Here is a 111,051-nt window from a genome sequence, read left to right on the forward strand (position 1 = left end):
ATTTGCTGTTTTACCTGATCGAGTGGGCCCGAGGTCGTCCGCTATCGGATCGGGTACAAGGTTGGGGGGTCCAGATCGGTATCAGTTTGGTCGTAGGGGTGATGTTGCTCGCCCTGATCAACGATCTGGGTCGACTATAAAAGCTTCGCTCATTCGCGAAACCCGCCACGTTGTCTGCGGCGGGTTGTTTATTGCCAGTTGGAATAAAAGGACTTCATGAAACGTCTGCTGCTAACTGCGGTCCTCTCCGCACTGATGATCGCTGAAGTTCACGCCGAGTCCTTCACCATCTCCGATATCCGCGTCAACGGCCTGCAGCGGGTTTCCGCCGGCAGCGTGTTCGGCGCATTGCCGCTGAACGTGGGTGACCAGGTCGATGATCGACGTCTGGTCGACTCCACCCGTTCGCTGTTCAAGACCGGCTTCTTCCAGGACATCCAGCTGAATCGCGACGGCAATGTCCTGATCATCAACGTGGTCGAGCGTCCGTCGGTTGCCAGTATCGATATCGAAGGCAACAAGGCGATCAGCACCGAAGACCTGATGAAAGGCCTGAAACAGTCGGGCCTGGCCGAAGGTGAGATCTTCCAGCGGGCAACCCTGGAAGGCGTGCGTAACGAGCTGCAGCGCCAGTACGTGGCCCAAGGCCGCTACTCGGCCGAGGTGGACGCTGAAGTCGTCCCGCAGCCACGCAACCGTGTTGGCCTGAAAATCAAGATCAACGAAGGCACTGTCGCTGCCATCCAGCACATCAACATCGTCGGCAACACCGTGTTCGACGACGACGAGCTGGCCCAGCTGTTCGAGCTGAAAACCACCAACTGGCTGTCGTTCTTCAAGAACGACGACAAGTACGCCCGCGAAAAACTCTCCGGTGACCTCGAGCGCCTGCGCTCGTACTACCTGGACCGTGGCTATATCAACATGGATATCGCCTCTACCCAGGTTTCGATCACCCCGGACAAAAAACACGTCTACATCACGGTCAACGTCAACGAAGGCGAAAAATACACCGTGCGTGACGTCAAGCTCTCCGGCGACCTGAAAGTGCCGGAAGACCAGGTCAAGTCGTTGCTGCTGGTGCAGCCGGGCCAGGTGTTCTCGCGCAAGGTGATGACCACTACCTCCGACCTGATCACCCGTCGCCTGGGTAACGAAGGCTATACCTTCGCCAACGTCAACGGCGTGCCACAGCCGCACGACGAAGATCACACCGTCGATATCATGTTCGTGGTCGACCCTGGCAAGCGTGCCTACGTCAATCGCATCAACTATCGCGGCAACACCAAGACCGAAGACGAAGTACTGCGCCGTGAAATGCGTCAGATGGAAGGCGGCTGGGCTTCGACTTACCTGATCGACCAGTCCAAGACCCGCCTCGAGCGCCTGGGCTTCTTCAAGGAAGTCAACGTCGAGACCCCGCCGGTGCCAGGCACCGACGACCAGGTCGACGTCAACTACGCGGTCGAAGAACAAGCGTCCGGTTCCATCACCGCCAGCGTCGGTTTCGCCCAGAGCGCCGGCCTGATCCTCGGTGGTTCGATCAGCCAGAGCAACTTCCTCGGTACCGGTAACAAGGTGTCCATCGGCCTGACCCGTTCGGAATACCAGACCCGCTACAACTTCGGCTTTGTTGACCCCTACTTCACCGACGATGGTGTGAGCCTGGGCTATAACGCCTTCTACCGCAGCACCGACTACGACGACCTCGATGTCGACGTGGCCAGCTACGCTGTAGACAGCCTGGGTGCAGGTGTAAGCCTTGGCTACCCGATCAGCGAGACTTCGCGCCTGACCTACGGCCTGACCGTGCAGCAGGATGACATCAAGACTGGCCGCTATACCGTCGATGAGATCTTCAAGTTCCTGAAAGACGAGGGCGACAGCTTCCTCAACGTCAAGGCCTCGGTCGGCTGGTCCGAATCGACCTTGAACAAAGGTGTGCTGGCGACCCGTGGTCACTCGCAAAGCCTGACGCTTGAAACCACCGTGCCGGGCAGCGACCTGTCGTTCTACAAGCTCGACTACCGTGCGCAGATGTTCAAGCCGATCAACAACGACTACACCCTGCGCCTGCACACCGAAATGGGCTACGGTGACGGTTTTGGCTCTACCTCGGGTCTGCCGTTCTACGAGAACTACTACGCCGGTGGCTTCAACTCGGTACGTGGCTTCAAGGACAGCACCCTCGGCCCGCGCAGTACGCCGAGCACTGGCAAAAACCCCGGTACCGAGCGCGACCCGGACCAGGATCCATTGCCGTTCGGTGGCAACGTGCTGGTCCAAGGTGGTGTTGAACTGCTGTTCCCGCTGCCGTTCGTCAAGGATCAGCGCTCGCTGCGCACCTCCGTGTTCTGGGATGTGGGTAACGTGTTCGACACCAATTGCGGCTCCAAGCCTGATTGCTCGAAGGTCGGTTTCAGCGACATGGCAAGCTCCGTCGGTCTGGGTGTGACCTGGATCACTGCGCTGGGCCCGCTGAGCTTCAGCCTGGCGATGCCGATCAAGAAGCCGCAAGAAGCCGAAACCCAGGTCTTCCAATTCTCTCTGGGGCAGACCTTCTAAGGTCGCCCCTTACAACGACAACGGTTTATCCAGGAGTGCATCGTGCGTAAGTTGACCCAAATGGCCCTCGTGGCTGCGGCGCTGGTCGCCACCCCGGCTTTCGCCGAAATGAAGGTAGCCGTGCTGAACTATCAGATGGCACTGCTCGAATCTGACGCTGCCAAGAAGTACGCCGTTGACGCCGAGAAGAAATTCGGCCCGCAACTGACCAAGCTCAAGGGCCTGGAAAGCAGCGCCAAAGGCATCCAGGACCGCCTGATCAAAGGCGGCGACAAGATGCCTCAGCCTGAGCGCGAGCGTCTGGAGCTTGAGTTCAAGCAAAAAGCCCGTGACTTCCAGTTCCAGTCCAAAGAGCTGAACGAAGCCAAGGCCGTTGCTGACCGTGACATGCTCAAGCAGCTCAAGCCCAAGCTGGACGGCGCAGTGGAAGAAGTCATCAAGAAAGGCGGCTTTGACCTGGTGCTTGAGCGCGGTGCGGTCATCGATGTCAAACCTCAGTACGACATCACCCGCCAAGTCATCGAGCGCATGAACCAAGCCCGTTGATATGACCGTGACCATGACGCTTGGCCAGCTGGCCGAGGCCCTCGGGGCGCAGCTCAAAGGCTCCGAGGCATTGCTGATTACCGGGCTGGCTACCTTGCAGGAAGCCGGCGCCGGTCAGTTGAGCTTTTTGGCCAACAAGCAGTACCGCAAGTTCCTCGATGACACCCAGGCCGCAGCCGTACTGCTCAAGGCCGAGGACGCCGAGGGCTTTGCCGGTAATGCGCTGATCGTTGCCGACCCGTACCTTGCCTACGCACGCATTTCGCACCTGTTCGACCCCAAACCCAAGGCTGTGGCGGGAGTTCATCCCAGCGCCGTGGTGCATGAGGACGCTCAGGTCGATGCCAGCGCCAGTATCGGCCCGTTCGCGGTGATCGAAAGCGGCGCGCAGATTGGCGCCAACGTGACGGTCGGCGCGCATTGTTTCATCGGTGCGCGTTGTGTGATCGGCGAGGGTGGCTGGCTGGCTCCGCGGGTCACGCTGTATCACGACGTGACCATCGGCAAGCGTGTGGTGATCCAATCCGGTGCTGTGATCGGTGGTGAGGGCTTCGGCTTTGCCAACGAGAAGGGCGTCTGGCAGAAGATTGCGCAGATTGGCGGCGTGACCCTCGGGGACGACGTCGAAATCGGCGTCAACACCGCAGTCGACCGCGGTGCGCTCTCTGACACGCGCATCGGCAATGGCGTCAAGCTCGACAACCAGATCCAGATCGCCCACAACGTGCAGGTCGGTGACCACACGGCGATGGCAGCCTGCGTCGGGATTTCCGGCAGCACCAAGATCGGCAAACACTGCATGATTGCAGGCGGTGTCGGCATGGTTGGCCACATTGATGTCTGCGACAACGTATTCGTATCCGGCATGACCATGGTCACCCGTTCGATCACCGAACCGGGCGGCTATTCTTCCGGCACGGCCATGCAGCCTTTGGCCGATTGGCGCAAGAGCGCTGCGCGTATTCGCCAGCTGGACGAGATGTCCAAACGCCTCAACCAGTTGGAAAAACGCGTCGACACCGTGACCTCAGGTGGCCAGCCGACATCAGAAGGCTGATACCATTTCCTGAGCAAGAGAACAGTCGCTAGCTGGCTCCTCTTTGGATTTGCAAAAGGAGCGTAAGGTCAGCACCTGCGCTCCCTATTCTTATTACAGGCTTCCCCCCCGAAATGATGGACATCAACGAGATTCGCGAATACCTGCCTCACCGTTACCCGTTCCTGTTGGTGGACCGCGTGACGGAGTTGGACTACGAGGCCCAGAGCATTCGTGCCTACAAGAATGTCAGCATCAACGAGCCATTCTTCAATGGCCACTTCCCGGCGCATCCGATCATGCCGGGCGTGCTGATCATCGAGGCGATGGCCCAGGCGGCCGGTATTCTCGGATTCAAGATGCTCGACGCAAAACCTGCGGACGGCACGCTGTATTATTTCGTCGGCTCCGACAAGCTGCGCTTCCGCCAGCCGGTGCTGCCGGGCGACCAGTTGGTGCTCGAAGCCAAGTTCCTCAGCCGCAAGAGCATGATCTGGAAGTTCGAGTGCCGTGCGCTGGTTGACGGCAAGCCGGTCTGCTCGGCGCAGATCACCTGCGCGGAACGCTCCCTATGAATTCGATTGACCCTAGGGCGATCATCGATCCTTCAGCCAAGCTGGCCGAAGGCGTCGAGGTCGGCCCGTGGTCGATCGTAGGCCCCGATGTCGAAATCGGGGAGGGCACCGTTATTGGCCCGCACGTCGTGCTCAAGGGCCCGACGCGCATTGGCAAGCACAACCGCATCTATCAGTTCAGCTCGATTGGCGAAGACACCCCTGACCTGAAGTACAAGGGTGAAGCGACGCGGCTGGTGATCGGCGACCACAATGTGATCCGCGAAGGTGTGACCATTCACCGTGGCACGGTTCAGGATCGCTCCGAAACCACGCTCGGTGATCACAACCTGATCATGGCCTATGCCCACATCGGCCATGACAGCGTGATCGGCAACCACTGCATCCTGGTCAACAACACCGCCCTTGCCGGGCATGTGCACGTTGGCGACTGGGCGATTCTGTCCGGCTACACGCTGGTGCATCAGTATTGCCACATCGGCGCCCACGCCTTCTCCGGCATGGGCACGGCCATCGGCAAGGACGTCCCGGCGTTCGTGACCGTGTTCGGCAGCCCTGCAGAAGCGCGCAGCATGAACTTCGAAGGCATGCGCCGCCGAGGCTTCAGCGATGAAGTCATTCACGACCTGCGCCGCGCTTACAAGATCGTCTATCGCCAGGGCCTGACCGTCGAGGAGGCCATGAAGGAACTCGACGAGCTGTGCATCCAGCATCCGGAAGTGGAACTGTTCCGTCAGTCGATCAAGAATTCCGCTCGCGGCATCACCCGCTGATATGGCGCAACTCTGCGTAGCGCTGGTGGCTGGCGAGGCCAGCGGCGATATCCTCGGTTCCGGCCTGATGCGTGCCATCAAGGCGCGACACCCCGATGTGCGTTTTATCGGGGTTGGCGGGCCGTTGATGGAAGCCGAGGGCATGATCTCCTACTTCCCCATGGAACGCCTGGCGGTGATGGGCCTGGTCGAGGTGCTTGGCCGCCTGCGTGAGCTGCTCAAGCGCCGCGAGCTGTTGATCGACACCTTGATCGCTGAGCAGCCAGATGTCTTCATCGGCATCGATGCCCCTGATTTCAACCTCAATATCGAACTCAAGCTGCGTCAGGCCGGGATCAAGACCGTGCACTACGTAAGCCCGTCGGTTTGGGCCTGGCGGCAGAAACGCGTGCTGAAAATTCGTCAGGGTTGCGATTTGATGCTGACCCTGCTGCCATTCGAGGCGCGCTTCTACGAAGAGAAGGGCGTGCCGGTGCGTTTTGTCGGCCACCCGCTGGCTGACACCATCCCCCTTGAAGCGGATCGTGCCGCTGCCCGCGCCGAACTTGGCCTGGCTGCTGGCCCGGTGATCGCGTTGATGCCGGGCAGCCGAGGTGGTGAAGTCGGCCGCCTGGGTGCGCTGTTCCTCGATGCAGCCCAGCGCCTGTGCGAACTGGTGCCCGGTGCGCGCTTCGTACTGCCTTGCGCCAATGCTACGCGACGTGCCCAGATCGAGCAGATGCTCGAAGGCCGCAACCTGCCGCTGACCTTGCTCGACGGCCAGTCGCACGTGGCCCTGGCGGCCTGCGATGCGGTGCTGATTGCCTCGGGCACCGCCACGCTTGAAGCCATGCTGTACAAGCGGCCGATGGTGGTGGCCTACCGCCTGGCGCCGCTGACTTACTGGATACTCAAGCGCATGGTCAAGAGCCCTTACGTGTCGCTGCCCAACCTGCTGGCCCAACGTATGTTGGTGCCTGAGCTGTTGCAGGATGCCGCCACCAGCGAAGCCTTGGCCCAGACCTTGGCGCCATTGCTGGCTAATGGTGCGCAGCAGACCGACAGCTTCGATCAGATTCACCGCACCCTGCGCCGTGACGCCTCCAATCAGGCGGCTGATGCGGTGCTGGCCCTGTTGAAGGACCGCTGACATGCAGATGGGACTGGATTTCACCCTGGTCGAAGAGTTGGTTGCCGGCGTCGATGAGGTGGGCCGCGGCCCGCTGTGCGGGGCGGTGGTGACGGCTGCGGTGATTCTCGATCCGCGCCGGCCAATCCTTGGCTTGAACGACTCGAAAAAGCTCACCGAAGCGCGCCGTGAGGCGCTGTTCGACGAAATCTGCGAAAAAGCCCTGAGTTTTTGCATTGCCCGCGCCGAGGTCGATGAGATTGACCGCCTCAATATTCTGCAGGCCACCATGCTCGCCATGCAGCGCGCGGTCGAAGGGCTGCATGTCACGCCAAAACTGGCGCTGATCGATGGCAATCGCTGCCCCAAGCTGGCGGTGCCTTCGGCGCCGGTGATCAAGGGCGATTCGCAGGTGCCTGCTATTGCTGCGGCTTCTATCCTGGCCAAGGTAACCCGTGATCGCGAGATGAGCGCGTTCGAGCTGATCTACCCCGGTTATGGCATGGGTGGGCACAAGGGTTACCCGACGCCTGTACACCTGGAAGCCTTGGCGCGACTTGGCCCGACGCCGATTCACCGGCGCTCGTTTGCCCCGGTGCGGGCGGCATGGGAAGCCCGCGAAGGGCTGTCTGACGCGCTGATCTGAATGTGCTGAAGCCCATCGCGGGGCAAGCCTGCTCCCACGCTGGTGTGGGAGGTTCTGGGTTCAGTGTAAGCCTGTTTCGGCCTCATCGCAGGCTGTCGCCAGCTCCCACAGAGACCGCGCACAGCCGCACCATTGAGGCCTGGCCCAGACTTGTGGGAGCGGGCTCAGGCCCTGGCAGGCTGTCGCCAGTTCCTAACCAGACCGCGCACAGCTGCACCATTGAGGTCTGGCCCAGATCTTGTGGGAGCGGGCTTGCCCCGCGATGAGGCCCTGGCAGGCTTGGCCACTTGTCCCGCTTGCCCGGCGATGCGCTGAAACCCCCCTCCTTTTAAGCTACAATCCCGCCCTTGTCGTTCAGCGCTGCTACAGGATCTTCAATGCCGGTCTCCTTCGTTCACCTTCGCGTGCACTCCGAATTCTCCCTGGTCGATGGCCTGGTGCGGATCAAGCCGCTGGCCAAGGCCCTTGCCGGGATGAACATGCCGGCGGTGGCGATCACCGACCAGAGCAACATGTGCTCGCTGGTGAAGTTCTACAAGACCGCCATGGGTGCCGGCATCAAGCCGATCTGCGGCGCCGACCTGTGGCTGGCCGGCACAGACCCGGATACCCCGCTGACCCGTATCTGCTTCCTGGCCATGAACCCCCAGGGCTACCGCAACCTCACCGAGCTCATCTCGCGCGGCTGGACCGAAGGCCAGCGCAACGGCCTGGTAGTAATCCAGCGTGATTGGGTAGCGCCAGCGAGCGAGGGCCTGATTGCGCTTTCGGCGGGCAAGGAAGGCGATATTGGCGCCGCGCTGATGGCCGGCCGCCAGGCTGACGCCGAACTGCTGCTGGCCGACTGGCTGCGCATGTTCCCCGACCGCTTCTATGTCGAGGTGCAACGCACCAACCGCGCCGGTGACGAAGAATACGTGCACGCCGCCGTCGCGCTGGCCGACAAGCTTGGCGCACCGCTGGTGGCCACCAACGATGTGCGTTTCATCAAGCAGACCGACTTTGACGCGCACGAAACCCGCGTCTGCATCGGTGAGGGCTGGACCCTGGATGACCCGCGGCGCCCGCGCGGTTACAGCGACCAGCAGTACCTCAAGTCGGCCGAGGAAATGGCCGACTTGTTCAGTGACCTGCCCGATGCCATCGCCAACACCGTCGAAATCGCCAAGCGCTGCAACATCACCGTGCAGTTGGGCAAGTATTTCCTTCCCGACTTCCCTACGCCCAACGGCATGGGCATCGACGATTATCTGCGCCATGTTTCCCATGAAGGCCTGGAAGAGCGCCTGGCGGTGCTGTGGCCGAAGGAAACCACGCCCAACTACGAAGAAAAGCGCCAGGTCTACCTTGACCGGCTGAAGTTCGAGCTGGACATCATCATCCAGATGGGCTTCCCCGGTTACTTCCTGATCGTTATGGACTTCATCAAGTGGGCCAAGAACAACGACGTGCCGGTCGGCCCTGGCCGGGGGTCGGGTGCGGGCTCGCTGGTGGCCTACGTGTTGAAGATCACCGACCTCGACCCGCTGGCCTACGACCTGCTGTTCGAACGTTTCCTCAACCCGGAACGGGTATCGATGCCCGACTTCGACGTCGACTTCTGCATGGATGGCCGCGACCGGGTCATCGACTATGTGGCCGAGACTTACGGGCGTAATGCGGTCAGCCAGATCATCACCTTCGGCACCATGGCCGCCAAGGCGGTGGTGCGTGACGTGGCACGGGTGCAGGGCAAGTCCTACGGCCTGGCCGACCGACTGTCGAAGATGATCCCGTTCGAAGTGGGCATGACCCTGGAGAAGGCCTACGAGCAAGAAGAGATCCTGCGCGACTTCCTCAAAAGCGACGAGGACGGCCGCGAGATCTGGGACATGGCGCTCAAGCTCGAAGGCGTCACCCGCGGCACCGGTAAACACGCAGGTGGCGTGGTTATCGCGCCCACCAAACTCACCGATTTCTCGCCGATTGCCTGTGATGAAGAGGGCGGCGGCCTGGTTACCCAGTTCGACAAAGACGACGTCGAGGCCGCGGGCCTGGTCAAGTTCGACTTCCTTGGCCTGAGGACGCTGACCATCATCAAGTGGGCGATGGAGACCATCAACCGCGAGCGCGCGAAGGTCGACTTGCCCGACCTGGTCATCGACTTCATCCCGCTGGATGACCGCAAAACCTACGAGCTGCTGCAAAAAGCCGAAACCACGGCGGTGTTCCAGCTTGAATCGCGGGGCATGAAGGAGCTGATCAAGAAGCTCAAGCCCGACTGCCTCGAAGACCTCATCGCCCTGGTGGCGCTGTTCCGCCCCGGCCCGCTGCAATCGGGCATGGTGGACGACTTCATCAACCGTAAGCACGGCCGCGCCGAGCTTGCCTACCCGCACGCCGACTACCAGTACGAAGGCCTCAAGCCGGTACTGGCGCCCACCTACGGCATCATCCTGTACCAGGAACAGGTGATGCAGATTGCCCAGGTGATGGCCGGCTATACCCTCGGCGGCGCCGACATGCTGCGCCGGGCCATGGGTAAGAAAAAGCCCGAAGAGATGGCCAAGCAGCGCGGTGGCTTCATCGAAGGTTGCGTGGCCAATAATATCGAGGCGGACCTTGCAGGTAACATCTTCGATCTGGTGGAGAAGTTCGCAGGTTACGGCTTCAACAAATCCCACTCCGCCGCCTATGGCCTGGTGTCCTACCAGACCGCCTGGCTGAAGACGCACTACCCGGCGCCGTTCATGGCTGCGGTGCTGTCGGCGGATATGCACAACACCGACAAGGTGGTGGTGCTGATCGAAGAAGTGCGCAGCATGAAGCTGCGCCTCGATGCCCCGGACGTGAATGCCTCCGAGTTCAAGTTCACCGTCAATGATGACGGCCGCATCATCTATGGCCTGGGCGCGATCAAGGGCGTGGGCGAGGGGCCGGTCGAGGCGATTGTCGAGGCACGCAGCCAGGGCGGGCCGTTCAAGGACCTGTTCGACTTCTGCGAGCGCGTCGACCTCAAGCGGGTCAACAAGCGCACCCTGGATGCACTGATCCGAAGCGGCGCACTGGATCGCCTCGGCCCGCATTTCCACGACGAGATCAAGGCCTACCAGGCAAACATCGACCGTAACCGAGCGGTACTGCTGTCGGCGCTCGAAGAGGCGATCAAAGCCGCCGAGCAGACCGCCCGTACTGCCGACAGCGGCCACGTCGACCTGTTTGGTGGTTTGTTCGTCGAAGAAGACTCCGACGTTTATGCCAACCACCACAAGGTGCGTGAGCTGACGCTCAAAGAGCGCCTCAAAGGCGAGAAAGACACCCTCGGCCTGTACCTCACCGGCCACCCCATCGATGAGTACGAGGCCGAGATCCGCCGTTTTGCCCGCCAGCGCATCATCGACCTCAAGCCCGCGCGCGATACGCAAACCATCGCCGGGATGATCATTGCCCTGCGGGTGATGAAGAACAAGAAGGGCGACAAGATGGGCTTTGTCACCCTCGATGACCGCTCCGGGCGCATCGAAGCCTCGCTGTTTGCCGACTCGTTCATGGCCGCCCAGGCGCTGCTGCAGCCTGATGCCATGGTGGTGGTGGAGGGCGAGGTGAGCAATGACGACTTCTCCGGTGGCCTGCGCCTGCGCGTCAAGCAGGTGATGACCATGGAGGATGCGCGTACCAAGCTTGCCGAAAGCCTGCGCCTGAAAGTCGCCCATGATGCGCTCAAGGGCGACCGCCTGAAGTGGCTGGGCGAACTGATCACCCGCCACCGTGGTGGCTGCCCGATCACCTTGGAGTACACAGGTGCCGATGCCAAGGCGATGCTGCAGTTTGGCGAGCAATGGACCATCGACCCGGCTGATGGCCTTATCCAGGCTCTGCGTGACCAGTTCGGGCGTGAGAACGTCTTCCTGCAATATCGTTGAAACGACACATTTTAATCTCGACCTTTATGCGCCTGATCCCTTAAGGTATGGCGCCAAACGGATCAACCGGCCGGCCGCCTGGCCGTAGACCCAAGACGGAAGCTTATGAACCCGAATTTCCTCGATTTCGAACAGCCGATTGCCGACCTGCAAGCCAAGATCGAAGAGCTGCGCCTGGTAGGCAACGACAACTCGCTGAACATCAGCGATGAAATTTCCCGTCTGCAAGAAAAGAGCAGCACCCTGACCGAAAGTATTTTCGGCAACCTGACCAGCTGGCAGATCGCTCGCCTGGCACGTCACCCGCGCCGTCCGTACACCCTCGACTACATCGAGCACGTGTTCGACGAGTTCGAAGAACTGCACGGCGACCGTCACTTCTCCGACGACGCCGCCATTGTTGGCGGTACCGCGCGCTTGAATGACAAGCCAGTGATGATCATCGGCCACCAGAAAGGCCGTGAAGTGCGTGAAAAGGTCCGTCGCAACTTCGGCATGCCACGCCCTGAGGGCTACCGCAAGGCGTGCCGCCTGATGGAAATGGCCGAGCGCTTCAAGATGCCGATCCTGACCTTCATCGACACCCCCGGCGCCTACCCAGGCATCGACGCCGAAGAGCGCAACCAGAGCGAGGCGATTGCCTGGAACCTGCGTGTCATGGCCCGCCTGAAAACCCCGATCATCGCCACTGTAATCGGTGAAGGTGGTTCTGGCGGCGCACTCGCCATCGGTGTCTGCGACCAGTTGAACATGCTGCAGTACTCCACCTACGCGGTGATCTCGCCAGAAGGCTGCGCCTCGATCCTGTGGAAGACTGCCGACAAGGCCGCTGACGCTGCCGAAGCCATGGGCATCACCGCCGAGCGCCTGAAGAGCCTGAACATCGTCGACAAGGTCATCCAGGAGCCGCTGGGCGGCGCCCACCGTGACCCGGCCAAAATGGCCAGCAACGTGCGCGCCGATCTGATCGAACAGCTGGACATGCTGGGCAAGCTTGACCACGAAACGCTGCTCAAGCGTCGTTATGACCGCTTGATGAGCTACGGTCTGTAATGTGCACGGGGGCGCCAAAAGCGCCCCCGGCTATTTCACTGCTCTGAGGCCCTGATGCTCAGCCTCACCCCTTGGCTTTCAGCCCCCGCCTGGTACATCGCCTTCTCTGGTGGCCTCGATTCCACCGTCTTGCTGCACCTGTTGGCCGACTACGCACGCCAGCATCCAACGCCCCCGCTGCGTGCCATTCACGTACACCACGGCCTGCAATCTGCCGCCGATGCCTGGCCCTGCCACTGCAAGGCGGTCTGCGCAGCCTTGGGCATCGAGCTTGACGTTATCCCTGTCACGGTCGCCTCCGGCGCCAGCGTCGAGCAGGCTGCCCGCGATGCGCGTTATGGCGCGTTCGAGAAGCTGTTGAGCCCCGGCGCGGTGCTGTTCACTGGCCAGCACCGCGACGATCAGGCCGAGACCTTGCTGTTTCGCCTGTTGCGTGGCGCCGGGCTGCGTGGGCTTTCGGCCATGCCCGAGGCGCGTGCGCTGGGGCAGGGCAGGGTGGTGCGCCCCTTGTTGAAACTGTCGCGCCAGCAGTTGCAGGCCTACGCCAATGCGCAGGGTTTGGCCTGGATCGAGGACCCGAGCAACGCAGATACGGCCATGGCGCGTAATTTCTTGCGCGGCGAGGTGCTGCCGCTGCTACACGGGCGCTGGCCTGCCGCTGCCAGCAACTTCGCCCGCAGCGCCGAGCACCTCGGTGAAGCGCTGGGCCTGCTCGATGAACTGGCCGCTGAGGACCTGGCGCAGGCCTGCGGCAAAGCGCCGCTCCCCTGGCTTGGGCTGGCCTCTCTAGACCTGGCAACCCTCAAGGCGTTGTCGCCTGCCCGCCAGCGCAACGCCTTGCAGTTCTGGCTGAGCCAGCGCACGCGGTTGCCAGACAGCCGCCACTGGGCAGGCTGGGAGGCGTTGCGCGATGCCGGCGCCGATGCCTGCCCTATCTGGCGGCTGGAAGGTGGTGAGGTGCAGCGCAGCAACGGGCGTATCTGGTGGCTGAGCGGGGCCTGGTTGCAGCCGGTCGGTGCCGGCCTGCCATGGCCAGACCCTTCGCAGGTGCTGGAGTTGCCCGGCAACGGCAGCGTTCGCCTGGAAGCCGGCGCAGCCCTTGCCGGCCTGCGCATTGCCTACCGGCACGGTGGCGAGGTCGTGCATATAGAGGGGCGCGGCCACCGCGACCTGAAGCGCCTGCTCAATGCGCTGCACATCCCTCATTTCGTGCGTCCGCGCCTGCCGTTGCTATATTGCGGCGACCAGTTGCTGGCGGTAGCCAACGTTGCGTTGCGCACTGAGGCGAATTGCCAGCTTCATTGGCTTGCGCCGACCGACGTGCAAGGTTTGAGCTGAAGGGTACATTCCGGTAGACTACCCTCCCTTCTTGATACAACTTCTGTGGCTTCCTCGAAAACACAGCGGTTGCCGATTACCAAGCAGTTTTTTGCTGGGCTGATTCTTAAAATGACGAGCGAGCTCCATGCCGGGGATACCCCTGGTCTGTACAGACGCGACAGTTGTTCGAGATGCACTGTGATTGACGCAGGTGATCGGGGGCTTCGGCCTTCCTTCGCTTTCTCCGGCGGCCCATGCCGCCTTAACGCAGACTTCTAGGGTTTTTCATGACGCGCTACATATTCGTCACGGGCGGTGTTGTTTCTTCATTGGGGAAAGGCATTGCCTCGGCTTCCCTGGCGGCCATCCTGGAAGCGCGGGGGCTCAAGGTCACCATGCTCAAGCTGGACCCATACATCAACGTCGATCCGGGCACCATGAGCCCGTTCCAGCACGGTGAAGTATTCGTCACGCACGACGGCGCCGAGACCGACCTCGACCTGGGCCACTACGAGCGGTTCATCCGCACCACGATGACCCAGAACAACAACTTCACCACCGGCCGCATCTACGAGCACGTACTGCGCAAAGAACGCCGTGGTGATTACCTGGGCGCGACCATCCAGGTCATCCCGCACATCACCGACGAAATCAAGCGCCGCATCATCAAGGGTGCCGGTGACGCCGATGTCGCTCTGGTCGAAATCGGTGGCACTGTGGGCGACATCGAGTCGCAGCCGTTCCTCGAGGCCATTCGCCAGTTGCGTGTCGAAGTCGGCTCCAAGCGCGCCATGCTGATGCACCTGACGCTGGTGCCGTACATCGCCACTGCCGGTGAAACCAAGACCAAGCCGACCCAGCACTCGGTCAAGGAACTGCGCTCCATCGGCCTGCAGCCAGACGTGCTGATCTGCCGCTCCGACCACCCGGTCGATGCTTCGTCGCGTCGCAAGATCGCGCTGTTCACCAACGTTGAAGAGCGTGCGGTGATTTCGCTGGAAGACGTCGACACCATCTACAAGATTCCTGGCGTGCTGCATGCTCAAGGCCTGGATGACTTCGTCGTCGAGCGGTTCGGCCTGCAGTGCAACAGCGCAGACCTGTCCGAGTGGGACAAGGTGGTCGATGCCAAGCTCAACCCTGAGCAGGAAGTCACCATCGCCATGGTCGGCAAGTACATGGAGCTGCTCGATGCGTACAAGTCGCTGATCGAAGCGATGAGCCACGCCGGCATCACCAACCGTACCAAGGTCAACCTGCGCTACATCGACTCCGAAGACATCGAGAACCAGGGCACCAGCCTGCTCGAAGGTGCCGATGCCATTCTGGTTCCGGGCGGCTTCGGTCTGCGCGGCGTCGAAGGCAAGATCACCGCGGTGCAGTACGCCCGTGAGAACAAGGTTCCGTACCTGGGTATCTGCCTGGGCATGCAGGTCGCGGTCATCGAGTTCGCCCGTAACGTGGTGGGCTGGAAAGACGCCAACTCCACCGAATTCGACCGCAACAGCGGGCACCCGGTTGTCGGCCTGATCACCGAGTGGGCAGATGCCACCGGCGCTGTCGAAACCCGTACCGAAGCTTCCGACCTGGGCGGCACCATGCGTCTGGGCGCCCAGGACTGCCAACTGGCGGCCGGCTCCAAGGTGCACGACTGCTACGGCAAGGACGTGATCACCGAGCGCCATCGCCACCGCTACGAAGTGAACAACAACCTGCTGCCACAGCTGGTTGAAGCCGGCCTGCAGGTTTCCGGCCGTTCCGAAGACGGCGCGCTGGTAGAAGTGGTCGAGTCCAAGGATCACCCTTGGTTCGTCGCCTGCCAGTTCCACCCGGAATTCACCTCCACGCCGCGTGACGGCCACCCGCTGTTCAGCGGCTTCGTCAAGGCTGCCCTGGCGCAGAAGAACAAGGCCTGATTCATGACTCAGAAGATCATTCGCGTCGGTAACATCGAGATCGCCAACGACAAGCCGTTCGTCCTGTTCGGCGGCATGAACGTTCTGGAATCCCGTGATCTGGCCCTGAAGGTCTGCGAGGAATACGTGCGGGTTACCGAAAAGCTCGGTATCCCCTACGTGTTCAAGGCCAGCTTCGACAAAGCCAACCGCTCGTCGGTCAGCTCCTATCGCGGCCCGGGCATGGAAGAAGGCCTGAAGATCTTCCAGGAGATCAAGCAGACCTTCAACGTGCCGGTGATCACCGATGTGCACGAGCCGTACCAGTGCCAGCCGGTCGCCGAAGTGTGCGACATCATCCAGTTGCCGGCTTTCCTGTCGCGCCAGACGGACCTGGTGGTGGCAATGGCCAAGACCGGTGCGGTGATCAACATCAAGAAGGCGCAGTTCCTGGCGCCGCACGAGATGAAACACATCCTCGCCAAGTGCGTCGAGGCCGGCAACGACCAGCTCATCCTGTGTGAGCGCGGTTCGAGCTTTGGCTACAACAACCTGGTCGTCGACATGCTCGGCTTCGGCATCATGAAGCAGTTCGAGTACCCGGTGTTCTTCGACGTCACCCACGCGCTGCAAATGCCCGGTGGCCGTTCCGATTCCGCCGGTGGCCGCCGTGCCCAGGTTACCGACCTGGCCAAGGCCGGCATGAGCCAAGGCCTTGCCGGCCTGTTCCTCGAAGCCCACCCAGACCCGGACAACGCCAAGTGCGATGGCCCGTGCGCCCTGCGCCTGGACAAACTGGAGCCGTTCCTCAGCCAGCTCAAGCAGCTGGATGACCTGGTGAAAAGTTTTCCGACGGTAGAAACCGCGTAAAGCGCATTTCTCGGGTAAAGTACCGCCCGTTCCACCCCTGACCATCAGGTCAGGGGCTCCCTTCGCCAGGCCTGCCCGTGCCATGTCGCCTGGTGAACGGCAAGAATTCCCAAAAGTTGCGTTGTTTTCGTCAATTCTGGAGTGCTTACAACAATGGCAAAGATCGTCGACATCAAAGGTCGTGAAGTTCTCGACTCGCGTGGCAACCCCACCGTGGAAGCCGATGTGCTGCTCGACAACGGCATCATCGGCAGCGCTTGCGCGCCGTCTGGTGCTTCCACTGGCTCGCGCGAAGCGCTGGAGCTGCGTGATGGCGACAAGAGCCGTTACATGGGTAAGGGCGTGCTGAAGGCTATCGCCAACATCAATGGCCCGATCCGTGACCTGCTGCTGGGCAAGGACCCATCGGACCAGAAAGCCCTGGACCGCGCCATGATTGACCTGGACGGCACTGAAAACAAAGCCAAGCTGGGCGCCAACGCCATTCTGGCTGTTTCGCTGGCTGCCGCCAAAGCCGCGGCTCAGGACCAGGACCTGCCACTGTACGCGCACATTGCCAACCTGAACGGCACCCCGGGCCAGTACTCCATGCCGGTTCCGATGATGAACATCATCAACGGCGGCGAGCACGCCGACAACAACGTCGATATTCAAGAGTTCATGGTGCAGCCGGTTGGCGCCAAGACCTTCTCCGACGGCCTGCGCATGGGCACCGAAATCTTCCACCACCTCAAAGCTGTGCTCAAGGCCCGTGGCCTGAACACCGCCGTCGGTGACGAAGGCGGCTTCGCGCCGAACCTGGCTTCCAACGAAGACGCTCTGGCGGCCATCGCTGAAGCCTGCGAAAAAGCCGGCTACAAACTGGGCACCGACGTGACCCTGGCACTGGACTGCGCGGCTTCCGAATTCTACGAAGACGGCAAGTACAACCTGTCCGGTGAAGGCAAGTCGTTCGACGCCGAAGGCTTCGCTGACTACCTCAAAGGCTTGACCGAGCGCTTCCCGATCATCTCGATCGAAGACGGCCTGGACGAGTCCGACTGGGCTGGCTGGAAAATCCTGACCGACAAGATCGGCGAGAAAGTCCAGCTGGTGGGCGACGACCTGTTCGTTACCAACACCAAGATCCTCAAGGAAGGCATCGAAAAGGGCATCGGTAACTCGATCCTGATCAAGTTCAACCAGATCGGCTCGCTGACCGAAACCCTCGAAGCCATCCAGATGGCCAAGGCTGCCGGCTACACCGCCGTGATCTCGCACCGTTCGGGCGAAACCGAAGACTCCACCATCGCCGACCTGGCTGTGGGTACCGCTGCGGGCCAGATCAAGACCGGTTCGCTGTGCCGTTCCGACCGCGTCAGCAAGTACAACCAACTGCTGCGCATCGAAGAGCAACTGGGCGCCAAAGCCGTTTACCGCGGCCGTGCCGAGTTTCGCGGCTGAGCAAGAGATGGTAAAAAGGCAGCAGCCGGGGTGGCCTGAACGTTCGTACTGAATTTTCAGGCCTTTCCTACGGGTTTCTGTCGATGAAGCCTGGCCTCGGCCAGGCTTCTTGCTATAGGAAGCTCGCTGCGGCGGCCTTTACACCTGGATACCTTCATGCGCAGTCCTTATTGGTTGTTTCTTGTTCTGCTCCTGCTGCTCGGCGGCCTGCAATATCGCCTATGGGTCGGTACTGGCAGCCTTGCGCAAGTGACCGAGCTCAAGCAGCAGATTGACGAACAGCATGCCGAGAACGAACGGCTGCTGGAGCGTAATCGCGTGCTCGATGCCGAAGTGCTGGAGCTGAAGAAAGGGATGGAGACCGTTGAAGAACGGGCTCGTCATGAACTGGGGATGGTCAAGGACGGCGAGACCCTCTACCAGCTGCCGCAAAAATGACTCACCCCTTGCCGGCCTTCTGGGCCGTGATCCCTGCTGCGGGCGTTGGTGCCCGTATGGCGGCCGACCGTCCCAAGCAGTACCTGATGCTGGGCGGGCAGACGCTTATCGAGCATAGCCTCGACTGTTTTCTCGATCACCCCACGCTCAAGGGCGTTGTGGTGAGCATTGCCGATGACGACCCTTACTGGCCCGGCCTGCGCTGCGCCAGCGATGGGCGCATCCGTCGCGCCAGCGGTGGCGCTGAGCGTGCCGACTCGGTGCTCAATGCCTTGCTGCTGTTGCATGCCCAGGGCGCTGCGGATGATGACTGGGTGCTGGTGCACGATGCCGCCCGGCCCAACCTTGCGCGCACTGACCTGGACCGGCTGTTGGCCGAGCTTGCCGATGACCCGGTGGGTGGCCTGCTGGCGGTGCCGGCGCGTGACACCCTGAAGCGTGCCGGGGCCGATGGCCGGGTAAGCGCCACTATTGACCGCAGTACCATCTGGCAGGCCTACACACCGCAGATGTTCCGCCTTGGCCTGTTGCACCGAGCGCTGGCTGAATGCCTGGTGGCGGATGTGGCGGTGACCGATGAATCCTCTGCCATCGAATGGGCCGGCCACGCGCCACGGCTGATCGAAGGGCGCAGTGACAATATCAAGGTGACTCGGCCAGAGGATCTTGAGTGGTTGCGCCAACGCTGGGCTGGGCGGCGCTAGGGGTTTGCCGTTAATGGCCTCATCGCGGGGCAAGCCCGCTCCCACGCCCATAAGACATTTGTGGGAGCGGGCTTGCCCCGCGATGAGGCCATTACAAGCTTACGAACCCGCCCGATACTCCGGCAACTGCGCCAATTCTTCCTTCATATAGTCCACCAGTCGCCGCACCTTCGGCGACAGGTGCCGCTGCTGCGGATACAGCGCCCAGACGGCCGTATTAGGCGGCTGGTGCGCCTCCAGCAACGACACCAGTGCACCGCTGTGCAGGTGCTCGAGCACGTAATAGTCTGGCAACTGGCACAAACCCATGCCCAGCAACGCCGCATCCAGCACCGCCTGGCCACTGTTGCAGCGCCAGTTGCCCTGAACCCGCTGGCTGACCTCCCGCCCATCCTGCTGCAAGGCCCACAGGTCGGTGCTGCCAATCAGGCAGTTGTGCCGCGCTAATTCCGACACGCTATGGGGGCGCCCGTAGCGTTCCAGGTAAGCAGGCGATGCGCACAGGTACATGCGCCGCGGCGCCAGGCGCGTTGCCACCAGCCTTGAGTCTTGCAGGCGCCCCAGGCGAATGGCCAGGTCCATGCCTTCGTGCAGCAGGTCGAGGGTGCGGTTGCTCAGCTCGACCTCAACGCGCAACTGTGGATATTGCGCCATGAAGCGCGTCACCAGCGGCACGATGAAGCGCTCGCCATAAGCCACCGCGCAGGTCATGCGCAACAGGCCCTTGGGTTCGCTGGCCAGGTCGCCCATGGCGCGCAGGGCTTCCTCGCGGCCGTCCTGCAGGCGCTGGCAATGCTGCAGGAAGGTCTGGCCGGCCTCACTCAACGTGACTCGACGGGTGCTGCGGTACAGCAGGCGTGTTTGCAGGCGCTCTTCAAGGCGGGCGATCTGCCGGCTGATATGTGAGGACGACACCCCAAGCCGCTCGGCCGCCGCCGTGAACTGCCCGGACTCGGCCACCGCGACGAACTCGTCGATGCCTTCCCAGCGGTTGGTCATTGATTGTCCCTGTACAGCAATAATGTTTTTTATCCGGCTGGATTATTCATCAAAAGGCGATGAATTACACTGCTGGACTGTTATCGACATTCTGTCTGGAGACCTTTGATGATCAAGTCCCGCGCCGCTGTAGCCTTCGAAGCGAAAAAACCCCTGGAAATCGTCGAAGTCGACGTCGCCATGCCCAAAGCCGGTGAAGTGCTGCTGCGCGTCGTCGCCTCCGGTGTGTGCCACACCGATGCCTACACCCTGTCGGGCGCCGACCCTGAAGGCATCTTCCCGTCGATCCTGGGCCACGAAGGTGGCGCGATCGTCGAAGCAGTGGGCGAGGGCGTCACGTCGGTGGCAGTGGGCGATCATGTGATTCCGCTGTACACCCCGGAATGCGGCCAGTGCAAATTCTGCCGCTCGGGCAAGACCAACCTGTGCCAGGCCATCCGTGCCACCCAGGGCAAAGGCTTGATGCCGGACGGCACCACTCGCTTCAGCTATAAAGGCCAGCAGCTGTTCCACTACATGGGCACCTCGACCTTCTCCGAGTACACCGTGCTGCCGGAAATTTCCGTGGCCAAGATCCAGAAAGAAGCACCGCTGGAGAAGGTCTGTCTGCTCGGCTGTGGCGTCACCACCGGGATTGGCGCAGTGCTCAATACCGCCAAGGTCAAGCCGGGCGATACCGTGGCCATCTTCGGCCTGGGCGGCATCGGCCTGTCGGCGGTCATTGGTGCGGTCAAGGCCAAGGCCTCGCGCATCATCGCCATCGACATCAACCCGGCCAAGTTCGAAATTGCCCGCCAGCTCGGTGCCACCGACTGCATCAACCCCAAGGAATACGATCGCCCGATCCAGGAAGTCATCGTCGACCTCACCGACGGCGGCGTGGACTTCTCGTTCGAGTGCATCGGTAACGTGCAACTGATGCGTGCTGCACTGGAATGCTGCCATAAGGGCTGGGGTGAATCGGTGATCATCGGTGTTGCCGGTGCCGGCCAGGAAATCGCTACCCGTCCGTTCCAGCTGGTGACCGGCCGCGTCTGGCGTGGCTCGGCATTCGGCGGTGTGCGCGGGCGCAGCGAGCTGCCGAGCTATGTCGAAATGTCGCAAAAGGGCGAGATCCCGCTGGATACCTTCATCACCCACACCATGGGCCTTGAAGACATCAACAAGGCATTCGACCTGATGCATGAAGGCAAGAGCATCCGTAGCGTTATCCACTTCTGAGGCTGCTGCCATGACGCTGGAAAACATCTCCTGTCAGAAAAGCTTCGGCGGCTGGCACAAGCGCTACCGGCATGCCTCCAAGGTGCTCGGTTGCGACATGGTGTTCGCCGTGTACCTGCCGCCCCAGGCCGAGCAGGGCGCGAAGCTGCCGGTGCTGTATTGGCTGAGCGGCCTGACCTGCACCGACGAAAACTTCATGCAGAAGGCCGGCGCCCAGCGCCTGGCCGCCGAGCTGGGCTTGATCATCGTGGCCCCCGATACCAGCCCGCGTGGCGAGCAGGTGCCGGGCGACCCGGATGGCGCGTGGGATTTCGGCCTGGGGGCGGGTTTCTACCTCAACGCCACCCAGCAGCCGTGGGCGCAGCATTACCGCATGCATGATTATGTGGTTAGCGAACTGCCTGCACTGATCGAGGCGCACTTCCCGGCGTCCGATCAGCGCAGTATCAGCGGCCACTCCATGGGTGGGCATGGTGCACTGGTGTGCGCACTGCGTAATCCTGGGCGCTATCAGTCGGTCTCGGCGTTTTCGCCGATCAGCAACCCCATGGATTGCCCGTGGGGCGAAAAGGCCTTCAGCCGCTACTTGGGCGAAGACCGCGCGCGCTGGCGCGAGTGGGATGCCAGCGTGCTGCTGGCCGAGGCGGTCGAATGCCCACCGCTATTGGTCGACCAAGGCGACCGCGACGACTTCCTGCAAAAGCAGCTAAAGCCAGAAACCCTGGAGCAGGCCGCACGCAAAGGCGGCCATACCCTCACGCTGCGCCTTCAGCCAGGCTACGACCATAGCTACTACTTCATCGCCAGCTTCATCGATGAACACCTGCGCCATCATGCGGTGGCACTTGGCCGGGTGTAGCCAGCATCTGCAAGCCGCGCGCTTGTAGCTTGCAGCTTGCCCCCCGCAGCTGCAAATGCAGGTAGAATCACGCCCTGACTCAATCAGGGCGTTTTTTATGCGTATTGGCCACGGCTACGATGTGCACCGTTTTGCCGACGGTGATTTCATTACCCTGGGCGGGGTGCGTATCCCCCACAAGTTCGGCCTGTTGGCCCATTCCGATGGCGACGTGCTGCTGCACGCGCTCAGCGATGCCCTGCTCGGTGCGGCGGCGCTGGGTGATATCGGCAAGCACTTCCCGGATACCGACCCGCAGTTCAAGGGCGCCGATAGCCGAGTGCTGTTGCGGCATGTGGTGGGCGTGGTGCGCAACAAAGGCTGGAAGGTCGGCAACGTCGACGCCACCATCGTTGCCCAGGCGCCGAAAATGGCCCCGCACATCGAGACCATGCGCCAGCGCATCGCCGAAGACCTGCAGGTCGATCTCGACCAGGTCAACGTCAAGGCCACCACCGAAGAAAAGCTTGGCTTCACCGGCCGTGAGGAAGGGATCGCCGTGCACGCTGTCGCCCTGTTGCTGCCCGCATGAACGAACTTGAACTGTTGGGCCCGCGGGCCTTTGGTGACGCGCTGGGTAGCGCGGTGCTCAAGGCGGTCGCCGAAGATTTCCAGGTCGATGAAGTGCTCGACATCCCGCTGTCTGGGCAGGGCGAGCACCTGTGGCTATGGGTCGAAAAGCGTGACCTCAACACCGAAGAAGCTGCTCGCCGCCTGGCCCGCGCTGCCGGTGTGCCGGCGCGCGCCATCAGCTACGCCGGCCTCAAGGACCGCCAGGCCCTGACCCGTCAGTGGTTCAGCCTGCACCTGCCAGGCAAGGCCGACCCCGACCTGTCGCGCGCCGAAGATGACACCTTGCGCGTACTCAAACAGGTACGTCACCAGCGCAAGCTGCAACGTGGCGCCCACTCGGCCAATGGCTTCACCTTGCGTCTGACCGGTCTGAGCGCCGATCACCCGGCGCTCGATGCCCGTCTTGAACAACTCAAGGCGCACGGGGTGCCCAATTATTTCGGCAGCCAGCGTTTTGGCCATGCCGGCGGTAACGTCCACGATGCCCAGGGCTGGGCCGCGCGCCAGGCCTTGCCGGAGCAGCGCAATGTACGTTCGCGGCTGCTGTCGGCTGGCCGCAGCTACCTGTTCAACCAGGTGCTTGCCGCGCGTGTGGCAGATGGCAGTTGGCAGCGCGCCCAGGTCGGTGACCTGCTGGCGTTCACCGACAGCCGCAGTTTTTTCCCCGCAGGCGAGGCGGAGTGTTGCGATCCGCGCCTGGCGATTCTTGACCTGCATCCAACCGGGCCGCTGTGGGGCGAAGGCCCGTCGCCCACCGCTGGCGGCACCTTGGCCGTGGAGTCGGCGGTGGCCGAACGGCACCCGGCGCTGTGCCAGTGGCTGGCGCGGGCGGGCATGGATCAGGAACGGCGCATCCTGCGGCTCCCTATTGGGCGGCTGACGTGGCATTATCCAGAGCCTGATATCCTGCAACTGGAATTCGTCCTTCCGGCCGGATGCTTCGCCACCGTCGTGGTGCGCGAACTCGTCGATCTGGTGCCGGTAGGGCAGACGGACAGCCCATGCGTATTCTGATTTCCAATGATGACGGTGTTACCGCCCCCGGCCTTGCTGCGCTGCATGCAGCGCTGGCCGATTACGCCCAGTGCACGGTCATCGCACCTGATCAAGACAAAAGCGGTGCCGGCAGCTCGCTGACGCTGGACCGGCCACTGCATCCGCAAACGCTTGCCAACGGCTTCATCAGCCTCAACGGCACGCCGACCGACTGCGTGCACCTGGGGCTTAATGGCCTGCTGGCACACACGCCCGACATGGTGGTGTCCGGCATCAACCTGGGCGCCAACCTGGGTGACGATGTGCTGTATTCGGGCACCGTCGCAGCCGCCCTCGAGGGGCGTTTCCTTGGCGGAACTTCGCTTGCGTTCTCGCTGGTGTCGCGTCAGCCCGACAACCTGCCGACAGCTGCCCACATCGCCCGGCGCCTGGTCCAGGCGCAGGCGCGTCTGGAACTGCCGCCGCGCACCGTGCTGAATATCAACATCCCCAACTTACCGCTTGAGCACATCCGTGGCATCCAGCTCACCCGCCTGGGGCACCGGGCGCGTGCGGCGGCGCCGACCAAAGTGGTCAACCCACGGGGCAAGGAAGGTTACTGGATTGCCGTGGCCGGTGACGCCGAGGACGGCGGCCCGGGCACTGATTTCCATGCGGTGATGCAGGGCTACGTGTCGATCACCCCGCTGCAACTGGACCGCACCTTCAACGATGCCTTCGAGCGCTTCGAGGGTTGGCTGGAGGGCGTGCTCTGATGCGCGAACAGGACGATCTGATGCGCCGAGGGATCGGCATGACCTCGCAGCGTACCCGTGAGCGGCTGATCCAGCGGCTCTGCGAGGAAGGGGTGTCCAACACCCAGGTGCTCGAGGCCATCCGCCGTACGCCGCGCCACCTGTTCGTCGACGAGGCGCTGTCGCACCGCGCCTACGAAGATACCGCGCTGCCCATCGGCCACAACCAGACCATCTCACAGCCGTTCATGGTTGCACACATGAGCGAACTGCTGCTCGAGGCCGGCCCGTTGGACAAGGTGCTGGAGATCGGTACCGGTTCCGGCTACCAGACCGCCATCCTCGCCCAGCTGGTCGAGCGGGTGTTCTCGGTCGAGCGTATCAAGGTGCTGCAGGATCGCGCCAAGGAACGCTTGCTCGAGCTCAACCTGCGCAACGTGGTATTCCGCTGGGGCGATGGCTGCGAAGGCTGGCCGGCGCTGGCACCGTACAACGGCATCATCGTCACTGCCGTGGCCCCTGAAGTGCCGCAGGCACTGCTCGACCAACTGGCACCGGGTGGGCGCCTGGTCATACCGGTCGGCCCGGCGGGGGAAACCCAACAGTTGATGCTGATCGTGCGCGAAGAGCATGGTTTTTCGCGTCGGGTGCTGGGTGCAGTGCGCTTTGTGCCGCTGCTCAACGGCCCCCTGGCATAAGCCAAAACGCCGGAATATTTGCACCACAGACGAATTCCTGCGCACCAGCCCTGTCTATTCGGCGAGGCTGGCGCTTATCGCAGCACACACTGGGCCACCGCATCAGCGCGGCTCGGTTATAATTGCAACAATATTGCATTTCATATTGTTATTTTTCGGCACCATGAGGGGAGCGCGGGTGGGTCACACAGTCGTTCGGCAGCGCAAGGATCGTTCGGTTTTGAAGCTTCTGGTGATTGCGCTGGCCATGGGAACCCTGTTGGCCGGCTGCTCGAGCACAGGCTCCAGCGGTGCGCGGGTGGTCGACCGCAATAACGCGGCGCCCAAGCGCCCCACCGTCACCTCCGGCCAGCACACCGTCAAGCCAGGCGATACGCTGTTCTCCATCGCGTTTCGCTATGGCTGGGACTACAAGGAACTGGCCGCGCGCAACAACATTCCGGCCCCCTATACCATCCGGCCGGGCCAGGCGATCCGTTTCAGCAGTGCCGCAGGTGGCAGCACAACGGTCTCCTCCAGCCCCTCTTCGTCGAGCAAGACAACGGTCATTCGTCGGCCAGTTGCCACTACTGCGCCCGCTTCGAATAATGGCAAAACTGCCAACACCGCGACTTCCTCGTCGACGCAAACGGTTGCAACCGTACCGGCTGCAGAGCGCGCCGTAGGCGGCTGGACGTGGCCGGCAAACGGCGTGCTGATTGGAAAATTTGCTTCAAACGGTAGTTTGAATAAAGGCGTTGATATCGCCGGGGATTTGGGACAGCCTGTTTTTGCTGCGTCTGATGGAGCAGTGGTTTACGCCGGTAGTGGATTGCGGGGCTACGGCGAGCTGATCATCATCAAGCACAACGATACCTACGTCAGTGCCTACGGTCACAACCGCAGGCTTTTGGTTCGGGAGGGGCAGCAGGTCAAGGCAGGGCAGACAATCGCAGAAATGGGGTCTACGGGCACTGATCGGGTGAAACTGCATTTTGAGATTCGCCGCCAAGGCAAACCCGTCGATCCGCTTCAGTTCTTGCCACGCCGTTGATCCTGTTCCGGCCTGTTCCTTGGATGTAGAGGGGACAGGCTCCAGCGCTGCCACGGAAGGGTGACGCTCGAGTCTGAGTTCGAACTCAGCAAAGGACTATAACAATGGCTCTCAGCAAAGAAGTGCCGGAGTTTGACATCGACGATGACCTCCTCCTGATGGAGACCGGCATCGTTTTGGATACGGATGTGGTGTCAGACGAACCTGTTGCACCGGTTCGAACTAAGTCAAAACAGAGCGCATCGCTCAAACAGCACAAGTACATCGACTACACCCGGGCGCTTGATGCGACCCAGCTGTATCTCAACGAAATCGGCTTCTCGCCCCTGCTTTCGCCAGAGGAAGAAGTGCATTTTGCGCGGCTCTCGCAAAAAGGCGACCCAGCCGGCCGCAAGCGCATGATCGAAAGCAACCTGCGCCTGGTGGTGAAAATCGCCCGCCGCTATGTCAACCGCGGCCTATCGCTGCTAGACCTGATCGAAGAAGGCAACCTTGGCCTGATTCGCGCCGTAGAAAAGTTCGACCCTGAACGCGGCTTCCGCTTCTCGACCTACGCCACTTGGTGGATCCGTCAGACCATCGAGCGGGCGATCATGAACCAGACCCGCACCATCCGCCTGCCGATCCACGTGGTCAAAGAGCTGAACGTCTACCTGCGTGCTGCGCGGGAACTGACGCAAAAGCTCGACCACGAACCGTCGCCTGAAGAAATCGCCAACCTGCTCGAAAAACCGGTCGCGGAGGTCAAGCGCATGCTTGGGCTGAACGAGCGGGTATCTTCGGTTGACGTGTCCCTCGGGCCGGACTCCGACAAGACCCTGCTCGACACCCTCACCGATGACCGCCCCACTGACCCATGCGAGCTGCTGCAGGACGACGACCTGTCGCAGAGCATCGACCAGTGGCTGGGGGAGTTGACCGACAAGCAGCGCGAGGTGGTGGTGCGCCGCTTCGGCCTGCGCGGCCACGAAAGCAGCACCCTCGAAGATGTTGGCCTGGAAATCGGCCTGACCCGTGAGCGGGTGCGGCAGATCCAGGTCGAGGGCCTGAAGCGCCTGCGTGAGATTCTCGAGAAGAACGGGCTGTCCAGCGAGTCGCTGTTCCAGTAATTCGCCCGGCAGTCGAAGAGCGCCCCGATCATATCGGGGCGTTTTCGTTTGCGGCGGCCTGCACTTGTTGCTGGGCAATTGCTCGACCCTGACAAATCGCCTGGTGGCGAGCGGGCTAGCCCCGAAACCGCCTGAGAGGTTGGCAGTAAATGGAGAAATATGTGCTTATCCACCGTTGTTGCATGATGTGTAAGCTTTTGCTTACTCGTGACGTAGGAGAACGGCGTAAGGGTTAGTAAATCAATGTCGTTTCCAATGCCTGTAATTTCACAAGTAATTGATATGAAAAGGATTTATTGATTTACCAAATCGTGTCACAAGTATTTCCCCGAGAAGTTCCCCCCTTGAACGCCGCGTGAAAGCCGCTAGTATTCGAACTGTGTCCAGGGACAGACACAGGCTTTCAGGATGAAGGCCAAGGACATCGCAAGACGCGATTCATCAGGACGATGAGTGGGATATACAGGGACTACGGAAAAAATGTGGGCGGGTCATACCGCCCCTTTTTTTGCCTGCAGAAAATGAAAAAAGGCCCTTGCGGGCCTTTTTCGTTTCTGGGCGCTTAGCGCTCCAGGTCGGCAACCTTGCCAGGCTTGCCATCCCACTCTGCAGCGTCAGGCAGCGCGTCTTTCTTCTCGGTGATGTTCGGCCAGATCTCCGCAAGCTCTGCGTTGAGCTCGATGAAGTTCTCCATGCCAGCAGGAATCTCATCCTCGGAGAAGATGGCCTGGGCCGGGCACTCAGGCTCGCACAGCGCGCAGTCGATGCACTCGTCCGGGTGAATCACCAGGAAATTCGGGCCTTCGTAGAAGCAGTCCACCGGACAGACTTCCACGCAGTCGGTGTACTTGCATTTGATGCAGTTGTCGGTGACGACGAAGGTCATTTCTAATTTTCTCCTCAGGCGACGGCAGCGTGCCCTTCCTTGCAGGGCAGCGCGGTTCGCGATTGTGGCTGCAGGCCAGGCTAGGAGCCCGCAGCACGCGCAAACCGCGCCGGATTCTACCAGCTTGCGCGGGCGGCCGTTATAACAGGTTCTTTAGTTGATATAGCATTTCGATAGCTTCACGCGGCGTCATGTCGTCCAGCGCCAGCTTGCCCAGCTTCTCGATGGCCGGGTGGGGCAGGGTGGCGAACAGGTCGCTCTGGTGCGGCACGTTTGGCTCGCCCTTGCTCTTGCTGGCAAGTGGCGCGTCGTGGGGCAGGCTTGCGGTTTCAAGCCGGCCCAGATGCTCGCGGGCACGCTGGATCACCGCGCCAGGAACCCCGGCCAGTTGCGCCACGGCCAGGCCGTAGCTCTGGCTGGCGGGGCCGGGCAGCACATGGTGCAGGAATACGATGCGCTCGTTGTGCTCGGTGGCGTTCAGGTGCACGTTGGCCACCAGCGGCTCGCTCTCGGGCAGCACGGTCAGCTCGAAATAGTGCGTGGCAAACAAGGTATAGGCGCGCAACTGGGCCAGCCGCTCGGCAGCCGCCCACGCCAGCGACAGGCCGTCGAAGGTGCTGGTGCCACGGCCCACTTCGTCCATCAGCACAAGGCTGCGGTCGGTGGCGTTATGCAGAATATTGGCGGTTTCGCTCATCTCGACCATGAAGGTCGAGCGGCCACCGGCCAAGTCGTCGCTTGAGCCGATACGGGTGAAGATGCGGTCGACCAGCGACAGCTCGCACGCCGCTGCCGGCACGAAGCTGCCGATGTGTGCCATTAGCACAATCAAGGCGGTTTGGCGCATGTAGGTCGATTTACCGCCCATGTTCGGGCCGGTGATGATCAACATGCGCGTGCTGTCGTCCAGGCCTAGGTCGTTGGCCACGAACGGCGTGGTCAGCACTTGCTCGACCACCGGGTGACGGCCTTGCTCGATACGCAGGCATGGTTCGTCGACAAATTGCGGGCAGTTCAGGTCCAGGTTGAGCGCACGCTCCGCCAGGTTGCTCAGCACATCCAGTTCGGCCAGTGCTGCGGCGCTGTCCTGCAACGGCGCCAAGTGGCCGATGAGGGTTTCGAGCAGGGCGTCGTAGAGCATCTTCTCGCGGGCCAGGGCACGGCTTTTGGCCGACAGCGCCTTGTCTTCGAAGGCTTTGAGCTCTGGGGTAATGAACCGCTCGGCGCCCTTGAGGGTCTGGCGGCGGATGTAATCGGCCGGCGCCTGCTCGGCTTGCTTGGTGGGTAGCTCGATGAAGTAGCCATGCACGCGGTTGTAGCCGACCTTGAGGTTGGCAAGCCCGGTGCGGGCCTTTTCGCGTGCTTCTAGGTCGATGAGGAACTGGCCGGCGTTTTCGCTCATGGCCAGCAGCTCGTCCAGCTCGGGGTCGTAACCGGTCTTGAGCACCCCACCATCGCGGATCACCGCAGGCGGGTTATCGATGATCGCCCGCTCCAGCAGGCCAGCCAGCTCCGGGTAGGTGCCGGTGATGGCCGCCAGGCGCGCCAGGTGCGGCGCTTCCAGTTCGGCCATGGCATTTTGCAGTTCGGGGAGTGCGCCCAAGGCATCACGCAGGCGCGCCAGGTCGCGCGGGCGAGCATTACGCAGGCCAATGCGCGCCAGAATACGTTCGAGGTCGCCGATTTCCTTGAGCTGCGGTTGCAGCTTTTCGAAGCGGTAACCATCTAGCAGGCAGCGGATCGAGTCCTGGCGCGCCTTCAATACTTTGAGGTCGCGCAGCGGGCGGTTCAGCCAGCGGGTCAGCAAGCGGCTGGCCATGGCGGTCTGGCAGCGGTCGATGACCGACTGCAAGGTATTGTCGCGGCCACCGGCCAGGTTGATGTCCAGCTCCAGGTTGCGACGGCTGGCCGCGTCGAGGATGACGGTGTCGTCCATGCGTTCGTGGCGCAGGCTGCGCAGGTGCGGCAGCGAGGTGCGCTGGGTTTCCTTGGCGTAGGTCAGCAGGCAGCCGGCGGCGCCGATGGCCAGGGTCAGCTTGTCGCAGCCAAAACCCTTGAGGTCCTGGGTGGCGAACTGTTGGCACAGCGCCTTGCGCGCCGAATCACGGTCAAAGTCCCACGGCGCACGGCGACGGGCACCTGGGCGTTTCTCGGCAGGCAGGCCCTGTGGCCAGTCATCCGGGATCAGCAGTTCGACCGGGTTCAGCCGCTCAAGCTCGGCCAGCAGGTTTTCCCAGCCTTTGATCTCTTGCACGATGAAGTTGCCGCTGGTGATATCCAGCACCGCCAGCCCGAACAGGCGCTCGTCACCCAGCAACGCGGCAATGAGGTTGTCGCGGCGTTCATCGAGCAACGCTTCGTCGCTGACAGTACCGGGGGTGATGATACGCACCACCTGGCGCTCCACCGGCCCCTTGCTGGTCGCCGGGTCGCCAACCTGCTCGCAGATCACCACCGACTCGCCAAGCTTGACCAGCTTGGCCAGGTAGCCTTCAAGCGAGTGGAACGGAATTCCGCACATCGGAATGGACTGGCCCGCCGACTGCCCACGGGCGGTCAGGGTGATATCCAGCAGTTTCGCGGCCTTCTTTGCATCTTCGTAGAAGATCTCGTAGAAGTCGCCCATGCGGTAGAACATCAGCTGGTCTGGGTGCTGGTTTTTCAGCTTCCAGTACTGCTGCATCATCGGGGTGTGTGCGGAGAGATCGGACATTCGGGGCCTTGAAGCAGAGCGTTTGTTAGACAAATGCGAAACCGGCAATTCTACAGGCTTTCGCCGGCACATGCCGCTACGATGTTTGCGCGTGCGGGTCTAACAGCGTTTCTTCCCAGCAGGCCCAGGCCACCGGTCAGCCGTTATGGTTGACATAAAGGTCAGCGGATACCTACTGTTGATTTGAGCGCGAAACCAGTTGCCATCCAACGGCTAGAACTGGCGTAAGAACCCCGTCGATGGTTGGGTCATCAGCGTAGGGTGAGACCTCCACACCCCTGCTTGAGGGTGTGTATATGAATATCAAGCACTCATTTCAGGCCGCTCTCAGTAGCGGCCTTTTCTTTGCGTGATATTACCGAACCGGAGCGTTCAGGTCTGAGTAGCGCTGGAAAAGCAGCTGGCTATGGCGATGTTGGTTCAGGGACTTGGCATCAGTGTGCATAAAGTTCCAGAGCACTTTGCCATTCTCCATCGTCACGCTGACAAGCATCTGCCTTTTCGACTCATAGGCGCCGGCGATGCTGTGCTCAAGGCGTTGGTTGTCGTGCTCAAGGTGGTCCCATGCCCTTGGATAGGAAGTGCGACATGGTGCCACAGATCTGTGGCGTAGCCCGTTCAACAGATCGACAAGCCGTTGCTATGAGAGCTGCTGGAGCCAACGCCTGCGGACGTTTATTACTAGGCAATCTCACTGCGAGTATTGCGTTCCATTAAACAGAACCTCATTATGCACGTTATGCAAAAACGCAACGTAGCCTCCACACTCAAAGCGCTGCTTGATCGCCACGGCCTGTCCCCGACAGAGCTGCACCGGCGCACGGGCGTACCGCAATCCACGCTTTCGCGCATCCTCAGCGAGAAAATCGTCGACCCGTCCGATAAGCACGTGTCGAAGATTGCCGAGTATTTCGGCGTAAGCACCGATCAGTTGCGCGGCCGTGCCGAGCTTGGCGAGTCGCGTGAAACGCCGGCGGCCAGCGCTGGCCATTCGGCATTGAGCGACATCAGCCTGTGGGACGATGACACCCCCGTCGAGGATGACGAGGTATCGGTTCCTTTTCTTCGAGAGGTCGAGTTGGCAGCAGGATCAGGAAGATTCGTCATCGAAGAAAGCGAGCACGCCCGCCTGCGCTTCGGCAAGCGCAGCCTGCGCCACAATGGTGTGCAGTTCGATAACGCCAAGTGCGTGACGGTGCGCGGCAACAGCATGCTGCCGGTGCTGCGCGACGGCGCCACGGTGGGGGTGAATACCGGTAAATGTACCGTGGGCGACATCATCGACGGCGACCTCTATGCCATCAACCACAATGGCCAGTTGCGGGTGAAACAGGTGTACCGCCTGCCGACCGGCATTCGCCTGCGCAGCTTCAACCGCGACGAGCACCCCGACGAGGACTACAGCTTCCAGCAAATGCAGGATGAGCAGATCAGCGTGCTCGGCCACGTGTTCTGGTGGGGCATGTACGCCCGCTGACCCCGACTTGCATCCACACAAACCCGCTTCGGCGGGTTTTTTTTCGTCTGCAGAAAAGCCCTACGCACCGCGTAGCGCATGGACTTCATGCGTTTCAGCAAAATCAAATGCATAGACGGTTGAATAAATGCATTGACTGCATATGCATCAATGCATAACCTGTGTCTCAAGCCGGGCAGCAACCGGTTGTTACACAGGCAGCGATGAACAGGCCTCAACTGTTCAGAGGGTTGGCAACTGGCCCGGGTGTGCAGCGTAAAGCACCACGAACAGTTATCCGGCGGGCAGGCGGCCGCGGTCGGAGTCACCAATTTGAAGCGTAACCGCACGGCGTCACCAGTCGTGGCCGGCGGTTGAACCGCGCATTACTGCAAGGCCTGGCGAGCCGGGCCTTGTGGAATGCCGAGTTATTGCACAACACGTACCGTCGGCATGTCGCCGGCGGGCATCACACAGGAGACAGGACAGTGACGAACGAGCAACAGGCGTTGCTGGAAATGCCGCTCTGGCTGGTGATCGTCCTGGCATTGCTGGGCGGTCTGTCTGGCGAAATGTGGCGCGCCGACAAGGCTGGCGCCCGCGGCTGGGGTTTGATCCGGCGGCTGGCGCTGCGCTCGGGGGCCTGCATGGTCTGCGGCGTATCGACGGTCATGCTGCTGTATGCCACCGGCATGTCGATCTGGAGCGCCAGCGCCTTCGGCTGCCTGACCGCCATGGCCGGCGCAGACGTCGCCATCAACCTTTATGAGCGCTGGGCTGCACGGCGCCTGGGCCTGCAACTGCCGGCAGACGGTAATGAACGATAACAGGAGGACGCATGAGCGAGCTTTCGACGCTACAAGCGACGTTGACCGCCACCATTCGTGAGGCAATGCCGGGCCTTGCGTCCGTCATGGCCGATTCGAGCGCCGCTGGCAGCCCGGCACTGCCGGCGCTGCGCCACGGCATTGTCAGCATGGTCGCCGACACTGCACCGCGCGATGGCCGCTCGGTGCTGGCCGTGACCTTCGAGGCCGATATCACCACCGATGCGGCCAGCGGCGATGCGCGCTTGCAGGGCAGCGAGCTGGCCGCGCAACTGCTCGACCTGCTGCGACAGCAACTGTGGGGCCTGGAGTTCGTCGAGGCGACGCGCAATGTGCAGGCGCAGTACCAAGGCCTGCAATGGAAGGTGCGCTGGGAGCAGCCGGTGCTGCTCGGCGAGCCGCGCTGGGAGTGGCCGGACCAACCACCGGGCAGCCTGATGCTGGGCTTCGCCCCGGATACCGGGCTGGGCAACGAGGACAAATACGTCAAACCGGAGGACCTGGCATGAGCTACGCCAGCGCCATGCACGACCGCATGCTGGCCAGCCTGGTGATCCCGTGCAGGGTCGTTGCCGTCGACCTGGCCGCCGCCCGGGTGCGGGTATCGGACGGGGGCGGTTGGACCAGCGCCTGGGTGCGCTGGCATTCACTTGCCGCCGGCAAGGCCCGGCACTGGCGGGCGCCCAGCCTGGACGAGCAGGGCGTATTGGTCAGCCCCAGTGGTGAGCCGGCCCAAGGCACATTCGTTGCCGGCCTTTATGGCAACGCGGGTGCCGCGCCTGACAACCGCGCCCATGTCGAGGCCTGGCACTTCGACGACGGCGGCTCGCTGAGCTACGACTGGCAGGCCGGTAGCTACGACATCCAATTGCCCGCGGGCAACGCCACCATCACCGTGGGCGGCAGCGTTCTACAGGTCAACGATGGCGCCATCACCTTGAAGGCGAGCGCCATCAGCCTGGACGCCGCCAACATCACCCTGACCGGCCAGGTTGCGGTCAACGGCACGCTTGCCGTCAGCGGCGACATCAATGGCGCCGGGCGGATCATCGATACCGCCGGCAACACGGCCAACCACAAGCACTAGACAGGTTGCGCACATGCTCAAGGATTTTCGTTGCGGCACATGCACGCGACTGCTCGCCCGTGTGGGCGGGTTTACCGAACTGCAGATCAAGTGCCCGCGTTGCGGCACCTTGAACCATGCCAGGGCCACGAGCCCAGAGCGATCGCCTGAGAGCGACATGACCGCGGCCCGCGCCGCGCCCCATTCCTCGCTGCAATAAACAGCACAAGCCTGCGCGCTTTGCTGTCAGGAGAACGCTAATGCCTGTCCACACGGATACGCCTGCGTCGGGAGGTGCCCCTTGATCGGCATGGACCGCCGTACCGGGCAACCCTTGAACGGCGTTGCCCATTTGCGCCAATCCATCGAAGACATCCTCACCACCCCATTAGGCAGCCGGCGCATGCGCCCCGACTACGGCAGCCAGTTGCGCCGTTACATCGACCTGCCGGTCAATGCTGGCTGGAAAAGCGCCGTGCAGGCCGAAGTGGCCCGTGCCCTGGGCCGCTGGGAACCGCGCCTGGCGCTGGAGCGGGTGAGGGTAGTGGCGGTACTTGATGGCCAGGTCAGCCTGGCCCTGAGCGGCCGCTACCTTGGCGACGACATGCTGGTGGAGGTGAGCGTATGAGCCAGGTCGACCTGTCGAAACTGCCGGCCCCGCAACTGCTCGAAGACCTCGATTTCGAGGAGCTTTACCAGCAGGACCTGGACACCTTCCGCATGCAACTGGGCGACAGCTGGAACGCCAGCCTTGAGAGCGACCCGGTGACCAAGCTGCTGGAGGTCGGTGCCTACCGCAAGCTGCTTAACCGGGCGCGCATCAACGATGCCGCCAAGGCCCTGCTGCTGGCCTATGCCGAGGGCCGCGACCTTGCGCAACTGGCGGCCAACGTGGGGTTGCAACGCCTGGAAATCCAGGCCGAAGACCTCACTGCCACGCCGCCGGTAATGCAACTGCTGGAAACCGACGATGCCCTGCGCGAGCGGGTGCAACTGGTCTACGAAGGCCTGACCACTGCCGGCCCGCGCAACAGCTACATCCTGCATGCCCGCAACGCCTCCGGCCAAGTCGCCGATGCCACGGCAGAAAGCCCGTCGCCTGCAGTGGTAGACATCACCGTGCTGAGCCTTGAAGGCGATGGCAGCGCCAGCGCCGAACTGGTGGCGCACGTTGCGGCTTACCTCAACGACGACGATATACGCCCGGTGGCTGATCGGGTCGCGGTGCGCAGCGCCGAGATTCTGCCGTATCGCATCCAGGCGGTGCTGCACATGGCCGGCAGCGGCCCGGAGTACGAGGCGATTCTGGCCGAGTGCCGGCGCCGCCTGGCGGCTTCGGTCAACCCCCGTCGGCGCTTGGGCGTCGAGGTGGCGCGCTCTGGCATCGATGCCTTGCTGCATATCGACGGCGTCAGCCGGGTCGAGCTGATCGACTGGGTCGACCTGCAGCCGACCAAGGCCCAGGCCGCCTGGTGCACAGGCTTCGACCTGACCCGGGGAGGCTGAGATGCAAAGCCTTCTGCCGCTCAACCACACGCCCCTGGAGCGCGCCCTGGAAGTGGCCGCCGCCGACGACCTCAAGGCCGGCCTGCGCGCGCTCTACAACCCCGACACCTGCCCCGCGCATTTGCTTTATCAGCTGGCCTGGGCCTGGTCGGTGGACCGCTGGGACGACAACTGGAGCGAGCTGATCAAGCGTTCGGTGATCCGCTCGGCCTTCTTCGTTCATGCCCATAAAGGCACCCTCGGCGCCTTGCGCCGGGTGGTCGAGCCGTTCGGCTACCTGATCGAGGTGCGCGAATGGTGGCAGCTCAACCCACCGGGCCCGCCCGGCACCTTCAGCCTCAAGGTCGGCGTGGAAAAGGCCGGCATCGACCAGGACACCTTCCTGGAGCTCAGCCGCCTGTTCGAGGACGCCAAGCCCGTCAGCCGTCACCTGATCGGCCTGGATATCAGCCTGGAAAGCCTGATCCCGGCCTACCAGGCGCTGGCCGTCAGCGATGGCGAACTGCTCGAGGTGTACCCCTGGGAAGCGGCGGACATCGACGTGCACCTGGCCGCTCCCCACCGGGTGAACGATCACACTCTGGACATACTGGACATCTACCTCAATGGCTAACACAACCACTCAATTCGGTGGGTTCCTGACCAACGTTGGCATCGCGCAGCAGGCCAATACTGCCGCGCTCGGCCAGCCCTGGAACATCACCCACATGCTGATCGGCGATGCCGGCGGCGAACCTTCGCAAACCCCGGACCCTACGCCGAAACCTACCCAGGCGGCACTGGTACGCCAGGTTTACCGGGCGCAACTCAACGCGCTGTACACCTCCCCAGCCGACCCCAATGTGCTGGTGGCCGAACTGGTGCTGCCACCGGAAACCGGCGGCTGGTGGATCCGCGAGCTGGCGCTGGAAGACGCCAACGGCAACTTCATCGCCGTGGCCAAGCCTGCACCGAGCTACAAGCCCCTGCTGGCGCAAGGTTCGGGGCGTACCCAGACCATCCGCATGCACGTGGTGTTCGGCAACCTGGCCAACGTCACCCTGAAGATCGACCCCAGCATCGTGCTGGCCACCCGCGATTACGCCGACAAGGCGCGCGAAGCGGCCGAGCTGTATGCCCGCAACCAGATCAAGGCACACATCGAGGCTGCCGACCCGCACCCGCAATACCTGCGCCGTGCCGATGTGGCCAAGGATGCCGGGCAACTGGCCTGGCTGGGTACCGCCACCGGCACCGCCAATGCGCTGGTGCTCAAGCTCAAGAGCGGGGAAGCGGCGCTCACGGCCTATGCCGCCGGCCAGCGCTTCCAGTTCCAGGCCAGCGCCAGCAATACCGGCGCGGTAACGGCCAAGGTCAATGGCCTCGCCGCCGTGCCGGTGAAAAAGGCCGACAGCGCAGGGCTGGTGGACCTGTTCGCCGGGGATATTCGTGCTGGCGCGCTGTACGACCTCAATTACGACGGCACGTATTTCCAGCTGGGTGGTGGCGTTGGTGCTGGCAAGGCGTTCGAGCGTTTCTCGTTCGAGGCTTCGGTGGGGCAGACCACGTTCAACGTGCCGCACACCATCGGTAGCACCATCGTGCTGCGCAACGGCCGTGAGGTGACGGACTACCAGGCTGATGGCGCCAAGATCATCCTGCGCACCCCGTGTGCCTTGGGGGATGCGGTGGAAATCCTCGCGTTCAGCGGGTTCCAGACGGCCAATACCTACACCAAGGCGGAAACCCAGGAGTTGCTCAAGACAGCGTTGGCGCTGCCGGTCGGGACCATGCTGCCGTTTCCGCGCGGCACGGTGCCTGCGGGATTTCTGGAGGTGGATGGTAGTGCGCACAGTGCGGCGGTTTATCCGGACTTGGCGGCTTATCTGGGCGGGGCGTTTGACAAGGGCGATGAAGGGGCTGGGTTCTTCCGGCTGCCGGATACTCGCGGGGAGTTTTTGCGTGGGTGGGATCATGGGCGGGGGGTGGACCCTGAACGCGTTTTGGGCTCTTGGCAGGACAGCGAGAACAAAGCGCACAACCACGAGTCGTCGCTCGGAGAGGGCTGGAAATTCCTGAGCTCTGACGGGAAGTCAGGGTCTGGTCTGACCGGCGCAAGTGCAACCAAGGTTTCCTACACCAACACGATTTTGAGCTCGGGCGGCGCAGAGGCGCGCCCACGTAACCTGAGCGTTATCTGGTGCATCAAGGCCTGGAATGCTCCTGTAAATCAGGGCGTAATTGACGTCGCGGCTTTGCAGGCGCTCGCTCACCGGGCCACTGAAACCACGTCTGGTGTAGTGCAGATAGCCACACAAAGCCAAGTCATCCAGGGCACTGACGACAGCCTTGTAGTTACGCCTCTGAAACTCAAGCAGTTCCGAGACAACCAGACCTACGAAGTTGAGTTCCCCATCACTCCGGGTACGGCCAATGTCATTTCATATCCTGAAGGCCAGTCATTCACCACCTTTGATATTCGCTGGAAGTGCGTCACTGCCACCGGCTCGGCTGGTTATGCAGTCGGGGATGAAGTTGATCGAAAATTCTGGCTCTACAACTCCCTGCAAACCGTAAACAACGAAGGTCCTTATCTGCACAGCTTCGGCCCGACAGGCTGCGTACTGATGCAGGCTAATAACGGAAGTTCTTTCTTGCCGAACAAGACCACCGGGGCGGTAACTTCAATCACTCTTTCCAGTTTCAGACTCATCGTGAGGATGAAGCCATGATGCTTCGCTATTACGTAAAAACTACTGGCCAGTATGCCGGGGCAGCGAGTGTTGCCGAGGGCCAAGATCCAGCGGCTGCGTTCAACCCACTCCGTGACGCGGGCTATATCGAGGTGCCAGAAGCCGCGCCAAGTGGTGAGTGGTTCTGGGATTTTGCGAATCTTAGTTGGCACTTGCCGGCTTCGGCCAGTGCGGAACGTAGCTGGCGCGACAGCGAGCTAGCCGAGTGGATTTGGCTGCGCGATCGTCATCGTGATCAGCTCGACCTTGAGGTTGCTCCATCCCTTGAGCCGCATCAATTCACCGAACTGCTCATCTATCTGCAGCAACTGCGTGATTGGCCCCAAGCCGGCGAGTTTCCTGAAATGTCGGAACGCCCAACGGCCCCTGATTTTCTTGAGCAACTAAGGAGTGGTTATGAGCCGCAGTGACGATCTTGCTCTGATCGAAAGCGGGATGCTCTCGGCCAGAGGTGTCAATAATGCTGTTATTCGAGGCAGCAAGGTACTGACCGCTCAGGACACCGGCTTTGTTCTGGCGGACGCCTCGGCAGGGCAACTAAAGATCACATTACCGATTGCGAACCGTCCCATGGATATACGTGTTCAGCGTTTGGACAATACCGCAAACCGGCTGCTTGCCTACGCAGCGGATGGCGAACGTATCAAGTTTCACACTCACTTGCGGTCCGAGGGATATCCATTCTGCATGGTGCTGGGCGGCGGAGATTTCTGGCACCTGCGCAGCGACGGCGCGGGTAGCTGGGTGCTTATCGACAGACTCGACAAAACTGCAGTGGGGCGCGTTGCCTACGACGCGTCGACCGCATTGAACCCCGGAGGTTGGGGTACTCCTGATGCCGCTTTATTGAACCGCGCTGACTGGCCCTGGTTGTGGGACTACGCCCAGCAATCGGGGATGCTTGTCACTGAAGCCGGACGCACGGGAATGGAGGGCTGCTGGACCTCTGGGGACGAAAGCACGCTGTTCCGCCTGCCCGACTTGCGCGGTGAGTTCATCAGGGGTTTCGACGAGACTCGAGGCCTTGATGTAGGGCGCCAACCGGGTGCCCGGCAGTTGGGTAGCGTGCAGGTTCTGGACTCCACCGTCCAGACAGGGACCGTGACAGGCCTCTATAACCCCACTACACCTGAGAACGAGGCGGCTGCCAGGGCAGGTCTCGACCCTATGAATGTTGATGAGTACGGCGCGGGTGCGACGTTTATAGGTATAGGTGGGGGCTCAGCTGGTAAGGCTGTGAACGCACCAAACAATTTCGGCATTACACGCCCTCGAAACATCGCTCAGCCCGTGCGTATCAAACTTATCTGAGTGTTGCAAAACACTTCTTCCCCTCAAGGCCCCGCACCCGCGGGGCCTTTTCATATCTGAATCTGGAGCAAAACCCCTATGAGTGGATTCTTCCACGGCGTCACCGTGACCAACGTCGACACCGGCGCACGCAGCATCGCGCTGCCTTCGTCCTCGATCATCGGCCTGGTCGATACCTTCACCGAGGGCCCAGGCGCTACCGCCAAGGCCAACGACCTGATCCTGATCACCAGCGAGCGCGAAGCCGTCGCGGCATTCGGCCCGGATGCCGCCATTACCCGTGCCTGCCGCGCCATCTATAGCCGCGCCAAGGCGGTCATTGTTGCCTGCGGCGTGGCCAAGCTCAGCGACCGAGCCGAGCAGACCTCGGCGATCATCGGCAGCGTGCTGGCCGACGGCAAGCGCACCGGTTTGCAGGCGCTGCTGGACGGCAAGAGCCGTTTCAACGCCCAGCCACGCCTGCTGGCAGCCCCCAAACACAGTGCCACCCAAGCGGTCGGCACCGCGCTGGTGGCCCTGGCCGACAAGCTGCGCGCCATTGCCATCATCGATGGCCCCAATACCACCGACGAGGCGGCCATCGCATATGCCGAAAACTTCGGCGCCAAGCGCGCCTTCCTGGTCGACCCAGGCGTGCGCTACTGGGACACCGAGCAGGCCGCCACCGTGGATGCGCCGGGTTCTGCGTGGGTAGCCGGCCTGTTCGCCTGGACCGACCGCGAGTACGGCTTCTGGGCCTCGCCTTCGAACAAGGAGTTCGTCGGCATCACCGGCACCGGCCGCGCCGTTGAGTTTCTCGATGGCGACGACACCTGCCGCGCCAACCTGCTCAACAACGCCAACATCGCCACCATCATCCGCGATGACGGCTTCCGCCTGTGGGGCAACCGCACGCTGTCCAGCGACCCGAAATGGGCCTTCGTCACCCGCGTGCGGACCATGGACATCGTCATGGACGCGATCCTCTATGGCCACAAATGGGCGGTCGATCGCTCCATCACCGCCACCTACGTCAAGGACGTCACCGAAGGCCTGCAAGCCTTCATGCGCGACCTGAAGAACCAGGGCGCGATCATCAACTTCGAGGTCTATGCCGACCCCGAGCTGAACACTGCCAGCCAGCTGGAGCAGGGCAAGGTGTACTGGAACATCCGCTTCACCGACGTACCGCCTGCCGAAAACCCCAATTTCCGCGTTGAAGTCACCAACCAGTGGCTGACCGAAGTTCTCGATTCCGCCGCTTAAGGAGCGCATTTACATGGCAATGATTCCCGAAACACTGGCCAACCTGAACCTGTTCGTCGATGGCGTGAGCTTTCAAGGCGACGTTCCCAGCCTGACCCTGCCCAAGCTCACCCTGAAAATGGAAGAGTTCCGCCCCGGCGGCATGGACATGGCGGTCGAAATGGACCAAGGCATGGAAAAACAGGAAGCCGCCTTTACCACCACCGGCGTGCGCCGCGAAGCACTGAAGTTCTTCGGCCTGGCCGATGGCAACGGCTTCAACGGCACCTTCCGCGGTGCCTTCAAGGGCCTCAAGGGCCAGGTCAACCCGGTGGTGGTGACCCTGCGCGGCACCCTCAAGGAAGTCGACATGGGTGACTGGAAATCCGGCGACAAGGCCGAGGTCAAGCACACCGTTGGCGTGACCTACTACAAGCTCGAAGTCGATGGCCGCCTGATCTACGAGATCGACGCCATGGGCATGAAGCGGGTGATCGACGGCGTCGACCAACTGGCCGCCCAGCGCGCCGCCCTGGGTTTGTGAGGAGAGCAGAAATGGCTCAAGCGAAAAAAATCCCGCAGTGGCTCAACGTCAGTGCCGAGCAAGTCACCGTGCGCCTGTCCCGTGCCAGTGAAGCCAATGGTGTACAGGTTGATAGCCTGACCCTGCGTGCACCCACCGTGCGCGATATCCGCAACGCCCAGGCGGGCGGCAGCAAGGACGACGAACAGCGCGAGCTGAACCTGTTCGCCTCGCTGGCCGAAGTCGGCGTCAAGGACCTCGAAGGGCTGGCGCTCAAGGACTACAGCCGCCTGCAAGCCGGCTACTTTCGCCTGGTGCAGGACGACGAGCTTTGACCCAGCCCGGCAGAAGGCCGCCGCACGGCGGCTGGCCTGCGAGCTGAATTTTTCTGCGAGCGAAATCATGGGCATGTCGTACCCCGACATGCTCTGGTGGCTCGCGCCGTGACAAGGAGGAACGCATGGCGAACACACAAGTGTTCACCCTCGGCGTCACCCCCATCGCTTCGCTTGGCAGCGCGCTCGACGCGCTGCGCAAGCAGGCCGATGGCACCCGGCTCGGACGGCTGATCGGCGAGATCATCCGCCTGGGGCTGGAGCTGGACAAGGTGCGCCTGGTTGAACGACGCCTGGCGATTGACCAGGCCTGGGCCCATGAACAACAGATCGACCGGCTGCAGCGCGAAGGTGATGCAGTCGAAGGCTTGCGCAGGCGGTATCTGGCGCTGCGCAGGGCAATAGCGTTGCAGCCGCCGAAGGCTCGGACCGTTAGTGCTGATAGCAGTGAAGCAGGCGTACCCACACAGAGCAAAAGCCCGCCTGCGGCTGGGGGAAAAACCACTGTTCCGGCCAATGAATCATCGGAGCAGGGAGCGGCTAAAGACAGTCGGCAGGCGCCAGCCCCGTACCCCCGTGATAAAGCGGACACCGGTGTTGTGGTCGGCTCCATAGGCGGCGTGATTGCAGCAACGCTGGCAGTTGGTTTGTTCAAAAAGATGCCTGCTCATTTGCAGACCAGCGTTAAGGAGGCTGCCCACGAAGGTGGGCCGACTGCCCTTGGTAAAGGGCTTGTGGCGCTTACCGAAGAAAACGAGCAAGACAGGGCAAGAGGCCTTGGCGCCGCTGCCGGCGAGTTGGCAGGCGGCGTATTGGGCACGCTGCTGGGGGCGTTGACCAAGAACGAGAAAGCCAAAAAATATGGCGGCAAGATCGGCGAGTCGTTAGGAGAAGAGATCGGTGGGGCATTTGGCGCTCTGCTGTATGACAAGGTTTACGCTGACCCTGCCCCGAGCGACAAGTCAGCTACTGGCTCCAAAGCTACAAGCCGACCCAATGACAGCACTAGAACGTCGCGCGATGAGGATGACGAGCCGCCGGAAGAGTATGAGGACGAGGAAGAAATAGAAGAGGAGGAAGAGGAGGAAGAGGAGGAAGAGGCAGAGGAAGAGGTCGAGGAGTTTGAAGACGACGAAGTGCGAGCTGCTTCATCTCTGCAATCCACACAGCCCTCGACGGCGCCATCGCAACCTGGCTCGGCATTGGGCTCTGCCTTGCTCGGCGCCGCCTCGCTCGCAGGCCTGGCCGGCAAAACCTCGGCCAGCCCAGCTGGCGCCTCGTTGGCCAGCCGGGCGATGCGCCGGGTGCCGGTTTTGTCTGTGCTTGCCACCGGCATGCAACTGGCCGATACCTACAACAGCGATGCCACGCCTGATGAAAAACTCGAAGGCTACGGCGCGGCTGTCGGCGGTTTGGGTGGAGGCCTTGCGGGTGCGGCGGCAGGGGCCGCAATTGGCTCGGTTGTGCCGGTCGTCGGCACCTTGATTGGTGGCCTGATCGGCGGCGCGCTCGGCAGCATGGGCGGGGAGAGTATCGGCGGTTTGCTTGGCAAGGTACTCGGCAGCAGTGCCGATGATGTCCCTACTGCGCCTGGCCCCGCGCCATCTGCCATACCTACGCCGGTGCCAACGGCTGCAACGCCCCCTGCGCCCACCAACCAGCAGTTCACCTTCACCGCCAACATGCCAGTCACCTTCACCAACAGCCTGTCCGACCCCAGCGTCCTGCAGCAGTTGGAGGCCATCGCGCGCCGACAGCTGGAAGAACTGATGCGCCAGGCGCGTTCGGTGCAGTTGGCCGACGCCCCCCACATCGCACTCTAAGGAGCACCCATGACCTATCTGGAGCAGCTGCAAGCCACGCTGCACGCTCTGGTCGCGGCGGGGGAGGCAGGGCGTCAGCGCATCGACGCCATGCTCGACCCGATGAACGAGGCCATCGACCATGTAAAAGGCGCAGTGACCGAGCTTGAGGGCCTGCCGGTGGTCGGCCCGATCATCGGCGCCAAGCTGCAACGCACCATGCGCGCCATTGCCCGGGCGCAGCAACGGGTAACCAAAGTGGTCGCCAAATACGACCAAACGCTGGGCAAGGTGCGCCAGGTGCGTGAGCGGATCGATGCCTTTGCCGGCCACGTGGCCAAGGCCGGGGCGGCGATCCGGCGGGTGGTGGGCGAGGTGCGAGCAACCGTCACTGGTGTGCTGCAGACCCTGGGTTTTGCGCCCCAGGTGACACCCGCCGCCGAAGCGGTCAAGCCGTTCCCGCACCTGCTGGTGCTGCAGCCGCTCAAGCCGGGCACCGCGCCGTACTACTTCAACCTGGATACCGCAGCGTTTGACCAGTTGCGCCGGCAGACGCGGTTTCGTTGGGCCGGGCAGGACCGCCTCGGCCGAGGCAGCGCGCAGCAGGCGGTCAGCCTTGGCGATGAGACCATCTCCCTCAGCGGCACGATCTTCCCTGGCTTCAAGGGTGGGCTGAGTCAGTTGCAGACCTTGCGCAGTATCGGCCAGCAACTGCTACCCCTGTCACTGACCACCGGCTACGGCGAGGTGCTCGGCAACTGGTGCCTGACCAGCATCGAAGACAACCAGAGCCTGCTGCAAGCCGGCGGCATCCCTGCCAAGCAAGGCTTTTCACTGGAGTTCGTAAGCTATGGCCAAGACCTGCACAACGTCTGAAGGTGACCTGCTGGACACCCTCTGCCAGCACTACTACGGGCATTTGAGCGGCACCGTCGAAGCGGTGCTGGATGCCAACCAAGGCTTGGCCGACGAGGCGCAACCCTTTCGCACCGGGGTGCTGATCGTGCTGCCAGACCTGTCGGCGCCTGCCAGCAACACCCTTCAACTGTGGGACTGACAAGGAGGGCGGCGCGGCAACGCGCCGGCCTTCCAGGGAGGCACACGCATGAAACCTGAGTTCAGTATCCAGGCCGACGGCAAAGACATCACCGCACTGATCAACGACCGCCTGTTGCTGATGCGCACCACCGACAAACCCGGCCTTGAGTCGGACGAATTCGAACTGCGCATCGACGCCCGTGACGGCGTGCTGGCGCTGCCTGCTCGCGGTGCGGTGCTGGCCGTGCACCTGGGTTACAGCGGCCAGACGCTGACGCTGTTGGGGCGCTATACGGTGGATGAGGTGGAGCTGTCCGGCCCGCCCGATACCCTGGTGATCCGCGGCAAGGCCAGCGACCTGCGCGGCAGCGGCAAGACCATCCGCAGCGGCAGTTGGGAAGGGGTAACCCTGCAACGCATCGTCGCCGATATCGCCGCCCGCAACGGTTGGCAGGCGGTGTGCCCGGTGACCACGCAGATACCGCGCATCGACCAGTACAGCGAGTCCGACTTCAACTTCATCACCCGCGTGGCGCGTTTGCACGACTGCACTGCCAAACTGGCCAACGGGCAATTGCTGGTGCTGCCCCGTCAAGGCGGCAAGAGCGCCAGCGGGCAAGCCTTCGGCGTGGTCAGCCTGACCCGTGCCGAGGTCAGCCAGTGGCAGTTCCGCCTGGCCGATCGCACCACCCACAAAGCTGTGCGCACCCGCCACCAGGACAGCGCCAGCGGCCGGGTACAGGCGGTGGAACTGGCCAACGAAGCGGCGCCCGACGGCATGCAGCCGCTGTATACCGACCGCCACCTTTACCCCAACCGCAGTGCAGCCGAACAGGCGGCGCGTGCGCGGCTGGCCAGCTTCAACCGCGACACCGCCAGTGTGCGCCTGGACCTGCCGGGGCGCACTGACCTGTTCGCCGAACGCAGCATCGAGGCGCGCGGCTTTCTGGCCGGGCTCGACGGCCTGTACCTGATCGAGTCGGTGGAGCAGGTGTTCACCAGCAGCGGCTGGCGCACCACGCTGCAGTGCAACGGCGGTCAGCAGGGCAAGGCGCGCGCCAAGGGCAGTGCGACCCGCCAGGCCGATGCGCTCAAGGCGCAGGGCTGAAAACCCGAGCGGCGTTTCCCACTGCGGCCGGCCAGTGTCACTCCTTATAGTCGACCCTCTGTTGCCAGGGGGGGGGCGGCGTTGACCCCGTGAAAGCCTCGCGCTTCCAGCCATCGCCCTGAGCGACCCGTTGGCGGCTTGTGCCGCTGTTCGAACAGACAGCTATGGAGCATGTACGGATGGTGCTGACTGCAAGGCAACTCAGTGATATCTACCCCCTCGCCGGCCAGCGTGCCACGGCGTTTCTGCCAGCGTTGAACACGGCCATGGCGCGCTGGGAAATCGACCACCCCAAGCGCGTTGCGGCGTTTCTGGCCCAGGTTGGCCATGAGTCTGGCCAACTGCGCTATGTGAAGGAGTTGGGTAGCGATAGCTACCTGGCCCGTTACGACACCGGCAGCCTGGCCAAGCGCCTGGGCAATACCCCCGAGGCGGATGGCGATGGCCAGCGCTATTGCGGCCGAGGCCTGATCCAGGTGACCGGCCACAACAATTACCAGGCATGCAGCCGCGCGCTGTTTGGCGATGAACGTTTGCTGGCCCAGCCGCAGATGCTCGAGCAACCGCGCTGGGCGTGCGAGTCGGCGGCCTGGTTCTGGCAATCGCGGGGGCTCAATGCCTTGGCGGACCAAGGCGAATTCAACCGGATCACCCGCCATATCAACGGCGGCCTGAACGGGCTTGCCGAGCGCCTGCAACTTTGGGCCAGGGCCCGGGAGGTGCTGTGCTGAACCGTTGGAAGCCAGGCCTCTACGCGGCGCTTCTGGTTTTGGGGGCGGTGCTGGCCTGGCAAGCCCAGGCCTGGCGTTATGGGCGCCTGCTGGCGCAACAGGAGCAGGCCCTGGTGCAGCAACGGCTGGATCAGGCCGAGGCGCTGCATGGCTTGCTGCTGGCCGAACGCGAGCAGCGCGAAGGGCTGGAACTGCGCGTTCGCGACATTGATGCAAGATACTTCAAGGAACTGAGCGATGCCCAGAATACTCAAGCTCGTCTACGTGACCGCCTTGCTACTGCCGATCTGCGCCTGTCGGTCTTGGTCGAACGTGGCGCCGGCTGTCCCGCAGTGCCCGCCGCCACCGGCGCCGCCGGCGTGGATGATGGCCCCGTACGCGCCCGACTTGACCCCGCGCATGCTCAACGAATTATCGCCATTACCGACCGCGGTGACCGGGGACTGATCGCCTTGCGCGCCTGCCAGGCCTATGTGCGGGCGCTGGCACCGTGATGCCTTGCGAGAGCAGATGAGGATGGTAGGGTAGGGCGCATTCCCGCCTGGAGCCCGTCATGGACCCGATCACCGTTCTTTCTGCCCGCTTGGGCGAGCACCTGCAGCGTTTAAGTGCCCAGGTCACTACCGCCGAATCCTGCACAGGCGGCGGCATCGCCGAAGCCATCACCCGCATCCCCGGCAGCTCGGCCTGGTTCGAGGCCGGCTACGTCACCTATTCCAATGCCCAGAAAACCCGCCAGCTTGGCGTGCCGCAGGCACTGTTCGGCGAGGTGGGTGCGGTCAGCTGCGAGGTGGTCGAAGCCATGGCCCGTGGCGCACAGGCTGCCAGCGGCGCGCGTTTTGCCGTTGCCGTCAGCGGCGTCGCCGGGCCCGGTGGTGGTTCTGCGGCAAAACCGGTCGGCACGGTATGGCTGGCCTGGGCCGATGGTGGCCGTGTTCACAGCGAACAACGCCACTTCGACGGCGACCGCGATGCGGTACGCCGACAGACGGTGATCGCTGCGTTAGACGGCTTGTTACAGCTTGGTAGGGAGTAAATCGCCTAACGGGGGTTTGCGGAAACGAATCCCTGTGGAATAATACTGGCTACTTATACAGGTATTCCGGCCATCAGGGCCAAAGTCGAACACGTGAGGGTTTCAATGGACGACAACAAGAAGCGCGCCTTGGCTGCGGCCCTGGGTCAGATCGAACGCCAGTTTGGCAAGGGCGCAGTCATGCGCATGGGCGATCACGAACGCCAGGGCATCCCGTCAATCTCCACCGGCTCGCTGGGCCTGGACATCGCCCTTGGCATTGGCGGCCTGCCCAAAGGCCGTATCGTCGAGATCTACGGCCCGGAATCGTCGGGTAAAACCACGCTGACCCTGTCGGTCATCGCCGAAGCGCAAAAAAGCGGCGCCACCTGCGCCTTCGTTGACGCCGAGCACGCCCTCGACCCCGAGTACGCCGGCAAGCTGGGCGTCAACGTCGATGACTTGCTGGTTTCGCAGCCCGACACCGGCGAACAGGCCCTGGAAATCACCGACATGCTGGTGCGTTCCAACGCGGTTGACGTGATCATCGTCGACTCCGTGGCAGCACTGGTACCCAAGGCCGAAATCGAAGGCGAAATGGGCGACATGCACGTCGGCCTGCAAGCCCGCCTGATGTCCCAGGCCCTGCGCAAGATCACCGGTAACATCAAGAACGCCAACTGCCTGGTTATCTTCATCAACCAGATTCGTATGAAAATCGGCGTAATGTTCGGCAGCCCGGAAACCACCACCGGTGGTAACGCGCTGAAGTTCTACGCTTCGGTACGCCTCGACATCCGCCGCACTGGCGCGGTCAAGGAAGGTGACGAAGTGGTGGGTAGCGAAACCCGCGTCAAAGTCGTCAAGAACAAGGTTTCGCCACCGTTCCGTCAGGCTGAATTCCAGATTCTCTACGGCAAGGGTATCTACCGCAACGGTGAAGTCATCGACCTGGGTGTTGCCCACGGGTTCATTGAAAAAGCCGGTGCCTGGTACAGCTACCAAGGCAACAAGATCGGCCAGGGCAAGGCGAACTCTGCCAAGTTCCTGCAAGAAAACCCGGCTATTGGCGCAGAGATCGAGAAGATGATTCGGGACAAGCTGCTGACCACCGGCGCTGCTGCCGCTGCTGGTAAAGCCGCGGCTGCCCAGGCTGATGCCAGCGACCTGGCTGACGCCGAAGCCGGTGTCTGATCTGCCCCATGTCCGCCGTACTCGACACCCCCGTCGCCGTTCGGCGGACAGCCATGGACCTGCTCGCACGCCGCGAGCATGGTCGGGTCGAGCTGACGCGCAAGCTGCGCCAGCGCGGCGCTACGGATGAGCTGATCGAGCCTGCGCTTGATCGGCTTTCCGAAGAAGGGTTGCTCAGCGAAGCCCGTTATCTGGAAAGCTTCATACGCTACCGTTCCAACGCAGGTTATGGCCCCGCGCGTATCCGCGAGGAGCTAGGCCAGCGGGGGCTCGAACGTGGCGATGTGGAGCAGGCGCTACGTGAAAGTGGCGTGGATTGGGGCGAGCGGCTTCAGGATGTCTGGCAACGCAAATACGCCGGGCTACGCCCTCAGGACCCGCGCAGCCGCGCACAACAAACACGTTTTCTCGCCTACCGTGGGTTCTCCATGGAAATGATCGGCCGGCTACTCAACGGCCGAGATTTGGACGATTACTGATCGATGCCCTGCATCGCAGGCCTTCAATGGCCTGTGGTGCAGGGCATTTTGCGTTTAGCTGACTTTCAAGGGCTGGTGGGCGCGCTGGGCGGTTTGCACAGGCAGTGGCTTGGCCCAGTTTTCCGGCAGGTTGATGAAATCCACCAGTTCGCGCAGGCGCCCCTGATTGCGGCCACTGAAGGCGAATGCCAGCCGCGTCAGGTGGCTGAAGTCGTCTCTTTCGTGTTCGGCCCCGGTGTCCGGCTGCTGCTGGAAGTGGCCGCTCAGGCACAAGTCGGCAAACTGTTCGCCAATTGCGCACAGCGCTGCCTCGCTCAAGGGGTGATGCATGCGGATCACGAACTTGTCCTTCAGCCAGCGGCTGGAGTGGTAGTTGCGGTAGAACTGCTCGATCTCGGCCACCGCCTCTTCGGCGCTGTACACCAGGTGCATGAGTTTCAGGTCGCTGGGCAAGATGTAGCGGTTTTCTTCGAGCTGACGGCGAATGAAGTCCAGCGCTTCACGCCAGAAACTGCCGCCCGGCGAGTCGAGCAGCACCACTGGCACCAGCGGGCTTTTGCCGGTCTGGATCAGCGTCAATACCTCCAGCGCTTCGTCCAGGGTGCCGAAGCCGCCCGGGCACAGTACCAAGGCGTCGGCTTCCTTGACGAAGAACAGCTTGCGAATGAAGAAAAAGTGGAACGGCAGCAGCTTGTCGGTACCGTCCACCGTGGCATTGGCATGCTGCTCGAAGGGCAGGGTGATGTTGAAGCCCAGGCTGTTGTCGCTGCCGGCGCCTTCGTGGGCCGCGGCCATGATGCCGCCGCCGGCACCGGTAATGACCATCAATTCAGCCTGCGCCAATTGTGCGCCCAGCTCACGGGCCAGTGCATACATTGGGTGTTCGACAGGCGTGCGCGCAGAACCAAAAACCGTGACCTTGCGCCGGCCTTTGTAGTGCTCGAGGGTACGGAAGGCGTGGTCCAGTTCACGCAGGGCCTGCAAGGTGATCTTGGCGTTCCAGCGGTTGCCGTCATCGTGTGCCATGCGCAGCACGGTAAGCACCATGTCGCGGTAAAGCGGCAAGTTAGGGCTGTTGGGGGCGACCAGTTGCAGTTGTTCGTCGACCTTGCTCAGGTCGATGCCATGTTCCTGAAAGTGGTTGAACAATCGTTCGTTCGGTAGGTAGGGCATTCAACGTCTCCTTGGGCAACGAAACCTGTTACCGGGCCGATGGCGTGGCCCGGCAGCGACTTCCATGCGTCGCAGGCTGCCTTGCGCTCAAGTATGCACACTGAGCATTGCAGAAGGCCTTCAAGGCCGCGTTGCAGAAGTAAAGTCCATCCATTTCTGTGTTTTTGTCACCGCGCAATTGCCCATGCGCTTGTGTTCAATCTAGACGTTCGACACGCGCCGTGCCGAGGATTCTGGCCTTTGGTCGGTTCGGATCCAATTATCGCCAGACTTTGATTTACTGAATACAGAAATGCCCGCTACGCGGAGGTGGCGCCATGCATCGCTTGGTAATCGAGGTAGACGCGCAGCTGTTCAGCCAGCTGGCAAGGGCTGCCAAGGCTGGGCATATCACGGTTGAGGCGGAGTGCCTGCGGCGGCTGCAAGGGGCAGAGCGGCACTCGCGGTATCTACAGGCGTTGCTTGCAGATTTACGCGCCGATGAGCAGCAACGGCGCGCAAGTTCCAGCGATCAGGTGGCGTGAATCACTTCTTCTTGTTGCCCGATACACAACTGGCAGCGTCGAAGGCCTGGTCCATGATCGGCTGGTTGGTCTTGTAGACAGTGAAGCGATAGACCAGCACCGCGCCTTTGGACATCAGCTGGCGGTAACCGTTGTTGCGGCACACGCTGTCGCCCAGCTGGCTACGGACTTGCTGAGGGTTGGCCAGCATGCGCTCTGCATGGCTCTGACGTACGCTCAGGTGGTTGACCAAGGCCTTGCCCTTCTCAACGGTATAACCCTGGTCAAGGATGTCTTCATTGATGGCACGCGGGGTGCCAATGCTGCTTTCCTTGGCGACTTTCTGCAGCACCTGGGTCAGCTCGTACTCCTGCTTGGAGGCGGCTTGTGCGGCCAGCGGCAGAGCGAGCAGCAGGCTCAGGGTCGGGGCGATAACACGCAGCATGAATCTCTCCTGGTTCGATAACTGGCGCTTTGACCGGCACCTGCAGCCGGCGTTCCATGAAACCCTTGGGTTCCGTGGCCGCCAAAGCCTGTGATTATAAAGGAGCAGCGGCTTGCCCTGCACGGCAAAACAGTTGCGCTCTGGTAGACTTGCGCTTTGTTTTTGCCGAGTTGTCGCCGTGCCCGTCTCCTCCTCCAGCCAAGGCCTGCAGCCATGAGCCACGCAGTCTCGCGCCTGCGCGCCGAGCGCCTGGCCCGCAGCGTCAAGCCTTTCATCGCCCGTGGCTCTCGCGCCGAGCGCTGCCCTGAATGCCGGGTGATTGCCACTCACTGCCTGTGCGCCTGGAAACCCAGGGTGCAGGCCAACGCTGGCATGTGCCTGCTGATGCACGACACCGAGCCGTTGAAGCCGACTAACACCGGCTGGCTGATTGCCGACCTGATTGAAGACACCTGCGCCTTCGGCTGGCTGCGCACCGCGGTCGACGAGCGCCTGCTGGCCCTGCTCGACGACCCGCAGTGGCAGCCGTATATCGTCTTCCCCGGTGAGTTCGTCGCCCAGGAACGGGTGGTCAACGAGGTGCACGCCGAGCCCGGCAAGCGCCCGCTGTTCATCCTGCTCGATGCCACCTGGACCGAAGCGCGCAAGATGTTTCGCAAGAGCCCCTACCTTGACCGCTTCCCGGTGCTGAGCCTTGAAGCCGAGCAGATGTCGCGCTATCGCCTGCGCCGGTCCAAGCGTGATGACCATTTCTGCACCGCCGAAGTGGCCGCCATGTGCCTGGATCTGGCCGGTGACAACCAGGCTTCGCAGGCACTGGATGCCTACCTGGACGTGTTCAGCCTGCATTACCTCAGTGGCAAGCGCCGCCTGCCGCTGGATGAGCAGGACGAAGTACACCAGCGCCTGCATACCTTCCTATAGTCCAAGGGGCGAGCGCCGCGGATTGGTTCATACTGTCGGGGCTGGCAGCCACAGGGCCAGGGCAACCGGGTAATTGGCTTGACCACCCGGGGTGTGCTCGGCATCCTTGGCGCCGCTTCAGGCACGCTGAAGGCGCGGTACAACCGCTCTGCGCCGTGCCATCCCGGCCGACGGCCCTGCCGTCAGCTTGAGTTGCCCGCCCGGCGCCTCCCGTACCCTGCGCCCGGCACAGAACAGGATCCATAGAGCAAATGGCCACGTACGAAATCCTGATTGCCGATGATCACCCGTTGTTCCGCAGCGCCCTGCGCCAGGCCGTTACCCTGGGCCTTGGGCCGGACGTGCGCCTGGTCGAGGTGGCGAGCATCGCCGAGCTGGAAACCCGGCTCAGCGAAAAAGCCGACTGGGACCTGGTCCTGCTCGATCTGAACATGCCCGGTGCGTACGGTTTCTCGGGGCTGGTGCTGTTGCGCGGGCAGTACCCGCAGATTCCGGTGGTGATGGTCTCGGCGCAGGAAGAAGCAGCAGTGGTGGTCAAGTCGCGCGAGTTTGGCGCCAGCGGTTTCATCCCCAAGTCGAGCGATTTGAGCGTCATCCAGGAAGCGGTCAAGAAGGTGCTGGATGGTGAAGTCTGGTGGCCGCCGCAGGCATTCGAGAAGGTCGATGTGTCCGCTGAGGCCAAGGCCGCCAGCGAAGGCCTGGCCAGCCTCACGCCGCAGCAGTTCCGCGTGCTCACCATGGTTTGCGAAGGTCTGCTGAACAAGCAGATCGCCTATGAGTTGAGCGTCTCGGAGGCCACCATCAAGGCCCACGTTACTGCTATCTTCCGCAAGCTTGGGGTACGTACTCGCACCCAGGCGGCATTGCTGTTGCAACAACTTGAATCGGTTTCGGCCAGCTAAGTTACTGTGCCTTCACGCTTTTTTGACCACGGTTGAACTAGCCTGCTGGCCATTTTTCGGTGAAGTCACTGCACCTATGTCGCCATTCAAAGGCCAGACCGGCCTCAAACGTATTTTCAATGCCGCTGGCTATTCGCTGGACGGCCTGCGCGCAGCGTTCAAGGGCGAGGCGGCGTTTCGCCAGTTGGTGCTGGTCAACGTGCTGCTGATTCCGACGGCCTTCTGGCTGCCGGTCAGCCGCGCCGAGCGGGCGATCCTGATTGCTGTATGTCTGCTGGGGCTGATCGTCGAACTGCTCAACTCGGCAGTCGAAGCGGCCATCGACCGCATCTCGCTTGACCGCCATCCGCTTTCGAAAAACGCCAAGGACATGGGCAGCGCCGCGCAACTGGTGGCCATGAGCATGGTCGCGCTGGTGTGGGGCGTTATCCTGCTGGGTTAGTGCTCAGGCTATGGTCGGCAGCACGATCTCGTCGCTGCGCTGAACGCCTGCGGTAAAGCTTCTGCACAGTTCCAGGAACTCGCGCATCGCCGAGGTCTGGTATTTCTGCTTGTGCCAGATGAAGTAGAACTGCCGCGCCAGGTCCAGTGCCGGGGTTTCCACCGGCACCAGGCTGCCGCGGCGGAACGCATCACGCAGGGCCAGGCGCGAGATGCAACCGATGCCAAGGCCCGATTCCACGGCACGTTTGATTGCCTCGGTATGCTCAAGCTCCAGGCGGATGTTCAGGTTGGCGCGGTGGTGGCGCATGGCCTGGTCGAAGGTCAGCCGAGTGCCAGAGCCCTGTTCGCGAAGAATCCACGCCTCATGGGCCAGTTGCTCGATGTCGGCGTGGCCAACCTTCGCCAGTGGGTGCTGAGGCGCACAGAACACCACCAATTCATCCTCGACCCACGGCTGCACTTCCAGGTTCGGGTGGTTGCAGTCGCCCTCGATCAGACCTAAGTCAATTTCGTAGTGGGCAACTTGTTGCACGATATGTGCTGTATTTTGCACATGCAGCTTCACCTGGCTTTCCGGGTGCAGTTGCATGAAGCTGCCGATGAGCAAGGTTGCCAGGTAGTTGCCGATGGTCAGCGTGGCGCCGACGGCCAGTGAGCCAAAGCCGGACTTGCCGTTGAGCAGGTCCTCGATCTCTTTGGCCTGGTCGAGCAGGGCAACGGCCTGTGGTAGCAATTGGTGGCCCAAGGCGTTGAGGCTCAGGCGCTTGCCGGCACGGTCGAACAGCTGGCAGCTGGACTGGCGCTCAAGTTCAGTGATCGACGTGCTGGCAGCCGACTGCGACAACGCCAGCACCCCTGCGGCTCGAGAGACGCTCTGGTGCTGTGCGACGGCGACAAAGACCTGTAGTTGACGAAGCGTGAATCGCATATCTATATAACCGATAACACATATCTTGATAATTCAGTTAACAGATATTGTCGCTGCCCCTAAACTATCGCGCAACTGCGCGTTTTGCGCGCCGCGTATTTCTTCAGGAGCCACCCTAGATGAGCAACATGAACCACGAACGTGTCCTCAGTGTGCACCACTGGAATGACACCCTGTTCAGCTTCAAGTGCACCCGCGATCCGGGCCTGCGCTTCGAGAACGGTCAGTTCGTGATGATCGGCCTGCAGCAGGAAAGCGGCCGTCCGCTCATGCGTGCCTATTCCATCGCGTCGCCGAACTGGGAAGAGCACCTGGAGTTCTTCAGCATCAAGGTGCCGGACGGTCCGCTGACCTCGCAGCTGCAGCACTTGAAGGAAGGCGACGAGATCATCATCAGCAAAAAGCCTACCGGCACGCTGGTACTCGACGACCTCAACCCAGGCAAGCACCTGTACCTGCTGAGCACCGGCACTGGCCTGGCGCCGTTCATGAGCGTCATCCAGGACCCGGAAACCTACGAGCGCTTCGAAAAAGTCATTCTGGTCCACGGCGTTCGCTACGTGAACGAAGTCGCCTATCGCGAGTTCATCACTGAACACCTGCCGCAGAACGAGTTCTTCGGTGAAGCGGTGCGAGAAAAGCTGATCTACTACCCAACCGTTACTCGCGAACCGTTCGAGAATCAGGGCCGGCTGACTGACCTGATGCGCAGCGGCAAGCTGTTCAGCGACATCGGCCTGCCACCGATCAACCCGCAGGATGACCGTGCGATGATCTGCGGCAGCCCAAGCATGCTCGACGAAACCAGCGAAGTGCTCGACAGCTTCGGCCTGAAAGTGTCGGCGCGTATGCGCGAGCCAGGTGACTACCTGATCGAGCGCGCCTTCGTCGAGAAGTAAGGCGAACGCGGCAAAAAAAACGCAGACCTTGGTCTGCGTTTTTTTATGCCTGCGATGCAGCGGCTCTGGCTCAAGTCTCGCGCACTACTTCCAGCACGCGGATCTGGTCCGGCTGGGGGTAATGCCAGCGCACCTGCACATCCCAGAATTTCACCCCGTAGACCCGCTCCGGTGGTGGCAGTTGGTACGCCGGGCGCGGGTCTTGCGCCAGACACTGCTCGATCAGCTCGACCAGCGGTTCACCCAGGCGCTGCGCATGCGCATGGGCCTGGGGCACGGCATGTTCGTGCCAAAGCACGACAATAGGCGCGGGTGCAGCGTCGGCCATCAGGTTGGTTGCCGTTGCAACGCTGTCGGCGTAGGGCACATATGGCTTGATATCCAGCACCGGCGTGCCGTCGAGCAAGTCGATGCCGGACAGCAACAGCCGGCCCGGCTCGACCCCTTCCAGGCGGACCACTGATTGCCCGATGCCATTGGGCCGGTGGGTCGCGCGGGTGGCGAACACGCCCATGCTCTTGTTGCCGCCCAGGCGCGGGGGGCGCACCTTCAGGCGCGGCTTGTCTTCAAGCGCTTCATGGAACAAAAACAGCAGCCAGACGTGGCTCACCTGTTCCAGGCCAGCCACCGCATCACCCTGGTTGAACGGGGGCAGCAGTTCCAGCACACCGCGGGCGGCTGGCGCCAGCTGTGGCTGGCGAGGGATGGCGAACTTTTCCTTGAAGCAGGAGCGCACGATACCCACCGGCGAAACCGAATGCGGCATCACCACTTAGCCATGTACGCGCAAGGTCAGGCCCTTGAGGAAGTTGCGCAGAAGCTGGTCGCCGCACGGGCGATAGTTGTCATGGCCAGCCTTGCGGAACAGTGCGCTGAGCTCGGGCTTGGAGACCGGGAAGTCGACCGAGTTGAGCACGGCATGCATGTCTTCTTCCTTGAGTTCGAAGGCCACACGCAGCTTTTTCAGGATGCTGTTGTTGGTGACGGGGACTTCGATAGGCTGCGGCGGGCGGCTTTCGTCGCGGCCACGGCGGTGGATCACCAGGCCGTCGAGAAAGTGCGCGATGACGTTGTCCGGGCACTGCACGAAACCGGGTTCTTCTTCCTTTTTAACGTAGCCGGCGATGGCTTGTGCAGTAACTTGCAGGCCAGTCAGGGCAATGATTTCGGCCATTTTCTGGTCGTTGGCCTTGATCATGTAGCGCAGGCTGCGCATGACGTCGTTGTGGTTCATTGAAACAATCCTGTTCGAGCGCCGCGCGTACATGCGCGGCATGTATTTCTAGAAACGTTCGGTAGTCGCCATGAAGCGCCACTGGCCCAGCGGCAGTTTGCCCATGGACACACCGCCAATGCGGATGCGGCGCATGCCCAGCACCTTCAGGCCAGCGGTTTCGCACAGGGCTTCGATTTGCCCCGCTTGCGGGCCTTTCAGCACCATGCGCAGGTGTTGCTCGTTCTGCCAGCTGGCTTTGGCCTTGGGCAGTTCGACGCCTTTGCGCTCGACGCCACGGGCCAGGCGCTCCAGCGCGCCCGGTTTGGCTTCGCCGCTGACTTGAACGATGTATTCCTGTTCGATGCGGCGCAGGTCGGCTTCAACCTTGCGCGTTACCCGCCAGTCCTGGGTGAAGACCTGCAGGCCAGCAGCACCGGGCAGCAGCGGTGCAATGCATTCCTGGCGGACAAAGTGCCCGTGCAGGGCCCGCACACCTTCGCGATGGGCTTCGCTGAGGCTGGCCATGCCGAGGCTGGCCTGGGCAATGCTCAGGGCCTGCCCGGCGGGCTGATTGAGCAGCAGCGTGACCGGCTCGAGGGTGTCGGCCGTGGCGCCTGGCAGCAGCTCGACGCGCTGGGTATCGACCTTGAACTGCGGCTGCTCGACCACCACGCCGTCGACCGTGACCCAGCCCCCTTCGATGTACATTTCGGCCTCTCGGCGCGAACAGCCAAGCTGTTCGATGAGGCGTTTTGACAGACGGATAGGCTCGGACATGGACATTCAGCTTCGCAGTGCAGGGAAAGGCGCCATTGTACCCGGCCCGGCGAGCTTGCGGCGGCCTATCGGTGTCATTTACGTCAATTCGGCAACGGTCCCCAGCAATATCGGATCAAGCCTCATGTCGCTGCAGGAAGCCGGCGCATGTGCAGCAAAGGGTAGGGCTGCCCAAGGCCGTCGGTTTCAGAGCGCCCGATGATTTCAAACCCTTCGTGCAGGTAGAAGCCCAGGGCCTGCTGGTTCTGTTCGTTGACATCCAGGCGTTCGGCGTTCAGCTCGCTCACGGCGTGGCGCAGCAAACGCTGGCCTACCCCTTGGCCGCGCTGCTCGGGTGCCACGAACAGCAGGTCGATACGGCCATTGGCGACCCCGGCAAAGCCCTGTATCCGCCCGTTGCGGTCTTTGCCGCAGACCAGCATCACGGCGTCCAGGTAGCGGCTGAGCACATGATCGCGCAGCAAGACTATATAGGCGTCAGGCAGAAAGTCGTGGGTCGCGCGCACCGAAGCCTCCCAGATGCGTACCAGCTCCGGGTAGTCGGTGTAGCGAGGTGTGTGCAGCGTCAGCGGTGGCTTGCTCAAGGGTGGCTCCTGTGTTGGCCTCTCAAGCAAACATAGATGCAAAAAAATACCCCGCCAGTTGGCGGGGTATTCTCGACGCAGCGCGCTTAGATGGGCTCGGCCCACATGTCGTACTCATCGGCATCGACTACGCGGCAACGCACCTTGTCGCCTGGCTTGAAGCCATGATCGCCGTCGATGAACACGCTGCCGTCGATTTCCGGGGCATCGAAGAAGCTGCGCCCAACCGAGCCTTGTTCTTCGACTTCGTCGATCAGTACTTCGATTTCCTTGCCGATGCGCAGTTGCAGGCGCGCCGTGCTGATCGCCTGCTGGTGAGCCATGAAGCGGTCCCAACGGTCCTGCTTGATGTCATCCGGCACTTCGGCCAGGCCCAGGTCGTTGGCCGGGGCGCCTTCGACCGGCGAGTACTGGAAGCAACCCACGCGATCGAGTTGCGCTTCGCTCAGCCAGTCCAGCAGGTACTGGAAGTCTTCTTCGGTTTCGCCAGGGAAGCCGACGATGAAGGTCGAACGAATCACCAGTTCCGGGCATTGCTCGCGCCAGTTCTTGATACGTGCCAAGGTGCGGTCTTCGAAGGCCGGGCGCTTCATCGACTTGAGCACTTTGGGGCTGGCGTGCTGGAACGGGATGTCCAGGTACGGCAGGATCTTGCCCGCGGCCATCAGTGGGATCACGTCATCGACGTTCGGGTAGGGGTACACATAGTGCAGGCGCACCCAGGCGCCGAGGCTGCTCAGCGCTTCGCACAGTTCGAGCATGCGCGTCTTGACCGGGCGGCCGTTCCAGAAATCGGTCTTGTACTTGACGTCGACGCCGTAGGCGCTGGTGTCCTGGGAGATCACCAGGATTTCCTTGACGCCAGCCTTGACCAGGCGCTCGGCCTCGCTCAGCACTTCGCCCACCGGGCGGCTGACCAGCTTGCCGCGCATCGACGGGATGATGCAGAAGCTGCAGCTGTGGTTGCAGCCTTCGGAAATCTTAAGGTAGGCGTAGTGACGCGGGGTCAGCTTGACGCCTTGCGGCGGCACCAGGTCGATCAGCGGGTTGTGGTCCTGGCGCGGCGGCACCACTTGGTGCACGGCATTGACCACCTGCTCATACTGCTGGGGGCCGGTGACCGACAGCACGCTGGGGTGCACGTCACGGATGCTGCCTTCCTCGACACCCATGCAGCCGGTGACGATGACCTTGCCGTTTTCCTTGATGGCTTCGCCGATCACTTCCAGCGATTCGGCCTTGGCGCTATCGATGAAGCCGCAGGTGTTGACCACCACGACGTCGGCGTCCTCGTAAGTGGGCACGACTTCGTAGCCTTCCATGCGCAGCTGGGTAAGGATGCGCTCGGAATCGACCAGGGCCTTAGGGCACCCAAGCGAAACAAAGCCGACCTTAGGAATGGCGTTGGTGGTGGACATGACTAACCTCGGTATTGAATACAGGCCGCCCGGCCGGTAACGGGGGCGATCCTGGCGGGCGCTTTGCGCGCCTCTGATCAAAAAGTGCGCAATTCTAGCGAGCACGAGGTCGCTTGACCAGCAGAAATACGACGAACGTTGTTTCCCCATCCATGGCGTTGCCCGGCGCCAGTAGGCAACGGCTGGAAACATAACCTTGCGTTTCCAAGCCTTGATAAGCAGGGCGTTGCTGCGCACTGACGTGCAGGTCATTAACGCCTAACGCCGCCGATTGTCGTCCGGCTTCTTCCCGTGCTGCCTTGTGCCGATTAGATCGTCCGCCGCCCCCGTAGGGTCTGCTGCCCAATAATGTTGTCGGTTACACAGTCATAGAGAATGCGACAGCTATCGCCGGGTGGCGCTGGCATCTTGACAGGGCCTCGGCCGATGTCGCCCAGCGCCTTGGCATTCTCCGGGCTGTGCGACGACTTCTGACCGCGCTTTGGCGGTGATGTCGACATCCTGCTACCAGACGGTCAGCCTGCCCCAGATCTGCCGGCGCCGATGGGCGGCCAAGCGGCGGGGATGTTCGGCTTTCCCGAGAAAGGCACCACCGTGGTGGTAGGGTTCGCGTACGGCCTGCCGCACAAGCCTTTTATCCAGCAGATCCTGGCGCACGGCCTGAGCCTGCCCCGGGTGCCGAAAGGTGACCAGGTGTGGCAACAAAGCGAGGCCTGCCAGCAGCGCGTCGACGCGGACGGCAACTGGCTGCGCCAGACCGATGGCAAGATCCAGGACAAGGCGATTGAGCGCGAAGTTGAGGCCCTGGACAACCGCGAGCAGTACCAGAGCCACGCCAGCAACGTGGATGACCATTCCACCGAGTCGGTGGGCGGTACCAAGACGCTCGAGGCGATGGGTGCCCTCAAGCTGCTTTCAGGTGGGGCAGCTAGCCTGGCCGCCATCGATGATCTTAACCAGGCCACGGGCCGGGACTTCAACCTAGTGGTAGGGCAGAAGCTGAACGCGACGATCGGTGGCGACCTGCAGGAGCGGATCGAGGGCTTGCGGGCGAGCGTGGTGGGCGTGAGCCAGCGCTTGCAGGCGCCGAAGACGTGGCTGGGGTCGGAAAGCGTGAACGTGCTGCAGGTGCTGTGCGATCTGCTGGAACTTGTGCACGAGATGAACGTGCAGTTGGCCGCACACACACACGGGCCGACGCCGGTACCGAGCAACGCAAGTGCTTTCACACAAGCTGATACATCGGCATTATTACTTGCTGAAAAGTTAAAGCCGATAACCTCTGAACAGCAGCAATAAAACTAAGAGTAAAAACTCTTATTGACATGAATATTCAAAGCATGAATTGCGGGTATCCTGATTTTGGGGTCGACAATATTCATTGTTCCGTACAAGTGGTCATTTAGAGATTGGTGAGTGAAAAAATACCGCTCAAACATAAATAAATCTACCGCGTCCTGCGCCTTAATCGTAATGCGCTGGAAGTTTTTTTCTACCGCCATTGAGTACGCCTCGAAACTTACCAGGCTCTCTGGCACTGTTTTTTTACTCCGGATCGAGAGCAATGATCCCAGCACTGCAGTGGTAGGCATACCAAATGCTTCTACCAGCCCCTCCCCGTCAATATTGCTGATCGCAGCAGTAAGAGATTCGAAATAGAAATCTTGCCAGTGCATCCTAACGATCGCCTTGTTAATGTCCTCGCTTAGCGACAAGTAAATTGCGTCAAATTTTTCATTGGCACTGACCAAAGAGCGAATGAGCTCTTTAGCTTGTGAAGGTGTTGGGCCTGCAAGGTGAGCGAAATTATTGGCTACGATGGTCATCTTCTCTATCAAGCTACGACACTCAGCCACTAGTGCTATCTGCCTATCAAGTTGCTTGTTTCTCTGATACTGATATACACCAAGAATAAGCGCGCCTGCCGTGGCCACTTGAGCGACGAGACTGAATAGGTCGATAAATTTAATCTGCCAGAAATCATCACTGGATGTTCTTAAAAATAGCACTCCAAGTCCAGCAATTAACAAGGCAAGAAAAATGGCCCCGAAAAACAAATCGCGCTTTCTTAGTTTTGATTCTGGCTTTTTCTCGAAATGGATTCCCATCATTCATCCTCAAATCATACTTGTTTAGGCAGCTTAAGTTAGAGCCTTCCTAGGCCCGGGTCCGATATCTCCTGATTCATTTTTGTAATTGCTGACTCGATATCACGCATCAGCACAGGATAAGTCTGGCTAAGTTCTGCGGTCAGTGTCTTCAGCGCATCCGCATAAGATCCCATACCCAGAACCTTAGCCTCCAAAATAACCCATTGGTCATGATAGAACGAATGATCGTTGCCCGTAGCATCAACGCTGACAGCTAGCTGCGTCATCTCCTGAAGTCGTTTTCTTCCTGCCCCCCACACCAAATCTAAGTACCGATTGTTGGTTTCAATCATGGCCACCAAACCCTTCATACGCATATAGGTTCTCACTATAGAACCTGCAGTGGTCGGGTCGATTTCCGCGAGAGAACTTGCCATGGTGTCATAAACTGTAAATGTATCAGCCCCAATATCTAGGCGATACATATGAGGTTCACCTTGCGGAAGGGCAAGAAGGCTGGCGGCATACTCCATATTGTAGAGGCCCCACGCCGCTCCCATTTCAGTGCTGATGAGTAGCAAAGAGTTACGAACTGAAACTAACGCTTCCCTCTTTGCTCGTTTCTCACTCAATTCATAAGCTTTAATTGAAGCGTGTCTAGCGAAAAAACCGCCGATGAACGCAGCTCCTAAGCCAATAACAGCAGGATTTTCGAGTATTTTACGGAACTCGGTTAGAGCACCCACAATTTCCATAGCACTTCTCGGCTGGCGGCATAGGGCTACTATGGTAATCATTCTGGGAGGGCAGTGGAATTACCCTCAGCGACACCACCAGACCGGGCGCACGCGTGCCCATCAATAATCTAGAATCCGATCAGCGCAAATCGGAATGTGGCCATGCCATATAGTCTCGCGTCGTACAGCGAGGGCAGCGGCTTCTTTGCATAGGTTAGGTAGGGATGAATTTCGACCAGATTCAATGGCTCGTCCTAGCCGATCATCCTGAATGCATGTGACCCGAACGTCTACCGTCACGCCCTGATACCCACCGCGATCCTGGGGCGACATGCTGACACCTCGATAGCGCATTGGCGTCACAAGCATTCGCATGATCCGCCTCACCTACCAGTTCTCAGCTTCCGTCGCTTGATGCGCGTACATCAACGCTTCATCAGCTAGCTCCAGCATTTCTGCCAAAGTCCCTGCATCAACCGAATGAGCATCGCGCAGCGCGTAGGCATGGTGCAGCAATTCCCGATGACGCTTCGTGGGCTCCTGGATCAGTGCATCAGTGTCCTGGAGGAGGTGGTACCACTCGGGGAGCGTTAAGAGGTTGGCTTGTTGTGCGAGCATGAGGGCATCTGCGAAAAATACTGTATGTGCATACAGTATTTGAAAACATCGGCTTGGTACAGTGCTGAGCCGACCAATTGCAACGCACGCGCGCGGGAAAATTGCGGCGAGAAAAAAAATTGCGCGAGAAAATTACTTATCCCCCTCCCGCCGACGGGCTTTGCGTCACAAAAAAGTGCAAAGACCTGGTGTGGTGCAATACGGGACTCAGCCCAAGCCCACTGCTGGACCTAGGCTCTGTCTGAAATTCCGAGAAACTGAACTCCCGTACCCCGAAAGCCGAAATTCTGTAATTTTTTCAGCCATCTACGGAAAGGAATTCTGTGATGGCCAAGCGCTACGAACTTTCAGATGAAGCATGGGACGTGATCGCGGATCTCTTCACTCCAACCCACTGCAGAGGAAGGCCGCGATCAAATGATCGTCTGATGCTCGACGGCGTACTGTGGCTGCTGTGCTCAGGTGCTGCATGGCGGGACATGCCCGAGCGGTTCGGGCCTTGGCGAACGGTCTACCATCGCTTTCGGGATTGGCGGAATAGGGGCACATTCGATCAGTTGCTCAAGCGATTACACCTCCGACTGAACGATAAAGGTCTCATCGACCTGCAGACCTGGATGATCGACTCAACCGCTGTTCGTGCAACCCGCGCCTCATCAGGTGCAGGTAAAAAAGGGGGCCTGATGAACCTGCCGATCATGCTCTAGGCCGCAGTCGCGGTGGCCTCATCACGAAGATTCATATGCTTTGCGATGCCAACGGCGTGCCGTTACGCTTCCTTCTCTCTGGCGGTCAAGCCAGTGACATCAGCTATGCCCAGCCGCTACTGGATGAAGTAAGCATCCCGGCGAGCCAACGTGGCCGCCCTCGCAAACGCTGCCGTTGGCTGCTAGCCGACAAGGGCTACGACGCCGATGCTCTGCGGCGTTACTGTGACCGATACCGCATGCAGCCGGTCATTCCTCTGCGCTCGATGAAGCGCAAGCCCAAGCCTGGGCTACCCCGCCTGTTTGATCGCCCAAAGTACCGTCAACGCAATGTGATCGAGCGCATGTTTGGCTGGCTGAAAGAGAATCGGAGGATCGTGACGCGCTTCGACAAGCTGGCGAAAAGTTATGCCGCGATGGTCTCGCTGGCCTGCGCTATGCGGTGTTTGAGACACCTCTTTTCAGACAGAGCCTAGCAACTGAGAAGGCATTGCACTGCGTGCAAAGTTTTGCAAAGAAATGTCACGCGCTTGCATGGCGTGCTGCAGGCTTGTATCGAGGGGAGCAATTCCGTAAAGCCCCAGCCCGCTTAGGCGGTAGGTTGGAAAACAGGCGAAAAGGTCGATTTTCCAAATTTGCCCCGCTTCTGGTAATGCGCACCAAGTCGCGATGCCAGATCTGCTACAAACCGAGAGGCCTAGCGGCAGTAAGCTTTCAGGCTATTTGCAGGCTGTCGGGGCTTTTCACTTCATTGCTTTCGGCCTGGAGCTTCAAATGCGGGAGATTTGCTTGGTTCACCAGGCGCCTGTGTTCCGCTGTGACGGTCGGATGTAGCAGACTCTTGAGCAGTTCTGCCAGCTTCAGTGCGGTCTCTTCAGTAATCTTTTTCACCGTGCCAACGCGAGCGGATGGGCGGCATATTTTGCCAGTCGACACACCTAGGGCGTCGACCATGCCGCATACATACCCGTCCAGAAACTCGTTGTCGAATAGCACACGGCTCTCGGGGGCTTCTTGATAGTCCCAATCCACCCGCCAAGAACGTCCTTCTTTTCTTACATCGATCTTGGGTAACGCAGGATGTGGGGCAGGGGCTTTCATCAGCGGCTCCGAGGAAGCGATGGGCAGGGGGAACTGTTGGACTACAGCTAGTTGTTGAACGCGGTAGACCCTTCTCAGCTCAAGGCCGCGAGTACATGTTCAGGGTCGTTATGGATAGCCCTGAGCAACGCCCGTGCTGGACCTTCAGGCTCACGGCGTCCTTGCTCCCAATTACGTAGAGTTCCTACGGCAACATCTATGCGTTTGGCGAACGTAGCTTGAGAAAGCCCGGTTGCTTGGCGGATCTTCTTGACTTGAACCGCGTCTACGTGGAATTCACGCGATGGCTGACGCTCACCGCGATCGATCTCATCCATCTGGGTCATGCTTTCCACAAGACGATCGAAGAGATTCTTTTCCATTATTTCCACCCTTTGTTAAGTGCGCGGAGCTGCGCGTTCTGACGATCGGTCAAGGTATCCATGATACCTTTTCGATAAATCAGAATCATTCGTATCTGTTGTGCCGATGTCACATGGTAATAAATCACCCGGACGCCACCACTTTTGCCTTTGCCATTGGCCGCCCAGCGGATTTTCCTCAGTCCACCGGTATCTTCAAGGAGGGCCCCCGATGTGGGGTGTTCTGCGAGATACCTCTGCAGTTTTCGGTACTCCTCATCGTCCAAATGCTCCGCTAGATCGGAGGTGAAAATTGGTGACTCGATGAAGATCATGCAATCCCTGCTATGCGTCATTGGCGTATGTGGATGATAGCCAGACGCTCAGAAAGTATCAACTATTTGCTGATCATTTTTGATCAACCAGGCCGGCCCTCGGTCGGAGGATTCCCCTGTTTACTTTGGGTATCTTAGGGGCACCCAAGCGAAACAAAGCCGACCTTAGGAATGGCGTTGGTGGTGGACATGACTAACCTCGGTATTGAATACAGGCCGCCCGGCCGGTAACGGGGGCGATCCTGGCGGGCGCTTTGCGCGCCTCTGATCAAAAAGTGCGCAATTCTAGCGAGCACGAGGTCGCTTGACCAGCAGAAATACGACGAACGTTGTTTCCCCATCCATGGCGTTGCCCGGCGCCAGTAGGCAACGGCTGGAAACACAACCTTGCGGTTCCAAGCCTTGCTAAGCAGGGCGTTGCTGCGCACTGACGTGCAGGTCATTAACGCCTAACGCCGCCGATTGTCGTCCGGCTTCTTCCCGTGCTGCCTTGTGCCGATTAGATCGTCCGCCGCCCCCGTAGGGTCTGTTGCCCAATAATGTTGTCGGTTACACAGGCATAGAGAATGCGACAGCTATCGCCGGGTGGCATCGCGCAGCGCGTAGGCATGGTGCAGCAATTCCCGATGACGCTTCGTGGGCTCCTGGATCAGTGCATCAGTGTCCTGGAGGAGGTGGTACCACTCGGGGAGCGTTAAGAGGTTGGCTTGTTGTGCGAGCATGAGGGCACCTGCGAAAAATACTGTATGCGCATACAGTATTTGAAAACATCGGCTTGGTACAGTGCTGAGCCGACCAGTTGCAACGCACGCGCGCGGGAAAATTGCGGCGAGAAAAAAATTGCGCGAGAAAATCACTTATCCCCCTCCCGCCGACGCGCTTTGCCTCGCGAAATAATGCAAACCAGCGGTGGGGTGCAATGCCTGCTCCAGGCCCCGCCGTCTGTGGGTTCTCGCAGGGGAAGGCCCATTTCATACTGTGAAAGGGAATGACAGGTTCGGCAGCCGGGCTTGCACAGTGAAGCGGGGGAGAGACGATCGGGTGGGCTGGCTGCAAGCCACGGAATCCGTGGGCGAGTGTCGGAAAAATCCGGTTTAGCGGGGTTTTCAGATTCAGCACGCATCGTTTCTGAACTGCGCAGCGTAGCAAGGGCGACAGACATAAAGACGCTGTAACCACTGCAGTAGATGGCTTTCAGCCAGATCAGTCGCCACACCCACGTTGCAATGTAGCGCACCGTTCGTCGTATAGTTAATGGCTACACAGATACACATCAGCAACACGCTGTGCTAGAGTCGATTCTGCTGGATATAGGCCGGTAACATGAGCAGCCAATCCCGGCTGTCATGACTGACAGGGAGAGCAGCGCAACCTATTTTTGCCGCTGCAACAAAGTAGGCGTCCGTATGACTCACACCCAATGCGTTAGGGAGTTTCATTGTCAAAGGCGATAGAGGAGTAGATATCACACACGCACCCCGGAAGGAGAGGAAGTAATGGAAAGAGTGGCAGAAGCGGGCATCAAGCCCGTGTCAATAAATATGAGGGCCGATTCGAAACGGCGGGATTTGATTGATGCTGCAGCTGAGATTCTCAGCGTCGATCGGACCAGTTTCATCCTAAACGCTGCCTGTCAGCGCGCTGAGGAGGTGATCCTGGATCGCAAGCTTTTCCTGCTTAGTGATGAAGCTTTCGACCGTTTTGAAAAGGCTCTCGATGCGAACCCCATCAGGAGCAATGAATGCGTCAAGAAACTGCTTGCCCGACCGAAGCCCTGGAGCTGAGCCCTCCCGAGAAGCTGGGTAGTCACCACGTGACGGATAAGTTCAACTGCAACGAACCCTCAATCAATGACTATCTGTGGAGCAAAGCTCTAAAGGCGCAGAACGCCAAACACGCGATGGTCTACGTGGTGTGCTTCAAGGGCACGCATGAGGTCGCTGCGTATTACACACTTTCGAACAGTGCGATCGACCGCCGGCATGGTGCGACAGCCAAGATTCGTCGTAATGCACCAGATCCGCTCCCTGTGACAGTTCTGGGTCGCATGGGCGTGACGGAAGCAGCGAGCGGTCGGGGCCTATCCGTGGCGTTGCTGGCAGACGCGATTGAGCGCTGCATCATCGCTTCTGAAGTGATTGGGTCCACAGCGTTAATAGTGCATCCGCTCAACGACCGTCTTACCGATTTCTACGCAAAGCACGCGGGGTTCATTCCTTGCCCTGACCTTGCTCCCATGACGATGATGCTTCCCCTCAGGTAGCAACTGTCGAAAAAAGGCCCGCTTATGCGGGCTTTTTGTTTAACAGGACACCGAGTACCGAAGGTATATTTTGACTATCGCTCGAGCAACCCAGCGAAACAAAGCCGACCTTAGGAATGGCGTTGGTGGTGGACATGACTAACCTCGGTATTGAATACAGGCCGCCCGGCCGGTAACGGGGGCGATCCTGGCGGGCGCTTTGCGCGCCTCTGATCAAAAAGTGCGCAATTCTAGCGAGCACGAGGTCGCTTGACCAGCAGAAATGCGACGAACGTTGTTTCCCCATCCATGGCGTTGCCCGGCGCCAGTAAGCAACGGCTGGAAACATAACCTTGCGTTTCCAAGCCTTGCTAAGCAGGGCGTTGCTGCGCACTCTCCGTCGCGTAATAAAATGCTTGTTAATGCTTATAAAACACTTATTATTTGCGGTGTGACGGCGGGCGGATGAATACGATCGACTGGTCCAGAAAGGCAGTAAAACAGCTACGCAAGATCACAAGTGGTGATCAGGTCAGAATCTACGACGCGGTCCAGGTGCTGGCTCAGATGCCGGATGTGCACAATGTCCGTGCGCTGTTAAACCATCCGCAGGGCTACCGGCTGAGGGTCGGAAATTACCGCGTTCTGTTTGACTGGGATGGAGGGGTGAAAATTGTCCACATCGAAGAGATCCGAAAACGCGATGAACACACCTACTAACGTGCAGATCATCAATGACGCCGATGGTCGCCCGGCTTTTGTCGTGTTGCCTTATGCCGATTACATCGCCAGTCGCCCCCAGCAGGATCTGGTGCCCAATGACGTTGTCGGCTACATGGTCAGAGAAGGCGCGACCGCTATCGCTGCGTGGCGCCGGCATCTTGATCTGACCCAGGCAGAGGTCGCCCTGCGCCTTGGTATTTCGCAACCTGCCTATGCTCAGCAGGAGGCCGCAGAACGTCCGCGCAAGGCTACGCGGCAGAAGATCGCCGCAGCGCTCGGTATTCCGCTGCAACTGCTCGATCTCTGAGCCATTTCTGAACGTCCGAAGAGCGCTTGACCAGCAGAAATACGACGAACGCTGCGCTATGCTTCGCGCCGTTGCGTCGGGGCCTTTTGCAGGCGCTGCGCCAATTCGAATTCTATGGCTCTATAAGGCCTTCTGCGGGAGTGGTCGATGGTTCAGGCAAGCAGTCACGCCGAGGGCGGGCAGGGGGCGACGCGGTCGTTGAGCCTGTTGGTGGCAGCTGTTGGGGTGGTGTATGGCGATATCGGCACCAGCCCGTTGTACACCCTCAAAGAGGTCTTCACCGGCGGCTACGGCGTGCCGGTCAACCACGATGGCGTGTTGGGGATCCTGTCGCTGATCCTCTGGTCGCTGCTGTGGGTGGTTTCGTTCAAGTACGTGATGTTCATCCTGCGCGCCGACAACCAGGGCGAAGGCGGCACCATGGCGCTGACGGCGCTGGCGCGGCGCGCTACTGCCGGCCACCCGAAGCTGCGCACGCTGATGGTGATCTGCGGGCTGATTGGCGCCTCGCTGTTCTACGGCGACAGCATGATCACCCCCGCGGTGTCGGTGCTGTCGGCGGTGGAGGGCATGGGGCTGGCGTTCGATGGGATCGACCATTGGGTGGTGCCGATTGCGCTGGTGGTGCTGGTGGCACTGTTTCTGGTGCAAAAGCACGGCACCGAAAAAATCGGCAAGCTGTTCGGCCCGGTCATGGTGGCGTGGTTCCTGGTGCTGGCGGCCCTTGGCGTGCACGGCATTGCCCAGAGCCCGGAAGTGCTCAAGGCGTTCAACCCTGGCTGGGCGCTGAACTTTTTCATCGTCCACCCTGGCATGGGCGTGGCCATTCTCGGCGCGGTGGTGCTGGCGTTGACTGGCGCCGAGGCGCTGTATGCCGACATGGGGCACTTTGGCCGCAAGCCGATTGCCCGCGCCTGGTTTGCCCTGGTGCTGCCGGCGTTGGTGCTGAACTACTTTGGCCAGGGCGCGATGCTGCTGCAAAACCCTGAAGCTGCGCGCAACCCGTTCTACCTGCTGGCGCCGAGCTGGGCGCTGTTGCCGCTGGTGGGGCTGGCGACCATGGCCACGGTGATCGCGTCGCAGGCGGTGATTTCCGGGGCCTTCTCCCTGACCCGCCAGGCTATCCAGCTGGGCTATATCCCGCGCATGCACATCCAGCACACTTCAAGCGACGAGCAGGGGCAGATCTACATCGGTGCAGTGAACTGGACGCTGATGGTCGGCGTGGTGTTGCTGGTGATCGGTTTCGAATCGTCCGGTGCGCTGGCGGCGGCCTACGGCGTAGCGGTTACTGGCACCATGCTGATGACCACCATCCTGGTGGCGGCGGTGATGCTGTTGCTGTGGAAGTGGCCGCCGCTGCTGGCGGTGCCGATCCTGATTGGCTTTTTGTTGGTCGACGGGCTGTTCTTTGCAGCCAACGTGCCGAAGATCGTCCAGGGCGGCGCGTTCCCGGTGTTGGCCGGCGCGGTCCTGTACTTGCTGATGAGCACCTGGAAGCGCGGCAAGCAGATTCTGGTCGACCGTATCGATGAGGGCGCGCTGCCGTTGCCGGTGTTCATTGGCAGTATTCGTGTGCAGCCGCCGCACCGCGTCGAAGGCACGGCGGTATTTCTGACTGCCCGCGCCGATGCGGTGCCCCATGCGCTGTTGCACAACATGCTGCACAACCAGGTGCTGCACAACCAGGTGGTGCTGCTGACAGTGGTCAGTGAGGATCGCCCGCGGGTGCCGGAGCATGAGCGCTTCGAGGTCGAGGCTTATGGCGACGGGTTCTTCCGGGTACTGTTGCACTTTGGCTTCATGGACGAGCCCGATGTGCCTGCCGCGCTCAAGCTCTGCCATCTGGAAGAGCTCGACTTCAGCCCCATGCGCACGACCTATTTCCTCAGCCGCGAGACAGTGATTGCATCGCGACTTGAGGGCATGTCGCGCTGGCGCGGCAACCTGTTTGCATTCTTGCTGAAGAACGCCAATGGCAACCTGCGCTTCTTCAACCTGCCGCTGAACCGGGTGATCGAGCTGGGTACGCAGGTGGAGATCTGAGGTAAGCGGGGCCGCATAGCGGCCCCGGTTACATCACTTTTCGGCAACGTTGGACTTGCCTTGGCGGGTCTCGATTTCGTCGATCAGACGTTTGGCCAGGGCCGGGTAGTTCTCGTCGAAGTGGTGGCCGCCAGGCAGCTTCAGGCGCTCGCCTACCGCCGTCTTGTCGGTGCAGCCGCTTTCGTCGGTTTCTTCAACCCCATAGATGCACACCACTTTCGAGGCGGGCAGCTTGGCCATCTCCGGCCCGGTAGGGGCCTCCTGGCCTTCCTTGCCCAGCCAGCCCTCGACTTCGATCTCGAAGCTGCCACTGCGCGCAAAGGCCAGTAGCACTACTGCATCGACGCGTTTCTGGTCTTCTTCCGGCAGGCGGTTGTAGATGGCCGGCAGTACATCGGCGCCGAACGAGTAGCCGGTCAGCACGAAGCGTTTGGTACCCCATTTCTGCCGGTAGTGCTGCATCAGTTCGGACAGGTCGGCGGCGCTCTGCTCGGGGGTCTTGTGCTGCCAGTAGTAACGCAGGGTGTCGATGCCCACTACCGGGTAGCCGAGCTTGGCCATCTCGCCCGCCACGTCGCGGTCCAGGTCGCGCCAGCCGCCGTCACCGGAGAGGAACAGGGTGACCGTATCGGTAGTTTGCCCAGCCGGTACTTCAACCACAGGGATGGCCAGGGCGTTGCCGTCGTGGCCGACCAGGGCGTGGGTCAGTTGCGCCTTGAGCACCTGCGGCAGGTGGATATCGTAGTCGGCGATGCTGGTTTCGGCGTTGGCCTGATCGCGCACAAAGGCTGCGCTGGCGTCATCCGGGTTGTCGTTCCAGGCTACGTTCCAGTGGCCATGGGCTGCAGCCTTGGGCAGCGGGGCCTGGCAGCCGGGCTGCTCCAAGGTGAAGTCCACCGAAATGGCACGGGCCTGGTCATTGCCTTGCGTGGCCAGCCAGCGCCAGGCCTGGGCCGCGCCTGGGCCGATACCGGCGACGATAGAGGGCTTGTCGGCCAGTTGGGTCAGTGCCTGGTCCATGGCGGCTGCCTGCTTGGTGCAGTCGGCATCCGGCAGGACCACCTGCACCAGTTGGGCTTCGCCGGCCTGGCTGAGGTCGAGCAACTGCTTGTCGCTCAGGGCCTGCTCGCGGGGCACGCCGATAGCCACCAGGGTTTTCGGGTGCACGCCTGGGGTGGCGCGGGTCAGGCTGCTGCCCTCGCTCAGGGTCAGGTGCTCAAGGCTCGGCTCAGGCGCCGGGCGGGTCCATAGCCAGAAGGCCACGGCGCCTGCCAGTACGGCCAGCAGCAGAGGAATCAGTACGTACAGCCAATAGCGTCGGATCATCAGCGTTTCACCAATCCAGTCAGGCCGCCCGCAATCAGGGCGGCGGTATCAGCCAGTGCCACCAGCGGGTCGAGCCCTGCCGGCACTGCCATGTAGCGAGGTTCCCAGTCCGGCTGGAACTTGTCCTTGAAGCGCCGCAGGCCCTGGAAGTTGTAAAGCTGTTCGCCGCGCTGGAACACCATCGAGCCCAGGCGCTGGGTCAGTGGCGCGCCCCGGCGCGGCTGCAAGCCGGAAAGTGGCACCATGCCCAGGCTGAAGCGGCCGTAGTCATGGCTTTTGTAATGTAGGATCAGGCCCACCATCATGAATTCCATGGTCAGCTTCGGGGCGTCCGGGTGGGCGCGCATCAGGTCCAGGCTGGCCAGCTCGTTGCTGTGGGTTTCCAGCAGGTTGGCGAACGCCACCGGGCGGCCCTGGAAGCGGATCAGCGCAATGCGAAAATGCTGCAGGTACTCTGGGCTGAAACGGCCGAGGGAGAAGCCCTTTTCACGCACGTTCTTGCCGCTCAGCCAGGCGTCGGAGATTTCCTTGAGCTCGGCCAGCGGGGCATGGCCGGGTTCGTGGATTTCCAGGCTCAGGCCATCGCGGCCGCCGCGGTTCCAGGTGTAGCGCAGGTCTTTCATCTCCTTGCCCTTGGCTTCGATATCGAAGCGGCGCAAGTCGACGCGTGCTTCTTCACCGAGCTTGATCGCGGTCAGGCCGATGTCCATGTAGAACGGCAGGTTCTCTGCGCGCACCTGGTAGAACACCGGGCGGGCGTGGTGCAGGTCGCACAGGTCGCGGAACTGCCAGATCATCTCGGCGCGTTCCTGGGCCGGGCCGATCGGGTCGTACAGTGCCACCAGGCTACGGCCACGCCGGGCGTACATCAGGTAGGCAGTGTCATTGGGGTGGAACAGCAGTGCCTTGTCGCCGGTCAGGGCCAGGCCGCCGTCGGGCTGGTCCGAGGCCTGCAGAATACGGCTGGCGCGTTGCAACTCGTCGTCGGTAGGCAGGTGGATCACCGGCCGAGCGGTGCGCAGCAGCCAGGTCAAGGCGACGATCACCAGCAGCACCGCGCTGCCCAGGGTGGCGCGCAGGCCACGCGGGGCGTCGGCGTCGAGGGTGAACTGCCACCATAGGCGGTGGGTGTAGGGCACATCCTGGTAGGCGAACAGCAGCAACCATACCGAGGCGCCGATGACGCAGGCGCTGGCCACCAGGTAGACCGGTGAAAACGGCAGCTCCAGCAGGCGGCTGGGGCGGTAGAACGAACGGCGGAACAGCGCCAGCAAGGCGGCGGTGAAGCACATCATGCTGGCTTCTTCCCAGTCGAAGCCCTTCAGTAGCGACAGTACGGCGCCCACCAGTAGCAATATGGTGGTCAGTAACCACGCTGCCGACAGGCGTCGGCGCAGGCCCTGGGCCAGCAGCAGGCAGAGCACGCCGATCAGGCTGGCGCCGAAGTGCGAGGCGTCGATCAACCGATGTGGGATAAGAAAACCCATGTGTTCCAGGCGGCTGTCGATTTCCGGGGTAGCACCGGAAAACAGCAGCACCACGCCCGACAGAAACACCAGAATTGCCAGGATCGGCGCCGCAAGGCCGGAGGCTGCACGCATGGCTTGCTGGGCGAACAGCAGGCGGCGAGCTTCGTTGGCCAGCAGCAGTACGCAAGCCACCAACAGTGGCAGCACCACGTAGATCAGCCGATACAGCAGCAGGGCGGCAGCCAGCGGTGCGGCGCCAAGCTGGTTGGCGAAAGCGGCCAGCAGGATCGCCTCGAACACCCCGACGCCGCCCGGTACATGGCTTAGCACCCCAGCGGCCAGCGCCAGCAGGTAGACCAGTACGAACGCGCCGAAAGGCGGCGCCTCGGGCAGCAGCAGATAGAGCACAGTGGCAGCGGCGGCGACATCCAGCGCGGTAATCAGCAGCTGCAGCGCCGCCAGGCGACCGTTGGGCAGGCGCAGGGTGCGGCGACCGAGCTTTACCAGCAGGCTGTCCTTGAGCGGTTGCTCGGCCAGGCGGCGGCGATACAGGCCAATCACCAGCGCGGCCGTCAGCAGCAGTACCGCAACTGCGATGGCGCCCAGCAGCGTTGCCGGCAGGCGCAGCGCGGTGGCCGCAGCGGGCAGGTTGCTCAGGGTTGCCAGCGCCGCCAGGGGCGGCAGTGCGCAGCCCAGCGACAGGCTGGCGAACACCGTCATGCGCGCCACCTCGGCGGCCCCGAGGCCTTCACGGGCGTACAGGCGATAGCGCACAGAGCCCCCCGACAACATCGACAAACCAATGGCATTGCCAATGGCGAACGCACTGAAGCCGCCCAGCACCAGCGTGCGCGGCGGCAGCTTCACGTCCGCGTAGCGGGTCGCCGACCACTCATAGCCCAGCAGAATCACAAACCCGGCGACGGTCGCCAGCAGCGCGCCGGCCAGAGCGTGGCGCGGCACGCTGAGCATCGCGTCGTGCAGGGCATAGATATCCAGCTCGCTGAGCAGGTGTCGGCAAGCGACCAGGCCCATGCCGAACAAGAGCAGGGTCACGGCCAGGCCCAAGGGCTGGCGGTACTTGCTCAGCCGCTCAAGCCACGGCAGATGCTGCGCGGCCGCAGGCAGTGCTGCAGTCAGCGGAGTGTGGGTATCAGGGGTAGGGGCATTCATGGTTGACCCCGGGCGATCAGCGCGAGGTGGGGGCGAGGTGCGGCCAAGTTAAAATCCCTTTGGAAAAACGTGTCCAGATATTACTCCGGCCCGAGTGGTTAATCTGTTTCAGGATAGTTAAAGATAGTTCATCAGCTCCCCTGAATGCGGGAAACAGCGTGGATCGGGAGGGGATTTCAGAAAGGCAGAAAGCAACAAGCCCCGCCATCTTTCGAGGGCAGGGCTTGTTCTGACGATATGGTTGCGGGAGCCGGATTTGAACCGACGACCTTCGGGTTATGAGCCCGACGAGCTACCAGGCTGCTCCATCCCGCGTCAGTGGGGCGCATTCTACGGCTTTCTGAATTGGCGTCAAGCGTTAATGCTTGATTTGCCAAGTTTTTTTCCGGAAGGCATTTTGCGGGCAACAAAAAAGGCCACTGTGTGAACAGTGGCCTTTTTCTTGTATCTGGTTGCGGGAGCCGGATTTGAACCGACGACCTTCGGGTTATGAGCCCGACGAGCTACCAGGCTGCTCCATCCCGCGTCAAGGGTGCGTATTCTACGTATTGGCAGCCTGGTGTCAACAAAAAAATGCTGCGTGCGGTAAAAAACGCTGGGACGAGGTTATTCTTCGCCCATTTGCGACTGCAGGTAGTTCTCGATGCCGATCTTGTCGATCAGGCCCAGCTGGGTTTCCAGCCAGTCGATGTGCTCTTCCTCGGACTCGAGGATGTCTTCGAGCATTTCACGGGAGCCGAAGTCGCCAACGGTTTCGCAGTGGGCGATGGCAGCCTTGAGGTCGGCGTGGCCGGTTTTCTCGATTTTCAGGTCGCACTCGAGCATTTCGCGGGTGTGCTCGCCGATCAGCAGCTTGCCCAGGTCTTGCACGTTGGGCAGGCCTTCGAGGAAGAGAATACGCTTGATCAGTTTGTCAGCGTGCTTCATCTCGTCGATGGATTCTTTGTACTCGTGCTTGCCCAGCTTGTTCAGGCCCCAATCTTCATACATGCGGGCATGCAGGAAGTACTGGTTGATTGCGACCAGCTCGTTTCCGAGGATCTTGTTGAGATGCTGGATGACGCTTACGTCGCCTTTCATGGGGTCTGCCCTGTAGAAGTTGAGCCAATGAAAACAAGTTTGAGCCCGGGCACTATCTATGTCAAACCTAAGTTATTGAATAATAAGTGAAATTTAATCGGAATAAGAATGTTTTTGAACCGCGTTACAACGCTAACTTATTGAATTACAGGCATAAAAAAACCGGGCAAGGGCCCGGTTCTTCGAAATAAGGGTTTTACGCCGCGGTGAATTCAACGGGGTAGGGCAGAGCAGCCTGTTGGCTCAGTTGCAGCTCGGTGAGGGTTTCGCGCACCACTTGCTTGGCAAGGCAGGCACACTTGCCGCACTGGCTGGCCACGTTGGTGGCGGCTCGGACGTCCTTGTAGCTGCAGCATCCTTCGTAGATCGCATCGCGGATCTGTCCGTCGGTGACACCGACACATAGACACACATACATAAAGGCTGACCATCGCGGGTGGGTTCGATGGGTTGGAGAGTAATGGTAATGAGAATGCTTGTCAAAGCACTTTCTGAAAGGGGCGCGCCAGAGCGACCGGTGGTACATATTCGGCCTGTCACGCTAACCCGTGTATGATGGTCAGCCTTTATCGGGCCCGGTTGGCCGTGTGCTGCCCGGGCAAGTTTTCTAGCCTCATCCAGGAGAAATCGAATGAGCGTACTCGTTGGTAAGAAAGCCCCTGACTTCACCGTCCCTGCTGTGCTGGGCAACGGCGAAATCGTTGACAGCTTCAACCTGGCCTCGGCCATCAAAGGCAAGTACGGCCTGGTGTTCTTCTACCCGCTGGACTTCACCTTCGTATGCCCGTCCGAGCTGATCGCCCTGGACCACCGCATCCCGGACTTCCAGGCCCGCAACGTTGAAGTGATCGGCGTTTCGATCGACTCGCACTTCACCCACAACGCCTGGCGTAACACCCCGGTCAACAATGGCGGCATCGGCCAGGTCAAGTACACCCTGGCTGCCGACATGACCCACGAAATCTGCAAAGCCTACGACGTCGAGTCCGAAGGCGGCGTTGCCTTCCGTGGCGCGTTCCTGATCGACACCAACGGTGTCGTGCGTTCGCAGATCGTCAACGACCTGCCACTGGGCCGTAACATGGACGAGCTGCTGCGTCTGGTCGATGCCCTGCAGTTCCACGAAGAGCACGGCGAAGTCTGCCCTGCCAACTGGAAAAAGGGCGACAAGGGCATGAACGCTTCGCCAGAAGGCGTTGCTGCATACCTGAGCGAGAACGCCGGCAAGCTGTAATAATTGCCAGGCGCAAAAAAAAACCGGCCTTCGTGGCCGGTTTTTTTATATCCAGCTTGCAGCTCAGTCGTTGAAGTCGCGCCAGCCGCCCATCTCTTTCCAGCGGTTGACGATGCCGCAGAACAGTTCAGCGGTTTTCTCGGTGTCGTAACGCGCCGAATGCGCCTCACGGCCGTCGAAGTCGATGTCTGCGCTCTGGCACGCCCGCGCCAGGACCGTCTGGCCATAGGCAAGGCCGGCCAGGGTCGCGGTGTCGAAGCTTGAGAAGGGGTGGAACGGGTTGCGCTTGATATCGTTGCGGTTTACCGCCGCATTCAAAAAGCCCAGGTCAAAGCTGCTGTTGTGCCCGACCAGGATCGCCCGTTTGCAGCCATTGGCCTTGAGCGCCTTGCGCACCCCCCGGAAGATATCGGTAAGCGCCGCTTCTTCACTGACCGCCATGCGCAGCGGGTGGTCCAGCTTGATACCGGTGAATTCCAGTGCCGCCTGCTCGATGTTGGCCCCTTCGAACGGTTCGACCCGGAAGAAGTAGGTGTGCTCGGGGAACAGGAAGCCCTTCTCGTCCATGCCGATGGTGACGGCAGCGATTTCCAGCAGGGCGTCGGTGGCGCTGTTGAAGCCGCCGGTCTCGACATCCACCACTACCGGCAGGTAACCGCGAAAGCGTTCGGCCATCGGGTGGCGCGAGCCGCTAGTGGCTTGGCCTTCCTGTTCGTCTTCGTACAGGTCTTCGCTCACGCGTTTTCCTCCAGCAGGCGCCAGCGCAGTGTTTCACCAGCGCGCAACGGGATGATGGTGTTGTCGCCGAACGGCAGGCTGGCGGGCGCAGTCCATTCTTCGCGCACCAGGGTGATAGTGTCGGTGTTGCGCGGCAGGCCATAGAAGTCCGGGCCGTGCTTGCTGGCGAAGCCTTCGAGCTTGTCCAGCGCATTGCGCTGCTCGAACGCCTCGGCATACAGCTCGATGGCCGCAAAGGCGGTGTAGCAGCCGGCACAACCGCAGGCGTTTTCCTTGGCGTGCTGGGCGTGGGGCGCCGAGTCGGTGCCGAGGAAAAACTTCGGGCTGCCACTGGTTGCCGCGTCCAGCAGCGCCACCTGGTGGGTGTTGCGCTTGAGAATCGGCAGGCAATAGAAGTGCGGGCGGATGCCGCCCACCAGCATGTGATTACGGTTGTACAGCAGGTGCTGCGGGGTGATGGTCGCGCCGACGTTGGCCGGTGCATCCATGACGAACTGCGCGGCGTCGCTGGTGGTGATGTGTTCGAACACCACTTTGAGCGTCGGGAAGCGCTCGACCAGACGGCGCATGTGCTCGTCGATGAAACGCTTCTCGCGGTCGAACACGTCGACGTCGCTGCGTGTTACCTCACCGTGCACCAGAAGCGGCAGGCCGGTTTCGGCCAGGGCTTCGATGGCCGGGGTAATGTTGTCGATGCTGGTCACGCCCGAATCGGAGTTGGTGGTGGCGCCGGCCGGGTACATCTTGGCGGCGTACACGAAGCCGCTGGCCTTGGCCGCGCGGACATCCTCGGCGCTGGTGCGGTCGGTGAGGTACAGCACCATCAACGGCTCGAAGCGGCTGGCAGCCGGGCGGGCGGCAAGAATACGCTCGCGGTAGGCGCCTGCCTCGACGGCGTTGCGCACCGGCGGGACCAGATTGGGCATGATGATGGCGCGAGCAAAGGTGCGCGCCACGTCACCAACGGTATGTTTCAGCACAGCACCATCGCGCAGATGGATGTGCCAGTCGTCGGGACGCAGAAGGGTCAGGCGATCGGACATTGGGGTTTCCAGGCGGGTCGAACTCAGGCGCCAATCCTACCGGAAAACCCCGGCGCGAGCACGGCTATCAAGTTTTCCGCGAGCTGTCCGATAGCCTTGGGGTAAGCCGTCAGAATCTGTGGAGCCGCCCGTGCGCCAGCGTTATCTAGCCCTGTTCACCCTTGTTGCCAGCCTTCCGGCCGGGGCAATGACCTTCCAGACCCGCATGGAGAGCGTTGCCTGGAAAGTCGATGGTGATCAGTTCGAATGTCGCCTGATCCAGCCTATCGAAGGCTTCGGCAGTGGCGAGTTCGTGCGCCGCGCCGGTGAGCAGCCGACGTTCCAGTTGCGCTCGGACACCAATGTGCTGGGCGCAGGCTCCGCGACCTTGCTGGCCGCTGCGGCCCCGTGGCAGCCCGGTCGTGGCGACGTCAACCTGGGGTCGGTGCGCATGGCACGCACGGGTGTGCTGTTTACCTCAAGCCAAGGCCAGGCCAGCCGACTGATCAACGGCCTGCTCGATGGCCGCAGCACGGTCGTGCGCAACTACGCCGGTGAAGGCGGGCGGGTGATGGAAGTGCGAGTGCTGCCAATCAGCTTCGCCAAGGCTTTCAGCGACTATCAAGTGTGTGCGGCCAAGCTGCTGCCGATGAACTACGACCAGATCCGCCAAACTCAGATTGCTTTCCCAGGCACTGGCCTTGAGCTGGACAGCTCGGCGCGGGCGCGGCTGGATGTGCTGCTGGACTATCTGAAGGCCGACCCGTCGGTCAACCACATCGAGCTCGACGGCCACTCCGACAGCAGCGGCAACCGCCTCACCAACCGCGACAACTCGCGGCGCCGGGCACTGGCCGTTGCGGACTATCTCAAGGCCCATGGCGTACCTGAGGAGCAGATCACCGTACGTTTCCACGGTGAACGCTACCCGCTGGTCAAGAACAACAGCGCCGCCAACCGCGCGCGCAATCGGCGGGTGAACATTCAGCTGGATCGCGTTACACCGGTTGAAAAACCCGTGGAAAAAACCCAGGCGCCTGTAGCTCCGGCTGCCGCCCCCGCCGCCCCCGCACCCGCTCCGGCAGCACCAGCCCCAGCGAAGAAGGCCTGAGCGCGACCGTTGGTCGCACAGACGAAAGTTCTTGTCGCTTTGCCGTCAGAAGCTGTCGCCCCACTGTAAATTTTCCGGCAAGGCCGTTAGAATCGACGGCTTTCCGTACAACCCCGTGGAGTGATGGCATGGCGGACGTAAATAAGGTCGTACTGGCGTATTCCGGCGGCCTTGATACTTCGGTGATTCTCAAGTGGCTGCAGGACACCTATAACTGTGAAGTGGTGACCTTCACCGCTGACCTGGGCCAGGGCGAAGAGGTAGAGCCTGCTCGCGCCAAGGCGCAGGCAATGGGCGTTAAAGAAATCTACATCGACGATCTGCGCGAAGAGTTCGTGCGTGATTTCGTGTTCCCGATGTTCCGCGCCAACACCGTGTATGAAGGCGAGTACCTGCTGGGTACGTCCATCGCCCGCCCGCTGATCGCCAAGCGCCTGATCGAGATCGCCAACGAAACCGGCGCCGATGCCATTTCCCATGGTGCTACCGGCAAGGGTAACGACCAGGTGCGTTTCGAGCTGGGTGCCTACGCACTCAAGCCTGGCGTCAAGGTCATCGCCCCATGGCGTGAATGGGACCTGCTGTCGCGCGAGAAGCTGATGGACTACGCCGAGAAGCACGGTATCCCGATCGAGCGCCACGGCAAGAAGAAATCGCCGTACTCGATGGATGCCAACCTGCTGCACATCTCTTATGAAGGCGGCGTCCTGGAAGACACCTGGACCGAGCACGAAGAAGACATGTGGCGTTGGAGCGTCTCCCCGGAGAATGCCCCGGACCAGGCGACCTACATCGAGCTGACCTATCGCAATGGTGACATCGTCGCCATCGACGGCGTCGAGAAGACCCCGGCCACCGTGCTGGCCGACCTCAACCGCATCGGTGGCGCCAACGGCATCGGCCGTCTGGATATCGTCGAAAACCGCTACGTCGGCATGAAGTCGCGCGGCTGCTACGAGACCCCGGGTGGCACCATCATGCTCAAGGCGCACCGCGCCATCGAGTCGATCACCCTGGACCGCGAAGTGGCTCACCTCAAAGACGAGTTGATGCCCAAGTACGCCAGCCTGATCTACACCGGTTACTGGTGGAGCCCTGAGCGCCTGATGCTGCAGCAGATGATCGACGCTTCGCAGGTCAACGTGAACGGCGTGGTTCGCCTGAAGCTGTACAAAGGCAACGTCGTGGTTGTCGGCCGCCAGTCTGACGACTCGCTGTTCGACGCCAATATCGCCACCTTCGAAGAAGATGGCGGCGCCTACAACCAGGCTGATGCTGCTGGCTTCATCAAGCTCAACGCACTGCGCATGCGCATCGCGGCCAACAAAGGCCGCTCCATGCTGTAAGCGCGTCTGCTTGCGGCAGCAAAGACCCGGCCCAGGCCGGGTTTTTTGTTTTCAGGCAGCGCCTAGGGCATGGCTTCATCGGCCATCGGCCCGACGGTTAGCTGCACCGTAATGCGATTGTCGAGGTCATGCAGGGTCCAGCTGCGCGGCGCAGAATACTTGCGCTCAAGCACGTCGTGAAAGTGTCTCTGAAGGTTTGCCCGGCTCTGTGGCCCGGACAAGGCGATGATCATCGGTGTGCTGTCTGTGGCCACAGGCGTAAACAGAGCGGTTGCAAGGGGGGGCGGCTCGCTGGCGGCTGGCGGTGCTGCCGGTGCTGCCGGTGGAGAGTCCTGCGGCGCGGGCGCTTGCTCTGCAGTGTCATCTTGGCTACGAGGGGCGAACAATGTTCCGTTGTTGAAATTGAGCGTGAGGAAGAACAGCACGGTCAGGAAGAACGGAAAACCGACCAGAAACCATGTGTAGATCCCTTGGCTCGATTCGCTTAGAAACGGTAGCGACGCCAACGCCGAGGCTTCGATGACGCCTGCAAAGACTGCGATGAGGCTCAAGGGGCTCAGTGATTGCTGCTTCATGATCAGATCCACCTGTGTTTTAGCCATCAGTAACGCTTTGCATTTCAGTTGCCTAGTGCGCTTCTTTCCCTCCCGTTCAGGGATTGCACCTGAACCGACGAGATCCCTCTCCCTCGGTCGACATTTCTGTCATCCGCGGTGCTGTTTCCACGCTTTTTTAGGCGTGGCCTGGCCTGCTAGGTTGGGTTGCCTGGTAGGCCGGGCAGATAGCGGGCACTGAATTAAAGGTTTGCGCGTAGGACGTTTCTCTAAATCGCGTAGGCCTGTTCTTTCTCTGTAGGTTCAGGGGGAATCGCTACTTATCCAGAGGTGATGCTCGGGTAAGGTTAGTGGTCGAAATCAAACAACGAATCAATGGGTAACCCATGAACAAAGTGCTGATCGTGGATGATCATCCGGTCATTCGCCTCGCGGTGCGCATGCTGATGGAACGCCATGGCTATGACGTAGTGGCAGAGACCGACAACGGCGTCGACGCATTGCAACTCACTCGCGAGCACCTGCCGGACATCGTCGTCCTGGATATCGGGATCCCCAAGCTCGATGGGCTGGAGGTAGTGGCGCGCATGGCGCTGGCCAACCCGTGCAGCAAAGTGCTGGTACTCACCTCGCAGGCGCCTGGGCATTTTTCCATGCGTTGCATGCAGGCGGGGGCTGCGGGCTATGTCTGCAAGCAGCAGGAGCTCACAGAGTTGCTCAGCGCCATCAAGGCGGTGCTGTCGGGCTACAGCTACTTCCCTAACCAGGCGCTGCAGAAAGGCCGCTCGGTGACCAGTTCGGGCACCGAGGCGGAGATGGTCGGGCGCCTTTCAGGGCGCGAAATGATGGTGTTGCAACAGTTGGCCAAGGGCAGGAGCAACAAGGAAATCGCCGACTGCATGTTTCTGAGCAACAAGACAGTGAGTACCTACAAGACGCGGTTGCTGGCCAAACTCAATGCCCGCTCGTTGGTCGATCTGATAGAGCTGGCGCAGCGTAACGGGCTGATTTGACCATGCGCAAAACGCCTCCTGAAGGAGGCTTTTCAGGTGCGGTTACAGGTCGTAGTCGAAGTCGGCCAACTGCCGCTGCAGGCGGCGCTCCTCGAGCAGGTTGTCGATGGTGCGGCGCTTGCTGAGGTTGGTCTTGGCGGGCTCGATCCGAGGCTCTACGTCTTCCTCGGTGATGGGAAAATCGTCATCGACAACCAGGTCTTCTTTATCGGTGCTCATGCGTCAGGTCACTCCCAGCCAAAGGGCCATTGGCCGTCCTTATAACGGGATTCGCGAAGCCGGTAAAAAAGATTTTTTCAATCGAAATGGGCGTTGTTTTCTATTGCTTCAATCGTCAGAGGTCTTCTGCTTGTATTCGCACAGGTCTTCGATGCGACAACTGCCGCAGCGTGGCTTGCGGGCCTGGCAAACATAGCGCCCGTGCAGAATCAACCAGTGGTGCGCATCGAGCAGGTAGTCCTTTGGGACGAACTTGAGCAGCTTCTTTTCAACCTCCACCACCGTCTTGCCCGGTGCGATGCCGGTGCGGTTGCTGACGCGGAAGATATGCGTATCGACGGCCATGGTCAGTTGGCGGAAAGCGGTATTGAGCACCACGTTGGCGGTCTTGCGGCCAACGCCCGGCAGTGCCTCCAGCGCCTCACGCGACTCGGGAACCTCGCCGCCATGCAACTCGACCAGCAGGCGGCAGGTCTCGATGACGTTCTTGGCCTTGCTGTTGTAGAGCCCGATGGTCTTGATGTACTCACTCAAACCTTCAACGCCAAGCGCGTGAATGGCCTCGGGGGTATTGGCGACAGGGTACAGGCGTGCGGTGGCCTTGTTGACCCCCACGTCGGTGGACTGGGCCGAGAGAATCACCGCGATCAGCAATTCGAAGGGCGTGGTGTAGGCCAGTTCGGTTTTCGGCTCAGGGTTGTCTTCATGCAGCCTGCGGAAGATCTCCAGGCGTTTTGCGGCATTCATGGGGCCAAAGGGTTCCTTGATGGCATTGCAGATACAATTGCCCCGGCCAGTGGCCGGGGCAGGGGGCTTACTTGATGCGCTGGCCTGGCTTGGCGCCGCTGTCAGGGCTCAGCAGGTAGATCTCTTCACCGCCGGGGCCGGCAGCCATCACCATGCCTTCAGACACGCCAAAGCGCATCTTGCGGGGCTTGAGGTTGGCAACCATCATGGTCAGGCGGCCTTCGAGCTTGCTTGGGTCCGGGTAGGCCGATTTGATGCCGGAGAACACGTTGCGCCGCTCATCACCGATGTCCAGGGTGAGCTGCAACAGCTTGTCGGCGCCAGGCACTGCCTCGGCCTTGACGATAAGCGCTACGCGCAGGTCGACGGCGGCAAATGTATCGAACTCGATCTCGGCCGACAGCGGGTCTTTGGCCAGCTCGCCGTTACCTGCCGGCGCTGCAGCTTCTGCAGCCAACAGGTCTTCCTTGCTGGCAGCGACCATGGCTTCGACCTTGGCCAGCTCGATACGGCTCATCAGCGCCTTGAACGGGTTCAGCTGGTGGTTTTCCAGGCGGCTCAGGTGGTCGTTCCAGGCCAGCGGTGCGACATTCAGGAATGCCTCGGCGTCGGCAGCCAGCACCGGCAGTACCGGTTTGAGGAAGATCACCAGTTGGCGGAACAGGTTGATGCCCTGGGCGCAGATGGCCTGTACCTCGTCCTGCTTGCCTTCCTGCTTGGCCAGCGACCACGGTGCCTTGTCCGCGATCCAGGCGTTGGCGCGGTCGGCCAGGGCCATGATTTCGCGCATGGCGCGGCCAAAGTCGCGGCCTTCATAGGCGTCGGCAATGGACGGCGCGGCGGCGATGAAGGCCTCGGTCAGCTCTGGCGCGGCGTCACCGGCAACCATGACGCCGTCGTTGCCCTTGTGGATGAAGCCTGCACAGCGGCTGGCGATGTTGACCACCTTGCCGACCAGGTCCGAGTTGACCTTTTGCACGAAGTCTTCGAGGTTCAGGTCCAGGTCATCGACGCCACGGCCCAGCTTGGCTGCGTAGTAGTAGCGCAGGTATTCAGGCTGCAGGTGGTCCAGGTAGGTGCGCGCCTTGATGAAGGTGCCGCGCGACTTGGACATTTTCGCGCCATTGACGGTCAGGTAGCCGTGCACGTTGACTGCGGTGGGTTTGCGCAGGCCTGCCCCTTCAAGCATGGCTGGCCAGAACAGCGCATGGAAGTTGACGATGTCCTTGCCGATGAAGTGGTACAGCTCGGCCTTGGAGTCTTTGTTCCAGAATGCGTCGAAGTCCAGTTCCGGGCGGCGTGCGCAGAGGTTCTTGAAGCTGGCCATGTAGCCAATCGGCGCGTCCAGCCAGACATAGAAATACTTGCCAGGCTCGCCGGGGATCTCGAAACCGAAATACGGTGCGTCGCGGGAGATATCCCACTCCTGCAAGCCCGAGTCGAGCCATTCAGCCAGTTTGTTGGCCACTGCGTCCTGCAGCGTGCCGCTGCGGGTCCACTGCTGCAGCATGGCCTGGAAGTCCGGCAGCTTGAAGAAGAAGTGCTGGGAGTCGCGCAGCACGGGGGTGGCGCCGGAGATTGCCGATTTCGGGTCTTTCAGCTCGGTCGGTGCGTAGGTAGCGCCGCACTTTTCGCAGTTGTCGCCGTACTGGTCTTCGGCTGCGCATTTCGGGCAGGTGCCCTTGATGAAACGGTCGGCCAGGAACATGCCCTTTTCAGGGTCGAAGTACTGCGTCACCGAACGGGTGGCAATGTGGCCGGCATCGCGCAGGCGGCCGTAGATCATGCTCGACAGTTCGCGGTTCTCGTCGCTGTGCGTCGAGTGGAAATTGTCGAAGTCGACCAGAAAATCGGCAAAGTCGCCGGCGTGCTCGGCCTGGACGTTGGCGATCAGTTGCTCTGGCGTGATGCCCTCTTTTTCGGCACGCAGCATGATTGCCGAGCCGTGGGCGTCATCGGCGCAGACATAGATGCACTGGTTGCCGCGCAGTTTCTGGAAGCGCACCCACATGTCCGTCTGGATATACTCAAGCATATGGCCAAGGTGGATCGACCCATTGGCATAGGGCAGGGCGCTGGTAACGAGAATCTGGCGTGGCTCGGACATGGTGGCTCGGCTACTTATCTGGCGACGGGGTAAAGATTGGGTGATCGGCCACTATAAAGGCCCGGCGAATATATTTCACCCCGCGAACGCATCTGCTGACGATTGACGGGTTAGCATAGGCGCCTGTTTTGTATTCAGTTTGCCAATGGGAGTGTCCATGAGTGCCGTCACCCGTGCCGCCATCGAAGGCGTGCTTCGCCAGTACACCGACCCCTACCTGAACCAGGACCCGGTCAGCGCCGGCTGCGTGCAGGCCATCGACATTCAGGGCGGGCAGGTCAGCTTGCAGTTGCACCTCGGCTACGCAGCCGGGCTGTTCAAGGGCGGTTGGGCCCAGGTGCTGGAGACGGCCATCGGCAACCTTGACGGGGTGACCTCGGCGAAGGTCGCCATCGACACCCGCATTGCCGCGCACAAGGCCCAGGCCCAGGTGCCGGCGCTGGCCAACGTGAAGAACATCATTGCCGTGGCGTCGGGCAAAGGCGGGGTCGGCAAGTCGACGACAGCGGCCAACCTGGCGCTGGCGCTGGCCCGTGAAGGCGCGCGCGTGGGCATTCTCGATGCCGACATCTACGGCCCAAGCCAGGGTGTGATGTTTGGTATTGCCGAAGGCACCCGCCCGCAGATCCGCGACCAGAAGTGGTTCGTGCCGATCAAGGCCCATGGCGTCGAAGTGATGTCCATGGCGTTTCTGACTGACGACAACACGCCGATGGTCTGGCGCGGCCCGATGGTGTCCGGCGCGCTGCTGCAACTGGTCACCCAGACGGCCTGGGACGACCTCGATTACCTGGTGATCGACATGCCGCCAGGCACCGGCGACATCCAGCTGACCCTGGCGCAGAAAGTGCCGGTGGCCGGTTCCGTTATCGTCACCACACCGCAGGACCTGGCGCTGCTCGATGCCCGAAAAGGCGTGGAGATGTTCCGCAAGGTCAACATCCCGGTGTTGGGTGTAGTGGAAAACATGGCCGTGCACATCTGCTCCAACTGCGGCCATGCCGAACACCTGTTTGGTGAGGGTGGCGGTGAGAAGCTGGCGGCGCAGTATGGTGTCGAGCTGTTGGCCTCGCTGCCGTTGTCGATGCTGATTCGCGAGCAGGCCGATAACGGCAAGCCGACGGCGATTGCCGAGCCAGAAAGCCAGATCGCCATGGTTTATCAGGAGCTGGCCCGCCAGGTGGGCGCGCGCATCGTGTTGCAGGAAGCTGCTGCGCCAGCCATGCCGAATATCACCATCAGCGAAGACTGACAGACAAGCCGCCTGGGCGAAGCGCTGCAGGCGCTGCGCCCAGACAGCCTGCACATCTTTCGTACAGGCATAAAAAAACCCGCCAGAGGCGGGTTTTTTTGAAAGCTAGGAAGCTAAATCGACTTAGGCGATTTGAACTTCTTCAGCCTGCATGCCTTTCTGGCCGCGGGTAGCGACGAAAGTAACAGCCTGGCCTTCTTTCAGGGTTTTGAAGCCATCAGCTTGGATAGCTTTGAAGTGCACGAACAGATCGTCGCCCGACTGAGGGGTGATGAAGCCGTAGCCTTTCTCGTCGTTGAACCACTTAACGGTACCGTTTTGACGGTTGGACATTTTTCTGTCTCCTTGGACAAAGTTGATGGCGGCAAGAGAAAAACCTCAAGCCGAGACTGAGTGCAAAGGAGCAGAAGTTGTCGTGGAGATGGGCCGATCGTAAATCGTGCATCAGAACAGGTCTTCGGTGTCGCGTGCAGCACAGTGGGCGTAACCTTAACCCACTTTCCCGAGCCTGCCAATAACCCAATCCATGTTTGTCGCAAATCGGATCGACGGTGGCTGGAGGCCACGTCTGACGCGGATTGCAGCGAGGTGGAGGATGTGACTTTGCCGCAGCCGCCGGGACCGGTAAGATGTGCATCACGTTTTTTTTCACCTTTGCACTCTCAGGACACCCCCCGCCATGAGCATCAAATCGGACAAGTGGATTCGCCGCATGGCGCAGGAACACGGCATGATCGAACCGTTCGTCGAGCGCCAGGTGCGCGGCGAGCAGGACAGCCGGGTCATCTCGTTCGGCGTTTCGAGCTACGGCTACGACGTGCGTTGCGCCGATGAATTCAAGGTGTTCACCAACATCAACTCGGCCACTGTCGACCCGAAGAACTTCGACGCTGGCAGCTTCGTCGATATCAAAAGCGACGTGTGCATCATTCCGCCAAACTCGTTCGCCCTGGCCCGCACCGTCGAGTATTTCCGCATTCCGCGTGATGTGCTGACCATCTGCCTGGGCAAGAGCACCTACGCGCGTTGCGGCATCATCGTCAACGTCACCCCGCTCGAGCCTGAATGGGAAGGCCACGTGACCCTGGAATTCTCCAACACCACCACCCTGCCGGCGAAGATCTACGCCAACGAGGGCGTGGCGCAGATGCTGTTCCTGCAGTCCGACGAAGAATGCGAAGTTTCGTACAAGGATCGCGGTGGCAAGTACCAGGGCCAGCGTGGTGTCACCCTGCCACGTACCTGAGCCGACCAGTTGCGGGGAATTGTTTGCTGGCAACGCACTCCAACGATTGAACAGTCCTGACGCACATGACGTGCGTCGGCTCTAGTCAGGAGTAGCCCAATGAAACTTGACCCCGCAATCAGTGCCAAGCTGGCCGTCCTGCAGCCCAACCAGATCGGATTGCTGGCGTGGACATTGCTGGCGCATCCGCCAACCGCTCTGTACGCCGGTGGCGTTCCGCACCAGCCCGAGCCAGATACACCGCAGCCGGTCGAACCCGGTGAGCCGACCCTACCGGATGAGCCGCCACCCGCCCCCGTTGCGTGACTACTGCGTCAGCGGCCAGACCCTGTCGGCGCCGGTCAGGAACATACGGGTGCCCGCCTGTGGCGCCACGTTCCAGCCGCCGGTGAATTCCCCGAATGCTGGCAGCACTGCGACCTGCGCGCCGATCACGAAGCACGGCAGGCGTAGGCGCTGGCGTGCGCGGCCGCGCAACACATAGGCAGGGTGCACATGGCCCGCCAGTACGGCATGGCTCGCGTGTGGCTCAGGTTCGTGGCACAGCGCAAATGGGCCGAGCAGCCAAGGCTCCTCATGCACGGTGATACCCAGCTCGACGGGCGGGTCGCCCGCATGCCGGTCGTGGTTGCCACGCACCAGCACGATCTCAAGCTCGCAATGCCGTGTACGCCATGCTGCAAGCGCTGCCAACGTGCCGGCGGCGCGCGCGGTTCTGGCGTGCAGAAAATCCCCCAGCACCACGAGCCTGTTGCATGCATATCGCGCGAGCAGTTGGTCGAGCCGAGCCAAGGTTGCCTCAGTGGTGCCACGCGGCACGGGCTGATGCAGCGCGCGGTAGCTTGCGGCCTTGCCGATATGCAGGTCAGCCACCAGCAGCGTGTGCTGCTGCGGCCAGTAGATTGCTTTGTCCGCCAAAAGCAGCAGCGTTTCGCCTGCGTATTCGATTGCCAGTTCATCCATGCGCGGTGCCTGCGGCCTGTTCCAGTTCTGCGACCATTCTGGCGATGCGATCGGCCAGTTTTTCGGTGCTCATCGTTTCGCGCAAGCCTTCGACCAGCAAGGTGAACGCCAGCGGGCTTGGGCGCTTCAACACATGTAGGTCGAGGCGCCGAGCGGCCATTTTTTCCAGCTGCCAGCGCAGGCGCTCGATCTCCAGCTCTTCGGCCAGCACCTCGTCACGGGCCTGGCCCAGCAGCAGGTTATCCGGGTCATGCTTGCGGAACACCTCGAAGAATAGCCCGCTGGACGCCTGGATCTGACGCATGCTTTTCTGCGCAGCCGGGTAGCCGCCAAATACCAACCCGCAGATCTGCGCGATTTCCCGAAAGCGCCGCAGCGCCATTTCGCCAGCATTGAGGCTGGCCAATACGTCGTCGAGCAAGTGCTCGGCGGACAATACCCTTGGTAGCCACGCGGCCCAGTCAATACGGCTCGGGGTGAGCAGCTCGAAGCCGTAATCGCTCACCGCAATCGACACCGACAGCGGCTGCTCGCGGCTCACCCGCCAGGCGATCAGGCTAGCCAACCCCAGGTTGGCCATGCGCCCGGCAAAGGGGTAGAGAAACAAGTGCGAGCCTTGGCGAGTGTTCAGGGTTTCGGCAAGCAGGGTGGTGGTGGTCGGCACGGCAGACCACTGCGCCTGCAGCGCCAGGAGCGGGCGCACCGCACGCAGCTCGGGGTTGTTGAAGCGCCCGTGGGCGGCGGCGTCCAGTTGTTCGACCAGTGCGTCGGCCAGCTCGCTGGAAAGCGGCATGCGCCCACCATTCCAGCGTGCCACTGCGGCCTTGCGCGAGGTGCTGCGGCGCACATAGGCGGTCATGTTCTCGACCCGGACCAGCTCCAGCACGCGCCCGCCGAACATCAGCGTGTCGCCTGGGCGAAGGCGGGCGATGAAGGCCTCTTCGACACTGCCCAAGGTCTTGCCGCCACCGCCCTTGCTCCAGAATTTCAGCTGTACGCTGGCCTCGCTGACGATGGTGCCAATGCCCATGCGGTGGCGGCGCGCCAGGCGCTCGCTGGCCACCCGCCATATCCCGTCAGGGTGTGCTTCGACCCGTTGGTAGTCGGGGTAGGCGCCCAGCGAGCTGCCGCCGTTGCGCACAAAAGCCAGCGCCCATTGCCAGTGGCTGTCGCGCAGGTCGCGGTAGGCCCAGGTACTGCGGACTTCAGCCAGCAGTTCGTCAGGCCGCATGCCGCTGCCCAGCGCCATGCTGACCACATGTTGCACCAGCACATCCATGCACAGGCGCGGCGAGCGCCTGGCCTCGATGCGCCCGGCTGCCAAGGCTTCGCGCGCGGCGGCGGCCTCGACCAGCTCAAGGCTGTGGGTGGGCACCAGGGTGATACGCGAGGTGCGCCCCGGCGCATGCCCGGAACGCCCGGCGCGCTGGGTAAGCCGGGCGATGCCCTTGGCCGAGCCGATCTGCAGCACGCGCTCAACGGGCAGGAAATCCACCCCAAGGTCCAGGCTTGAGGTGCAAACCACCGCTTTGAGTTCACCTTTTTTCAGCGCACCTTCCACCCAGTTACGCGTTTCGCGGGCGAGCGAGGCATGGTGCAAGGCGATCAGCCCGGCCCAGTCGGGGCGCGCGTCGAGCAGCGCCTGGTACCACAGCTCGGCTTGGGCGCGGGTATTGGTGAACACCAAGGTGCTGGCGCTGTGCTCCAGCTCATCGGCCACCTGGGCAAGCATCTTCAGGCCCATATGCCCGGCCCAGGGGAAGCGTTCAAGCTGGGCCGGGATCAAGGTGTCGACCTCCAGGCGCTTGTCCTGCCGCCCCCGCACCAGCAAGCCGTGTTCAGGCACCAGCACCTGCATGGCGTGGTCAAGGTTGCCCAAGGTGGCCGATAGCCCCCATACCAGCAGGCCCGGCTGCCAGCGGCGCAACCGGGCCAAGGCCAGTTGCAGCTGGACGCCGCGCTTGTTGCCCAACAGTTCGTGCCACTCATCGACCACCACCAGGCGCAGGCTGGCAAAGTCGTTCTCGGCTTGGGCGCGGGTCAGCAGCAGGGTCAGGCTTTCGGGCGTGGTGATCAGCGCGCTGGGCAGGCGCCGAGCCTGGCGGGCACGTTCGGCGCTGCCAGTGTCACCACTGCGCACGCCCACGCTCCAGTTCAGTTGCAGCTCATCCAACGGCGCCTGCAAGGCACGCGCAGTGTCGGCGGCCAAGGCGCGCATGGGCGTGATCCACAGCACTTGCAGCGCTGCCGGCTGGCGCCCGGCGCTGTTTTGCGCAAAGGCGCGCAAGGCGGCCAGCCATACCGCGTAGGTCTTGCCGGTGCCGGTGCTGGCGTGCAGCAGGCCAGACTCGCCGCGCCCCACTGCTGCCCACACCTGCCGCTGGAAGGCAAAGGGCTTCCAGCCGCGGGTGGCGAACCATGCATTGGCGAGGTCGGGCATGCGGGCGAAATCCTGCGAGGTCTGTGACTCTACTGACCGCCCGCCAAGCCGTTTGGTTTAACCGAATCAGGCGCCCAATAGATAACCGCTGCGGCAGACCTTCTCGCCCGCCACGTGGGCCACCACCATGCCGGCTGTGGCCATGCGCCGCAGGCTGCGCGCATACATCAGCCCTGCCTGCGGCGTGTGCAGCGGCGTGACACGGTCGCTGAGCGGGTCGATCACTTCGGCAACCCGTTGCCCGGCCTCCAGGTACTGGCCGGGCTTGGCGTGAAACACCAGCAGCCCACCCAGCGGCGCGGCCACCTGCTCGACCGCCGCCAATGGCGTTGCCGGGCGGCGCAAGGCCGGCAGTGGCGCAGGCTCGCCTTCGATTACACCGCTGTGGGTCAGAAAGTCCAGGATCGCCTGGCAGTCCTGGGTGGCCAGCGCGTGGCTGACATCGCCCTGGCCGCGCAGCTCGATGGTCACCGCGACGCTGCCCAGCGGGATCGGGAAGCGCTTGCCGAAACGCTGCTGCAATTGCCACCACACAAGACTGAAACATTCATCGAACGACTGCCCACCGGAGTCGGTGGCCAGCAGGCTTGCCTGCACACCCAGGTAGCGCGCCAGGGGCTCTACTTGAGGCCAGGCTTCGGGGGTGGTGTACAGGTGTTCCACAGCCTCGAAGTCGCAGTGCAGGTCGAGCACCATATCGGCATCGCAGGCCAGCCGTTGCAGCACCAGGCGTTGTGATTGCAGTGGCGTGCGCGCCGGGTGCGCATCCAGGCCGCGGCGCAGGTATTCGCGGATCAGCGCCAGGTTGTGCGCGGCATCCTGGGTCAGGTGCGGCTCGATCTGATCGCCGATGCTGTCAGACAGGTCGACGAACTTGCGGTTGAAGTTCTCGCCGCTTTGCAGCTCGAAGCGGCCCAGCGGCGCATCCAGCAGTACCTGCTCCAGGCCCACCGGGTTGGCGACCGGCACCAGCACCACTTCGCGGCGCAGGCGGTCTTGCTGCTCCAGCTCTGCCAGGCGCTGCTTGAGGTGCCAGGCTACCAACATGCCTGGCAGCTCATCGGCATGCAGCGAAGCCTGAATATAGACCTTGGCCCCATCGCGCGGGCCAAAATGGAAGCTGTGCAACTGGCGGGTGATACCGGGGACAGGGGACAGCAGATCGTGGGTCGAATGGTGCATGGGCGGCCTGAGGCAAACGTGGATAAGAAGACCCAAGGATAGAAGCACAACTTTGCGTGCCGCGCACGTTCAGCCGAGCAGTGCTTGCAGGGTGGCCAGATCGTCGGCCTGCTCGACGGTTTTGTCATGCCGCCAGCGCAGCATGCGCGGGAACCGCACCGCGATTCCGCTTTTGTGCCGCTTGGACAGCGCAATACCCTCGAAACCCAGTTCGAACACCAAGGTCGGGGTGACGCTGCGCACCGGGCCGAAGGTCTCTATCGTGGTTTTGCGGACCACCGCATCGACCTTGCGCATTTCTTCGTCGCTCAGGCCGGAGTATGCCTTGGCGAAGGGCACCAGCGTGCGTTGTGCCGCGCCCGGTGGGCCGTCCCACACCGCGAAGGTGTAGTCGCTGTACAAGCTGGCCCGCCGGCCATGGCCGCGCTGGGCGTAGATCAGCACCGCATCGACGCTGAACGGGTCGATTTTCCACTTCCACCAAAGGCCCATGTCCTTGGTGCGGCCCACCCCATACAGCGCCTCGCGTTGCTTGAGCATCAAGCCTTCGACCCCCAGGCTGCGCGACGCCTCGCGTTGGCGGGCGAGGTCGGCCCAGGAGTCGCCGGTTAGCAGCGGTGAGAGCAGCAGCGGCGCCAATGGGTGCTGTTCCAGCAGGTGCTCCAGCTGGCGCCGACGCTCGTGCTGCGGGCGGTTGCGCCAGTCCTCGCCTTGCCATTCGAGCAGGTCGTAGGCTTGCAGCATGACCGGCGCATCGGCCAGCAGTTTCTTGCCCAGGGTCTTGCGCCCAAGGCGTTGCTGGAGCAAGGCAAAAGGCTGCACGGCAATGCCGTCGCCGCCGGGCTTCCACACCAGGATTTCACCATCGATCACCACCCCGTCGGGGAGCGTGGCCGCCAGGCTGTGCAGCTCCGGGAAACGCTCGGTGATCAGTTCTTCACCCCGTGACCACACCCATAGCTGGCCGTCGCGCTTGACCACCTGGGCGCGGATGCCATCCCATTTCCATTCCACCTGCCAGTCCTGCACCGCGCCGAGCGCGCTGTCGAACTGCTCGACGGGCAGTTGCAGGGCGTGAGCGAGGAAAAACGGGTACGGCTGGCCGCCGCGCTGTTGGTGTTCGTCGTCCGACTCCGGGGCCACCAGCTTGAGGTAGCTGGCGGCGACCGGGCGGTGGCTGAGGTCGGTATAGCCGACCATGCGCTGGGCCACGCGTTTGGCGTCAAGCCCGGCAAGCTGGGCGAGGGCGCGGGTCACCAGAAGCTTGGACACGCCGACGCGGAAACTTCCGGTGACCAGTTTCAGGCACAGCATCAGGCTTGGGCGGTCGAGCTTTGACCAAAGCTGCGGCAGGCGCTCGCGCACCGCTTCGCCAGGCTGCCCACGCAGGGGCAGCAGGTGGTGTTCGACCCAGATAGCCAAGCCCTCATCCGTGCCATGCGGGTTTTCCGGCAGCAGCAACGAGATGGCCTCGGCGAGGTCGCCTACCGCTTGATAGCTTTCCTCGAACAACCATTCCGGCAGCCCGGCCTGCTCGGTGGCAAGTTCGCGCAGCAGGCGGCTGGGCACCAGCTGGCGCGGCCGCCCGCCCGCCAGGAAGTACACTGCCCAAGCCGCATCGCCTGCCGGCGCTGAGGCAAAGTAGTCGCGCAGCGCTTGCAGCTTGGCATTGCTGGAGGTGGTCGCATCCAGGCGCAGGTAGAGCTCGGCGAAGGCCTTCATGCGTCGGCCTGCGCGGCGGGCACATCGTCTTCTTCTCCGTATTCGGTGACGAACCCGCGAGCATCCAGGCCCTGTTCGCTCAGGTAGCGCACCAGCACGTTGACCGAGCCATGGGTGACCATCACCCGCTCGGCGCCGCTTGCGTTGATGGCCCACAGCAGGCCCGGCCAGTCAGCGTGGTCGGAAAGGATGAAACCCCGGTCGACCCCGCGCCGCCTGCGCGCACCGCGCAGGCGCATCCAGCCGCTGGCGAAGCCGTCGCTGTAGTCGCCGAAGCGCTTCATCCATGTGCTGCCGCCTGCCGAAGGAGGTGCCAGCACCAGGGCCTGGCGCAGCATCGGGTCATTGCGCGGCAGGTCGCCGACATACAGTGTTTCGGGCAGATACACGCCAGCTTCGCGGTAGACCCGGTTCAGCGGCTCGACCGAGCCATGCACCAGGATCGGACCGATGTGCTCATCCAGCCCGTGGAGAATGCGTTGGGCTTTGCCGAAGGCGTAGCAGAACAGCACGCTGGCCTTGCCCTGGTCGCGGTTGGCGCGCCACCAGGCATTGATGTCGGAAAACACCTCGGCCTGGGCCGGCCAGCGATAGATCGGCAGGCCGAACGTCGACTCGGTAATGAACGTATGGCAACGTACCGGCTCGAACGCCGCGCAGGTGCCATCGGGCTCGACTTTGTAGTCGCCAGAGGCCACCCACACCTGGCCTTGGTATTCCAGGCGTACCTGCGCCGACCCCAGCACATGCCCAGCCGGGTGCAGGCTGAGGGTCACGCCATGGTGCAACAGGCGTTCGCCGTAGGGCAGGGTTTGCAGGTCGATGCCCTGGCCCAGTCGGCTACGCAGAATGCCGGCGCCGGGCGTGGCGGTGAGGTAGTGGCGGTTGCCGGAACGCGAATGGTCGCCGTGACCGTGGGTGATCACTGCACGATCCACCGGCCGCCAGGGGTCGATATAGAAATCGCCGGGTGGGCAGTACAGGCCTTCGGGACGGGCGATGACGAGGTCCATGGGCAGGGGTGTCGGTGGCGGGCGTTACAAGGTGGGAGCGCTGCCGGGGAAATAAAGTTCGGATTTAGTTGCCTGCCGCGAGGCAGTCGCTCGCGACAGGGTTCATTGTGCTGCGCCTGATTACTTGCCAGGCACCAAGGTCAAGCGTTGGCTGCCATACGCCCGGCCAAAGTTCTGTGGCTGCACCGGCAGGCTCATGAAGCGGCCTTTGAACCACGCATCCAGCCCGTCGCCATAATGGCGGCTGGCGGGGTTGCCGGACTGCCCGCTGCTGGTCAGCACCTGCAGGGGTTCTGCCTGGCCGAAGTCGACGACCATGCGTGCCGAGTTCGGCAGGCGTGTGTCGAAGTTGTTGCCCCAGGCGTACGGGGTGAGCGCCAGTGTGCCGAAGTCTCCGCCTGCAGCCAGCGGCGCGCGGGTCTGGGTATCGCCCAAGCCTTGGTAGCTGGCAGCGGGCCAGCGATACTGGTGCAACTTGCCCCACTGCCAGGCGCGGCGGTCGGCGCCCAGTTGCGCGGTGCCGGTGTCGATGGCTGCGGCCAGGCTGCGCGCCAGGATGGCGGGCTTGTCTTCTTTCTGCGGGGTGCTGCGATCATCCCAGAACGGGCTGTCTTCGCGGCCCAGCAAGTGGTCGGCCTGGGCTGAGTAGGACAACTGCGCATTGCTGACGAAGGCCTGCCACGCGGCGCCAGACTCGGGGCCCAGTTCGTCGAGGAAGGTCTGGCGGGTGACTTCCTGCAAGAACAGTTCGTACAGCGCAGCATCGGCCGACACCGGGCTCAGGCGACCGTCGAACGCCTTGAGCCGGGCCAGTGCGTCACGGGCTTTGTCACGCTGGTCGGCCGGCAAGGCGTCGATGGCCTGCTTGAGTGGCTGGGCCATGCCAGGGGCGTCGAACATCTGCTTGAGCTTGGCGGCCAGCAACGTCACCTGATCGTTCTGCAGGGCCATCAGGCTGCGGCTGTCATGGCGGCCATTGCCGGCAAGCTCGGCCAGGCGCTCGGCGCGCTCGGGGTAGTACCAGGTGCTCGACAATTGCATGCCATAACCCTTGGGCAGGCTGCGCTGGTTGGCGTGGCCGATGAAGCCTGTGGTCGGGTCCTGGTCGTAGGGGTGAAGCATGGCGTCGGCGTAGCCATCCCAGTCATAGCGCCCGTCCCAACCCGGTGAGGGCAGCAAGCCTTGGCCGTCACGGCGGTTGGGGTAGCGGCCACTGACCTGCCAGCCGATATGGCTTGGCTCGGCGAACACGAAGTTCAGCGCCGCAGCGCCCACTTCACGGGTGCTGTCGAAGGCGCGCTCGATGTTGCTGGCGCGGGTCAGGTCGAACAGCGCATCCAGGCTGCGGTCGCCTTTGAGTTGTGGCACGTGCAGCGCCAGGCCCAGGCTGCCGTGGCCCGGCAGCAGGGTGCCGTGGCGGGTGTCGTACATCACCTCGCGCTGCGGGCGCTGGCCACGGACCAGGAAGGTCTCGTTGCGGCCCCGGGCCGGCTGCCATTTGCCGTCGGCCAGGTAGCTTAGTTGGTTGCCCTGGCGGCGCACCTGTTCAAGGAACAAGTCCTGGTTGTCGGCCATGACGGCGCTGGCGCTCCAGGCCAGCTTGCCGTTGAAGCCGGCCAGCACAATCGGCAGGCCGGGCAGCGAAAGGCCCGCCACCTGGTACTTGCCGGTGTGGATCTGCACCGGGCTCAGCGCCCAGCTGGCGCGGCTGTCGCTGGCCAGCAGGCTTTTGCCACTGCGGCTGCGCTGCGGGCCAAGCGCCAGGTTTGAGGAACCTGGGCTACCGAGCAGGCCAAGGTCGGCGAGCTGCTGGCTGGCGGCTGCGAGCGAGGCCAGCCCCGGCAGTTGGTTGGCCAGGTTGACCCCTTTGAGCTTGTCGGTTTCGCCATGGGCCAGCGGCTCGTCGGGGGCCACAGGCAGCAGCCAGGCCAGTTTGTCGGCACCGACTTTCTGCGCCAGGGTAAGGGCGGAGAGTTCTTCCTGCAGGTTGGCCGACTGGCTGAAGGCATACAGGCTGAAGACCAGCGCCGAATCTTCGGGCTTCCAGTATTCCGGGCGGTAGCCGCTGGCGGCGATGTCTGCCGGCAGGTTGTTGCGGTAGCGGAACAGGTAGGCGTTGACGCCCCGGGCATAGACTTCGAAGAAGCGCTTGAGCCGTGGCGAGGCATCGGCATACAGCTGGGCGGCGCTCTGCTTGAGGTTGGCGGCGCGCATCAGGCGGTCGATTTCCAGCGCATCGGGGCCTGCCATTTCGGCAAGGCGGCCCTGGGCCAGCAAACGCATGGTGAGCATCTGGCCAATGCGGTCGCCGGCGTGGACATAGCCCAGGCTGAATAACGCGTCATGGAAGTTGCTGCTCTCGATCAGCGGTGCGCCCATGGCATTGCGCCGTACCGAGACATTTTGCGCCAGGCCCTTGAGCGGTTGCACACCGCTGCCAGGCAAAACGCTGCCCTTTTGGCCGCCGATCTGGCAACCGGCCAGCGCAAGCATGCCGAGCAGCGCGGCGGCACCGCCGAAACGGAGACGGAAGGGGGGAAGGACGGCGGCGGCCATGAACGGGGCTCCTGCGGGGCGAGGCGGGGAAAAGGCGCTAAAGGTAGTGGGACAAACAGCAAGCTTCAAGTTGAAAGCGGCAAGCAAAAGCGGATGGGTTGGCGACCCCGCTCTCACTTGCTGCTTGCCGCTCGAACCTTGTGGCTGCTTCAGGCCCCGTGGCACTTCTTGAATTTTTTCTCGCTGCCGCATGGGCATGGGTCGTTGCGGCCAACGTCCTTCAGGGCGTTGCGCACCGGCTCCTGGTGGCCATGGTTGCAGTGCGGGCCGTGCACGTGGCCGTGGTCATGGTCGTGGTGATGGTCATCGCCGTGGTTGCAGTCAGGGCCATGAACATGAGGTTGTTGGGTCATTGCAGGGTCACTCCGGTTGAATATGGGCGCGATTATCGCACCCTTGCGCGCCAAGTGCAGCGGCTCATCCGACCAGATAGCTGGCGCAGCATTTCTTGAACTTCTGGCCGCTGGCGCAGGGGCAGGGGTCATTGCGCCCGGCCTTCAGGCCCACCGTCGGGTCGATGAAATACCAACGCCCGCCGTGCTGGACGAAAGCTGAACGCTCGCGTTGCTGGTGATCGCCCTCGGCATCGTGCCAGCGCGCGGTAAAGGTCACGAAGGCATGCTCGGGTTGCCCGCCGAGCACCTCGGCGCTTTCTACTTCAAGCCCAAGCCAGGTGCTCTGGGCGCTCCACGCAGCCATGGCCGCGCGGTCCAGGCCGCTTTGCTGGGCCACAAGCGTGGTTGCCACCAGATAGTCCACCAGCCCCAGCACATAGGCGCTGTAGCGCGAGCGCATCAGGGCTTGCGCGTCCGGTGCCGGGGTGCCGGCATGATAATGCCCGCAGCAGGCATCGAGCAGGTTGCCACTGCCGCACGGGCAGACCGAGACACTCATTGAATCACCACCAGTACTTGCCGAAGTTTTCAGGGTTGGCCCAGAACTGAGTGGGGTATGGCGGCAGGCCAAGCGTAGCGGGCTTCATAGAGGACCTCAAGGAATTTGGTGACAAAGCTGGTGACAGTGTTGGTGACAGACAGCGAGACCGCAAGGGCGAATTAACTGGTGTCCTTAAAGCGCCCACGGGCACCTATGCGAGGGCCTACGGGGGAGCCTGCGCGGGAAGTCTTGTAATGGTGACCTTTCAGATTTTTCTGTCAGATTCTCAAAGGGCCTGCTGTGAGCTGGTGTGACTGACACCACTGGCGAGCAGCTAACTACGGTGGCCTGCGAGACCACAACCATAACCCCAGTTGAACGGCCAGACAGACCCAGTAGAGGGCCTGTAGGTGGTCCATGGGGTTCTCCTATAGGTTGATGGTTAGATGGTCTTGAGGCCCAGCTCAGCGGCTCTCTGTGGAGTCAGATTGCCTTTTGCTACGGCAGCCCGGAGACCCCTTTGAGTGTTCTTGTGGGGAGCCTTAAGGGCCTTCCAATCGCACTTGTCGTTGAAGGTCATGCGCTTGAGGATGTCCGCACTATGGTCATTACCCAGTGAGGCCATCTTGTCGGCTACCAGTGCGGCCACCTCGGGCATCTCAAGGATCGCCTCGAAGGCGTCATAGACCATATCCTTGAAATCCTCAGAGACCCACCCAGCGTACTCGATGGTTGCTCGTTTGGTTGCAAAGACCATGGAGCCAGAACGCCCGTTGTTTAACGCATGCAGAAATTGCATTCGTTCCAGACGCTCAGCGAGCTTGGTCCGCCACTGTCCCGGTTGCTTACCCTTGGGCAGCTTCAGGGTTCGCCAGATGTCAGTCAGGTCCCATTGGCCCCGGTCGTTTGCTTTGAAGGCGTGACCTTCGATGATGATGACGTGGCCGGAATGCTTGTGTTTGATGTCGATATTCATGGTCATGTTTTCCTTTTGTTTGCTCTCTGAGTTCGCTCCCACGGGCAGCCGAAAGACCCCATGACGGGTACTGACAGTGGCACAGAGGGCAAACAGAAAGACTTTCGATTAGATGGATGCCCAGCGACGGGCAGGTGCAGTGGTTGAGGTATTGGTCGCAATAGTGAGTAGTTTTGAAAGAGGCGTAGACCATGCCGTGCCCTACGGGTCGGACTTATAGGTCTCTCTCAGATGGCCTTAGCGGCTTTGCGGACCCGGTTACGCTCACGCTCATAGGCTTCAAAGCGAGCCACAGCGGGGCCCATAGGAAGCCCATTGAGGGAAGCCGATAAGGCCACCACAAGGCGCTTGCGTTGGATTCTGGTCATTGGCTGACTCATGGTATCGGTCTCCTGTAAGAAGCCCATCGAGGCCCATTGCGGGCCCCTGAGGAACTATGGAATCAGACGGTCAGCTTTACATTGGTGACCAGCGGGAACGGCACTTGGACGGTCTGAAGACCATCGGTAGTGAGCTTCACTTGACCATGCCATTGGCGATGATGTCCACCACAGCCATGATCTCAAGGTCCCAGCCTTGGGCGTTCGGATTGCGGGTCGCTTCGATGCGCCACACGCTGCCGTCTTGGCGCTCACGGTAGCTCAGCGAGGTGAACAGCTTGGGCAACATGAAGATGCCGTGGTCGGTCCCAGTGTACGGCTGTACGCCTGCGCCAATGAGGTCCTCGATAGAGTCCTGACCAGCACGTTGAGCAGCGCGCTCAAGGACAGCCACCAGTGACACGGGCAGCAAGATCACGAAGTCACTCAGCGAGGTCCCTACAGTCTGGTTAACGTGGGTCGTGAGGATGTCGATGAGGTCCTCAGCGATCTCAGCAGGCTTGCCCGTTGGCTTGGCCTCAGAGACGCTCTCGGTGCTTGGGGCAGTCGCCAAGATGGCAGCGACCTTGCCGGCTGCACTGTGCTCGATGTCACGGAGCATCTTGTCAGCGGTTTGCTCCATAGACTGTACGGTGAAGCCTGCCATCAGATTGTGGTCGAGGATGGTGGCACGGTGGCTGATGACCAATGCCGTGTCGGTGGCCTCGGTGAAGATCACAGAACCGGCCAGGACTTCACCCTTGTCGATGGTCTCGTTATCCCAGTTCTTGCGAGGGTCGAAGGCGACAGAGCGGTCGGCCATGGTGATGATCTGTTGCCCAGTGGCCTCAGAACCAGCCGGACGGAACTCACAAGGGGTTGCCTCCATGGCAGCCTCTCGCCACTCATCGCCGTTCAAGTAGTCCTCAGCGGCTTCCACAAGGGCCTCCACGTAGACGGACACATCGGTGGCCGCTTGGGTCTCTGGCCGGACATCAGCAGTGTTGAATTGAATCGACCCGGTGTTTTCATTGGACGCGTTTACGCGCCACTTAACGGTGTCTACATGCGGGGCTACATACTCGAATGGTTTAGTCATGATTGTTGTCTCCTGAATTATGAATGAAGTGGTAGTGGGTCGAGGTGCTGTTACCAGCCACCGCTATTGCTACGGGAGGCGGCACGCATACGGGCACCATGCTCACGAATGGCCGCTGCAATCTCCTCACGCTTAGCCTTCGCTTGGGCGATCTCTCGGGGCGTATGCTCACGGCATCGCTCAGCATGGGCATCTGCCTCAGCCTGCAAGCGAGCACCCTCCTGAGCCTTTTGGTATTGGTATTGGCGGTACTCTCGGGCAACTACGGGAATCGCTTGGAGCGACAGACCGGCCTCATCGAACGCCTTAACGATCTCGAATTGCTGGCCCTTAACGGTCCCGCATTGGGCGACCAGCATGGGCAACATGATGTTCTCGACGTACTCACGGTTCAGTGTCTGGCCCGACACGGTGACTTCGTTCTTCAGGACTTTGGTGATGGTGATTTTCATGGTTTGGGTTCTCCTATTGGGGACCCTTTGATTCGTCCTTGCGCCATAGACGCGCACGACCAGACGGCCAAGGAGAAAGCCTTCGCGGGCATCTTCAAGGACGATCAAAAGGTTCTGGGTTTCAAATGGTTTTGATGCCGCTGATTCAGGACATGGCAAGCCTGAAGGGCATCGAAGGGATCAACCGTGGCGACGGTAAAAGTTGGAACATAGCGACGAACTGTAAGAACCACAGGAACGGCGTTAATAACATGGTAGAAACGGATCAGGTCAAGGCCCGTGGCTTTCAGAACTTCTTCAAGGGGATCTAAGAGAAACGCTCCCAGCTTGCCCGACACATACTCAAGGCAGCTCTCATGTCCTTTACTGGTCCGTAGACCGATGTTCTTGAGGTTGAAGACAGCGAGACGATGGCGACCAGTGGACATAGCTGACTCAATAGACAACAGGGTCTCTTGGCGTCCTTGTGGGATGCCGTCAAGTGCAAAATGGAATTTCATCTGGACCTCCTTTGAGGTGGCTGATTGACGGGGGTGTCATGGTCGCAAGACCAATCCCTAACTTAGAGAGGTCTATGAGATTGTCTTTAAGTCTTAATTGTTGGATTGATTTAAAGATAATAATGATAGAGTTGCTCTAAGAGTTATCTTTAAGTTAAAGGCCCCCGTACAACTTGAGCGATACACGGTGGCCCCAATCCCGTGCATGGTCTCTCCAACGGTGCCCTTCGTGGGCATCGGTTCATGGATCGACAGTATCAAGCTGTGCTCCTTCCTACTGGAGCCAGACGCTGTGGTCTGCTTATCGGGGACTGCTGGCGCTGGCTCACATCACCGCAATGGTGGCTGGTCTCTTATCGCTTGGTCGTCGCTGATCGGGATCGCAAGGATGCCCGGTAGGGATGGCAGGGCACTGTGAGATTTCTTTCGGTGGTCTCTGTGTGTCCTGGCCATAGTGAGGGTTTTTAAATTCTGGTTGACAGATGCGCATATTAGGGGAACTCATCGCCATGGTCAGAGCATCGACGATGAGTGGGTCTCACTTTGCATTTGCTCCGGCTCAGAACGGTATATCGTCATCCCCGTTTACTACATGCTTATGAGATCTCGCCTCATAAGGTAGGGCCTCGAACTGTTCAAAAAGGTCCGCAAGTTTCGATGACTCGGGCTTGGCCCTTCTTGCGAGATATCGAATTGAACGTGACATTTCTTTGAGCGCATCCAAGGATTCTTGATAACCCCCGGCTTCCATTGCATCTATATTGTGCGCATTAATAAATGCCTCCAGTAACTCCTCGATAGGCTTGGTAGGAATTCCAGAGTTCTGACGAGAGGCAGATCGGGTCAAGAGCAAAATCTCATCTAAGACTTCTCTATCTCCGCGTACTGGACCGTCAACAATAGTAATGGAGCTAAGGATTTCGTTGATTTTTTCTTCGAGATCAGGCCACCATTTCTCAAAAACATTATCCAGCGTTTTTACAGGAAGTTTCTGGTCGCCAAGCCTGCCATTAATTACAGTGATTAGTTTGTGAAAGTCTGTCTTTGTGAATTCGGTCGTTTGGAATTGCTTCAACGGGCCCGCAAGGTCTGCGTTGTTGATACCAAATAGAATCGGACAGACAAAACTTTTGTCGAGGCTCTTTGATAGTGCGCCCGCCTCGAACAGTATCCAGTCACTATGGATGTTGTCTCGGGTGATGCAGAGAATTCCAAGTTCAGCACTCGAAAGTTCCTTTGCGATGTCGTTGGCCCAACGCCCACCCTTCTCAATATCAGAGGGAGTGAAGTAAGGGGTTACGAGTTGTAAAACTCCGGGGAGCCAGTCACGGATAGACTCCGCTAATCTCTTACTTACTGGGCCTGACCAGCTTATGAAAACCTTCATTCGAATCCGTCCGTCTCTACAAAAACACTATATTAACAACGAAAAGTAGCCTTTTGCCATCCATCAGAAGCGACTCATTGGCAGGGACTCAATTCAAACGGGCTCCTGAAGAGAACGCCTTCACCAGAGCCTCATGGAGTGTTCTCACAGGAACCCTCTGAGACCCCGCGTAGAGGTCGTAAGTGATATTCCCTGAGCTGTGCCCGGTGATGCTCTGAGCGATGACCTCAGGGGTCGCAGCGGCCTTCAGCAGACCCGACAGGGAATGCCTCAGTGAGTGGAACGACTGATTCCCGCCAGAGGCCAGACCCAGAGGTTCCCTGAGGGCCTCATTGAGCGGCTTGTTGAAGTAATGTTCCTTGGCCTTGAACAGACGGCCTTCGTTGGCATCGACCCACTCAAGGAAGGTCTGAAGAGAGAACCCATAGGCCCCATCCACCAGAGGGACTTGCCTCACGGAGAAGCTGTTCTTCAGGGTCTTTCCACCGTTTTCATCTTTGTTGATGTCGATAACGGTGATGCCGTCCACCTGCTTAATGTCCTCCTTGGTCAACTGGTAGATTTCCCCAATGCGGGCACCTGTGAGAACCCCAAGGGACAAGGCCCAGCGCTTCCAATCGTCTATAGCCAGACCATTCGCGTGATCCATGATCTTGACCACCTGATCCTGAGTCAGGGGCTTGCGAGTGCTCTCAGCGCCTCTCTCGATCTTCAGGCCCTTGTCAAAAGAGCGCTCAAGGAATCCGTTATTTACCGCCCAGCTCATCACAGTTGATAGCTGAGTGAGTAGCTTGTTGGATGTCAGAGGTTTGCGACCATCAATGACTTTCTCCTTCAGCGCCACCATATCGGCCCGAGTGTGGGTCTTGAGGTTCAAGTCTCCAAGGAGCCCGCTGAGGGTCCGGCAAGCGGACGTGACTGATTTGTGAGTGGTCGCAGTGACGTTGCCCTTGCGCTCAGCCAGATAGAGCCCTGAGAGGGTCTCAAAGGTCACTGGCTCATCTGACGGTAAAACAGATAGGGGAAGGGACGCATTTACAGATAGGGACACGGAAGGGGCTACAGACGTGCTACAAGACAGCTCCCCAATGATCTCTGTGAGTTCCTGAGGGCGACCCTCAAGACGCTCCTGAGCAGCCCTGAGAACTCGCTGGCCTGTGCCAATGGCTCGCTGCTGGCTCCCAGTGAACCGACCAAGCGAGGCAGCCTCAGCGAGGTGATTGTTCATCTGGTCATAGATTTCCATGTAGAGGCCCCGTGAGTCCTCGCTATGGCCCTGTAGGGCGTCCTCAGCGATCTCTTTGAGGCGCTCCCTGAGGTCCTCCCACGAAGCCTCAGGGCGGTCGAGGTGGAAGACAGCCAGTGTCTTGAGGATGTCCTTGGAGAACTGCATAGCGGTTGGCCTATCGGTGGAACGGAGAGAGATGGCGAGACTACGGGTTGAGCATCCCCGAGGGCGAACCCTCAGGTAATAGATTCCTGACCGTCTGTAGTGCCAGACCGAAAGGGCCTGAGATGGTCTTTGGTGACAAGGCTGGTTACAGGCTGGTGACAGTTGGCCCTGCTCGGGGATAGCTTCGATAGCGTTCATGGTGAGGTAAGCCCTTGATATTCATGGGTTTACCACCAGTACTTGCCAAACATTTCCGGATTGGCCCAGAACCTGGCGTTGAGCCAGTCCGGGACCTGTTTGTAGTCGTGCAGATCATAGGTGAACAGGCTCAGCACCTGTTCGTCGCGGGTGAATTTTTCGCTTGCCGACAGCGCCAGCGAGAAAAAGTCGGTGTCGTGCCAGCCGCAGGCGGCGAGGTCGGCCAGTACCGCGACGCGGCTGGCATTGAGGTTGCGGATGCCACCGAGCAGCTCCAGGCCCTGGCGCTTGGGCAAGTGCTCCAGGCAATCCACCAGCAGCGCCAGCTCGAAGCGTTGTGCTGCCAGCGGCGCCGGCAGCGGGCCGGGCGCGGCCAGCTCGATGTGCGTCTGCGGGTGGGCCTTGGCAAAGGCGTCCAGTGCCGGGAAGCGCGTGCCCACCAGCAGCAAGGTGCGCGGGGCAAAGCGTTCGAGCAGGGCGGCCAGCGCTTGCTGCGGCGTGCGGAGTGAGACAGCGTCGGTCATTGCCATTCCTCGTTCAGGTCGCTCAAGACTAGCGGCCTGGAGCGCGCAGGCAAAGAGGCGTGGCTTATTGCTGGCACATCGTGAAACAGCGGTCTTTACTCCCAGAGCATCGGTTTTGCACCGATTCCCCCCTAGGAGAAGCAACAAGATGAGCATAGTACGCACAGCGATACCCCTGGTTCTGCTCACCAGTGTGTTGACTGGTTGTGCAGGTTTGCAAAAAACCGACTGGCCGAAGTGTGCTGCCGTCGGGGGCGTGGGCGGCGCGGCCCTGGGCGCCATCGAAAGCTCCAGCTGGGCTGGTTGGGGCGCCTTGCTCGGCGGTGGCCTGGCGGCTGGCTACTGCTGGGCCAATGGTGACGGCGACGAGGACGGCGATGGTGTGCCGGACAGTCGCGACAAGTGCCCTGGCACCCCGCGCGGGGTGCAGGTCGATGCCAACGGTTGCCCGCCGGCAGCGCCTGTGGTGCAGGAAGAAGTGGTGGTGCAGAAGGAGGAAGTCATCGTCATCCGCGATGTGCACTTCGAGTTCGACTCGGCGCGCCTGACGGCCACCGACAAGGACCGCCTCAACACCATCGCCACGCGCCTCAAGCAAGAAGCACCGAGCGCGCGCCTGAGCGTCAGTGGGCATACCGACAGCGTCGGCTCCGATGCGTACAACCAGAAACTGTCCGAGCGCCGTGCCCATTCGGTAACGGATTATCTGGTGCAGAGCGGCGTGTCGCGCAGTAGCTTCGTTTCGGTGGTCGGTGCCGGTGAAATCCAGCCGGTGGCTGACAACGCAACCGCCGACGGCCGCGCCATGAACCGCCGCACCGAGATCAAGATCCAGCGTTGAGCGCAGTGCGTGCGCGCCTTGAGAAGTGGCGCGGGCGCGTCTTTACTCCTGTGTGACCGGTAGTGGCCGGTGACACAGGAGCATCGATCATGAATGTCATGTCGAAGGCGGCGCTGCCGCTACTGGTGGTGACTGGCCTGTTGGGCGGCTGCGCCACCCACAGCGATGGCAGCGCACCCCTCAATCAACGGACCTGGCCACTGTGCAGCCTGCTTGGCGGGCTGGTCGGCGGCGGCCTCGGGGCTATCGAGAGTTCCAGTTGGGCGGCCGGTGCTGGCGCTGCGGGGGCGATCGTCGGTGGCCTTGTCTGCTATGCCCAGGACGGCGACCAGGACGATGACGGTGTATTCGACCGCCGCGACCGTTGCCCCGACACCCCGGCCGGAACCCCGGTGAACCACATGGGGTGCCCAGTGCCGCAATATCCGCCGGCACAGACCCAGCCCGAGCCTGTAGCCGCCACCCCGCAAGTGATTACCCTCGACGACCAGGGCCAGGTGCTGTTCGCCTTCAATTCCGCTGAGCTCAATACCGGCGCGCAGCAGCGCCTGCACAGCCTGCTGCCCAAGCTCAACGACCCCAGCGTGGTGAGCGTCAAGGTGATCGGCCATACCGACAGTGTCGGCTCCGATGCCTACAATCAGGGGCTGTCCGAGCGCCGTGCCAGCAGCGTGGCCGAGTACCTTATCAGCCAGGGGCTGGCGCCGCAGAAGGTGACCAGCCAGGGGCGTGGCGAGAGCGAACCGGTGGCTGACAACGACACCGACGAGGGCCGTGTGCAGAACCGACGGGTGGAACTGCACCTTAACTGAACACCCTCTGGCGCGCGCCCTTGCAACGGGGGTACTGTTGTCGACATGGCCCGCTCGGCGGGCCTTGCCGGCACAACAATAATGTCAGTGGGGGCGAGGGCATGAAGTTCATCCTGGGCTTGGGCAAGTTCCTGACCGTGGTGTTCTGGTGGGTGGTGCTGGTCAATCTGTTGATCCCGCAGCCGCTGCCGCTCAACCTGCTGATCAACGCTGCTGGCATTTCCCTGCTTGGCCTGCATGTGCTTGAAGTGCTGTGCTTCAACGCAAGCTTGCGCGGGCGCAGCCACCGCTGGTTCGACCGGTTGCAGATCCTGCTGACCGGTATCTTCCATGTCATGTCCATCCCCAAACCCGAAGAGGCGTCGCGCCGTGCGTAAACTGATGTTGCTGGCTGCCCTGGCCACGCCGATGGCCCAGGCCGAGAGCCTGGAAGTGGCTGCCCATTCGATGCTGCGCTTGCCCAACAAGGCTGCAAGCGTGCACCTGGAGCAGCTACGGGTGGCCGATTCTGCCACTTTGCTGTTGCCGGCCACGCTGACTGATTTAAAGATCGACCACCTTGAGCTTGGCCGTGATGCGCGCATTGCCATTGCCCCTGCCGCTGCGGGCTTGAGCATCGTGGCGGGCAGCGCAGCGCTTGGCGCGGGCAGCGAGTTCAGCGCTCCTGGCGCGCCGGGCAGTTACGAGCGCGCTGCGCGTCCGGGCCGGGACCTGGATATCCGCCTTGAAGCGCTGGAAGCTGAACGCTTGGTAATCGATGCGCGCGGCGGTGCGGGTGCGCCGGGTTACGTTGGGCTGGATGGCGCCAATGGCAAGGCCGGTGGCTGTACTTGGGGCCAGGCCAGCCGGGGTGCCAACGCTGATAATGGCGGCAATGGGCACGACGGGGCGGCTGGCGGGCGAGTGCGGCTGGCGCTGCCTCAAGGGTTTGCGCGCGAACGGGTTGAAGTGCGGGTCGATGGCGGGGCGCCGGGGCAAGGTGGCGCTGCCGGTGTGCCGGGTAAAGGTGGGGCGAGTAAAGGCTGCCTGGTTTATCGCACGGCCGCCGGAGCCAATGGGCGGCCCGGTCAGGCGGGTGAGCCTGGCTTGGCTGGGGCTGCTGGGGAGCTGATTCTGCAGCGGCTTTGAGGCCGGCTGGGGCTTGTGGAGTAAACGCGACCGTGGGGCCGCGCCCAGCCGCGATATCGGCGCCGTTTTACCCGGTAAGTGTAGGAGCGGCCTTGTGCCGCGAAAGGGGTGCGAAGCGCCCCCAGGATTTGTGCACCACGCTAATATCGCTGGGGCCGCTTCGCAGCCCTTTCGCGGCACAAGGCCGCTCCTACCTCGTGCGGCTTTTGGTTCATGTTGCTGGCGTTAGGGGGCAGAGATCGTCAGCTAGATCAAACCCAAAGCCGCGAACTGGCAACCGCCACAACCCCAACCCCGATCAGCAGATTAACCCCGACCATCCGTCGAATCCGCGCCAGCACCCCGGCCCCCGCAGCCCAATCCTCTGCCTGCACAGCCGCGCGCAGCTCAGGCAGCAGCAACGCCTGTACCCGCATGAACAAGGCGAACATCACGATCCCACCGCCGATCATCACCTGAACATACCGCGGTGCCGTCTCGAAGCCGGCGAAGCGCAGGTGAATCATGCCCACCCCACTCACTGCCAGCACCACCACCGCAAGCCAGACCCATCCGAAAAAGCGTCGGAAAACTTCCACCCACAACCGCAGCCGCGCCGGCCCCTCAAGCGTTGAAACCATTGCCGGGCACAGCACCAGCCAGGCTAAGAACATCCCGCCGACCCAAATCAGGGCAGCCAGAACATGCAGTGTATAGGGCAGGGCAAAGGCAACCATCCGGATCTCCATTCGGCACAAAGGGCAATAGCCGGGTATGATAGCCCCCCATGCGAAACACTGAAAATATATCCAGCCCTTCGGGCGTCCGCAGACCATGATCAGTACCGAACTCAAAGCCACCATCCAGGGCGCCTACTCGCGTTTCCTCGAAGCCAAAAGCCTCAAGCCGCGCTATGGCCAGCGCCTGATGATCGCCGAAGTCGCCAAGGTGCTCGGTGACATTGCCACCGACGACGAAGGCCGCCGTGCAGGCGAACCCGCCGTGGTAGCGGTCGAGGCCGGCACTGGTACCGGCAAGACCGTCGCCTACAGCCTGGCCGCCATTGCCGCCGCCAAGGCCGCAGGCAAGCGCCTGGTGATTGCCACCGCAACCGTGGCCCTGCAAGAGCAGATCGTGTTCAAGGACCTGCCCGACCTCATGCGCAACAGTGGGCTGAATTTCAGCTTTGCGCTGGCCAAGGGCCGTGGGCGCTATCTGTGCCTGTCCAAGCTCGACGTGCTGCTGCAAGAAGGCCACGCCCAGTCGGCCACCGCGCAGCTGTTCGAAGAAGAAGGCTTCCATATCGAAGTCGATGAGCGCAGCCAGAAGCTGTTCAACAGCATGATCGAAAAGCTCGCGGGCAACCGCTGGGACGGCGACCGCGACAGTTGGTCGGAAAACATCGAAGACCAGGACTGGGCGCGCCTGACCACTGACCACGGCCAGTGCACCGGCCGCCATTGCCCGAACTTCCAGCAGTGCGTGTTCTACAAGGCACGTGAAGGCATGGGCAAGGTCGATGTCATCGTCACCAACCACGACATGGTGCTGGCCGACCTTGCACTGGGTGGCGGCGCGGTGCTGCCCGACCCGCGTGACACCATGTACGTATTCGACGAAGGCCATCACCTGCCCGACAAGGCCATCGGCCACTTCGCCCATTACTCTCGCCTGCGCTCCACCTCCGACTGGCTTGAGCAAACCGCCAAGAACCTGACCAAGCTGTTGGCCCAGCACCCGCTGCCGGGCGACCTTGGCCGCTACATCGAACAGGTGCCGGAGCTTGCGCGTGAAGTGCGCACTCAGCAGCAGTTCATGTTCACCCTGTGCGAGCAGGTGGCCGATTTCCGTGCCGGGGAAGACATGGAAGGCCGTGACCGGCCGCGCTACCGTTTCGAAGGCGGTGTGGTGCCCGAGCAAATCCGCGAAGTCGGCATCGAGCTGAAAAAAGGCTTTGCCCGCCTCAACGACCTGTTCACCCGTCTGGCCGACTTGCTCAAGGAAGGCATGGACGGCGAAAGCAGCATTGGCATCGCCAGCCATCAGGCTGAAGAGTGGTATCCGCTGTTCGGCAGCCTGGTCACCCGCGCCCAGGGCAACTGGGAGCTATGGACCGCCTTCACCGCCGAAGACCCGGAAGACAGCCCGCCGATGGCGCGCTGGTTGACCCTGGCCGAAACCGGCGCGTTGTTCGATATCGAGGTCAACGCCAGCCCCATCCTGGCCGCCGAGATGCTGCGGCGCAATCTGTGGAATGTCGCCTTCGGCGCGCTGGTCACTTCGGCCACGCTGACCGCGCTGGGCAAGTTCGACCGCTTCCGCATGCGTTCGGGGCTGCCGCGTGATGCGGTGCAGTGCGTGGTACCCAGCCCGTTCGTGCACGATGACGCAGGCGTGCTGCGGGTGCCGGACCTGGGTGCCGACCCGCGCGATGCCACGGCGCATACCGCGGCGATCATTCGCGAGCTGCCCG

The 111,051-nt window shown here is 61.5% G+C and carries 114 protein-coding genes, 2 tRNA genes and 1 pseudogene (2 of these 117 cut by a window edge); 71 read left to right on the forward strand and 46 right to left on the reverse strand.

What is annotated here, in order from left to right; genetic code table 11:
- From rseP to ispD, 16 genes are all read left to right on the forward strand, one after another.
- On the forward strand, positions 1-140 hold the 3' portion of the coding sequence (gene rseP, locus HU719_RS17625; protein ID WP_186536453.1) for an RIP metalloprotease RseP. It extends 1,213 nt beyond the left edge of the window; only the last 140 of its 1,353 coding nucleotides appear in the window; the start codon falls outside the window, past its left edge; its stop codon occupies positions 138-140.
- A 76-nt stretch (positions 141-216) separates the two neighbouring features.
- Positions 217-2,565 (forward strand): outer membrane protein assembly factor BamA, encoded by a 2,349-nt coding sequence (gene bamA / locus HU719_RS17630; RefSeq protein ID WP_186516753.1) that lies wholly within the window; start codon positions 217-219, stop codon positions 2,563-2,565.
- A gap of 42 nt (positions 2,566-2,607) precedes the next feature.
- Complete coding sequence (locus HU719_RS17635; protein ID WP_186516755.1) at positions 2,608-3,111, forward strand: OmpH family outer membrane protein; 504 nt, start codon at positions 2,608-2,610, stop codon at positions 3,109-3,111.
- Position 3,112: 1 nt separating this feature from the next.
- Positions 3,113-4,168 carry a UDP-3-O-(3-hydroxymyristoyl)glucosamine N-acyltransferase gene (gene lpxD, locus HU719_RS17640; protein WP_186536452.1) on the forward strand — a complete coding sequence of 352 codons (1,056 nt, stop codon included), beginning with the start codon at positions 3,113-3,115 and terminating at the stop codon, positions 4,166-4,168.
- Positions 4,169-4,281: 113 nt separating this feature from the next.
- Positions 4,282-4,722, forward strand: coding sequence for a 3-hydroxyacyl-ACP dehydratase FabZ (fabZ, locus tag HU719_RS17645; RefSeq protein WP_186516759.1), 441 nt, complete (start codon positions 4,282-4,284; stop codon positions 4,720-4,722).
- A complete protein-coding gene (gene lpxA, locus HU719_RS17650) occupies positions 4,719-5,495 on the forward strand; it encodes an acyl-ACP--UDP-N-acetylglucosamine O-acyltransferase (protein WP_186516761.1) in 777 nt (258 codons plus the stop codon). Before fabZ ends, lpxA begins: the two co-directional genes overlap by 4 nt.
- 1 nt (position 5,496) lies before the next feature.
- Positions 5,497-6,624 carry a lipid-A-disaccharide synthase gene (gene lpxB / locus HU719_RS17655; RefSeq protein WP_186516763.1) on the forward strand — a complete coding sequence of 376 codons (1,128 nt, stop codon included), beginning with the start codon at positions 5,497-5,499 and terminating at the stop codon, positions 6,622-6,624.
- A gap of 1 nt (position 6,625) precedes the next feature.
- Positions 6,626-7,249 (forward strand): ribonuclease HII, encoded by a 624-nt coding sequence (rnhB, locus tag HU719_RS17660; protein WP_186516765.1) that lies wholly within the window; start codon positions 6,626-6,628, stop codon positions 7,247-7,249.
- A gap of 377 nt (positions 7,250-7,626) precedes the next feature.
- A complete protein-coding gene (dnaE, locus tag HU719_RS17665; RefSeq protein ID WP_186536451.1) occupies positions 7,627-11,151 on the forward strand; it encodes a DNA polymerase III subunit alpha in 3,525 nt (1,174 codons plus the stop codon).
- 105 nt (positions 11,152-11,256) lie between these two features.
- Positions 11,257-12,204, forward strand: a complete 948-nt coding sequence (locus HU719_RS17670) for an acetyl-CoA carboxylase carboxyltransferase subunit alpha (RefSeq protein ID WP_186516769.1) — start codon at positions 11,257-11,259, stop codon at positions 12,202-12,204.
- A 54-nt stretch (positions 12,205-12,258) separates the two neighbouring features.
- A complete protein-coding gene (gene tilS / locus HU719_RS17675; RefSeq protein ID WP_186536449.1) occupies positions 12,259-13,542 on the forward strand; it encodes a tRNA lysidine(34) synthetase TilS in 1,284 nt (427 codons plus the stop codon).
- 269 nt (positions 13,543-13,811) lie between these two features.
- On the forward strand, positions 13,812-15,440 hold the full coding sequence (gene pyrG / locus HU719_RS17680) for a CTP synthase (RefSeq protein ID WP_186536448.1): 1,629 nt from the start codon (positions 13,812-13,814) through the stop codon (positions 15,438-15,440).
- A gap of 3 nt (positions 15,441-15,443) precedes the next feature.
- Entirely contained in the window at positions 15,444-16,289 is an 846-nt protein-coding gene (gene kdsA / locus HU719_RS17685; RefSeq protein WP_186516776.1) for a 3-deoxy-8-phosphooctulonate synthase, read from the forward strand.
- Between the two features lie 153 nt (positions 16,290-16,442).
- A complete protein-coding gene (gene eno, locus HU719_RS17690; protein WP_186516778.1) occupies positions 16,443-17,732 on the forward strand; it encodes a phosphopyruvate hydratase in 1,290 nt (429 codons plus the stop codon).
- A 156-nt stretch (positions 17,733-17,888) separates the two neighbouring features.
- Positions 17,889-18,170, forward strand: coding sequence for a cell division protein FtsB (gene ftsB, locus HU719_RS17695; protein ID WP_186516780.1), 282 nt, complete (start codon positions 17,889-17,891; stop codon positions 18,168-18,170).
- Positions 18,167-18,874, forward strand: a complete 708-nt coding sequence (ispD, locus tag HU719_RS17700) for a 2-C-methyl-D-erythritol 4-phosphate cytidylyltransferase (protein WP_186536447.1) — start codon at positions 18,167-18,169, stop codon at positions 18,872-18,874. The genes ftsB and ispD overlap by 4 nt, the downstream gene beginning before the upstream one ends.
- Before the next feature lie 99 nt (positions 18,875-18,973).
- Here ispD and HU719_RS17705 read toward each other — a convergent pair whose 3' ends face one another.
- Positions 18,974-19,873: a LysR substrate-binding domain-containing protein gene (locus HU719_RS17705; protein WP_186534862.1), complete on the reverse strand. Its 900-nt coding sequence runs from the start codon at positions 19,871-19,873 to the stop codon at positions 18,974-18,976.
- 108 nt (positions 19,874-19,981) lie between these two features.
- Between HU719_RS17705 and HU719_RS17710 the strand changes: the two genes are divergently transcribed.
- The 8 genes from HU719_RS17710 to rpoS all read left to right on the forward strand — a co-directional run bounded on the left by HU719_RS17710 (position 19,982) and on the right by rpoS (position 27,135).
- Positions 19,982-21,094: an S-(hydroxymethyl)glutathione dehydrogenase/class III alcohol dehydrogenase gene (locus tag HU719_RS17710; protein ID WP_186534863.1), complete on the forward strand. Its 1,113-nt coding sequence runs from the start codon at positions 19,982-19,984 to the stop codon at positions 21,092-21,094.
- A gap of 10 nt (positions 21,095-21,104) precedes the next feature.
- A complete protein-coding gene (gene fghA, locus HU719_RS17715) occupies positions 21,105-21,953 on the forward strand; it encodes an S-formylglutathione hydrolase (RefSeq protein WP_186534864.1) in 849 nt (282 codons plus the stop codon).
- Between the two features lie 97 nt (positions 21,954-22,050).
- Positions 22,051-22,524, forward strand: a complete 474-nt coding sequence (gene ispF, locus HU719_RS17720; RefSeq protein WP_186534865.1) for a 2-C-methyl-D-erythritol 2,4-cyclodiphosphate synthase — start codon at positions 22,051-22,053, stop codon at positions 22,522-22,524.
- Positions 22,521-23,579, forward strand: coding sequence for a tRNA pseudouridine(13) synthase TruD (truD, locus tag HU719_RS17725; RefSeq protein WP_186534866.1), 1,059 nt, complete (start codon positions 22,521-22,523; stop codon positions 23,577-23,579). The genes ispF and truD overlap by 4 nt, the downstream gene beginning before the upstream one ends.
- Positions 23,567-24,316, forward strand: a complete 750-nt coding sequence (gene surE, locus HU719_RS17730) for a 5'/3'-nucleotidase SurE (protein WP_186534867.1) — start codon at positions 23,567-23,569, stop codon at positions 24,314-24,316. Before truD ends, surE begins: the two co-directional genes overlap by 13 nt.
- 38 nt (positions 24,317-24,354) lie before the next feature.
- Positions 24,355-24,993, forward strand: coding sequence for a protein-L-isoaspartate(D-aspartate) O-methyltransferase (locus tag HU719_RS17735; protein WP_186516980.1), 639 nt, complete (start codon positions 24,355-24,357; stop codon positions 24,991-24,993).
- A gap of 178 nt (positions 24,994-25,171) precedes the next feature.
- Complete coding sequence (locus HU719_RS17740) at positions 25,172-26,026, forward strand: peptidoglycan DD-metalloendopeptidase family protein (RefSeq protein WP_186516790.1); 855 nt, start codon at positions 25,172-25,174, stop codon at positions 26,024-26,026.
- 104 nt (positions 26,027-26,130) lie between these two features.
- Positions 26,131-27,135: an RNA polymerase sigma factor RpoS gene (rpoS, locus tag HU719_RS17745; protein WP_186516792.1), complete on the forward strand. Its 1,005-nt coding sequence runs from the start codon at positions 26,131-26,133 to the stop codon at positions 27,133-27,135.
- A gap of 562 nt (positions 27,136-27,697) precedes the next feature.
- Here the strand turns inward: rpoS and fdxA are convergent.
- Together fdxA and mutS are read right to left on the reverse strand one after the other, a co-directional pair.
- Positions 27,698-28,021: a ferredoxin FdxA gene (gene fdxA / locus HU719_RS17750; protein WP_186516795.1), complete on the reverse strand. Its 324-nt coding sequence runs from the start codon at positions 28,019-28,021 to the stop codon at positions 27,698-27,700.
- A 139-nt stretch (positions 28,022-28,160) separates the two neighbouring features.
- Positions 28,161-30,734: a DNA mismatch repair protein MutS gene (gene mutS / locus HU719_RS17755; RefSeq protein ID WP_186516797.1), complete on the reverse strand. Its 2,574-nt coding sequence runs from the start codon at positions 30,732-30,734 to the stop codon at positions 28,161-28,163.
- 730 nt (positions 30,735-31,464) lie between these two features.
- Between mutS and HU719_RS17760 the strand changes: the two genes are divergently transcribed.
- The 23 genes from HU719_RS17760 to recX all read left to right on the forward strand — a co-directional run bounded on the left by HU719_RS17760 (position 31,465) and on the right by recX (position 49,081).
- Positions 31,465-32,211, forward strand: coding sequence for a LexA family transcriptional regulator (locus HU719_RS17760; protein ID WP_186534868.1), 747 nt, complete (start codon positions 31,465-31,467; stop codon positions 32,209-32,211).
- Positions 32,212-32,678: 467 nt separating this feature from the next.
- A complete protein-coding gene (locus tag HU719_RS17765) occupies positions 32,679-33,017 on the forward strand; it encodes a phage holin family protein (protein WP_186516801.1) in 339 nt (112 codons plus the stop codon).
- Between the two features lie 11 nt (positions 33,018-33,028).
- Entirely contained in the window at positions 33,029-33,526 is a 498-nt protein-coding gene (locus HU719_RS17770) for a hypothetical protein (RefSeq protein WP_186534869.1), read from the forward strand.
- Positions 33,523-34,104, forward strand: a complete 582-nt coding sequence (locus HU719_RS17775) for a phage baseplate assembly protein V (protein WP_186534870.1) — start codon at positions 33,523-33,525, stop codon at positions 34,102-34,104. Before HU719_RS17770 ends, HU719_RS17775 begins: the two co-directional genes overlap by 4 nt.
- A 13-nt stretch (positions 34,105-34,117) precedes the next feature.
- On the forward strand, positions 34,118-34,303 hold the full coding sequence (locus HU719_RS17780) for a Com family DNA-binding transcriptional regulator (protein ID WP_186516807.1): 186 nt from the start codon (positions 34,118-34,120) through the stop codon (positions 34,301-34,303).
- An 81-nt stretch (positions 34,304-34,384) separates the two neighbouring features.
- Positions 34,385-34,711, forward strand: a complete 327-nt coding sequence (locus tag HU719_RS17785; RefSeq protein ID WP_186534871.1) for a GPW/gp25 family protein — start codon at positions 34,385-34,387, stop codon at positions 34,709-34,711.
- The gene (locus tag HU719_RS17790; protein WP_186534872.1) at positions 34,708-35,589 is read left to right on the forward strand and encodes a baseplate assembly protein; all 882 of its coding nucleotides are present in this window, start codon (positions 34,708-34,710) and stop codon (positions 35,587-35,589) included. Before HU719_RS17785 ends, HU719_RS17790 begins: the two co-directional genes overlap by 4 nt.
- Position 35,590: 1 nt before the next feature.
- Positions 35,591-36,202 (forward strand): phage tail protein I, encoded by a 612-nt coding sequence (locus HU719_RS17795; RefSeq protein ID WP_186534873.1) that lies wholly within the window; start codon positions 35,591-35,593, stop codon positions 36,200-36,202.
- A complete protein-coding gene (locus tag HU719_RS23635) occupies positions 36,195-38,300 on the forward strand; it encodes a phage tail-collar fiber domain-containing protein (RefSeq protein WP_186534874.1) in 2,106 nt (701 codons plus the stop codon). Before HU719_RS17795 ends, HU719_RS23635 begins: the two co-directional genes overlap by 8 nt.
- Positions 38,297-38,731 (forward strand): phage tail assembly chaperone, encoded by a 435-nt coding sequence (locus HU719_RS17810; RefSeq protein ID WP_225917300.1) that lies wholly within the window; start codon positions 38,297-38,299, stop codon positions 38,729-38,731. The genes HU719_RS23635 and HU719_RS17810 overlap by 4 nt, the downstream gene beginning before the upstream one ends.
- Positions 38,718-39,632 (forward strand): phage tail protein, encoded by a 915-nt coding sequence (locus tag HU719_RS17815; RefSeq protein WP_186534875.1) that lies wholly within the window; start codon positions 38,718-38,720, stop codon positions 39,630-39,632. Before HU719_RS17810 ends, HU719_RS17815 begins: the two co-directional genes overlap by 14 nt.
- 78 nt (positions 39,633-39,710) lie before the next feature.
- On the forward strand, positions 39,711-40,877 hold the full coding sequence (locus HU719_RS17820) for a phage tail sheath subtilisin-like domain-containing protein (protein ID WP_186534876.1): 1,167 nt from the start codon (positions 39,711-39,713) through the stop codon (positions 40,875-40,877).
- Positions 40,878-40,890: 13 nt separating this feature from the next.
- Positions 40,891-41,400: a phage major tail tube protein gene (locus HU719_RS17825; protein ID WP_186516815.1), complete on the forward strand. Its 510-nt coding sequence runs from the start codon at positions 40,891-40,893 to the stop codon at positions 41,398-41,400.
- 11 nt (positions 41,401-41,411) lie between these two features.
- Positions 41,412-41,714, forward strand: coding sequence for a phage tail assembly protein (locus HU719_RS17830; protein ID WP_186534877.1), 303 nt, complete (start codon positions 41,412-41,414; stop codon positions 41,712-41,714).
- Positions 41,715-41,854: 140 nt separating this feature from the next.
- The gene (locus HU719_RS17835) at positions 41,855-43,537 is read left to right on the forward strand and encodes a hypothetical protein (RefSeq protein ID WP_186534878.1); all 1,683 of its coding nucleotides are present in this window, start codon (positions 41,855-41,857) and stop codon (positions 43,535-43,537) included.
- Positions 43,538-43,546: 9 nt separating this feature from the next.
- Positions 43,547-44,392 carry a phage tail protein gene (locus tag HU719_RS17840; protein ID WP_186516821.1) on the forward strand — a complete coding sequence of 282 codons (846 nt, stop codon included), beginning with the start codon at positions 43,547-43,549 and terminating at the stop codon, positions 44,390-44,392.
- On the forward strand, positions 44,367-44,573 hold the full coding sequence (locus HU719_RS17845) for a tail protein X (protein ID WP_186516822.1): 207 nt from the start codon (positions 44,367-44,369) through the stop codon (positions 44,571-44,573). Before HU719_RS17840 ends, HU719_RS17845 begins: the two co-directional genes overlap by 26 nt.
- A gap of 48 nt (positions 44,574-44,621) precedes the next feature.
- On the forward strand, positions 44,622-45,662 hold the full coding sequence (locus HU719_RS17850; RefSeq protein ID WP_186534879.1) for a phage late control D family protein: 1,041 nt from the start codon (positions 44,622-44,624) through the stop codon (positions 45,660-45,662).
- A gap of 179 nt (positions 45,663-45,841) precedes the next feature.
- A complete protein-coding gene (locus tag HU719_RS17855; protein ID WP_186516824.1) occupies positions 45,842-46,393 on the forward strand; it encodes a glycoside hydrolase family 19 protein in 552 nt (183 codons plus the stop codon).
- Entirely contained in the window at positions 46,387-46,887 is a 501-nt protein-coding gene (locus HU719_RS17860; protein ID WP_186534880.1) for a lysis system i-spanin subunit Rz, read from the forward strand. The genes HU719_RS17855 and HU719_RS17860 overlap by 7 nt, the downstream gene beginning before the upstream one ends.
- 59 nt (positions 46,888-46,946) lie before the next feature.
- Positions 46,947-47,429 carry a CinA family protein gene (locus HU719_RS17865; RefSeq protein ID WP_186534881.1) on the forward strand — a complete coding sequence of 161 codons (483 nt, stop codon included), beginning with the start codon at positions 46,947-46,949 and terminating at the stop codon, positions 47,427-47,429.
- A gap of 105 nt (positions 47,430-47,534) precedes the next feature.
- Positions 47,535-48,602, forward strand: a complete 1,068-nt coding sequence (recA, locus tag HU719_RS17870) for a recombinase RecA (protein WP_186516828.1) — start codon at positions 47,535-47,537, stop codon at positions 48,600-48,602.
- A gap of 8 nt (positions 48,603-48,610) precedes the next feature.
- On the forward strand, positions 48,611-49,081 hold the full coding sequence (gene recX, locus HU719_RS17875; RefSeq protein ID WP_186516830.1) for a recombination regulator RecX: 471 nt from the start codon (positions 48,611-48,613) through the stop codon (positions 49,079-49,081).
- Positions 49,082-49,135: 54 nt separating this feature from the next.
- Here recX and HU719_RS17880 read toward each other — a convergent pair whose 3' ends face one another.
- Positions 49,136-50,254 carry an LOG family protein gene (locus tag HU719_RS17880; protein ID WP_186534882.1) on the reverse strand — a complete coding sequence of 373 codons (1,119 nt, stop codon included), beginning with the start codon at positions 50,252-50,254 and terminating at the stop codon, positions 49,136-49,138.
- 317 nt (positions 50,255-50,571) lie between these two features.
- Between HU719_RS17880 and HU719_RS17885 the strand changes: the two genes are divergently transcribed.
- Positions 50,572-50,778 carry a hypothetical protein gene (locus tag HU719_RS17885; RefSeq protein ID WP_186516834.1) on the forward strand — a complete coding sequence of 69 codons (207 nt, stop codon included), beginning with the start codon at positions 50,572-50,574 and terminating at the stop codon, positions 50,776-50,778.
- Between the two features lies 1 nt (position 50,779).
- On the opposite strand, the gene HU719_RS17890 is transcribed toward HU719_RS17885, so the two are convergent.
- Positions 50,780-51,202: a quorum-sensing-regulated virulence factor family protein gene (locus HU719_RS17890; RefSeq protein ID WP_186516835.1), complete on the reverse strand. Its 423-nt coding sequence runs from the start codon at positions 51,200-51,202 to the stop codon at positions 50,780-50,782.
- A 213-nt stretch (positions 51,203-51,415) separates the two neighbouring features.
- Here HU719_RS17890 and HU719_RS17895 point away from each other — a divergent pair, with 213 nt between their 5' ends.
- The 3 genes from HU719_RS17895 (at position 51,416) to HU719_RS17905 (ending at position 53,470) form a co-directional block, all read left to right on the forward strand.
- The gene (locus HU719_RS17895; RefSeq protein ID WP_186516836.1) at positions 51,416-52,126 is read left to right on the forward strand and encodes a tRNA-uridine aminocarboxypropyltransferase; all 711 of its coding nucleotides are present in this window, start codon (positions 51,416-51,418) and stop codon (positions 52,124-52,126) included.
- Between the two features lie 251 nt (positions 52,127-52,377).
- A complete protein-coding gene (gene erdR / locus HU719_RS17900) occupies positions 52,378-53,028 on the forward strand; it encodes a response regulator transcription factor ErdR (RefSeq protein WP_186516837.1) in 651 nt (216 codons plus the stop codon).
- Positions 53,029-53,104: 76 nt separating this feature from the next.
- On the forward strand, positions 53,105-53,470 hold the full coding sequence (locus tag HU719_RS17905) for a diacylglycerol kinase (protein WP_023631044.1): 366 nt from the start codon (positions 53,105-53,107) through the stop codon (positions 53,468-53,470).
- Positions 53,471-53,473: 3 nt separating this feature from the next.
- Here the strand turns inward: HU719_RS17905 and HU719_RS17910 are convergent, their stop codons facing one another.
- Positions 53,474-54,400, reverse strand: a complete 927-nt coding sequence (locus HU719_RS17910; protein ID WP_186516838.1) for a LysR family transcriptional regulator — start codon at positions 54,398-54,400, stop codon at positions 53,474-53,476.
- A 119-nt stretch (positions 54,401-54,519) separates the two neighbouring features.
- Here HU719_RS17910 and fpr point away from each other — a divergent pair, with 119 nt between their 5' ends.
- Positions 54,520-55,299 (forward strand): ferredoxin-NADP reductase, encoded by a 780-nt coding sequence (gene fpr, locus HU719_RS17915; RefSeq protein WP_138218473.1) that lies wholly within the window; start codon positions 54,520-54,522, stop codon positions 55,297-55,299.
- Positions 55,300-55,369: 70 nt separating this feature from the next.
- On the opposite strand, the gene tsaA is transcribed toward fpr, so the two are convergent.
- The 5 genes from tsaA to rimO all read right to left on the reverse strand — a co-directional run bounded on the left by tsaA (position 55,370) and on the right by rimO (position 59,294).
- Positions 55,370-56,065 (reverse strand): tRNA (N6-threonylcarbamoyladenosine(37)-N6)-methyltransferase TrmO, encoded by a 696-nt coding sequence (gene tsaA / locus HU719_RS17920; protein WP_186516839.1) that lies wholly within the window; start codon positions 56,063-56,065, stop codon positions 55,370-55,372.
- Positions 56,066-56,071: 6 nt separating this feature from the next.
- On the reverse strand, positions 56,072-56,533 hold the full coding sequence (locus HU719_RS17925) for a YehS family protein (RefSeq protein ID WP_186534883.1): 462 nt from the start codon (positions 56,531-56,533) through the stop codon (positions 56,072-56,074).
- 48 nt (positions 56,534-56,581) lie between these two features.
- Positions 56,582-57,292 (reverse strand): rRNA pseudouridine synthase, encoded by a 711-nt coding sequence (locus HU719_RS17930; RefSeq protein WP_186534884.1) that lies wholly within the window; start codon positions 57,290-57,292, stop codon positions 56,582-56,584.
- Between the two features lie 122 nt (positions 57,293-57,414).
- Entirely contained in the window at positions 57,415-57,876 is a 462-nt protein-coding gene (locus HU719_RS17935) for a GNAT family N-acetyltransferase (RefSeq protein WP_186516843.1), read from the reverse strand.
- Positions 57,877-57,962: 86 nt separating this feature from the next.
- On the reverse strand, positions 57,963-59,294 hold the full coding sequence (gene rimO / locus HU719_RS17940) for a 30S ribosomal protein S12 methylthiotransferase RimO (RefSeq protein ID WP_186534885.1): 1,332 nt from the start codon (positions 59,292-59,294) through the stop codon (positions 57,963-57,965).
- A gap of 438 nt (positions 59,295-59,732) precedes the next feature.
- On the opposite strand from rimO, the pseudogene HU719_RS17945 reads away from it, so the two are divergent.
- Positions 59,733-60,593 (forward strand): annotated as a pseudogene (locus tag HU719_RS17945) (hypothetical protein); the annotation flags it as partial.
- Between the two features lie 2 nt (positions 60,594-60,595).
- On the opposite strand, the gene HU719_RS17950 reads toward HU719_RS17945, so the two are convergent.
- From HU719_RS17950 to HU719_RS17960, 3 genes are all read right to left on the reverse strand, one after another.
- On the reverse strand, positions 60,596-61,405 hold the full coding sequence (locus HU719_RS17950) for a hypothetical protein (RefSeq protein WP_217843718.1): 810 nt from the start codon (positions 61,403-61,405) through the stop codon (positions 60,596-60,598).
- Positions 61,406-61,440: 35 nt separating this feature from the next.
- Positions 61,441-62,139 (reverse strand): hypothetical protein, encoded by a 699-nt coding sequence (locus HU719_RS17955; protein WP_186534887.1) that lies wholly within the window; start codon positions 62,137-62,139, stop codon positions 61,441-61,443.
- 369 nt (positions 62,140-62,508) lie between these two features.
- Positions 62,509-62,739 (reverse strand): hypothetical protein, encoded by a 231-nt coding sequence (locus tag HU719_RS17960; protein ID WP_186534888.1) that lies wholly within the window; start codon positions 62,737-62,739, stop codon positions 62,509-62,511.
- A 326-nt stretch (positions 62,740-63,065) separates the two neighbouring features.
- Here HU719_RS17960 and HU719_RS17965 point away from each other — a divergent pair.
- Positions 63,066-63,922 (forward strand): IS5 family transposase gene (locus tag HU719_RS17965; RefSeq protein WP_437179683.1). Its coding sequence is split into 2 segments (ribosomal slippage): positions 63,066-63,414 and positions 63,414-63,922, totalling 858 coding nucleotides; the frame shifts between segments, so codons are not numbered across the junction.
- Positions 63,923-64,160: 238 nt separating this feature from the next.
- Here HU719_RS17965 and HU719_RS17970 read toward each other — a convergent pair.
- The 3 genes from HU719_RS17970 to HU719_RS17980 all read right to left on the reverse strand — a co-directional run bounded on the left by HU719_RS17970 (position 64,161) and on the right by HU719_RS17980 (position 65,223).
- Positions 64,161-64,547: a hypothetical protein gene (locus HU719_RS17970; protein ID WP_186534890.1), complete on the reverse strand. Its 387-nt coding sequence runs from the start codon at positions 64,545-64,547 to the stop codon at positions 64,161-64,163.
- Positions 64,548-64,621: 74 nt separating this feature from the next.
- Complete coding sequence (locus tag HU719_RS17975; RefSeq protein WP_186534891.1) at positions 64,622-64,909, reverse strand: helix-turn-helix domain-containing protein; 288 nt, start codon at positions 64,907-64,909, stop codon at positions 64,622-64,624.
- Complete coding sequence (locus tag HU719_RS17980; RefSeq protein WP_186534892.1) at positions 64,909-65,223, reverse strand: type II toxin-antitoxin system RelE/ParE family toxin; 315 nt, start codon at positions 65,221-65,223, stop codon at positions 64,909-64,911. The genes HU719_RS17975 and HU719_RS17980 overlap by 1 nt, the downstream gene beginning before the upstream one ends.
- Before the next feature lie 1,496 nt (positions 65,224-66,719).
- On the opposite strand from HU719_RS17980, the gene HU719_RS17985 reads away from it, so the two are divergent.
- The 5 genes from HU719_RS17985 (at position 66,720) to HU719_RS18005 (ending at position 70,541) form a co-directional block, all read left to right on the forward strand.
- A complete protein-coding gene (locus tag HU719_RS17985) occupies positions 66,720-67,007 on the forward strand; it encodes a type II toxin-antitoxin system TacA family antitoxin (protein ID WP_186534893.1) in 288 nt (95 codons plus the stop codon).
- Entirely contained in the window at positions 66,965-67,486 is a 522-nt protein-coding gene (locus HU719_RS17990; RefSeq protein WP_225917302.1) for a GNAT family N-acetyltransferase, read from the forward strand. Before HU719_RS17985 ends, HU719_RS17990 begins: the two co-directional genes overlap by 43 nt.
- Positions 67,487-67,930: 444 nt before the next feature.
- Positions 67,931-68,185, forward strand: a complete 255-nt coding sequence (locus HU719_RS17995) for a type II toxin-antitoxin system RelE family toxin (protein WP_186516908.1) — start codon at positions 67,931-67,933, stop codon at positions 68,183-68,185.
- On the forward strand, positions 68,169-68,495 hold the full coding sequence (locus HU719_RS18000; protein WP_186516990.1) for a helix-turn-helix transcriptional regulator: 327 nt from the start codon (positions 68,169-68,171) through the stop codon (positions 68,493-68,495). The genes HU719_RS17995 and HU719_RS18000 overlap by 17 nt, the downstream gene beginning before the upstream one ends.
- A gap of 147 nt (positions 68,496-68,642) precedes the next feature.
- Entirely contained in the window at positions 68,643-70,541 is a 1,899-nt protein-coding gene (locus HU719_RS18005; protein ID WP_186534894.1) for a potassium transporter Kup, read from the forward strand.
- Positions 70,542-70,574: 33 nt separating this feature from the next.
- Here HU719_RS18005 and HU719_RS18010 read toward each other — a convergent pair whose 3' ends face one another.
- From HU719_RS18010 to HU719_RS18035, 6 genes are all read right to left on the reverse strand, one after another.
- Positions 70,575-71,867 (reverse strand): virulence factor family protein, encoded by a 1,293-nt coding sequence (locus HU719_RS18010; RefSeq protein WP_186534895.1) that lies wholly within the window; start codon positions 71,865-71,867, stop codon positions 70,575-70,577.
- Positions 71,867-74,509, reverse strand: coding sequence for a bifunctional lysylphosphatidylglycerol flippase/synthetase MprF (gene mprF, locus HU719_RS18015; RefSeq protein ID WP_186516914.1), 2,643 nt, complete (start codon positions 74,507-74,509; stop codon positions 71,867-71,869). Before mprF ends, HU719_RS18010 begins: the two co-directional genes overlap by 1 nt.
- A gap of 238 nt (positions 74,510-74,747) precedes the next feature.
- Positions 74,748-74,824: transfer RNA gene (locus tag HU719_RS18020), tRNA-Met, on the reverse strand.
- A gap of 134 nt (positions 74,825-74,958) precedes the next feature.
- Positions 74,959-75,035 (reverse strand) — tRNA-Met (locus HU719_RS18025).
- Between the two features lie 80 nt (positions 75,036-75,115).
- Positions 75,116-75,589, reverse strand: coding sequence for a bacterioferritin (bfr, locus tag HU719_RS18030; protein WP_186516916.1), 474 nt, complete (start codon positions 75,587-75,589; stop codon positions 75,116-75,118).
- A 196-nt stretch (positions 75,590-75,785) separates the two neighbouring features.
- Positions 75,786-76,007, reverse strand: coding sequence for a bacterioferritin-associated ferredoxin (locus HU719_RS18035; protein WP_186516918.1), 222 nt, complete (start codon positions 76,005-76,007; stop codon positions 75,786-75,788).
- A gap of 213 nt (positions 76,008-76,220) precedes the next feature.
- On the opposite strand from HU719_RS18035, the gene HU719_RS18040 reads away from it, so the two are divergent.
- Positions 76,221-76,823 carry a peroxiredoxin gene (locus HU719_RS18040; RefSeq protein ID WP_009684560.1) on the forward strand — a complete coding sequence of 201 codons (603 nt, stop codon included), beginning with the start codon at positions 76,221-76,223 and terminating at the stop codon, positions 76,821-76,823.
- 63 nt (positions 76,824-76,886) lie between these two features.
- Here the strand turns inward: HU719_RS18040 and rnt are convergent, their stop codons facing one another.
- Together rnt and pyrC are read right to left on the reverse strand one after the other, a co-directional pair.
- Entirely contained in the window at positions 76,887-77,561 is a 675-nt protein-coding gene (gene rnt / locus HU719_RS18045; RefSeq protein ID WP_186516920.1) for a ribonuclease T, read from the reverse strand.
- Positions 77,558-78,604 (reverse strand): dihydroorotase, encoded by a 1,047-nt coding sequence (gene pyrC, locus HU719_RS18050; RefSeq protein WP_186516922.1) that lies wholly within the window; start codon positions 78,602-78,604, stop codon positions 77,558-77,560. Before pyrC ends, rnt begins: the two co-directional genes overlap by 4 nt.
- Before the next feature lie 130 nt (positions 78,605-78,734).
- Between pyrC and HU719_RS18055 the strand changes: the two genes are divergently transcribed.
- Together HU719_RS18055 and HU719_RS18060 are read left to right on the forward strand one after the other, a co-directional pair.
- Positions 78,735-79,694: an OmpA family protein gene (locus HU719_RS18055; protein ID WP_186516924.1), complete on the forward strand. Its 960-nt coding sequence runs from the start codon at positions 78,735-78,737 to the stop codon at positions 79,692-79,694.
- A 128-nt stretch (positions 79,695-79,822) separates the two neighbouring features.
- Positions 79,823-81,040, forward strand: a complete 1,218-nt coding sequence (locus HU719_RS18060) for an argininosuccinate synthase (RefSeq protein WP_186516926.1) — start codon at positions 79,823-79,825, stop codon at positions 81,038-81,040.
- A 62-nt stretch (positions 81,041-81,102) separates the two neighbouring features.
- Here the strand turns inward: HU719_RS18060 and HU719_RS23640 are convergent, their stop codons facing one another.
- Positions 81,103-81,615, reverse strand: a complete 513-nt coding sequence (locus HU719_RS23640; protein ID WP_437179687.1) for a hypothetical protein — start codon at positions 81,613-81,615, stop codon at positions 81,103-81,105.
- A 365-nt stretch (positions 81,616-81,980) separates the two neighbouring features.
- Here HU719_RS23640 and HU719_RS18070 point away from each other — a divergent pair, with 365 nt between their 5' ends.
- Positions 81,981-82,607 carry a response regulator transcription factor gene (locus tag HU719_RS18070; RefSeq protein ID WP_186516929.1) on the forward strand — a complete coding sequence of 209 codons (627 nt, stop codon included), beginning with the start codon at positions 81,981-81,983 and terminating at the stop codon, positions 82,605-82,607.
- Between the two features lie 42 nt (positions 82,608-82,649).
- On the opposite strand, the gene HU719_RS18075 is transcribed toward HU719_RS18070, so the two are convergent.
- The 3 genes from HU719_RS18075 to metG all read right to left on the reverse strand — a co-directional run bounded on the left by HU719_RS18075 (position 82,650) and on the right by metG (position 85,680).
- A complete protein-coding gene (locus tag HU719_RS18075; protein WP_186516931.1) occupies positions 82,650-82,826 on the reverse strand; it encodes a PA3496 family putative envelope integrity protein in 177 nt (58 codons plus the stop codon).
- Between the two features lie 108 nt (positions 82,827-82,934).
- Positions 82,935-83,573 carry an endonuclease III gene (gene nth, locus HU719_RS18080; RefSeq protein WP_186516933.1) on the reverse strand — a complete coding sequence of 213 codons (639 nt, stop codon included), beginning with the start codon at positions 83,571-83,573 and terminating at the stop codon, positions 82,935-82,937.
- A gap of 67 nt (positions 83,574-83,640) precedes the next feature.
- Entirely contained in the window at positions 83,641-85,680 is a 2,040-nt protein-coding gene (gene metG, locus HU719_RS18085) for a methionine--tRNA ligase (protein WP_186516935.1), read from the reverse strand.
- A gap of 157 nt (positions 85,681-85,837) precedes the next feature.
- Between metG and apbC the strand changes: the two genes are divergently transcribed.
- A complete protein-coding gene (apbC, locus tag HU719_RS18090; protein ID WP_186534896.1) occupies positions 85,838-86,932 on the forward strand; it encodes an iron-sulfur cluster carrier protein ApbC in 1,095 nt (364 codons plus the stop codon).
- 123 nt (positions 86,933-87,055) lie between these two features.
- On the opposite strand, the gene HU719_RS18095 is transcribed toward apbC, so the two are convergent.
- Positions 87,056-87,265: a cold-shock protein gene (locus HU719_RS18095; protein WP_012273869.1), complete on the reverse strand. Its 210-nt coding sequence runs from the start codon at positions 87,263-87,265 to the stop codon at positions 87,056-87,058.
- A gap of 346 nt (positions 87,266-87,611) precedes the next feature.
- Between HU719_RS18095 and dcd the strand changes: the two genes are divergently transcribed.
- Positions 87,612-88,178 (forward strand): dCTP deaminase, encoded by a 567-nt coding sequence (dcd, locus tag HU719_RS18100; RefSeq protein WP_003258001.1) that lies wholly within the window; start codon positions 87,612-87,614, stop codon positions 88,176-88,178.
- 99 nt (positions 88,179-88,277) lie between these two features.
- Complete coding sequence (locus HU719_RS18105) at positions 88,278-88,484, forward strand: hypothetical protein (protein ID WP_186516939.1); 207 nt, start codon at positions 88,278-88,280, stop codon at positions 88,482-88,484.
- Here the strand turns inward: HU719_RS18105 and pdeM are convergent, their stop codons facing one another.
- The 15 genes from pdeM to HU719_RS18180 form a co-directional block, all read right to left on the reverse strand.
- A complete protein-coding gene (gene pdeM / locus HU719_RS18110) occupies positions 88,485-89,141 on the reverse strand; it encodes a ligase-associated DNA damage response endonuclease PdeM (RefSeq protein ID WP_186516941.1) in 657 nt (218 codons plus the stop codon). It abuts the gene before it with no gap.
- A complete protein-coding gene (locus HU719_RS18115; protein ID WP_186534897.1) occupies positions 89,134-91,581 on the reverse strand; it encodes a ligase-associated DNA damage response DEXH box helicase in 2,448 nt (815 codons plus the stop codon). The genes pdeM and HU719_RS18115 overlap by 8 nt, the downstream gene beginning before the upstream one ends.
- Positions 91,582-91,647: 66 nt before the next feature.
- Positions 91,648-92,763, reverse strand: coding sequence for a succinylglutamate desuccinylase/aspartoacylase family protein (locus HU719_RS18120; protein WP_186516944.1), 1,116 nt, complete (start codon positions 92,761-92,763; stop codon positions 91,648-91,650).
- Between the two features lie 69 nt (positions 92,764-92,832).
- Positions 92,833-94,485, reverse strand: coding sequence for an ATP-dependent DNA ligase (locus HU719_RS18125; protein WP_186534898.1), 1,653 nt, complete (start codon positions 94,483-94,485; stop codon positions 92,833-92,835).
- Complete coding sequence (locus tag HU719_RS18130) at positions 94,482-95,498, reverse strand: ligase-associated DNA damage response exonuclease (protein ID WP_186534899.1); 1,017 nt, start codon at positions 95,496-95,498, stop codon at positions 94,482-94,484. Before HU719_RS18130 ends, HU719_RS18125 begins: the two co-directional genes overlap by 4 nt.
- 120 nt (positions 95,499-95,618) lie before the next feature.
- The gene (locus HU719_RS18135; RefSeq protein ID WP_186534900.1) at positions 95,619-98,054 is read right to left on the reverse strand and encodes a penicillin acylase family protein; all 2,436 of its coding nucleotides are present in this window, start codon (positions 98,052-98,054) and stop codon (positions 95,619-95,621) included.
- A gap of 149 nt (positions 98,055-98,203) precedes the next feature.
- On the reverse strand, positions 98,204-98,407 hold the full coding sequence (locus HU719_RS18140) for an SEC-C metal-binding domain-containing protein (RefSeq protein ID WP_186534901.1): 204 nt from the start codon (positions 98,405-98,407) through the stop codon (positions 98,204-98,206).
- 64 nt (positions 98,408-98,471) lie between these two features.
- Positions 98,472-98,948 carry a YchJ family protein gene (locus HU719_RS18145; RefSeq protein ID WP_186516949.1) on the reverse strand — a complete coding sequence of 159 codons (477 nt, stop codon included), beginning with the start codon at positions 98,946-98,948 and terminating at the stop codon, positions 98,472-98,474.
- A gap of 424 nt (positions 98,949-99,372) precedes the next feature.
- Complete coding sequence (locus HU719_RS18150; RefSeq protein ID WP_186534902.1) at positions 99,373-99,906, reverse strand: hypothetical protein; 534 nt, start codon at positions 99,904-99,906, stop codon at positions 99,373-99,375.
- Between the two features lie 516 nt (positions 99,907-100,422).
- Entirely contained in the window at positions 100,423-101,364 is a 942-nt protein-coding gene (locus HU719_RS18155; protein ID WP_225917305.1) for a hypothetical protein, read from the reverse strand.
- A gap of 50 nt (positions 101,365-101,414) precedes the next feature.
- Positions 101,415-101,816: a DUF6971 family protein gene (locus tag HU719_RS18160; protein WP_186534903.1), complete on the reverse strand. Its 402-nt coding sequence runs from the start codon at positions 101,814-101,816 to the stop codon at positions 101,415-101,417.
- A 104-nt stretch (positions 101,817-101,920) separates the two neighbouring features.
- Positions 101,921-102,316, reverse strand: coding sequence for a hypothetical protein (locus tag HU719_RS18165; protein ID WP_186534904.1), 396 nt, complete (start codon positions 102,314-102,316; stop codon positions 101,921-101,923).
- Between the two features lie 559 nt (positions 102,317-102,875).
- Positions 102,876-103,703: a TIR domain-containing protein gene (locus HU719_RS18170; RefSeq protein WP_186534905.1), complete on the reverse strand. Its 828-nt coding sequence runs from the start codon at positions 103,701-103,703 to the stop codon at positions 102,876-102,878.
- An 88-nt stretch (positions 103,704-103,791) separates the two neighbouring features.
- Positions 103,792-105,096 carry a site-specific integrase gene (locus tag HU719_RS18175; protein WP_186534906.1) on the reverse strand — a complete coding sequence of 435 codons (1,305 nt, stop codon included), beginning with the start codon at positions 105,094-105,096 and terminating at the stop codon, positions 103,792-103,794.
- A gap of 227 nt (positions 105,097-105,323) precedes the next feature.
- The gene (locus HU719_RS18180; protein WP_186534907.1) at positions 105,324-105,818 is read right to left on the reverse strand and encodes a DUF6231 family protein; all 495 of its coding nucleotides are present in this window, start codon (positions 105,816-105,818) and stop codon (positions 105,324-105,326) included.
- Positions 105,819-105,966: 148 nt separating this feature from the next.
- Here HU719_RS18180 and HU719_RS18185 point away from each other — a divergent pair, with 148 nt between their 5' ends.
- The 4 genes from HU719_RS18185 (at position 105,967) to HU719_RS18200 (ending at position 108,599) form a co-directional block, all read left to right on the forward strand.
- Positions 105,967-106,659: a PA1041 family peptidoglycan-binding anchor lipoprotein gene (locus HU719_RS18185; protein ID WP_186534908.1), complete on the forward strand. Its 693-nt coding sequence runs from the start codon at positions 105,967-105,969 to the stop codon at positions 106,657-106,659.
- An 89-nt stretch (positions 106,660-106,748) separates the two neighbouring features.
- Positions 106,749-107,471 (forward strand): PA1041 family peptidoglycan-binding anchor lipoprotein, encoded by a 723-nt coding sequence (locus HU719_RS18190; protein ID WP_186534909.1) that lies wholly within the window; start codon positions 106,749-106,751, stop codon positions 107,469-107,471.
- 101 nt (positions 107,472-107,572) lie between these two features.
- Complete coding sequence (locus tag HU719_RS18195; RefSeq protein ID WP_186534910.1) at positions 107,573-107,848, forward strand: DUF1145 domain-containing protein; 276 nt, start codon at positions 107,573-107,575, stop codon at positions 107,846-107,848.
- On the forward strand, positions 107,841-108,599 hold the full coding sequence (locus tag HU719_RS18200) for a collagen-like protein (RefSeq protein ID WP_186516958.1): 759 nt from the start codon (positions 107,841-107,843) through the stop codon (positions 108,597-108,599). Before HU719_RS18195 ends, HU719_RS18200 begins: the two co-directional genes overlap by 8 nt.
- A 251-nt stretch (positions 108,600-108,850) precedes the next feature.
- Here the strand turns inward: HU719_RS18200 and HU719_RS18205 are convergent, their stop codons facing one another.
- Positions 108,851-109,315, reverse strand: coding sequence for a CopD family protein (locus tag HU719_RS18205; RefSeq protein ID WP_186534911.1), 465 nt, complete (start codon positions 109,313-109,315; stop codon positions 108,851-108,853).
- Positions 109,316-109,412: 97 nt separating this feature from the next.
- Here HU719_RS18205 and dinG point away from each other — a divergent pair, with 97 nt between their 5' ends.
- Positions 109,413-111,051, forward strand: partial view of an ATP-dependent DNA helicase DinG gene (gene dinG / locus HU719_RS18210; RefSeq protein ID WP_186516962.1) — the 5' portion only. The gene runs 506 nt beyond the window's last position; 1,639 of the gene's 2,145 nt are visible here — the first part of the coding sequence; its start codon is at positions 109,413-109,415; the stop codon falls past the right edge of the window.

The organism is Pseudomonas farsensis (genome assembly GCF_014268805.2).
In the GTDB taxonomy this organism is placed as follows: domain Bacteria; phylum Pseudomonadota; class Gammaproteobacteria; order Pseudomonadales; family Pseudomonadaceae; genus Aquipseudomonas; species Aquipseudomonas farsensis.

Excerpts from the sequence above, each read along its gene's own strand:
- HU719_RS17905 (WP_023631044.1), top strand. The coding sequence starts at position 53,105 with ATGTCGCCATTCAAAGGCCAGACCGGCCTCAAACGTATTTTCAATGCC.
- HU719_RS17925 (WP_186534883.1), bottom strand. The coding sequence starts at position 56,533 with ATGAACCACAACGACGTCATGCGCAGCCTGCGCTACATGATCAAGGCC.
- rimO (WP_186534885.1), bottom strand. The coding sequence starts at position 59,294 with ATGTCCACCACCAACGCCATTCCTAAGGTCGGCTTTGTTTCGCTTGGG.
- tilS (WP_186536449.1), top strand. The coding sequence starts at position 12,259 with ATGCTCAGCCTCACCCCTTGGCTTTCAGCCCCCGCCTGGTACATCGCC.
- HU719_RS18150 (WP_186534902.1), bottom strand. The coding sequence starts at position 99,906 with ATGAATATCGACATCAAACACAAGCATTCCGGCCACGTCATCATCATC.
- HU719_RS17995 (WP_186516908.1), top strand. The coding sequence starts at position 67,931 with ATGAATACGATCGACTGGTCCAGAAAGGCAGTAAAACAGCTACGCAAG.
- bfr (WP_186516916.1), bottom strand. The coding sequence starts at position 75,589 with ATGAAAGGCGACGTAAGCGTCATCCAGCATCTCAACAAGATCCTCGGA.
- kdsA (WP_186516776.1), top strand. The coding sequence starts at position 15,444 with ATGACTCAGAAGATCATTCGCGTCGGTAACATCGAGATCGCCAACGAC.
- ftsB (WP_186516780.1), top strand. The coding sequence starts at position 17,889 with ATGCGCAGTCCTTATTGGTTGTTTCTTGTTCTGCTCCTGCTGCTCGGC.
- HU719_RS18135 (WP_186534900.1), bottom strand. The coding sequence starts at position 98,054 with ATGGCCGCCGCCGTCCTTCCCCCCTTCCGTCTCCGTTTCGGCGGTGCC.
- HU719_RS18160 (WP_186534903.1), bottom strand. The coding sequence starts at position 101,816 with ATGAAAATCACCATCACCAAAGTCCTGAAGAACGAAGTCACCGTGTCG.
- HU719_RS18010 (WP_186534895.1), bottom strand. The coding sequence starts at position 71,867 with ATGATCCGACGCTATTGGCTGTACGTACTGATTCCTCTGCTGCTGGCC.
- HU719_RS18105 (WP_186516939.1), top strand. The coding sequence starts at position 88,278 with ATGAAACTTGACCCCGCAATCAGTGCCAAGCTGGCCGTCCTGCAGCCC.
- HU719_RS17850 (WP_186534879.1), top strand. The coding sequence starts at position 44,622 with ATGAAACCTGAGTTCAGTATCCAGGCCGACGGCAAAGACATCACCGCA.
- HU719_RS17840 (WP_186516821.1), top strand. The coding sequence starts at position 43,547 with ATGACCTATCTGGAGCAGCTGCAAGCCACGCTGCACGCTCTGGTCGCG.
- HU719_RS18005 (WP_186534894.1), top strand. The coding sequence starts at position 68,643 with ATGGTTCAGGCAAGCAGTCACGCCGAGGGCGGGCAGGGGGCGACGCGG.
- HU719_RS17710 (WP_186534863.1), top strand. The coding sequence starts at position 19,982 with ATGATCAAGTCCCGCGCCGCTGTAGCCTTCGAAGCGAAAAAACCCCTG.
- mprF (WP_186516914.1), bottom strand. The coding sequence starts at position 74,509 with ATGAATGCCCCTACCCCTGATACCCACACTCCGCTGACTGCAGCACTG.
- HU719_RS17670 (WP_186516769.1), top strand. The coding sequence starts at position 11,257 with ATGAACCCGAATTTCCTCGATTTCGAACAGCCGATTGCCGACCTGCAA.
- HU719_RS18130 (WP_186534899.1), bottom strand. The coding sequence starts at position 95,498 with ATGGACCTCGTCATCGCCCGTCCCGAAGGCCTGTACTGCCCACCCGGC.
- HU719_RS17970 (WP_186534890.1), bottom strand. The coding sequence starts at position 64,547 with ATGAAAGCCCCTGCCCCACATCCTGCGTTACCCAAGATCGATGTAAGA.
- HU719_RS17760 (WP_186534868.1), top strand. The coding sequence starts at position 31,465 with ATGCACGTTATGCAAAAACGCAACGTAGCCTCCACACTCAAAGCGCTG.
- fabZ (WP_186516759.1), top strand. The coding sequence starts at position 4,282 with ATGATGGACATCAACGAGATTCGCGAATACCTGCCTCACCGTTACCCG.
- HU719_RS17815 (WP_186534875.1), top strand. The coding sequence starts at position 38,718 with ATGAGCCGCAGTGACGATCTTGCTCTGATCGAAAGCGGGATGCTCTCG.
- HU719_RS18170 (WP_186534905.1), bottom strand. The coding sequence starts at position 103,703 with ATGAAGGTTTTCATAAGCTGGTCAGGCCCAGTAAGTAAGAGATTAGCG.
- HU719_RS17705 (WP_186534862.1), bottom strand. The coding sequence starts at position 19,873 with ATGACCAACCGCTGGGAAGGCATCGACGAGTTCGTCGCGGTGGCCGAG.
- HU719_RS18035 (WP_186516918.1), bottom strand. The coding sequence starts at position 76,007 with ATGTATGTGTGTCTATGTGTCGGTGTCACCGACGGACAGATCCGCGAT.
- HU719_RS18115 (WP_186534897.1), bottom strand. The coding sequence starts at position 91,581 with ATGCCCGACCTCGCCAATGCATGGTTCGCCACCCGCGGCTGGAAGCCC.
- HU719_RS18095 (WP_012273869.1), bottom strand. The coding sequence starts at position 87,265 with ATGTCCAACCGTCAAAACGGTACCGTTAAGTGGTTCAACGACGAGAAA.
- rnhB (WP_186516765.1), top strand. The coding sequence starts at position 6,626 with ATGCAGATGGGACTGGATTTCACCCTGGTCGAAGAGTTGGTTGCCGGC.
- HU719_RS18070 (WP_186516929.1), top strand. The coding sequence starts at position 81,981 with ATGAACAAAGTGCTGATCGTGGATGATCATCCGGTCATTCGCCTCGCG.
- HU719_RS17810 (WP_225917300.1), top strand. The coding sequence starts at position 38,297 with ATGATGCTTCGCTATTACGTAAAAACTACTGGCCAGTATGCCGGGGCA.
- eno (WP_186516778.1), top strand. The coding sequence starts at position 16,443 with ATGGCAAAGATCGTCGACATCAAAGGTCGTGAAGTTCTCGACTCGCGT.
- HU719_RS23635 (WP_186534874.1), top strand. The coding sequence starts at position 36,195 with ATGGCTAACACAACCACTCAATTCGGTGGGTTCCTGACCAACGTTGGC.
- HU719_RS17790 (WP_186534872.1), top strand. The coding sequence starts at position 34,708 with ATGAGCCAGGTCGACCTGTCGAAACTGCCGGCCCCGCAACTGCTCGAA.
- HU719_RS18040 (WP_009684560.1), top strand. The coding sequence starts at position 76,221 with ATGAGCGTACTCGTTGGTAAGAAAGCCCCTGACTTCACCGTCCCTGCT.
- bamA (WP_186516753.1), top strand. The coding sequence starts at position 217 with ATGAAACGTCTGCTGCTAACTGCGGTCCTCTCCGCACTGATGATCGCT.
- HU719_RS18075 (WP_186516931.1), bottom strand. The coding sequence starts at position 82,826 with ATGAGCACCGATAAAGAAGACCTGGTTGTCGATGACGATTTTCCCATC.
- ispF (WP_186534865.1), top strand. The coding sequence starts at position 22,051 with ATGCGTATTGGCCACGGCTACGATGTGCACCGTTTTGCCGACGGTGAT.
- lpxD (WP_186536452.1), top strand. The coding sequence starts at position 3,113 with ATGACCGTGACCATGACGCTTGGCCAGCTGGCCGAGGCCCTCGGGGCG.
- HU719_RS18180 (WP_186534907.1), bottom strand. The coding sequence starts at position 105,818 with ATGACCGACGCTGTCTCACTCCGCACGCCGCAGCAAGCGCTGGCCGCC.
- HU719_RS18120 (WP_186516944.1), bottom strand. The coding sequence starts at position 92,763 with ATGCACCATTCGACCCACGATCTGCTGTCCCCTGTCCCCGGTATCACC.
- HU719_RS18145 (WP_186516949.1), bottom strand. The coding sequence starts at position 98,948 with ATGAGTGTCTCGGTCTGCCCGTGCGGCAGTGGCAACCTGCTCGATGCC.
- HU719_RS17880 (WP_186534882.1), bottom strand. The coding sequence starts at position 50,254 with ATGCCCTACCTACCGAACGAACGATTGTTCAACCACTTTCAGGAACAT.
- ispD (WP_186536447.1), top strand. The coding sequence starts at position 18,167 with ATGACTCACCCCTTGCCGGCCTTCTGGGCCGTGATCCCTGCTGCGGGC.
- HU719_RS17930 (WP_186534884.1), bottom strand. The coding sequence starts at position 57,292 with ATGTCCGAGCCTATCCGTCTGTCAAAACGCCTCATCGAACAGCTTGGC.
- HU719_RS18165 (WP_186534904.1), bottom strand. The coding sequence starts at position 102,316 with ATGAAATTCCATTTTGCACTTGACGGCATCCCACAAGGACGCCAAGAG.
- HU719_RS18185 (WP_186534908.1), top strand. The coding sequence starts at position 105,967 with ATGAGCATAGTACGCACAGCGATACCCCTGGTTCTGCTCACCAGTGTG.
- HU719_RS18190 (WP_186534909.1), top strand. The coding sequence starts at position 106,749 with ATGAATGTCATGTCGAAGGCGGCGCTGCCGCTACTGGTGGTGACTGGC.
- HU719_RS17895 (WP_186516836.1), top strand. The coding sequence starts at position 51,416 with ATGAGCCACGCAGTCTCGCGCCTGCGCGCCGAGCGCCTGGCCCGCAGC.
- dcd (WP_003258001.1), top strand. The coding sequence starts at position 87,612 with ATGAGCATCAAATCGGACAAGTGGATTCGCCGCATGGCGCAGGAACAC.
- HU719_RS17820 (WP_186534876.1), top strand. The coding sequence starts at position 39,711 with ATGAGTGGATTCTTCCACGGCGTCACCGTGACCAACGTCGACACCGGC.
- erdR (WP_186516837.1), top strand. The coding sequence starts at position 52,378 with ATGGCCACGTACGAAATCCTGATTGCCGATGATCACCCGTTGTTCCGC.
- HU719_RS17855 (WP_186516824.1), top strand. The coding sequence starts at position 45,842 with ATGGTGCTGACTGCAAGGCAACTCAGTGATATCTACCCCCTCGCCGGC.
- fpr (WP_138218473.1), top strand. The coding sequence starts at position 54,520 with ATGAGCAACATGAACCACGAACGTGTCCTCAGTGTGCACCACTGGAAT.
- HU719_RS17885 (WP_186516834.1), top strand. The coding sequence starts at position 50,572 with ATGCATCGCTTGGTAATCGAGGTAGACGCGCAGCTGTTCAGCCAGCTG.
- HU719_RS18175 (WP_186534906.1), bottom strand. The coding sequence starts at position 105,096 with ATGCAGTTCTCCAAGGACATCCTCAAGACACTGGCTGTCTTCCACCTC.
- pyrC (WP_186516922.1), bottom strand. The coding sequence starts at position 78,604 with ATGTCCGATCGCCTGACCCTTCTGCGTCCCGACGACTGGCACATCCAT.
- fghA (WP_186534864.1), top strand. The coding sequence starts at position 21,105 with ATGACGCTGGAAAACATCTCCTGTCAGAAAAGCTTCGGCGGCTGGCAC.
- HU719_RS17950 (WP_217843718.1), bottom strand. The coding sequence starts at position 61,405 with ATGATGGGAATCCATTTCGAGAAAAAGCCAGAATCAAAACTAAGAAAG.
- HU719_RS18155 (WP_225917305.1), bottom strand. The coding sequence starts at position 101,364 with ATGACTAAACCATTCGAGTATGTAGCCCCGCATGTAGACACCGTTAAG.
- lpxB (WP_186516763.1), top strand. The coding sequence starts at position 5,497 with ATGGCGCAACTCTGCGTAGCGCTGGTGGCTGGCGAGGCCAGCGGCGAT.
- rpoS (WP_186516792.1), top strand. The coding sequence starts at position 26,131 with ATGGCTCTCAGCAAAGAAGTGCCGGAGTTTGACATCGACGATGACCTC.
- HU719_RS23640 (WP_437179687.1), bottom strand. The coding sequence starts at position 81,615 with ATGAAGCAGCAATCACTGAGCCCCTTGAGCCTCATCGCAGTCTTTGCA.
- recA (WP_186516828.1), top strand. The coding sequence starts at position 47,535 with ATGGACGACAACAAGAAGCGCGCCTTGGCTGCGGCCCTGGGTCAGATC.
- HU719_RS17985 (WP_186534893.1), top strand. The coding sequence starts at position 66,720 with ATGGAAAGAGTGGCAGAAGCGGGCATCAAGCCCGTGTCAATAAATATG.
- HU719_RS17990 (WP_225917302.1), top strand. The coding sequence starts at position 66,965 with ATGCGTCAAGAAACTGCTTGCCCGACCGAAGCCCTGGAGCTGAGCCCT.
- HU719_RS18060 (WP_186516926.1), top strand. The coding sequence starts at position 79,823 with ATGGCGGACGTAAATAAGGTCGTACTGGCGTATTCCGGCGGCCTTGAT.
- HU719_RS17825 (WP_186516815.1), top strand. The coding sequence starts at position 40,891 with ATGGCAATGATTCCCGAAACACTGGCCAACCTGAACCTGTTCGTCGAT.
- recX (WP_186516830.1), top strand. The coding sequence starts at position 48,611 with ATGTCCGCCGTACTCGACACCCCCGTCGCCGTTCGGCGGACAGCCATG.
- dnaE (WP_186536451.1), top strand. The coding sequence starts at position 7,627 with ATGCCGGTCTCCTTCGTTCACCTTCGCGTGCACTCCGAATTCTCCCTG.
- HU719_RS17975 (WP_186534891.1), bottom strand. The coding sequence starts at position 64,909 with ATGGAAAAGAATCTCTTCGATCGTCTTGTGGAAAGCATGACCCAGATG.
- HU719_RS17960 (WP_186534888.1), bottom strand. The coding sequence starts at position 62,739 with ATGCTCGCACAACAAGCCAACCTCTTAACGCTCCCCGAGTGGTACCAC.
- truD (WP_186534866.1), top strand. The coding sequence starts at position 22,521 with ATGAACGAACTTGAACTGTTGGGCCCGCGGGCCTTTGGTGACGCGCTG.
- HU719_RS18140 (WP_186534901.1), bottom strand. The coding sequence starts at position 98,407 with ATGACCCAACAACCTCATGTTCATGGCCCTGACTGCAACCACGGCGAT.
- HU719_RS17780 (WP_186516807.1), top strand. The coding sequence starts at position 34,118 with ATGCTCAAGGATTTTCGTTGCGGCACATGCACGCGACTGCTCGCCCGT.
- HU719_RS18000 (WP_186516990.1), top strand. The coding sequence starts at position 68,169 with ATGAACACACCTACTAACGTGCAGATCATCAATGACGCCGATGGTCGC.
- pyrG (WP_186536448.1), top strand. The coding sequence starts at position 13,812 with ATGACGCGCTACATATTCGTCACGGGCGGTGTTGTTTCTTCATTGGGG.
- HU719_RS17775 (WP_186534870.1), top strand. The coding sequence starts at position 33,523 with ATGAGCTACGCCAGCGCCATGCACGACCGCATGCTGGCCAGCCTGGTG.
- nth (WP_186516933.1), bottom strand. The coding sequence starts at position 83,573 with ATGAATGCCGCAAAACGCCTGGAGATCTTCCGCAGGCTGCATGAAGAC.
- HU719_RS17735 (WP_186516980.1), top strand. The coding sequence starts at position 24,355 with ATGACCTCGCAGCGTACCCGTGAGCGGCTGATCCAGCGGCTCTGCGAG.
- surE (WP_186534867.1), top strand. The coding sequence starts at position 23,567 with ATGCGTATTCTGATTTCCAATGATGACGGTGTTACCGCCCCCGGCCTT.
- HU719_RS17770 (WP_186534869.1), top strand. The coding sequence starts at position 33,029 with ATGAGCGAGCTTTCGACGCTACAAGCGACGTTGACCGCCACCATTCGT.
- lpxA (WP_186516761.1), top strand. The coding sequence starts at position 4,719 with ATGAATTCGATTGACCCTAGGGCGATCATCGATCCTTCAGCCAAGCTG.
- HU719_RS18195 (WP_186534910.1), top strand. The coding sequence starts at position 107,573 with ATGAAGTTCATCCTGGGCTTGGGCAAGTTCCTGACCGTGGTGTTCTGG.
- tsaA (WP_186516839.1), bottom strand. The coding sequence starts at position 56,065 with ATGCCGCATTCGGTTTCGCCGGTGGGTATCGTGCGCTCCTGCTTCAAG.
- HU719_RS17830 (WP_186534877.1), top strand. The coding sequence starts at position 41,412 with ATGGCTCAAGCGAAAAAAATCCCGCAGTGGCTCAACGTCAGTGCCGAG.
- HU719_RS17910 (WP_186516838.1), bottom strand. The coding sequence starts at position 54,400 with ATGCGATTCACGCTTCGTCAACTACAGGTCTTTGTCGCCGTCGCACAG.
- apbC (WP_186534896.1), top strand. The coding sequence starts at position 85,838 with ATGAGTGCCGTCACCCGTGCCGCCATCGAAGGCGTGCTTCGCCAGTAC.
- HU719_RS17890 (WP_186516835.1), bottom strand. The coding sequence starts at position 51,202 with ATGCTGCGTGTTATCGCCCCGACCCTGAGCCTGCTGCTCGCTCTGCCG.
- pdeM (WP_186516941.1), bottom strand. The coding sequence starts at position 89,141 with ATGGATGAACTGGCAATCGAATACGCAGGCGAAACGCTGCTGCTTTTG.
- HU719_RS17795 (WP_186534873.1), top strand. The coding sequence starts at position 35,591 with ATGCAAAGCCTTCTGCCGCTCAACCACACGCCCCTGGAGCGCGCCCTG.
- metG (WP_186516935.1), bottom strand. The coding sequence starts at position 85,680 with ATGTCCGAGCCACGCCAGATTCTCGTTACCAGCGCCCTGCCCTATGCC.
- HU719_RS18205 (WP_186534911.1), bottom strand. The coding sequence starts at position 109,315 with ATGGTTGCCTTTGCCCTGCCCTATACACTGCATGTTCTGGCTGCCCTG.
- HU719_RS17865 (WP_186534881.1), top strand. The coding sequence starts at position 46,947 with ATGGACCCGATCACCGTTCTTTCTGCCCGCTTGGGCGAGCACCTGCAG.
- fdxA (WP_186516795.1), bottom strand. The coding sequence starts at position 28,021 with ATGACCTTCGTCGTCACCGACAACTGCATCAAATGCAAGTACACCGAC.
- HU719_RS17955 (WP_186534887.1), bottom strand. The coding sequence starts at position 62,139 with ATGGAAATTGTGGGTGCTCTAACCGAGTTCCGTAAAATACTCGAAAAT.
- HU719_RS17845 (WP_186516822.1), top strand. The coding sequence starts at position 44,367 with ATGGCCAAGACCTGCACAACGTCTGAAGGTGACCTGCTGGACACCCTC.
- mutS (WP_186516797.1), bottom strand. The coding sequence starts at position 30,734 with ATGTCCGATCTCTCCGCACACACCCCGATGATGCAGCAGTACTGGAAG.
- HU719_RS18125 (WP_186534898.1), bottom strand. The coding sequence starts at position 94,485 with ATGAAGGCCTTCGCCGAGCTCTACCTGCGCCTGGATGCGACCACCTCC.
- HU719_RS17980 (WP_186534892.1), bottom strand. The coding sequence starts at position 65,223 with ATGATCTTCATCGAGTCACCAATTTTCACCTCCGATCTAGCGGAGCAT.